Source organism: Paenibacillus sp. 01T47, assembly GCF_056398245.1.
This window is the reverse complement of sequence record NZ_JBFTPA010000010.1, coordinates 57672-173014: the sequence shown is the minus strand read 5'-3', so window position 1 is coordinate 173014 and position 115343 is coordinate 57672. Positions and strand designations below refer to the sequence as shown.

75 protein-coding genes, 3 pseudogenes and 1 riboswitch (1 of these 79 only partly in view) are annotated in these 115343 nt (G+C 44.6%); of the genes and pseudogenes, 66 read left to right on the top strand and 12 right to left on the bottom strand.

Annotation, left to right across the window (positions count from 1 at the left end; all coding sequences use genetic code 11):
* Positions 1 to 869 carry the 3' portion of a peptidoglycan-binding domain-containing protein gene (locus AC1DOV_RS20375; RefSeq protein WP_477550905.1) on the top strand. The gene continues 283 nt to the left of window position 1, outside the view, so only the last 869 of its 1152 coding nucleotides appear in the window; its start codon lies off the left edge, out of view; the stop codon is at positions 867 to 869.
* Between the two features lie 175 nt (positions 870 to 1044).
* On the opposite strand, the gene AC1DOV_RS20370 is transcribed toward AC1DOV_RS20375, so the two are convergent.
* Complete coding sequence (locus tag AC1DOV_RS20370; protein WP_477509291.1) at positions 1045 to 1764, bottom strand: collagen-like protein; 720 nt, start codon at positions 1762 to 1764, stop codon at positions 1045 to 1047.
* A gap of 328 nt (positions 1765 to 2092) precedes the next feature.
* Between AC1DOV_RS20370 and AC1DOV_RS20365 the strand changes: the two genes are divergently transcribed.
* On the top strand, positions 2093 to 3718 hold the full coding sequence (locus tag AC1DOV_RS20365; protein WP_477550904.1) for an S-layer homology domain-containing protein: 1626 nt from the start codon (positions 2093 to 2095) through the stop codon (positions 3716 to 3718).
* A gap of 116 nt (positions 3719 to 3834) precedes the next feature.
* Here AC1DOV_RS20365 and AC1DOV_RS20360 read toward each other — a convergent pair whose 3' ends face one another.
* Positions 3835 to 4710 carry a helix-turn-helix domain-containing protein gene (locus tag AC1DOV_RS20360; protein ID WP_477550903.1) on the bottom strand — a complete coding sequence of 292 codons (876 nt, stop codon included), beginning with the start codon at positions 4708 to 4710 and terminating at the stop codon, positions 3835 to 3837.
* 98 nt (positions 4711 to 4808) lie between these two features.
* On the opposite strand from AC1DOV_RS20360, the gene AC1DOV_RS20355 reads away from it, so the two are divergent.
* Positions 4809 to 7115, top strand: coding sequence for a glycoside hydrolase family 95 protein (locus AC1DOV_RS20355; RefSeq protein ID WP_477509288.1), 2307 nt, complete (start codon positions 4809 to 4811; stop codon positions 7113 to 7115).
* 86 nt (positions 7116 to 7201) lie between these two features.
* On the opposite strand, the gene pdxR is transcribed toward AC1DOV_RS20355, so the two are convergent.
* On the bottom strand, positions 7202 to 8575 hold the full coding sequence (gene pdxR, locus AC1DOV_RS20350; RefSeq protein ID WP_477509287.1) for a MocR-like pyridoxine biosynthesis transcription factor PdxR: 1374 nt from the start codon (positions 8573 to 8575) through the stop codon (positions 7202 to 7204).
* A 116-nt stretch (positions 8576 to 8691) separates the two neighbouring features.
* On the opposite strand from pdxR, the gene AC1DOV_RS20345 reads away from it, so the two are divergent.
* The 4 genes from AC1DOV_RS20345 to AC1DOV_RS20330 all read left to right on the top strand — a co-directional run bounded on the left by AC1DOV_RS20345 (position 8692) and on the right by AC1DOV_RS20330 (position 14246).
* Positions 8692 to 9636 carry a DMT family transporter gene (locus AC1DOV_RS20345; RefSeq protein ID WP_477550902.1) on the top strand — a complete coding sequence of 315 codons (945 nt, stop codon included), beginning with the start codon at positions 8692 to 8694 and terminating at the stop codon, positions 9634 to 9636.
* A 103-nt stretch (positions 9637 to 9739) separates the two neighbouring features.
* Positions 9740 to 11020, top strand: a complete 1281-nt coding sequence (locus tag AC1DOV_RS20340; RefSeq protein ID WP_477550901.1) for a DUF445 domain-containing protein — start codon at positions 9740 to 9742, stop codon at positions 11018 to 11020.
* A complete protein-coding gene (locus AC1DOV_RS20335) occupies positions 11021 to 12355 on the top strand; it encodes a DUF445 domain-containing protein (protein ID WP_477550900.1) in 1335 nt (444 codons plus the stop codon).
* A 241-nt stretch (positions 12356 to 12596) separates the two neighbouring features.
* Entirely contained in the window at positions 12597 to 14246 is a 1650-nt protein-coding gene (locus tag AC1DOV_RS20330; RefSeq protein ID WP_477550899.1) for a response regulator, read from the top strand.
* Between the two features lie 97 nt (positions 14247 to 14343).
* Here AC1DOV_RS20330 and AC1DOV_RS20325 read toward each other — a convergent pair whose 3' ends face one another.
* Positions 14344 to 17097 carry an alpha-mannosidase gene (locus AC1DOV_RS20325; protein WP_477550898.1) on the bottom strand — a complete coding sequence of 918 codons (2754 nt, stop codon included), beginning with the start codon at positions 17095 to 17097 and terminating at the stop codon, positions 14344 to 14346.
* A 253-nt stretch (positions 17098 to 17350) separates the two neighbouring features.
* Here AC1DOV_RS20325 and AC1DOV_RS20320 point away from each other — a divergent pair, with 253 nt between their 5' ends.
* The 38 genes from AC1DOV_RS20320 to AC1DOV_RS20135 all read left to right on the top strand — a co-directional run bounded on the left by AC1DOV_RS20320 (position 17351) and on the right by AC1DOV_RS20135 (position 73356).
* Positions 17351 to 19156: a cache domain-containing sensor histidine kinase gene (locus tag AC1DOV_RS20320; protein WP_477550897.1), complete on the top strand. Its 1806-nt coding sequence runs from the start codon at positions 17351 to 17353 to the stop codon at positions 19154 to 19156.
* 27 nt (positions 19157 to 19183) lie between these two features.
* The gene (locus tag AC1DOV_RS20315; RefSeq protein ID WP_477550896.1) at positions 19184 to 20548 is read left to right on the top strand and encodes an ABC transporter substrate-binding protein; all 1365 of its coding nucleotides are present in this window, start codon (positions 19184 to 19186) and stop codon (positions 20546 to 20548) included.
* Positions 20549 to 20573: 25 nt separating this feature from the next.
* Positions 20574 to 21152 carry a signal peptidase I gene (lepB, locus tag AC1DOV_RS20310; protein ID WP_477550895.1) on the top strand — a complete coding sequence of 193 codons (579 nt, stop codon included), beginning with the start codon at positions 20574 to 20576 and terminating at the stop codon, positions 21150 to 21152.
* Between the two features lie 2146 nt (positions 21153 to 23298).
* Positions 23299 to 24225, top strand: a complete 927-nt coding sequence (locus AC1DOV_RS20305) for an ABC transporter permease (protein WP_441911238.1) — start codon at positions 23299 to 23301, stop codon at positions 24223 to 24225.
* A gap of 34 nt (positions 24226 to 24259) precedes the next feature.
* Positions 24260 to 25144, top strand: a complete 885-nt coding sequence (locus tag AC1DOV_RS20300; RefSeq protein ID WP_076269437.1) for a carbohydrate ABC transporter permease — start codon at positions 24260 to 24262, stop codon at positions 25142 to 25144.
* A gap of 56 nt (positions 25145 to 25200) precedes the next feature.
* Complete coding sequence (locus AC1DOV_RS20295; protein WP_477550894.1) at positions 25201 to 26757, top strand: extracellular solute-binding protein; 1557 nt, start codon at positions 25201 to 25203, stop codon at positions 26755 to 26757.
* Positions 26758 to 27029: 272 nt separating this feature from the next.
* On the top strand, positions 27030 to 29201 hold the full coding sequence (locus AC1DOV_RS20290; RefSeq protein ID WP_477550893.1) for a carbohydrate-binding protein: 2172 nt from the start codon (positions 27030 to 27032) through the stop codon (positions 29199 to 29201).
* 92 nt (positions 29202 to 29293) lie between these two features.
* Complete coding sequence (locus AC1DOV_RS20285) at positions 29294 to 29956, top strand: HAD family hydrolase (RefSeq protein ID WP_477550892.1); 663 nt, start codon at positions 29294 to 29296, stop codon at positions 29954 to 29956.
* A gap of 192 nt (positions 29957 to 30148) precedes the next feature.
* Positions 30149 to 31372, top strand: coding sequence for an enolase C-terminal domain-like protein (locus AC1DOV_RS20280; protein WP_339208028.1), 1224 nt, complete (start codon positions 30149 to 30151; stop codon positions 31370 to 31372).
* Positions 31373 to 31403: 31 nt separating this feature from the next.
* Positions 31404 to 32240, top strand: a complete 837-nt coding sequence (locus AC1DOV_RS20275; RefSeq protein WP_441876127.1) for an NAD-dependent epimerase/dehydratase family protein — start codon at positions 31404 to 31406, stop codon at positions 32238 to 32240.
* 275 nt (positions 32241 to 32515) lie between these two features.
* Positions 32516 to 33646, top strand: coding sequence for an ABC transporter ATP-binding protein (locus AC1DOV_RS20270; protein ID WP_477550891.1), 1131 nt, complete (start codon positions 32516 to 32518; stop codon positions 33644 to 33646).
* On the top strand, positions 33643 to 36594 hold the full coding sequence (locus AC1DOV_RS20265) for an extracellular solute-binding protein (RefSeq protein ID WP_477550890.1): 2952 nt from the start codon (positions 33643 to 33645) through the stop codon (positions 36592 to 36594). The genes AC1DOV_RS20270 and AC1DOV_RS20265 overlap by 4 nt, the downstream gene beginning before the upstream one ends.
* Positions 36591 to 37562 (top strand): carbohydrate ABC transporter permease, encoded by a 972-nt coding sequence (locus tag AC1DOV_RS20260; RefSeq protein ID WP_477550889.1) that lies wholly within the window; start codon positions 36591 to 36593, stop codon positions 37560 to 37562. Before AC1DOV_RS20265 ends, AC1DOV_RS20260 begins: the two co-directional genes overlap by 4 nt.
* Before the next feature lie 4 nt (positions 37563 to 37566).
* Positions 37567 to 38424 carry a carbohydrate ABC transporter permease gene (locus AC1DOV_RS20255; RefSeq protein ID WP_054027383.1) on the top strand — a complete coding sequence of 286 codons (858 nt, stop codon included), beginning with the start codon at positions 37567 to 37569 and terminating at the stop codon, positions 38422 to 38424.
* A 27-nt stretch (positions 38425 to 38451) separates the two neighbouring features.
* Complete coding sequence (locus AC1DOV_RS20250; RefSeq protein WP_477550888.1) at positions 38452 to 40467, top strand: YIP1 family protein; 2016 nt, start codon at positions 38452 to 38454, stop codon at positions 40465 to 40467.
* A complete protein-coding gene (locus tag AC1DOV_RS20245; protein WP_477550887.1) occupies positions 40460 to 42688 on the top strand; it encodes a DUF5696 domain-containing protein in 2229 nt (742 codons plus the stop codon). Before AC1DOV_RS20250 ends, AC1DOV_RS20245 begins: the two co-directional genes overlap by 8 nt.
* On the top strand, positions 42688 to 43581 hold the full coding sequence (locus AC1DOV_RS20240; RefSeq protein ID WP_076269451.1) for a carbohydrate ABC transporter permease: 894 nt from the start codon (positions 42688 to 42690) through the stop codon (positions 43579 to 43581). The genes AC1DOV_RS20245 and AC1DOV_RS20240 overlap by 1 nt, the downstream gene beginning before the upstream one ends.
* A complete protein-coding gene (locus AC1DOV_RS20235) occupies positions 43578 to 44561 on the top strand; it encodes a carbohydrate ABC transporter permease (protein ID WP_076269452.1) in 984 nt (327 codons plus the stop codon). Before AC1DOV_RS20240 ends, AC1DOV_RS20235 begins: the two co-directional genes overlap by 4 nt.
* A gap of 382 nt (positions 44562 to 44943) precedes the next feature.
* Positions 44944 to 46314: an ABC transporter substrate-binding protein gene (locus AC1DOV_RS20230; protein ID WP_477509271.1), complete on the top strand. Its 1371-nt coding sequence runs from the start codon at positions 44944 to 44946 to the stop codon at positions 46312 to 46314.
* Between the two features lie 259 nt (positions 46315 to 46573).
* Positions 46574 to 48559 (top strand): methyl-accepting chemotaxis protein, encoded by a 1986-nt coding sequence (locus AC1DOV_RS20225; RefSeq protein ID WP_477550886.1) that lies wholly within the window; start codon positions 46574 to 46576, stop codon positions 48557 to 48559.
* Between the two features lie 148 nt (positions 48560 to 48707).
* A riboswitch (cobalamin riboswitch) is annotated at positions 48708 to 48909 on the top strand.
* A gap of 149 nt (positions 48910 to 49058) precedes the next feature.
* Positions 49059 to 52793 carry a DUF4430 domain-containing protein gene (locus tag AC1DOV_RS20220; RefSeq protein WP_477550885.1) on the top strand — a complete coding sequence of 1245 codons (3735 nt, stop codon included), beginning with the start codon at positions 49059 to 49061 and terminating at the stop codon, positions 52791 to 52793.
* 76 nt (positions 52794 to 52869) lie between these two features.
* Positions 52870 to 54390, top strand: coding sequence for an S-layer homology domain-containing protein (locus tag AC1DOV_RS20215; RefSeq protein ID WP_477550884.1), 1521 nt, complete (start codon positions 52870 to 52872; stop codon positions 54388 to 54390).
* Between the two features lie 220 nt (positions 54391 to 54610).
* Positions 54611 to 56740, top strand: coding sequence for a right-handed parallel beta-helix repeat-containing protein (locus tag AC1DOV_RS20210; protein ID WP_477550883.1), 2130 nt, complete (start codon positions 54611 to 54613; stop codon positions 56738 to 56740).
* Between the two features lie 186 nt (positions 56741 to 56926).
* Positions 56927 to 58705 carry a glycerophosphoryl diester phosphodiesterase membrane domain-containing protein gene (locus AC1DOV_RS20205; RefSeq protein WP_477550882.1) on the top strand — a complete coding sequence of 593 codons (1779 nt, stop codon included), beginning with the start codon at positions 56927 to 56929 and terminating at the stop codon, positions 58703 to 58705.
* A 33-nt stretch (positions 58706 to 58738) separates the two neighbouring features.
* The gene (locus AC1DOV_RS20200; RefSeq protein ID WP_477550881.1) at positions 58739 to 59464 is read left to right on the top strand and encodes a uracil-DNA glycosylase family protein; all 726 of its coding nucleotides are present in this window, start codon (positions 58739 to 58741) and stop codon (positions 59462 to 59464) included.
* 38 nt (positions 59465 to 59502) lie between these two features.
* Entirely contained in the window at positions 59503 to 60291 is a 789-nt protein-coding gene (locus AC1DOV_RS20195; protein WP_477550880.1) for an SGNH/GDSL hydrolase family protein, read from the top strand.
* The gene (locus AC1DOV_RS20190; protein WP_477550879.1) at positions 60288 to 61199 is read left to right on the top strand and encodes an ABC transporter ATP-binding protein; all 912 of its coding nucleotides are present in this window, start codon (positions 60288 to 60290) and stop codon (positions 61197 to 61199) included. The genes AC1DOV_RS20195 and AC1DOV_RS20190 overlap by 4 nt, the downstream gene beginning before the upstream one ends.
* Positions 61192 to 62163: an ABC transporter permease gene (locus AC1DOV_RS20185; RefSeq protein ID WP_477550878.1), complete on the top strand. Its 972-nt coding sequence runs from the start codon at positions 61192 to 61194 to the stop codon at positions 62161 to 62163. Before AC1DOV_RS20190 ends, AC1DOV_RS20185 begins: the two co-directional genes overlap by 8 nt.
* A 72-nt stretch (positions 62164 to 62235) precedes the next feature.
* On the top strand, positions 62236 to 62589 hold the full coding sequence (locus AC1DOV_RS20180; RefSeq protein WP_477550933.1) for a hypothetical protein: 354 nt from the start codon (positions 62236 to 62238) through the stop codon (positions 62587 to 62589).
* 771 nt (positions 62590 to 63360) lie between these two features.
* Positions 63361 to 65850 carry an outer membrane protein assembly factor BamB family protein gene (locus AC1DOV_RS20175; RefSeq protein ID WP_477550877.1) on the top strand — a complete coding sequence of 830 codons (2490 nt, stop codon included), beginning with the start codon at positions 63361 to 63363 and terminating at the stop codon, positions 65848 to 65850.
* A gap of 13 nt (positions 65851 to 65863) precedes the next feature.
* A complete protein-coding gene (locus AC1DOV_RS20170; RefSeq protein WP_477550876.1) occupies positions 65864 to 66514 on the top strand; it encodes an HAD family hydrolase in 651 nt (216 codons plus the stop codon).
* A gap of 4 nt (positions 66515 to 66518) precedes the next feature.
* Positions 66519 to 67136 carry an NUDIX hydrolase gene (locus AC1DOV_RS20165; protein ID WP_477550875.1) on the top strand — a complete coding sequence of 206 codons (618 nt, stop codon included), beginning with the start codon at positions 66519 to 66521 and terminating at the stop codon, positions 67134 to 67136.
* 163 nt (positions 67137 to 67299) lie between these two features.
* Positions 67300 to 68001, top strand: coding sequence for an RNA polymerase sporulation sigma factor SigK (sigK, locus tag AC1DOV_RS20160; RefSeq protein WP_053374990.1), 702 nt, complete (start codon positions 67300 to 67302; stop codon positions 67999 to 68001).
* A gap of 278 nt (positions 68002 to 68279) precedes the next feature.
* Positions 68280 to 69446, top strand: a complete 1167-nt coding sequence (locus AC1DOV_RS20155) for a DUF4317 domain-containing protein (protein WP_477550874.1) — start codon at positions 68280 to 68282, stop codon at positions 69444 to 69446.
* A 515-nt stretch (positions 69447 to 69961) separates the two neighbouring features.
* Complete coding sequence (locus tag AC1DOV_RS20150) at positions 69962 to 70873, top strand: sensor histidine kinase (protein WP_477550873.1); 912 nt, start codon at positions 69962 to 69964, stop codon at positions 70871 to 70873.
* Position 70874: 1 nt separating this feature from the next.
* Positions 70875 to 71570: a response regulator transcription factor gene (locus AC1DOV_RS20145; protein WP_477550872.1), complete on the top strand. Its 696-nt coding sequence runs from the start codon at positions 70875 to 70877 to the stop codon at positions 71568 to 71570.
* Positions 71571 to 71672: 102 nt separating this feature from the next.
* Positions 71673 to 72599, top strand: a complete 927-nt coding sequence (locus AC1DOV_RS20140; RefSeq protein ID WP_477550871.1) for an ABC transporter ATP-binding protein — start codon at positions 71673 to 71675, stop codon at positions 72597 to 72599.
* Between the two features lie 10 nt (positions 72600 to 72609).
* Positions 72610 to 73356 (top strand): ABC transporter permease, encoded by a 747-nt coding sequence (locus tag AC1DOV_RS20135; RefSeq protein ID WP_477550932.1) that lies wholly within the window; start codon positions 72610 to 72612, stop codon positions 73354 to 73356.
* Positions 73357 to 73584: 228 nt separating this feature from the next.
* Here the strand turns inward: AC1DOV_RS20135 and AC1DOV_RS20130 are convergent, their stop codons facing one another.
* Positions 73585 to 74499, bottom strand: coding sequence for a ketopantoate reductase family protein (locus AC1DOV_RS20130; protein ID WP_477550870.1), 915 nt, complete (start codon positions 74497 to 74499; stop codon positions 73585 to 73587).
* A gap of 149 nt (positions 74500 to 74648) precedes the next feature.
* On the opposite strand from AC1DOV_RS20130, the gene AC1DOV_RS20125 reads away from it, so the two are divergent.
* On the top strand, positions 74649 to 75239 hold the full coding sequence (locus AC1DOV_RS20125) for a TetR/AcrR family transcriptional regulator (RefSeq protein WP_477509248.1): 591 nt from the start codon (positions 74649 to 74651) through the stop codon (positions 75237 to 75239).
* Positions 75240 to 75523: 284 nt separating this feature from the next.
* Here AC1DOV_RS20125 and AC1DOV_RS20120 read toward each other — a convergent pair whose 3' ends face one another.
* The gene (locus AC1DOV_RS20120; protein ID WP_477550869.1) at positions 75524 to 76375 is read right to left on the bottom strand and encodes an AraC family transcriptional regulator; all 852 of its coding nucleotides are present in this window, start codon (positions 76373 to 76375) and stop codon (positions 75524 to 75526) included.
* Between the two features lie 175 nt (positions 76376 to 76550).
* Between AC1DOV_RS20120 and AC1DOV_RS20115 the strand changes: the two genes are divergently transcribed.
* The 3 genes and pseudogenes from AC1DOV_RS20115 to AC1DOV_RS20105 all read left to right on the top strand — a co-directional run bounded on the left by AC1DOV_RS20115 (position 76551) and on the right by AC1DOV_RS20105 (position 79122).
* Positions 76551 to 77939: a family 4 glycosyl hydrolase gene (locus AC1DOV_RS20115; RefSeq protein WP_477550868.1), complete on the top strand. Its 1389-nt coding sequence runs from the start codon at positions 76551 to 76553 to the stop codon at positions 77937 to 77939.
* Between the two features lie 53 nt (positions 77940 to 77992).
* Positions 77993 to 78502: pseudogene (sigK, locus tag AC1DOV_RS20110) on the top strand (RNA polymerase sporulation sigma factor SigK); the annotation flags it as partial.
* Between the two features lie 335 nt (positions 78503 to 78837).
* On the top strand, positions 78838 to 79122 hold the full coding sequence (locus AC1DOV_RS20105; RefSeq protein WP_477550867.1) for a GNAT family N-acetyltransferase: 285 nt from the start codon (positions 78838 to 78840) through the stop codon (positions 79120 to 79122).
* 343 nt (positions 79123 to 79465) lie between these two features.
* On the opposite strand, the gene AC1DOV_RS20100 is transcribed toward AC1DOV_RS20105, so the two are convergent.
* Positions 79466 to 80953, bottom strand: coding sequence for an alpha-N-arabinofuranosidase (locus AC1DOV_RS20100; protein ID WP_477550866.1), 1488 nt, complete (start codon positions 80951 to 80953; stop codon positions 79466 to 79468).
* 330 nt (positions 80954 to 81283) lie between these two features.
* Here AC1DOV_RS20100 and AC1DOV_RS20095 point away from each other — a divergent pair, with 330 nt between their 5' ends.
* The 5 genes from AC1DOV_RS20095 to AC1DOV_RS20075 all read left to right on the top strand — a co-directional run bounded on the left by AC1DOV_RS20095 (position 81284) and on the right by AC1DOV_RS20075 (position 88441).
* Complete coding sequence (locus tag AC1DOV_RS20095; RefSeq protein WP_477550865.1) at positions 81284 to 82996, top strand: extracellular solute-binding protein; 1713 nt, start codon at positions 81284 to 81286, stop codon at positions 82994 to 82996.
* A 92-nt stretch (positions 82997 to 83088) separates the two neighbouring features.
* Positions 83089 to 83991 (top strand): ABC transporter permease, encoded by a 903-nt coding sequence (locus AC1DOV_RS20090; RefSeq protein ID WP_477550864.1) that lies wholly within the window; start codon positions 83089 to 83091, stop codon positions 83989 to 83991.
* Between the two features lie 12 nt (positions 83992 to 84003).
* Entirely contained in the window at positions 84004 to 84882 is an 879-nt protein-coding gene (locus tag AC1DOV_RS20085; protein WP_477550863.1) for a carbohydrate ABC transporter permease, read from the top strand.
* Positions 84883 to 85448: 566 nt separating this feature from the next.
* Positions 85449 to 86720, top strand: coding sequence for a sensor histidine kinase (locus tag AC1DOV_RS20080; protein ID WP_477550862.1), 1272 nt, complete (start codon positions 85449 to 85451; stop codon positions 86718 to 86720).
* A 2-nt stretch (positions 86721 to 86722) separates the two neighbouring features.
* Complete coding sequence (locus AC1DOV_RS20075) at positions 86723 to 88441, top strand: response regulator transcription factor (protein WP_477550861.1); 1719 nt, start codon at positions 86723 to 86725, stop codon at positions 88439 to 88441.
* 243 nt (positions 88442 to 88684) lie between these two features.
* On the opposite strand, the pseudogene AC1DOV_RS20070 reads toward AC1DOV_RS20075, so the two are convergent.
* Positions 88685 to 88885 (bottom strand): annotated as a pseudogene (locus AC1DOV_RS20070) (alpha-L-arabinofuranosidase C-terminal domain-containing protein); the annotation flags it as partial.
* 418 nt (positions 88886 to 89303) lie between these two features.
* On the opposite strand from AC1DOV_RS20070, the gene AC1DOV_RS20065 reads away from it, so the two are divergent.
* The 5 genes from AC1DOV_RS20065 to AC1DOV_RS20045 all read left to right on the top strand — a co-directional run bounded on the left by AC1DOV_RS20065 (position 89304) and on the right by AC1DOV_RS20045 (position 103308).
* Positions 89304 to 92705: an S-layer homology domain-containing protein gene (locus AC1DOV_RS20065; RefSeq protein ID WP_477550860.1), complete on the top strand. Its 3402-nt coding sequence runs from the start codon at positions 89304 to 89306 to the stop codon at positions 92703 to 92705.
* A gap of 480 nt (positions 92706 to 93185) precedes the next feature.
* Positions 93186 to 99278, top strand: a complete 6093-nt coding sequence (locus tag AC1DOV_RS20060) for an endo-1,4-beta-xylanase (protein WP_477550859.1) — start codon at positions 93186 to 93188, stop codon at positions 99276 to 99278.
* A 113-nt stretch (positions 99279 to 99391) separates the two neighbouring features.
* Positions 99392 to 99553, top strand: a complete 162-nt coding sequence (locus AC1DOV_RS20055; RefSeq protein WP_477550858.1) for a hypothetical protein — start codon at positions 99392 to 99394, stop codon at positions 99551 to 99553.
* Between the two features lie 887 nt (positions 99554 to 100440).
* Positions 100441 to 102582, top strand: coding sequence for a sensor histidine kinase (locus tag AC1DOV_RS20050; RefSeq protein WP_477550857.1), 2142 nt, complete (start codon positions 100441 to 100443; stop codon positions 102580 to 102582).
* 18 nt (positions 102583 to 102600) lie between these two features.
* Positions 102601 to 103308 carry a response regulator transcription factor gene (locus AC1DOV_RS20045; protein WP_477509242.1) on the top strand — a complete coding sequence of 236 codons (708 nt, stop codon included), beginning with the start codon at positions 102601 to 102603 and terminating at the stop codon, positions 103306 to 103308.
* Between the two features lie 278 nt (positions 103309 to 103586).
* Here AC1DOV_RS20045 and AC1DOV_RS20040 read toward each other — a convergent pair whose 3' ends face one another.
* The 3 genes from AC1DOV_RS20040 to AC1DOV_RS20030 form a co-directional block, all read right to left on the bottom strand.
* Positions 103587 to 105956, bottom strand: a complete 2370-nt coding sequence (locus AC1DOV_RS20040) for a flagellin N-terminal helical domain-containing protein (RefSeq protein WP_477550856.1) — start codon at positions 105954 to 105956, stop codon at positions 103587 to 103589.
* Between the two features lie 157 nt (positions 105957 to 106113).
* Positions 106114 to 106314, bottom strand: a complete 201-nt coding sequence (locus AC1DOV_RS20035) for a carbon storage regulator (protein WP_076269472.1) — start codon at positions 106312 to 106314, stop codon at positions 106114 to 106116.
* 477 nt (positions 106315 to 106791) lie between these two features.
* Complete coding sequence (locus AC1DOV_RS20030) at positions 106792 to 106953, bottom strand: carbon storage regulator (RefSeq protein ID WP_147947669.1); 162 nt, start codon at positions 106951 to 106953, stop codon at positions 106792 to 106794.
* A gap of 379 nt (positions 106954 to 107332) precedes the next feature.
* Here AC1DOV_RS20030 and AC1DOV_RS20025 point away from each other — a divergent pair.
* Positions 107333 to 107521 (top strand): annotated as a pseudogene (locus AC1DOV_RS20025) (YkoP family protein); the annotation flags it as partial.
* A gap of 44 nt (positions 107522 to 107565) precedes the next feature.
* Positions 107566 to 107940, top strand: coding sequence for a polysaccharide deacetylase family protein (locus AC1DOV_RS20020; protein WP_477550855.1), 375 nt, complete (start codon positions 107566 to 107568; stop codon positions 107938 to 107940).
* 73 nt (positions 107941 to 108013) lie between these two features.
* Here the strand turns inward: AC1DOV_RS20020 and AC1DOV_RS20015 are convergent, their stop codons facing one another.
* Positions 108014 to 108817 carry a helix-turn-helix domain-containing protein gene (locus tag AC1DOV_RS20015; protein ID WP_477550854.1) on the bottom strand — a complete coding sequence of 268 codons (804 nt, stop codon included), beginning with the start codon at positions 108815 to 108817 and terminating at the stop codon, positions 108014 to 108016.
* A gap of 375 nt (positions 108818 to 109192) precedes the next feature.
* Between AC1DOV_RS20015 and AC1DOV_RS20010 the strand changes: the two genes are divergently transcribed.
* The 5 genes from AC1DOV_RS20010 to AC1DOV_RS19990 all read left to right on the top strand — a co-directional run bounded on the left by AC1DOV_RS20010 (position 109193) and on the right by AC1DOV_RS19990 (position 115326).
* Positions 109193 to 110650, top strand: coding sequence for a sulfatase family protein (locus AC1DOV_RS20010; protein WP_477550853.1), 1458 nt, complete (start codon positions 109193 to 109195; stop codon positions 110648 to 110650).
* Positions 110651 to 110805: 155 nt separating this feature from the next.
* Positions 110806 to 111780 carry a formylglycine-generating enzyme family protein gene (locus AC1DOV_RS20005; RefSeq protein ID WP_441879783.1) on the top strand — a complete coding sequence of 325 codons (975 nt, stop codon included), beginning with the start codon at positions 110806 to 110808 and terminating at the stop codon, positions 111778 to 111780.
* Positions 111781 to 111846: 66 nt separating this feature from the next.
* The gene (locus AC1DOV_RS20000; protein ID WP_477550852.1) at positions 111847 to 112110 is read left to right on the top strand and encodes a hypothetical protein; all 264 of its coding nucleotides are present in this window, start codon (positions 111847 to 111849) and stop codon (positions 112108 to 112110) included.
* A 1326-nt stretch (positions 112111 to 113436) separates the two neighbouring features.
* Entirely contained in the window at positions 113437 to 114306 is an 870-nt protein-coding gene (locus tag AC1DOV_RS19995; protein ID WP_441912466.1) for a YitT family protein, read from the top strand.
* 279 nt (positions 114307 to 114585) lie between these two features.
* Complete coding sequence (locus tag AC1DOV_RS19990; RefSeq protein WP_477550851.1) at positions 114586 to 115326, top strand: S-layer homology domain-containing protein; 741 nt, start codon at positions 114586 to 114588, stop codon at positions 115324 to 115326.
* Positions 115327 to 115343: the final 17 nt, after the last annotated feature.

Below are 115343 nucleotides of genomic sequence, written 5' to 3'. Positions count from 1 at the left end.
CAGGCGCCGTAGATGCTAAAACGCTACAATCGATTTCTTATTCCTATTCGGAGAAGAAAGCAGCAACGAAGGCAAAAACGCAAGCAAAATGGAAAGGTAAAGCAAAATCACTCGGCAACGGTAAAGGCGCTGGCAATGGAGTAGGCGGCGGAGCTGGTAACGGTGCAGGCGGCGGAGCTGGTAACGGTGCAGGCGGCGGAGCTGGTGGCGGTGCAGGCGGCGGAGCTGGTGGCGGTGCAGGCGGCGGAGCTGGTGGTGGCGTAGGCGGCGGAGCTGGTGGTGGCGTAGGCGGCGGAGCTGGTGGTGGCGCAGGCGGCGGAGCTGGTGGTGGCGCAGGCGGCGGAGTTGGTGGCGGTGCAGGCGGCGGAGCTGGTGGCGGTGCAGGCGGCGGAGCTGGTGGCGGTGCAGGCGGCGGAGCTGGTGGTGGCGGAGCTGGTGGTGGCGCAGGCGGCGGAGCTGGTGGTGGCGGTGCAGGCGGCGGAGCTGGCAGAGGTTATGGTGAGAACCAAGGCAAAGGCGGCGGATTTGGCGGAGGCCAAGGAGAAAACCGTGGCAAAGGCGGCGGATTTGGCGGAGGCCAAGGAGAAAACCGTGGCAAAGGCGGCGGCATTGGCGGAGGCCAAGGAGAAAACCGTGGCAAAGGCGGCGGGTTTGGCGGAGGCCAAGGAGAAAACCGTGGCAAAAGCGGCGGCATTGGCGGAGGCCAAGGAGAAAACCGTGGCAAAGGCGGCGGTATTGGCGGAGGTCAAGGCAATAACCAAGGTATCGGTGGAGGCAACTCTAATAATCAAAGCAACAAAGCTCCATCCGAGAATCAAGGCAAAGGCGGCGCTCAAACGGAAAACCAAGGGCCGAATGGAAGCCATTAAGCAATTCGCTTCCTTGCTATAGATGAAAGGACTTCTCTTAAGTGGAGGTCACAGATTAACAGCGATTAATGTTGTGAAGTGAATTTAAAATCAAAAAGGCGGCTTTCATTCCGTAGTGAATGTAAAGTCGCCTTTTTATATTTTCGGATGTTGCTATGAGATCCATTCTATTTCCTTATGCGATTTGCGTAATAACAAGATGAGCTGAAACAGATCTTGTTCCTCCAGCGAGCGGTGTGATCGTAAGTGCCGTGGAATTGCCCGCAGGGTTTCGCACGGTGAGTATTGAATTAATGACAGTCGTTTGTACAAGAGCCATTCCTACAATTTGAGAAGTACCTGTTGCTCGGGCAACCACTGTATAAGCTAGATCGGCGCCATTAACAGTTAAAATGAGCTGCCCCGGTTCGGTCACACTTACTTGAAACAAAATCTGATACGTTCCAATTACAGCTAAGTTAAACGTAGTAGCACCAGTACGGGTAATGTTAGTTCCGCTAGTAGGTCCATTTTGCGGGAAACTTACATCTGCACCGACAGCAACTGTTGCTGCATTATCAGGCGGCATCAATGCAAAAAAATCGGCGAAGCTTAATACTCCTCCGGCTCCACCAGTTGCGCCTGTAGCTCCAGTTGCCCCATTAGTACCAGTCGCACCAGTTGCGCCAGCAGCTCCAGGTGCCCCATTAGTACCAGTCGTACCAGTTGCGCCAGCAGCTCCAGGTGCCCCATTAGTACCAGTCGCACCAGTTGCGCCTGTAATACCAGTTGCGCCATTAGTGCCAGTCGCACCAGTTGCTCCTACTGAACCAGGAATACCTTGGGGTCCTTGAGGTCCTGTTGGTCCTGCCGGAGCAGTTACATTCACTTGAGGAGGAGGACATGTTACCTTCACAATCTTTTTAACAACTCTATTACAGCGTTTTTTTCTTCTTCTGGATTTGCATACTACTACACGTATGTTTTTGCAGCGCTTTTTTCTATTCAAGCAGCTCACTAAAGACACCTCCCTAGATCATTTAGTTTACGTTTATACCATTTTTAAAGGTTGGACTAATAACCATTTTTAACTAGACTAAAAACTATTTTAAGAAAAAAGGGCTAATGATAGTGTTATTTCGCCGCCCAAAAGTTGGGTCTATTAGACTTTTTATGGAATATAGGATATGATTCTATCGAATAATCGATAGAGTGATAGCTATGCTCATAAAGGAGAGGATGTAGTGAGGTTCAAAGGGAAAACAACCGTTATTATTGGAATCCTGCTGATGTTTATGCTGGGAAACGCCATGCAGGCGTTTGCGTATGATGCGCAATTAAAGCCTTATCGAGATGTAACTGTGAAGGATTGGGCAGCCGAATCTATTTATCGTTTAGTCGCACTTGGAGTTGTTTCTGGATATGAGGATGGAACCTTTCGTCCAAGCGCCGAACTTACGAGAGAAGCATTCGTAAAGTTGCTAGTACAATCCGTTAAACCGGTGATAGATAAAGAGAAGTCTGCTGGACTCTCTGACGTAGCCAAGGATCGTTGGTCTTATGCCTCTATTAAACCCGCATATGACGCTGGTTGGTTGGATTTGCTCATCGTAAATGGGAAATTTAATCCGAGCCAAAATATTAAGCGTGAGGAAGTAGCAGCTTTAACGGCTTTTGCACTGCTCCAAGGAAAAACGGCAGAAGAGAAGCAGCAATGGTTAGATACAGGCTGGCAAGAAGCTAGCGAGAAAGCGGCTTTTGCCGATATGAATCAAGTGGATAAAAACCTTGCACCATACGTGCTGCGTACATACGCGGATTCCATTATGCAAGGAGATAATAAAGGCTTGTTTCTTCCAAAAAAGTCGTTATCACGACGCGAAGCAGCCGCTATTGTTGATCGGATGATCGACTTCCAAAGCGAAAGCCACCAGCTAGAGGTATCAGCTTTTTTTGCAGCAGGTGGACCTTACAAGAAACTGGATAGATTCGCTGCCGCAGATGAGGTTATCTTTGACTGGGCTAAGCTTGACTATCAGGGAGCGGGCAAAGCATCCGTTCTTATGTCTCCGCCAAGCGATTGGAAGCAGACTCTAACAGCGGCAGAAACGAGTGGTTCTACGAAGACGCTAATGATCTTTGGAAATACAACGCTTCAGAAGCTTGGTGATTTTATAATCGATGCTGAAGCTCGCAAAGCATTTGCTAGTTCTGTAGCCGAGGCAGCCGCTAATCCTTTGTATGGTTTTGAGCGAGTGGCGATTGATTTTGAAGGCATGGTACCTGCTGAGTATAAGCAGCCTTTCGTTGAACTGATTCGCGCAATTAAGGCTGAACTAAGCAGTGAAATATCACTTACGGTAGTTGTACCGCCTTCTTATTATTATGCAGGTTATGATTACAAACAAATTGGCGAACTGGCTGATGAAGTTATATTGATGGCCTATGAATTTACGCATGAGGAAAGTGGATTGCCGTCTGCGCCGCTTACGCTTGTTGGTGATTCCGTACGAAATATACTCTCGTATATTCCAGCAGATAAGCTGAAGCTAGGCATTTCTAAGCAGGCTAACCAATGGACAACAAAGGCAGACGGTACTGTAGAGTTTTTCCGTTCGCCAGCCATCGCGGCTGTAGAAAGTCGCTTAACAGCTGCAGATACGAAATCCGTCATGCAGCTGCCGTACTTTTTGAATCAAATTACGTTTAAGGACGATAGAGGCTCGCATCTGCTCTGGTATGAGAACACGCAGAGCATCGAAGCCAAACTACATTTAGCGAAAGCGTTTGGCTTGCGCGGTGTTGCGGTATGGCAAATCAATCAATTAACGGATGCTGATTGGACAATGATCTCTTCTTATTATCAATAAGCAACAAAAATTAGGACAAAGCAGGCTGCTGCAGCTGCTTGTCCTATTTTTTATTGCCATTAGTAGGCAGACCCTTAGAATTATACCCTTATACCTTAGTTTCTTACATCGTCACATTATGAATGCGCTTTTATAATTGAATTATCGCCTTGAAGCGATCGCTTCTCCGAATAGGCTGTTCGATAATCGGTTGGGGTTAGATTTGTTTCTTTACGGAAAAATTTCGTGAAATGATTCGTTTCTTTAAAACCAGATTGATCGGCAACCTCCTTAATACTGCGAGAAGTTGTCGTTAAGAGCTGTTTGGCGCGATCTATTCGTTTGCGGCTGACGTATTTAAGCGGAGGCATTCCGAAATGTTTTTTGAAATAGGAACTGAAATAGTTGGGATGAAGATGAACAGATTCGGCCATTTGATCGACGCTGATGCTCGTATGAAGACGACTGTCTACATATTGCTGTATGACGTTCAAACGGTTCATCTCCTCGGTTCGGTGCTGCAGTACGCGAATCGGAACGGATTCGAGAAAACAGCTTATGATTTCTAGCAATACAGCTTTTTCGCGGAGCCTAGCAACGATTGAATCTTGTTTATGCCATTCGATGAGATCATGGAACAAGCGCGTCATGCTGCTCGTATTTTTAATATTGATGCAGAGAGGAACTCCAATCCACTGAAAAAGATCAAGTGGACCTGCCATGATATTGAAATGGCACCAATACTTTAAGAATGGGCGATGATTTAAAGAGGAGAACGATATCTTTGTATGCGCAGGAGTGAGAAACAGCTGGCCGGGTTTAGGATAATAGTCGTCGTTGCCGATGCGAATCCAGCCTTCCCCCTCGCAAATAAAATAAAGCTTATTGTATTCAGGAACAGAGTCGGTTTCTCCCCAATTTAGAGAGACTTGCGTTTTATGCGCCATAAGCAATTTTAGCTGCAGCGACTGCAGCAGCTCAGATAACGCATGTTGTTCACTTGTTCTATCCACCTGCGGCACCGCCATCCAATGTTTTTTGTAGAATTATTAATATAGTAATGGATTGTTCTCTTAAATAAAAGATGAATGAATGAAAAGGGGATTGGAAGATGACGCTGGTTGAAGAAACGCGCTTATGGTATAAGGAGCCTGCCTCCAATTGGGAGGAAGCGCTGCCTGTTGGCAATGGGAAGCTCGGAGGCATGGTATTTGGTGGCATAAGCCGTGAGCGGATAGCTCTGAACGAAGACAGCGTATGGTATGGCGGACCGCGTGATCGCAACAATCCAGATGCACTGCCGCATTTGCCGAAAATTCGTGAGCTGCTGCGAGAGGGAAGACTGCATGAAGCGCATGATTTATCTGCGATGGCTTTATCTGGCGTTCCCGAGACGCAGAGGCACTATATGCCGCTTGGAGATTTAGAGCTAAACTTAAGATATGATTCGAAAGAAGAAGTACGAGAATATGTCCGAGCTCTCGATATCACCAACGGTATTGCAAGTGTAACTTTTACTAAAGGAGATGTGCGTTTTGATCGTGAGACATTTGCTAGTTTCCCAGATGAAGCGCTAGTTACAAGATTCTCAGCAGACAAACCGGGTAGCATCAGCTTTAAAGCTCGATTACTGCGCGGCAGCAATCGCTACTATGACGAGCTGGTGAAAGCAGACGAGAATACGATTGTGATGCGTGGCATGTGCGGCGGTTCAGGCGGATCTGATTTCCGAACTTCTTTGCGCGCGGTTGCGGATGGCGGTTCAGTATCAATTATTGGCGAGCATCTCATCGTGGAAGGCGCCAATAGCGTAACGCTTCTATTAACCGCAGCAACTTCTTTCCGTCATGCTGACCCGGAGTCATACGCTGTCCATGCAGGAGTCCGTGCTGGCTTAATAAGCTATGATGAGTTGAAATCGCGCCATATTCAAGATTTCACTTCATTGTCAAAGCGGGTACAGCTTCGCTTAACGGATGCTGCTCATTCGAATGCTGCCGATGTACCTACAAATGAGCGCTTAAAGCTAGTTCAAGAAGGCAGCGCCGATGCAGGATTAATGGCCTTATATTATCAGTTTGGCCGCTATTTGCTCATTTCAAGCAGTCGTCCGGGCTCGCTTCCTGCCAATTTGCAAGGCATCTGGAATGAGAAGATGCTGCCGCCATGGGACAGCAAATATACGATTAATATTAATACGCAAATGAATTATTGGCCGGCAGAAGCGGGCAATCTAGCAGAATGCCATGAGCCATTATTTGATCTCATCGAGCGGATGCGTGAACCTGGCAGAATAACCGCAAGAGCAATGTACGATTGTGGAGGTTTTGTCGCTCATCATAATACCGATATTTGGGGCGATACCGCTCCACAGGATATTTATTTGCCAGCCTCGTATTGGACGCTTGGTGCGGCTTGGCTTTGCCTACATATGTGGGAGCATTATGAGTATGGCCTTAATGATGCTTTTCTTGAGCAAATATATCCAACCTTGAAGGAGTCGGCACAATTTTTTGTGGATTTCTTGACGGAAACAGAGGATGGCCTGCTCGTATTGAATCCTTCCGTATCTCCTGAGAATACCTATTTATTGCCAAATGGACAATCCGGTACGTTATGCATTGGTGCATCGATGGATAGTCAAATTTTATATGAATTGTTTACGGCTTGCGCAGAAGCGGCAAAGAAGCTTGACATCGACTCATCGGAGCAGGAACTTTGGCACAATATGAGAGCCCGTTTGCCGGAGCCCGCAATTGGCAAGCACGGGCAAATTCAAGAATGGATGGAGGATTACGAGGAAGCGGAGCCGGGACATCGTCATATCTCGCATTTGTTCGCACTGCATCCAGGCAAGCGCTTTACGGTTAGAGGGACACCTGAATGGGCAGTTGCTGCAAGAGTCACGTTAGATCGAAGGCTTGAAAGCGGCGGCGGCCATACAGGCTGGAGCAGAGCTTGGATTATTAATTTCTGGGCAAGGCTTGAGGATGGGGAGAAGGCGTATGCGAATGTGCAAGATCTGCTAGGTCATTCCACGCTGCCAAATCTGTTTGATAATCATCCTCCGTTCCAAATCGATGGCAACTTCGGAGGCGCTGCAGGCATAACGGAAATGCTGCTTCAATGCCATGCGGGCAGCCTGCATGTGTTGCCTGCTTTGCCGGAAGCATGGCCTCATGGAGAAGTGACAGGTCTCCGTGCAAGAGGCGGCTTCGAGGTGGACATCCGCTGGTCAAATGGCTTGCTTGTTGAGGCTCGCATACGTGCTACCGCAGCTAATAGCTGTGTCGTGCAAAGCAGCATTCCGCTCATCGTAAGGAAAGATGGCCATGAGGTGAAAGACGTATTCAGCAAGGATGGGCTTGTATCATGGACGGTGAGCGCCGGAAGCGAATACGTGCTTTCTCCGAAGTAGAGGGTTAGCCCAAAGAAACCAGCTGTACCTGATAATCGGGTGCAGCTGGTTTCTTTGGTTTGCCGGCTTTTCTCGGCTGGAGACATTCAATTCTTGAGGGCTTTGCCAATGCGACGGACGCCCTCATAAATTTGCTGATCATCCAAATGCCCGTATCCAAGCAGCATCCGGTTATTCGGCAGCAAGGCCGCAAATACAGACGCTGCTTCCAGCCGGTTCATTAAATCCTCCGGCAGCTGCGCTTCAAACTGAGCGACCAGATGCAAACCAGCCGCTCGTCCACATATCTGGTAAGGCAGGGTAATTTGCTCATGTAAAGCATCAAGCAGGAGCTGGCGTCTCTTTTTGTACAACTTTTTCATTTTTAAAATATGAGCATTAAGCGATCCGCTGTTCATGAAACGAATCAAAGCAAGCTGCTCAATCATAGGCGTTTGATAGTCAGACAGCCGCTTAAGCTGACGGCAGGGCTCCACTAGCGGTTCAGGGACTATCATATAGCCGATTCGCAGCGAAGGGAACATGACTTTGCTGAAGGTTCCAATATAGACAACCTGTTTAGGACATAAGCTTTGGAGTGAATGGATAGGAGCGCCGTCATACCGGAATTCGCTGTCATAATCATCTTCGAGGATATAGCTGCCGCTTTGGCGGGCGTATTCAACTAATTCAATCCGCCTTTGTATCGGTAAAATGCCGCCAAGCGGGAATTGATGAGAGGGTGTGACATAGATGCATTTTGGCCGAAGGTTTACGGGAAGCTTGTGGGTTAAAAGGCCGGAATCGTCAACGGGAACGCCATGTAGCTCGGCTCCTGTAGAAGTTAATATCGTCTTTAAATCTACATTGGACGGATCTTCGACTAAAACATCTTCCCCGTCTCTCAGCAGCAGCTTAACGATCAGCTGAAGCGCCTGTACCGCACCGTTTGTAATTATAATTTGTTCGGGATTGCTGACAACTCCTCTTGAAATCCACAGCTGTTTGGATAGCAGACGACGCAATTCTAAATCACCGGACGGATCGCCATAACCTAATTCAGCAATAGAGGAATCCATGCATACACTTTGCAAAATAGAGCCCCATTTTTTCATCGGAAAAAGATTCAGTGCGGGCAGGCCCGTACGAAACGAGATGAAATCGAGCTCTGATGTGTTCGTCGATTCTGCTAATGAAGCGGGTAATGGTAACGGTGACGCCTTCGTAAAGCCAAGCAAGCAGGCTCCTTGAGCTACATAAGTTCCTGCACCAGAGCGGCCTGTTATGTATCCTTCAGCTAATAAAAGCTCATAGGCTTCCAAAATCACGTTGCGCGAGACATGAAGCTGCGAGGCAAGCTCTCTAGTAGATGGAAGCTTGTAGCCAGCAGGCAGCTCACCCGAGAGAATAGCAGCTTGGAGTGAGTTGAAAATCTGGCGAAACATAGGCAAATTCGCTTGTCTATCAATGGACAGCCACAAAATATCCAAACTCCTTTTGAAGTGGTACTATGAAAATGCCTGTTTAATGGCACTACAACCAGTTAACGACCCTTTGCTACAGTATACATGAAACAAAAGTAGAGGGGTTGCTGAATGTGAATCATTCTCGTATTATTGCGTATTTTGAGCTGACCATTGCCGCTATTCTCATCGGAAGCTCCATAGTAGCCGGCAAAATAACGACGATGCAGATGCCGGTTTTTTTGTCACAGGCGATTAGCCTAGTCATTGCTTTATTGTTGTTAATTCCGATTTTGATGCTAAGCGGCAAATCCTCGCTCCGAGTCGGGAGAAAGGATTTTTTATTTTTACTGCTGCAAGCGTTTCTCGGGATGTTTTTATTCCGCGTATTCATGCTGTATGGCCTGCGGACCGCGCTCGCAACGGAAGCGGGTATTGTGACGAGCTTAACGCCGGCGGTCGTTGCTTTCCTTTCGTATATGATTTTAAAAGAAAAATTAACGAATCCGATTAAAATAGGCATCGTTTGCTCCATACTGGGTGTTGTTAGCATTCAGGTGCCAGGATGGCTGATTCCCTCCTCTGCACCTCCGTCACAAGCTTCGTATATTGGACTTTTGCTCATTTTAGGCGCAGTTGTTGGGGAATCGATGCTTACGATCCTGCGCAAAATGACCGCAAGCAATGTCTCTTCACTGCTTGGGACAACCTATGTCACCTTGTTTTCATTCATCATGTTTTTGCCAATAGCGCTTGTTGAGGCTAAACAATACGATTTCAGCAGTGTATCTGTTGGTGATATCGGCCTGTTGTTTTATTATGGTATTTTCGTTACCGCCTTGGCTTATATATTATGGTTTCGCGGTGTTTCCAAAGTGAGTGCGGGAACAGCCGCTGTCTACACAAGCTGCATTCCTCTTAGCACTGTGCTTCTATCCTACGGCATTTTAAACGAACCTTTCTCATGGTCTCATCTCGTAGGGGGAGCGTTTGTTTGCTTAGGCATTTGGCAAGTTTCTAAGAGCGATTCATTAGTGCCGCGGAAGTCCAATAAAAGCCCTAAAAGCAGCAGCGCTTAATCCTTTTAAAGATCAATTCTCAGATTATAGAAACTCCATTGTTTCACACCCTATACATATGGGATAATTAATGTGGAACGATCATCAGGAATGGAGCTTGTGTATGAACAAATTCAGTATTAAGAAAAAAGCGGATTTAGCGCTTCTTTTCTCAGCGATCGGAATATTTGCGGCTTTTCCCTTTCATGAAACATTTATTGGAGGCCTGTTATTTTCCTTATTTAGCGCTGCAACGATCGGCGGACTGGCGGATTCCTTTGCGGTTAGCGCATTGTTTGGAAATCCTTTGCAAATAAAGTGGCCGGTCTGGATGGGAACCAACATCATTTCTCGGAATCGTGAGCGCTTGATTGGCGAGCTTGTCCAAATGGTTCAAAATGAATTGTTAACCATCCCGAATATTAGGGAGAGGCTTGACGAATACAATATTGCAGACGTTTTAGTCACATATTTGAAGCAGCACGGCGGCGAACAGGGTGTGAATGACATTTTGCAGCAGCTGGCGGATGATGTAATTACGACCATTGATTTGCAGGAACTGGCCAAAACCGTTCAAACCTTCCTTCTCGAGCATGCCGATTCGATTCCTGTCGCAGACATTGCTGCCGATGCTGGCGATTGGACTATCAAAAATGGTTACGATGATCGGATTATCGAGTTTATCATTCCGGAGCTAATCAAAATTGTGAAATCGGCACCATTTGGCGCTGTTGTAGGCCAAATCGTCGATTCAGCCATTCGTTCCTACGAAGGCGATAAGTTTAGAAGGAAGCTGATCGATTTCTCCGCAGGGCTGGAAGCGGCAAATATTAGCGGACGATTGCAGGAGTGGCTGGTATCTTTTCTACAGAAATTCCATGCTGAAGACCATCCGCAGCGCAAGGAAATCAAAGCTTTTATTGCGCAATTTGTTGCAAGACTGCGTACGGATGAACAATTGCGCAGCCGAATAGAAGCGGGGAAAACAACGCTTTTGGCATCTGTTAAGGATGAGCTTAAGCTCGATGCGTTCATCCAGCGTGGACTGGAGTCCATTCGACTCGCTGCGGCTTCCAATGCGGAAGGCGAGCAGGTGCGCTATCCTTGGATCAAGGATAAAGTTGAAGAAGGAATAGCTTATGTAGTGGGAAATACAGAGCTGCTTACTCGGCTGGACCAATACGTGAAGACGACGCTGCTGAAATGGGTAGAGCAAAAGCATTCTTTTATCGGCAAAATGGTAACTGACAAGCTGAACAGCTTCTCAGAAGAAGAGCTTATTGAGCTGGTTAAAGAGAAAGCGGGACGCGATTTGCAGTACATTCGGATTAACGGAATCGGTATCGGAGCGCTTATCGGCGTAGTCCTGCATCTAGCGACGTTTTGGATTGGAGGGCGAGCATAAATGGCTATGAGAAAAAAAGCAAACCGCAGCTTAATATTGCTTGCCGCCTTGTTCGTGATTGCCGCCTGCTGCTTATATGTCTTCCCAGACCAATGGTGGGCACGGATGCTGCTCTACACGACCGAAGCGGGGCTCGTTGGCGCATTAGCTGATTTATTTGCTGTAACGGTATTGTTCCGCCACCCATTTGGGTGGAAGTGGATTCCGCATACAGCGATCATTCCTAGAAATCGCGATAAGCTGATTGAAGGCGTCGCGAATATGGTCGAGCAGCAGCTGCTCAGCAAAGATTTGTTAAAGGAAAAGGTAAAACAAATATCGCTTGTAGAGATCGGCATTTCATGGATCGATCGCCGACCAAACGGCATGCTCGCTGAGCAAGGCTGGACGCTGGTGGCTGGTCTGCTTGCCAAGCTGGATATTAAAGGTCTATCCGTCATTTTGGATGAGAAAGCACGGAAAAGCTTAGGCAAGATCAGCTTGTCGCCTTACGCGGGCAAGGCGCTCAAATGGGTGATGGCTAAAGGCAATTTCCAAAGCTGGGTTAGCCAGATCGTTGAGTTTGCAGCGGCACGTGCAGCGGAAGAACAAACCAAGGTTGTCATTCGTGAACTGCTTGGTAAGGAGAAGGAGAAGTTTGTAAATCAAGGCAGTATCTTCTCCAAGTGGCTCAAAAAAATGGCAGTGGAGATTGCTGAATCAACGAATGCGCTGAATCTCGACGATGCTACAAATGTGCTGTATGACGATTTGCAGCTGCTCATTAATGATTTGCGAAATCCAGAGCATGAGCTTCGTGTTTTGCTGGAGGAAATGGTGCTTCAGCTTGCCGACAATTTGCAGCACCGCGAGGATGTTTCGGCTGCTGTAGATGAATGGAGAGATGAAGTGATTGAGAAGATCTCGTTACTTCCTTCTATTGAAGCTTTGCTAGGCAACTTTAGACAGCTGCTGATCAGCGAACCGAAGCAGCAGCTAGCCTTGCCGCAGAAACATTCCGTCAATCCATCCGATATTAAGGAGCTGATTAATCAGTTCATTATGTCATACTGGGAGTGGTTCAAAGCGAACGAGGAAACGAAGGGCTGGCTGGAGCAATACGTGCAGAAATTCGTGCAGAAGATGATTGAAACCGAACATGCAATTATCGGAATCATCGTACGCAAGACGCTTGATAGCTTCACAGAGCAAAAGCTGGTGCATTTCATCGAGAGCAAGGTCGAGACCGATCTGCAGCGTATTCGTTTGAACGGAGCTTATATAGGCTCAGCGCTCGGAGCGGCATTTTATATTCTGCTGTACGGAGTATACGAGCCGATTTTGAACTTGTTATAACACGAGAAGTAGCTGTTTCCAGCAGGTTTTTAAGACCTATTGGGACAGCTGCTTTTATTTTTAAGTGAGCTTGTCTTTGGGTGATCGTATGAAGGTGCGCAGGTACACTCGTTTATTTAATACTACACCATAAAGTTTGCAATTACCCCCGTGTAATCCGAAATACAGTCAGGTAGTATGTAGTTAGGTAATGGTTCCGTATTGAACATCTTTGAAAATGCATGAAGGGGAAGGTGAGAGGATGCTGCGTGCTTTAATAGTGGACGATGAATTCGAAATCCGCGAAGGTTTACGTAACCGCTTTCCATGGGAAACATTCGGAATTGATGAGGTACTGGTGGCTGATGATGGAGATACGGCATTAATGCTTGCACTGGATATGAGACCGGATCTTATCGTCACAGATATTAAAATGAATCGGATGTCGGGGCTGGAATTTCTTCGTTCGTTGACGACCGTTGAAAATTATAAACCGGAAGCGATTGTTGTAAGTGGGTATGATGATTTTGAGCTGGTGAAGCAGGCGATACAAATCGGCGTTATGGACTATATCCTCAAGCCGATCAATTTGGACGAGCTGACCCAAATCGTTAGAAAAACGATGGATCATATCCACCGAAAGAGAATGGACCAGCATAATGAGCAGCAGCTTATTAATCAAGTGAGGTTCGCGATTCCAAAAATGCGCGAGGAGCTGCTCAGAGAAATGATTGAGCAGGACTATGATCCTTACCGTGAAGCACGGAGAAGACATCGCTTGCAGACATTAAATCTGGAGTGGATAGCGAATCAGCATATGACGCTTGTTGTTGTGGAAGCTGATGATCTGAAAGCAATCGAGAATCGCCATACGAAGGAAAAGGATTTAATATTGTTCGGAATCGGAAATGTGGTCAATCAAACGCTGGAGGAAGATTATCCTCATCCCTTTGCGCTTTGCATGGACAGCAGCAATCGATGGATTGTCATTTTCAGCTGCTCGCGGCCAGAGCATGCGGAGTTGAGCCGGGGCATGGCGCAGCTTTGCTTACAGCGAATCAACGATTTCGTTAAGGTGAAAGCAAGCGCTGGCATGCGAACAACACCTTGTACATTTGAGAATCTTCATGAAATGTATGCGGAAGCGATAAACGTATTGGAGCAAAAGGCTGTATACGGAGGCAATCGATTGTTCACGGAGCAGGGTTTATTTTATGAGGGTGACGGGAGTGACTTATCGCTTAGCGAGCCTGAAGAGGTGCTCGATCTCGTGAAGTATGGCACGGATGAGGAAATTACAGCAGCGATGGATCGATTTGTGGAGATGGTACAAGCCTGGCGTCTCAATCAATTGCGTGACATACAGCAAAAAATATTTGAATGGCTGTTCGAGGTGTTTCGCAGAGCAGCGGCGGCAGGTGTTTCAAGCAAAAATTTGGGCAGCAATCCGATCGCGGTGTGGGAGCTATTAGAGCAATACGATACATTGCAGTCGCTGCGTGTGCAAACAGAGCTGTTCCTTCTTGCAATCGCAGCAGATTTCCGCAAGCTGTCCAATACGCCGAGCCAGATCGTTTATGAAGCAGAGAAAATATTGCAGAGGGATTATGCTGAAAGCTTAACTCTTCAGAGTGTTGCAATGGCCGTTCATGTGACGCCGGTATGGCTGAGCAAGCTCTTTAAGAAGGAGAAACGGAAAACCTTTTTGGAATATTTGACAGAAATACGGATTGAGAAGGCGAAGGAAATGTTAGGCGACATCAAATACAAAGTGTATCAAATCTCATTTCAGGTGGGGTATAAGGACCCGGTGCATTTCTCGAAGCTGTTCAAAAAGCAGGTTGGCTGCACGCCAAAGGAATATAGACGACAAAGAGGCATTGCGGATGAAGAGCCAGCTGTGCCACACTAATGATATGAAAAATTGCACTCAGCAAGAAGCATGAAGAGGCAGACTCCTAGGTGAAAATGGCATAACCTTAGGAGACTGCCTCTTTGCATTTTATCTTTTAATTTTTTGATTTGGTTATATTAGAAGCTACGGCTAAACCAATCGTTACGATTTTGAAGCCTTCGACCTGAACGCTGTTTTTGATCCTATTAGCGCTATCGTTCTCCATTATGTCACTTACATAGGATTCAGAAGCAGCGCTTGGATGAATAGCTAAGCTGGTCGTGGATTCTGCTAAATTGTACCACCTTGCCATGCTGTCGCCACGTTCTTCGTTGATCTTCAGGCTGGAGAAGGCGAGCTGTTCACCATTCCATTTGAGGAAATCACAAGCGGGAGCAAGCTCGCCATCATGCAATCCAGCTGCGATTGCCGTAACGGGTATAGGGAAACGATAGGCTTCGCGATAAGCGGCAAAACGTTCTTCAGCGCTGCCGTAAGGAATGATCATCCATTCGGCTTCATTTGTACCTAAGCACTGCGCTTCAGGCGTATGAAATACACCCCAATCGCCAAGCTCTCCGACGGAGCGCAGAAGGGTTACAGCGATCGTATTTCTGCCATCTTGAAGCACTTCATATTCATTTAAGCCTTTGCCTGCAATCGTCAAGCCTCTTTGCTCGCCGTGCACGTCAATGAACGTCTGCATATGCTGAGCATTGCTCGGATTTTGCCATTCCTTTGCAGGAACGTTTTGACGCTCAGCGACCTCGAAGATTGAATCTGCAAAATGTGTGGATGCAGCAACATCCGAAGGCAGAAGCACGCGCAGCCTGTGATCTTGCGATTGATTTTCAATGCGCGCATGGACTTGAACACCTTTGCCCTCACGTTCTAGGCTAACTAGTGTCACAATTTCTAGCGGTACAAGGGAAGTCGATCTGCCCGCCTTCCGCTGCCGGAATTCAACCATTGTGCGGATTTCTTCAGCCAGAAGATCATCTGCCCGCGCAGGGATAGCAAGGCGATGAGTGATTTCTATGGATGCCCGGTAAGGCGAATCTTCAACCACTCGAATGTCGGCTTTGCTGCCCTTAGTCGTGATCGGCAAGTCGCCGACTGGCTGCTTGAAAATATATTCATTGCCGATATCGCCCACATTCTCGTAATGGCCAAGATCCGAAAACAGCTGCTGGCTTTTCTTATCATAAACTGTAAAACTTCCGTCTTCCTCTACAGTCAATGTAAGACGAGCATTTTCCAGTGTTCGTTCACTAGTCACTAATGAATGGCGATTCTCGCTGGAAGTTTTAATCTCATTTTGACATGGTATCCAAGCAAAAGATTCATATCCCATCGAAGGCAATATGCCGGTCTCGAAGGTCAGACGCAGTGCGCGAGCCATATAGGGCTGCCGGAATTTATCATTTGGCAATTCATAGCCGAAGCGAACGCCCAAATCATGAGCAGTAAAGTCGATGCGTTCACCGATGCCGTTCACCAAGTACCCTTCGGCGTGCGTCCGATCTTGAACCTGCTTAGCAATGGCAACAGGATCCTCGCTTTGATCGAAGAAACGGTGCGACCATTCAATCTCGAATTGGTGGACTGACGAGCCTTCATAGCCGCTTGAGTTAAAGACGATGAAGGGAGCAGCTGACTCACTGATATTGGCAAAATGACTTGTATTGACCATAGCGCTAATAAATTTAACGCTCTCGGTCGTTAATGCTTTGCCAACCTCCATGCTTTTGGCAAAACGGGTTTTCATTTCTTGGTACACCTCATCGACACTGCAGCCGCAAATGCTGTCGTGCGGATGATTTTGCATCAGTGTCTTCCAAGCATATTGGAAGAGACCATGTGGATAAGGCTTGCCGAGCTGATGGGCGATGGCAGAGATCGGCTCGGCCACTTTCTCCAGCAGCGTCTGATTTCGTTGATTAAGCTGTTTGATGTAAACACGAGCAGACGCTGTATTAACTAACGAATACCAGCCGTCCGTTTGCTGGCCGCGCAGCTCTCCGCGCGTTAGGCTCAGGTTCGGAGGCTGCTGCGTTTGAACCGCCTTTACATAATCGTCAAAGTTGGAGTGGATGAACTCGTACGCAGGGAACAGCTCTCTCGCTACGCGGAGCGCTTCGGAGAGATTGGTCTGAATGGGCTGATGATCGCAGCCGTTCATAAGCAGCAGCTGCGAGGTTGAAGCATATTGTTCCGCTCGCGCAAGGCGATGCTCCCAGTAAGGCTTTGCTTTGAGAGGATCAACTGGAATCTCCATACCATTGTTATACCAATTGGCAAATAGGATGCCTAATACGCTTGAACCGTCGGGTGCCTGCCAGATGAGCTCGGAATAAGGGGACTCAAGGCCTGAGGAATCTTCCACCCGATTGTTGAAGCCAGTTGCTTTTACACCTCTTCCGAACACGGCGGTATCGATGCCTGCTTGTCTTAATAGCTGAGCAGCCTGTCCCATATTGCCAAACGAATCTGGGAAATAACCAAGCTTCGAAATCGGTCCATATTTTTTGGCATCCCGATGTCCGATTTGCAAGTTTCTTACGTTTGCTTCGCTGCTGGTTAGAAACTCATCCTGCAAAATATACCAAGGACCCAAAGAGAGCTTGCCTTCATCACACAGCTTTTGGATTTGGCTCTGCTTCTCGGGGTACACCTGCAGATAATCATCTAAAATTATCGTTTGACCATCGAGGTAAAAGCTGCGAAAATGAGGATCGGCCTCGAACGTTTCCAGCAGCGTGTCCATTGTCTCAATCAGCTTGACATGATGGGCTTCGTAAGGCATATACCATTCTCGATCCCAATGGGTATGCGAAATGACATGTACCACCCTTTTCGATGCAGTCATCGTTGTTCCTCTTTTCGTTGAAAGGTTAGGTATTACGCCATTAGTCTAAAGAATATGCAAGCTGCTCACAATGAGGGATATGCAAACTTTAAGGGGAATTATTAACGCTTTGCCAGGAATGTGGAATTATGCATATCGAAATGCTGTAACAAGCTTAAATTATTTATTGCAAAAGTAGCTCAATGGAGTATATTATCGAGGACAAGTCTACTCCAGTGATGGGGTTAGCATAGTGGAAGGCAGGTGTATACTTGTGAATAAAGTGTCCTTTCGGCTCGCTTCATCCTTTCGCAATCGGATGATTCTCATATTTTTTATGATCATTATCGTTCCGTTTCTGCTTTTTGCGTATTATGCGCATATTAAATCGATCGAGGGCATCTCCAATACGAATACGAAAATGTCCATGAGCTATCTACTTCAAGCAAGAAAAAACTTCGAGATTTATCTGGGCAACTTAAATGATCAAGTTAACGATGTCATTGGAAATAAGGAACTTCAGGATTTATTGGAAACGGAACCATTGAACCAGACAGAAGAGGAAACGTTTACAGTCAGTTTATTGACCGTGCTGTATCACGCTACGTCTACGATTGATGCTTTTAGAGTCAAGGTGTACCCAATCAAGCCAACAGATTATCCATCCTATATGAGAACAATTGATGAATCGGTGCGTATCGGTGACCAGTATTGGTTTCAGCGCTCCAAAGCGACGGTTAGTCCGACGTGGTATCTGACCATGCCCATGCATGGGAAATATGCAAAACCGCTGCTCTCCTATGTGAAGCGATTCTCGGGCTTGTATGATCAAAAATTAAGAGGCATTATTGCGACCGACTTGTCCGAGGACTATTTAAGAAGATATTTCTCGCCGTCCGATCAGCTAAAGGATCAGAAGCTGCTGCTCATTAATGAGAAAGGCATCGTGCATTATGATTCTACAGTTAATGAATGGACAGGCAAGGAATTTCCGTCAACAGCCTTAATCTCTTATATAAAGTCGGGTGATGAAGGCTCTACGTCCATTACGATTGAAGGAGAAACCTACCTCGCCACGTATTTGAAGATGGCTAATCATCCATGGACCATCGTCAGCTTGACCCCTCTTCATGAGCTGACGGGTACGATTGATGAAATTAACCGCATGCTCGTTATTTTTTTGATCGGTTATCTTATTTGCTGCATTAGTGTCGTCTTTTATATCACGGCTTACTATACACAGCCTATTGCGCATTTGGTTCGTTTAATGAGGAGGCTGGAGGCGGAAAATCTTCATTACTTGCTGCCTTCGTCGTCTCGCAAGGATGAAGTTGGCTGGCTGTATAGAGGAGTAAGCAATCTTGTTCAGCGCATAGATGGTTTGATTAAAGAGGCAGCGCGCTCCGAAAGGAACAAAAAAGCGCTGGAGTTTCAAGTGCTTAGTCACCAGATTAATCCTCATTTTCTATACAACACCTTGGAATCAATTAGGTGGAAGGCGGAAAATCATGGACGCAGCGACATCAGCGAGATGGTATCGGCACTTGGTAATCTGCTGCGGCTCAGTTTAAACCAAGGGAAAGAGATTACGACGCTGCGCCGCGAGATTGAGCAGGTGAAGGCTTATGTATCGATTGAACAAGCAAGAATGGGCAAGGTCGTTCGTATTTTGTATTCCTGTGAGACAGAGACGCTGGATATGCCGTTTCTAAGGCTTTTGCTGCAGCCGCTTGTAGAAAATGCGATTCAGCATAGCGTGCGCGACGATTTTGATAAAGGGAAAATTATGATCGCAGCCAGAAAAATCGGAGAGGATATCGTAATCGATATTGTGGATAACGGTAAAGGCATTCCAGCATCCGTGCTGGAACAGCTGGAGACGGAAGAAGAGCCTAACGAAAAGTTCTCGCATACGCGCAGAGGCGTAGGGCTTCGCAATGTGAATGATCGTTTGAAGCTTTATTTTGGAGATCGTTACAAGCTTGAAATCAAGACGGGGCCCGAAATGGGAACAACGATAACGTTAAGGCATCCCATTTTGAAGGAAGACCAGAATATCGATTCGATTGGCAATGAGTGAAGCGTGAGTATCAAAGGAGGCATAATCTTGATAAACAAACGTAAACAAACATTTGTTATAAGTATACTCCTGATGTTTATGCTAGTTCTAACCTCTTGCACGTTTAAAGGCTGGGATGGCGAGAATGCGGCAGAGGGATCAAATAGTGGTCAAGAAGGGCAATATTCAGGCAAAACACCAGTTACGCTTAAGCTTCTGACCTGGGGAGGAGAGACGTATAAGGAGCTGTACGATAAATTCAATGCCATATATCCATGGATTACGATTGAGCCCATTCAAATCGTGGGCGGCGATAACGAAATCATGGATCAAATTATTGCATTAGAGGCGGCAGGCACACCAGCTGATCTGACTTGGGTTGTTGGTGATTTGCTTCGTTATGAACAAAGCGGCCTGCTCGAAAATTTAAAGCCGTACATGGATGAAGATGCTTCCTTCCAAGGCAAGGTGCTTCCCGATGGATATTTTGATACGATGGCCTTTAATGGCCGCAGGCTTGCTGTGCCGTTCGTCGATGTTCCAATGTGGATTATTGTAAATAAAGATTTATTGGCCAAGCATGGCATAGATATGCCTTCAAATGATTGGAGCTTTGATGATTTGCGTGATATTGCAAAACGTGTCACGGACCCTGCAGCTGGGGAATACGGCCTCACTACGAACAGTGATTTTGTGATGCGCTTGTTGCCGATGAAAGCGGCAGCGGATGGGCATGCGCCTAATTTGGCTTACTTAAATGATCGATTGACCCAAAGCTTGCTAAGCACGCCGGATGTGATGGCGGATGTGCGCTGGCTGACTGAATTTGTCACCAAGGATGGGTCTATGCTCTCTTGGGCAGACTCCAAAGCACAAGGCGATGTAGTTAAGCAATTCATAAATGGAAAAACAGCGTTTGACATTGCCGGAGATTGGCTGCTTCCCACACTGCAAAAGGAGGCTGGTTTTAACTGGGATATACTTCCCTTTCCGAGAGGGCAGGTCAACCAATACTCCTTCCATATTTATGGTCCGCTTGCGATGCTGAGCGGCTCGAAGCATAAAGAAGAGGCATATAAATGGATTAGTTTTCAATTCGAGATGGAAGCGCAGAAATGGAAAATCGAGAAGGGAGCGAACGCTTCCGTTATTGATCCGGAGCTGACAGCCTATATTGATGAGGTTCCCTTATGGCAAGGGAAAAATATCGAAGCCGTGAAGATGACCAAGGATAACAGTCTCGTATTGCCGGGCGCCACGATACCCGGTTTTTCGGAGTACAACTGGATCAATGTTATTAATGATATCGTATTTCAAGGTGCCGACATTAACCGTATTATTCCAGAGACAGAGGCATGGAATAAAAAAACGTTGGAGCTGCGGGAGCATTGGAAGCGGAATCGGGATAAGTGACAGCAGGCAGTGGAGGGGATGTTTGATGAGGACGAGATGGAAGGTTATGTTTGTTGTTTTCTCGGTCGTCGTAATGATCATGGGTGGCTGTAGTAAATCCATTACGGATACGGCTACAGAGAAGAGAATAGAGTTCATTCAAAACCCGGATTCCTCATTGACGAAGGTAAAAGTAGAAACGGATGGTATGTTATCAGAGCTCGGTTATACGCATCCCCATCCATTTGCTTTAAACAATGAGGTGTTGGTTGATTTGAATTATTATAAGGAAAATCAAGTATCTCGCGGCGATATTGCCTTATTCCAAGTTGAAAAAGATAAACAAGCGACGGATATAGCAAGAGTTGTTGGGCTTCCTGGTGAGGCGGTTCAGGTTAAAAAAGGGCAGGTTTATATTAATGGGAATAAACTGGATGCCTTTTACGGGAGCGATCCTTCTTCCGATAAAAATAATTCTATGAATAAGCCATTGCAGCTAAAGGAGAATGAGTATTTTATATTGGCGGATGTACGCTGGCGAGGATTCCATGACAGCCAATCAGCGGGTGCTTTTGCCAAAGAGGAAATAGTAGGTAAAGTAGTCGGCTATGAGAACAAACGCTAGGCAGAAGGATGTTAGGAAAGTAACCAAGAGTAATGGGAGCTATGACGTTCTTGATGAACAAAGCTACATATGGATACAAAGCTTAATTGGTAAAAACGAAGGAAGAAGTCTGTAACTTAGTTATGTGCATGTAGAGATCACCGGTTGTTTAGGTGGTCTTTTTTGTTTGAACTCGATAAGCACAAATACATGCTTAAAGAGTAGTTGCGGCGTCTCGGCGAGGTGGAAATGGAGCTGTAAGCACGTATGTGTTCTTACAGCTTGAGAAAAGGGTTAGTTTGTTGTCTTTAAGCGCATATGTGCGCTTATTGAGGTAGATGAGGCGTCTGATCGAGGTGGTACTGAAGCTGTAAGCACGCATGTGTTCTTAATACGTGAGAAAAGGGTTAGTTTGTTGTCTGTAAGCTCAAATATGTGCTTTTTGAGTAGATGAGGCGTGTGGTTGAGGTAGAAATGGAGCTGTAAGCACGGATGTGTTCTTAAAGCTTAAGAAAAGAGTTAGTTTGTTGTCTGTAAGCGCAATTATGCGCTTTTTGAGTGGATGAGGCGTGTGGTTGAGGTAGAAATGGAGCTGTAAGCACGGATGTGTTCTTAAAGCTTAAGAAAAGAGTTAGTTTGTTGTCTGTAAGCGCAAATATGCGCTTATTGAGTAGATGAGGCGTCTGATCGAGGTGGAAGTGGAGCTGTAAGCACGCATGTGTTCTTACAGCTCGAGAAAAGCCTTGGTTTGTTGTTTATAAGCGCAAATATGCGCTTATTGAGTAGAAAAGCCGTCTGGTTGTGGTGGAAGTGAAGCTGTAAGCACGCATGTGTTCTTAAAGCTATAGAAAAGGGTTAGTTTGTTGTCTGTAAGCGCAAATATGCGCTTATTGAGTAGATGAGGCGTCTGATCGAGGTTGAAATGAAGCTTTAAGAATATATGCGCTTAAAGAGTAGAGCAGCCATCTGATTGAGGTGGAAATGGAGCTGTAAGCACACATGTGTTCTTACAGCTTGAGAAAAGGGTTAGTTTGTTGTTTGTAAGCGCAAATATGCGCTTATTGAGTAGAAAAGCCGTGTGGTTGAGGTAGAAAAGGAGCTATAAGTACGCTTGTGTTCTTACAGTACGAGAATAGCTTCAGTTTGTTGTCTGTAAGCGCAAATATGCGCTTATTGAGTAGATGAGGCGTCTGATCGAGGTTGAAATAAAGCTGTAAGAATATATGCGCTTAAAGAGTAGAGAAGCCATCTGGTTGAGGTGGAAGTGAAGCTGTAAGCACATATGTGTTCTTAACGCTTGGGAAAAGGGTTAGTTTGTTGTCTGTAAGCGCATATGTGCGCTTATTGAGTAGAAAAGCCGTCTGGTTGAGGTGGAAATGAAGCTGTAAGCACGCATGTGTTCTTAAAGTTCGAGAAAAGCCTAGGTTTGTTGTCGGTAAGCGCAAATATGCGCTTATTGAGTAAATGAGGCGTCTGATCGAGGTTGAAATGAAGCTGTAAGCACGTATGTGTTCTTACAGCTTGAGAAAAGGGTTAGTTTGTTGTTTATAAGCGCAAATATGCGCTTATTGAGTAGAAAAGCCGTCTGGTTGAGGTAGAAATGGAGCTGTAAGCACGCATGTGTTCTTACAGCTCGAGAAAAGACTTGGTTTGTTGTTTATAAGCGCAAATATGCGCTTATTGAGGTAGATGAGGCGTCTGATCGAGGTGGAAATGAAGCTGTAAGCACGTATGTGTTCTTACAGCACGAGAATAGCTTCAGTTTGTTGTCGGTAAGCGCAAATATGCGCTTATTGAGTAAATGAGGCGTGTGGTTGAGGTAGAAATGGAGCTGTAAGCACGTATGTGTTCTTACAGCTTAAGAAAAGGGTTAGTTTGTTGTCTGTAAGCGCATATGTGCGCTTATTGAGTAGAAAAGCCGTCTGGTTGAGGTGGAAATGAAGCTGTAAGCACGCATGTGTTCTTACAGCGTGAGACAAGCCTTGGTTTGTTGTCTATAAGCACACATTAACGCGGATAGAGTAGAGTCGGCGTCTGGGAGACGGGGAAAAGGAGCTTTATGCATAGGAGGATAATCTTAAACCACAAAGTATAAGATTGGCTCATAGTAAGCCCAGGCGGGCTCCCTTAGAATAAAAGTATCACATCAATGGAAGGGAAATCGATTATGAAATCTAATGGAGTCATTCGGGAATTACTTAGAAATCGAACGCTGCTGCTCATGTTCCTGCCCGTCGCGACGCTCCTTTTTCTCTTTAACTACTTGCCGCTTGCAGGTCTAGTCATCGCCTTTAAAGACTTTGACTTTGCTAAAGGAATTTTCGGAAGCGATTGGATGCATCCGCTGCTGAATAACTTTGATTATTTGTTCTCTTCTCCGACCGCTTTTCGGGCGATGAGAAACACGATACTGTTAAACGCATTGTTTATTACAGTCGGGCTCATTTTTGAAGTAGGGTTTGCCTTGCTGCTCAATGAGATTAGAAACAAATATTTTAAAAGAGTTACGCAGTCGTTAACCTTTCTTCCTTTCTTTATTTCGTGGATCGTAGTCGGAGTGTTCGCTTACAACTTAATGAACTTTGAGAGTGGAGCGATTAATCGTGTGCTGGAGACGATAGGCATGCAGCCAATTGATTTCTACAGCGAAGCCGGCTTATGGCCTCTCATTCTAACGATAGCGGTTCGCTGGAAGGTTACCGGATACGGCACAATTATTTATTTGGCGGCATTAACGTCCATCGACAATTCGTATTATGAAGCAGCGTCCATCGACGGTGCGACAAGATGGCAGCAAATCCGTTTTATCAGCATTCCGATGCTGCGGCCAACGATCATTATCTTAACCTTGCTGGCTGTTGGCAGAATCATGAACGCCGATTTTGGAATGTTTTACGCAATGGTCGGCGATGCTTCTCTCTTATTTCCTACAACTGACGTTATTGATACGTTTGTTTATCGCAGCTTGCGCAAATCAGGTGATATCGGCATGGCATCTGCGGCGGGCTTCCTCCAGTCGTTCATCGCATTCGTGCTTATTATCGGCAGCAATTACGCGGCACGCAAAATAGACAAAGACTCGGCTATTTTCTAAAAACGTCCATTCACATCAAGGGAGGATCATCTGCATGCATCTGAAGAGATTTTCAATTTCACAATTTATTATCATTATAGCGATCTCCTTGTTCAGTCTGTCCTGCTTGTTTCCATTCATTATGGTCATTTCAGGCTCGTTAAGTACGGAGAAGGACATTATGGATTATGGATACACGCTATGGCCAAAGAGCATTACTTTCGATTCTTATCGCATTTTATTTCTAGGCTCTAATCGCATTATTGATGCGTATGGTGTAAGTCTTCTCGTTACGGTGGCAGGAACAATTCTGTCCTTGCTCGTAACGAGCATGGGCGCATACGTAATGGCGAGACGGTCATTCAAGTATAGAAACATTTTGTCTATCTACGTCATTATTACAATGCTCTTTAATGGCGGATTAGTACCTTGGTACATCATTTGCGTGAGATATTTAGATCTAAAAGATACACTATGGGCGCTTATTTTGCCGATGCTCGCTAATGCATTCAATATGTTCCTCATTCGCAACTTTATGTTATCCATACCCGAGGATATGAATGAATCGGCCAAAATGGACGGTGCGGGCGACTTTAAAATCTTTTATCGCCTCATTGCACCGCTTTCCTTGCCTGTACTTGCAACCGTCGGTTTATTCGTAGCATTGAGCTACTGGAATGATTGGTTTCTAGGTCTCATGTTTGTCGATAAGCAGGAGCTCCAACCGCTGCAGCTGCTGCTGCGAACGCTCATCTCCAACGTGGAATTTCTGAAGAGCTCGAGCAATGCATCCGCTATGCAGCGAATATCAGCGCAAATTCCTTCGGAATCGATCAAGATGGCGCTTACGGTCGTTACCATTGGCCCTATCATTTTCTTGTATCCATTCGTTCAACGTTTTTTTGTCAAAGGTTTGATGGTGGGCGCAGTAAAAGGATGACTATCTCGGCTTCAGCCGTGTAGTATATAAAACATAAGCTAAGGGGAGAGGTTCAGATGCAGAAAAGCATAACAAAAATGCCGCTATTTATTGCTGTCATTATGCTGCTAAGCGTTATTCTAGCAGCATGCAGCTCAAGCAACAGCAATACGCCAAGCAACAATGGGAAGGCGACTAATGCGCCAACTGGCGGAACCGAAGAAGTGAAGCAAGAGGATGAAGTTACGCTGAAGTTTTATTTTGGCGGTGATAAAAAAGCGGCTACGGATGAGGTTTGGTCCAAGGTTAGCGAATATGTGAAAGCGAAAGGTCTTAACGTGAAGTTCGATATTAACTTCATTCCGTTTGGCGACTTCAAAGATAAGATGCTCGTTATGGCCGCATCCGGCGACAACTGGGATATGAACTTTGACGGCGACTGGCTTTCGTACAAGCAGATGGCTGCAAAAGGTTCATACATGGCATTAAACGATCTGCTGCCGGAATTTGCTCCTAACTTGCATAAGAAATATGAGGAGCAGGGTACACTTGCTGCTGCAACGGTAAACGGCAATATCGTAGGTCTTCCATGGACGATGAAAATGAATGAGCGTAAATTTACTGGCTGGCGCTCTGATCTTGTCGAGAAAGCGGGACTTGATATTCCAGCAGGCTCAATCAAAACGATTGAGGATGTCGACAGATTGCTGCGTGAATTGAAAAAAGCGTACCCGAACGAAAGAATTTCCCGGACGCCGCCGGTATCCCTTATTATGATTCGTGATGAGTGGGTAGACCTTAACTTCCACGGCCTTGGCTTCTATTTAAGCGATGATAAAATTACGATTAAAGCGGTTGAGCAGCAACCATTCTACCTAGAGGCTGCAAAGCTGGCTAAAGTTTGGTATGACGATAATTTGATTAACCGTGATGCGATGATCGATAAGTCAGACGAAGCAGCGGAGTGGAGAAATGGCAAGAAGCTGTTCACTGTAACATCTCATGAATGGGTAAGTGCTAATCCTGGTTTCTCTGATCCGTCATTCAAGATGGAATCGGCAGAGCTTTATCCTGACAAAAGATTCGTTAACCGTACGGCTCTTGCCAATGTCGTTGCCATTAACCGCAACTCCAAAAATCCAGAACGAGTGCTTCGTTTCTTGGATATGATGGAAACCGACAAAACGTTGTATGACCTTGTGCAATACGGTATTGAAGGCAAAACCTATGTATTGAACGGGGAAACGGCTGAATATCCGGAAGGCATGGAAACAACGACGAGCAACTATATGGAGTGGGGCGGACAATGGGCATTCTGGAAGCCGCAATTCATGCGTCCGACGATGACATATGGAACGGATTTCTGGCTGAAGGAAGCTGAATTTGCAAGCAAGCCTAATAACGTCAACTCACCTATCGACGGCCTATTTATCGCTGAAGACAATATGAAAAACGAGATTGCAAAACGTGATACAGCAAACGATGAGCTGAACAGACCGATAGAGTTTGGCGTGGTGAAGGATGTCGAGAAGGCCGTTGCTTCTTATATCGAAACGCAAAAGAAAAATGGACTTGATGTCATCATCGCTGAAACTCAAAGACAAATTGATGAGTTTCTTGCGAAGAAAAAATAAAGTGTGACGAATGAGAAGCCGACCTTATGTAGAGGAAGGCTTCTCCTTTGAAAACGTTTGAAAGCGGATACATTGGATAAGTATGAAAGAAGCCGCTGCGAAACGGCAGTTCTCTTGTATCGCATTTACAACCAGCAGCCTTAAAACGCGAGCCTGGTCCCCCGGGGGACCAGGCTTTTTTCGATACCCCAGAAGCGGCGAAGGAGGTGGTAGGATCGAATAAATAGGGATTGGAGCATCGCGGTATCATCCATTTTTTGAGGAGGGAATTTATGTTGGTTAAAGGAAGAAGACAGGTTTACGTCATCCTATTGCTTGTTCTGGTTCTTATCTCAACGCAGCTCTCGTTATCACCATCCAAGGTATCGGCAGCTGGCAATTTGGCGCTGAACAAAAGTGTAACGGAAAGCAACCATACTCAGAGCTATATAGCTTCAAACGCAACGGATGGCAATCAAGCAAGCTATTGGGAGGGAGCTGCAAACAGCTATCCGAACTGGATTAGGGTCGATTTGGGCAGCAGCCAAGCCATCAATCAAGTAGTTCTTAAGCTGCCGCTTGCTTGGGGTGACCGTACGCAAACTTTATCTGTGCAGACTAGCAGTGATGATACAAACTACAACACCATTGTTGCTTCTGCGGCCTATACTTATCAATCCGGTACAAATGCGGTCACCATCAACTTTACAAGCACCAATGCGCGTTATGTCAAAATAAATGTGACAGCTAATACTGGAGCAACTGGCGGACAAATATCGGAGCTTGAGGTGTATGGACCGACCGTTGTGGCAACGCCAACGCCTTCACCGATTGCGACGACAGTTCCAACAGCTACACCTGCTCCAACAGCTGCGCCAGGCTCGATATCGGCTTTTGTTCAAACGGCAGCTTCCGCCTTTAACAGTCAGTTTGGCACGCAATTGGAAAACTCCAGTGAAGGCGGTCAAAATGTCGCTTATGTGGACAACGGGGATTACCTTGTATTTAACAATGTGAACTTCGGGAACGGAGCCTCATCGGTTGCGCTGCGTGTGGCAAGCCAAACAACCGGCGGCAATGTTGAAATTAGACTGGACAGCTTGAATGGCACGCTGGCAGGTACCTGCGCGGTAACGACTACGGGCGGCTGGCAGTCATGGACAACCAAAAACTGCTCCATTAACACAATAAGCGGAGTCCATAATCTATATTTAAAATTTACTGGAGGAGCAGGTAATCTGTTTAATATCAACTGGTTCAAATTTGCTGCTGCTGCAATTGGCGGCGATGTAGTCGGAAAGGTGTTTGCGGGTTACCAGGGCTGGTTTACCGCTGGGGGTGACGGATCACCTCTAAACAACTGGACACATTGGTCCAAAAACAATAATAATCTGACGGCGAACTCCAACGTAAACTTCGAGATGTATCCGGATTTAAGAGAGTATACGAAGCTGTATCAAACGAACTTAGGCAATTTAGGCAACGGTCAGCCAGCCAAGCTGTTCTCCTCTTATGATCAAGAAACGGTGAACAAGCATTTTGAATGGATGCAGACGTACAACATTAGCGGCGCAGCGCTGCAAAGATTCGGGGCGGATGCAAACTATGCACCGAATAATTGGAATCAGAACCGCGACAGCGTAGCTGTGAAGGTGAAAAATGCTGCAGAAACCTATAACCGCAAATTTTATGTGATGTACGACATTACGGATCTCAATCCAAGCCAGTGGGTCAATGCGGTCAAAAATGATTTTACGAACAATGTTGTTGGCACGATGAATTTAACCTCATCGACTGCCTATGCCAAGCAGGACGGTAAGCTGGTCATCTGTATTTGGGGGATCGGGTTTACTGATCGGCCGGGAACAGCAGCGGAATCCGCAGACTTAATCGCTTGGTTCAAAAACCAAGGCTATTATGTGATCGGCGGCGTTCCTACCCATTGGCGCAATGGGGATAACGATTCGAAGCCTGGTTTCCTCGATGTGTACAAATCGCTTGATATGCTATCGCCTTGGTTTGTCGGTCGGTTCAGCCAGCTAGCGGGCGCTGATCATTACAAGACGAATCAGTGGGCGCCGGATTTTGCATTTACTCAGCAGAATGGCATCGTATATCAGCCCGTGATTTGGCCGGGTTTTGCATGGAAAAACATGAAAAATGGTCCCGTCAACGAAATTCCTCGTCTGCATGGCGATTTCATGTGGCGACAGGCTTACAATTTAAAAAGTTTAGGCATCAATACAGGTTATATTGCGATGTTTGATGAATATGACGAGGCGACGGCGATTGCCAAAGCCGCCGAGAACAGCTCGATGATTCCGAACAATCAATATTTCCTTACGCTCGATGCGGATGGCGTAGCCGTATCCTCTGATTTCTATTTGCGGTTGACTGGCGATATTGCACGTCTCTTCAATAATGAAATCCCATTAACCGTAAATCATCCGACTAGTCATCAGTAAACAATCACAGCTTTAAATGAAAAGGCGCTCCCCTAGCGGGATCGCTTTTTTCATGATTATAATAGAGAGATAGTAGGGGAGGAGAGATTGTTTTGAACAACATTAAACATATTATTTTTGACTTTGATGGTACACTGGCTGATACTTGGCCGGTGATGTTTCAAGTGATTTCAGGTGTATTCCAGAGATATGATGGCAGGCAAGTGTTGATTGAGGATATGTACGCATTGGCAGGGCCGACGGAGCTTCAAATTATTGAACAGCATCTAAGCAATCGCGAGCAAGTGGAAGCAGCCATAACCGAATATGTAGCTGAATACGAGCAGCGCCATGAGGAGCTCGTAGAGCGAAATACGGAAATAGCTGATTTGCTAGTCTCATTGCGGCAATCAGACATCGGAATTGCCATGTTCACAGGCAAATCGCGGCGTACGCTCGATATTTCGCTGGACAAGCTGGGCTGGGAGGTTAGCTTCGACAAGATTGTAACGGGCGATGATGTGGAGAAGCGCAAGCCATCAGCGGAAGGGATCCATCTTATATTAAACGAGCTTGGCTGGGCAAAGGAAGAAACTATTTTTGTCGGCGACAGCAACGATGATATGATGGCAGGTCAAGAAGCCGGAATACGTACCTTTGCTGCCCAGTGGATGGCTGTCGTGCAGGATAAAGATTACTGCGTCCTGCCGGAGCGAATTTTTAACGAGGTGGAAGCGTTCAAGCGGTTTGTACTTGAGCAAATAGAGAAAGTCTAATTTTAAACAGTTAAAAAGAGAGTATCCCATATATGGGATACTCTCTTTTTTTATATTGTAACTACTAAGGCAATAAGCATCATAGGATTAGGAAAGAGGCTAACAATAGGACAGAAAGTTTAAAAATGCCTCATGTGGAATGCCGTGTGATTGACTTAAACTAAACGAGACACGGAAAGGAAAGGTGAGGGCATGGCGAAAATAACGGGAATCAAATGTATTCGAACGCGTAAGAACGGAACTTGGACGATCGTAAAGGTGATGACCGATCAAGACGGGCTTTATGGACTCGGCTCGGCTTCGGATGTCTACAATCCGGAAGCCGTTGTACAAGTTATTGAGCAGTTGCTGGCGCCGCTTCTGATCGGCAAAGATGCCGCTAACATAGAAGATTTGTGGCAGACAATGTATATGAGCGGCTATTGGAGAAACGGAGCTATTTTGCATACGGCAATCGGCGGTATTGATATGGCATTATGGGATATAAAAGGGAAGGAAGCGGGATTGCCGGTCTATCAATTGCTCGGCGGGGCAAGCCGCGCGGCTGTGCCTTGTTATGGACATGCAGGGGGATCGGATATTTCCGAGCTCAAGGAGGATGTGCAGCGTTTTATGGAAGAGGGCTATACCGTCATCCGCGTGCAGATGGGCGGGTATGGGGGAGGCGGCTTCATTAATGCTGACAAAGCGAACCTGCCCGAGCGAGCTTGGACAAAAGGTCCAGTGTTTGACGAGCAGGCTTATTTGAATGCCATTCCGAACATGTTCGAGCAATTGCGGTCAGCGTTTGGCATGGGTATCCAGTTTACGCATGATGTACATGAGCATCTGTCGCCTATCAATGCGATTCAGCTGGCAAAGCGGGTTGAGCCCTATGGTCTGTTCTTTCTTGAAGATGCGCTCGCACCGGAGCAAATTGGCTGGTATCGCCATCTTCGTCAGCAGAGCGCAACGCCCCAAGCGGTTGGCGAGCTGTTCGTGAATCCGCAGGAGTGGACGGAGCTAGTCAAGGAGAGGCTGATCGATTTCATTCGCGTTCGCGTCTCGAAAGCTGGGGGCATAACGCCATGCCGCAAAATAGCAGCGCTGTGCGAAGCGTTTGGCGTACGTACCGCGTGGCAGGAAGGCGGAGAGAATGATCCCGTTAACCAAGCGGCAGCGGTACATCTTGATATGGCGATATGGAATTTCGGCATTCAGGAAGTGAACCATTTTAGAGCGGAAGAGCTTGATGCCTTTGAGGGGCATATCGTTAGAAAGGGCGGTTATCTTTACCCTTCGAACAAGCCGGGTCTTGGCATTGAGCTGGATGAGCTAAAGGCGCAGCTGCTCGTTGGGGACAATTGGAATCGCTCCGCATATCACAATCCTTATCATCTGGATCGAAAGGCTGACGGTACGCTTGTGCGGCCATAATACAAAGTTGGAAATTGGAGGTGCTTCTTCTATGAAAACAATCGCAGTAACTGGCGGGAGCGGCAAGCTCGGGACACAGCTCATTGGGGCGCTTCAGCAGGATGGCTATCAGGTTGTTTCCTTGGACAACGAGCGGTCAAATCAGCTGCATTGCAAGCAAATTAAAGTGGATTTAAATGATTTCGGGCAAGTCGTTTCAGCGCTTCACGGTGCGGATGCCATCATACATATGGCTGCTATTCCTGCACCGCTTGGCCATTCGTACCCGTATATATTCGCGAACAATACGGTTGCAGCGTATCATATTTTGGAAGCCGCCTCGATTCTTGGTATTCGGAAGGTTGTTATGGGCTCAAGCGAGTCTTCTTACGGCTTTGCATGGGCACCGACGCCATTTGCACCGGATTATTTGCCGCTGGACGAGGATCATCCGCAGCAGCCGCAAGAGTGCTACGGTCTATCGAAGGTAGTGAATGAAGTGACCGCTGCGATGTTCGATCGAAGAAATGGCATGCAGGTCATTTCACTCCGTTTCTCCATGATTACTAAACCTGAGGATTACAAGCATCTTGCTGTTGATAAGCCGGAGTCCTTTAAACATATTTTATGGAGCTATATTGATATACGAGATGCAGTCAGTGCATGTATCGCATCGCTTCATGTGGAGGACCGCGGAGCGATTTGTCTCAATATTACGAGCAACGATACGCTTAGCGAATGGTCAACCGAGCGTTTGCTGCAGCAGTTTTATCCGGGAGTCATCGATCTGCGCGCGCCTTTAACTGGGCGGACAGCCGTAGTCAGCAATCAAATGGCAAAGGATACGCTGGATTGGAGCCCTAAGTATTCTTGGGCAGACCATCGGTAAACAGCTGAATAAGTACAAATGAAAGAGGCCGACTCAACAGGTGCAAACCTAGCGAGGCGGCTTCTTTTTTTATTGGCAGCAGAAGAGGCAGATTGTGGATTTGCTCCTATTATAGAAAGCGCTTTCTAAGAATGGAGGGAAAATAGTGATTTTCAGCTGATAGAGGCTAATTTTTGACAACAAAAGAAAATATCACCTCATATTTGCCGGCGAATGTATGCGTTAACATTAATAGTAGCAAGAGGAAGACAATACGTCATGAGAGGTGAGCAAGGGTGGGAAGCATTACGTTTAGCCATGTATATAAGCACTATAAAGGGGAGTCGCGTCCGGCGGTCAACGATTTCCACCTTTCCATTGAGGAGGGGGAATTCCTGGTGCTCGTCGGTCCTTCCGGCTGCGGCAAATCAACAACGCTCCGGATGCTGGCTGGCCTAGAGGAAATCACCGAAGGAGATCTGTACATCGATGAGAAGTTCGTAAATTATGTCTCGCCCAAGGACAGAGATATTGCGATGGTATTTCAAAACTACGCCCTATACCCGAATCTAACCGTTTACGAAAATATCGCGCTAGGACTCAAGCTTCGCAAGACAGCAAAGCACGATATCGAGCTAAGGGTCAACCGTGTGGCGAAAATTTTGGAAATATCGCATCTGCTGGAGCGCAAGCCAAGCCAGCTGTCAGGCGGTCAGAAGCAGCGTGTCGCACTTGGCCGAGCGATAGCAAGGGAGCCGCAAGTGTTCCTCATGGATGAACCGCTGTCGAATCTCGATGCGAAGCTGCGTGCTCAAACAAGGGCGGAAATCATTAAGCTTCAGAGCGACCTCAAGCGGACGATGGTATACGTGACGCATGATCAAGTCGAAGCGATGACGATGGGAACGCGGATTGTCGTTATGAAGGATGGCGTTATCCAGCAGGTTGCCCCGCCTCGCCAGCTTTATGATGAACCGACGAATTTGTTTGTCGCCGGATTTATCGGCTCGCCCCAGATGAATTTCATGGAGGGGAGCCTAGTCTTGGAGGATGGTCTTTATTATTTCGTTAATAAGCGAATAAAGCTGCTCGTTCCAGAACGTCATTATGCGCATTTTGCGGTAAAAAGCGGATCGCTTCGCAACTGTGTGATGGGTATTCGCCCAGAGCATGTATGGCTGAAGCGGGAAGAAGCAAACGCGGAGGAGAATGACTTCTTTCGATGCGTAGTAGAGATGACGGAAGTAACGGGAGCCGATTCGTACGTGTACGTGAAGGTAGGAGAGAAAACGCTCATTGGCAGAACGGAGCCGGAGATCGTTTATCACAAAGAGGAGAAGCTTGTCGTTGGTTTCAACATGAGCAAGGTTCATTTCTTTGATGAGGAAACCGGCGTATCTTTGGCAGCTGGAGGAGAAGACAGATGAGGAGAATGAGGATGCTGGGCATCGCTCTTCGTCTCATTCTGGTTCTGGCGCTGGTGTTCGGAGTCATCCGCTGGATTACGGCTAGTAGACCCGTTCTTCATGCAACCTCGGTGAGCACGGAGCAGCTGCTGTCCTATAAAAGCAAAACAGAGGAGCTGCCATACGCGAAGCTGATGTACCAATATCCGGAGGCGGCCAAAACCGACGAGAGTCTTCCGTCCATTCTGATTTCACCAACCGCATATCAAGCTGCTGCTGAAGAATCGGCGGTCAGGATTGATAAGGAGCAAGGTGAAGCTGCGCTTTATTGGGAGAACGAAAAGGGCTGGGTGGAATGGACGTTCGACGTGCCGAAGGGCGGCTGGTATGAGCTTCATTTTGATTACAAGCCTTTAGAAGGCGGGAACGCCTCCGTCGTACGCGGCGTTCAAATTGATGGTCGATATCCGTTTACGGAGTCGGAACGCATTGAACTGGAGCGACTTTGGAAGGATTCCAAATTTCCATATGATCGCAACGAGATCGGACAGCAAATTCGTCCTCCGCAAACCGAGCTAGCCGGTTGGAGTGCAAAAGCGGCAACGATATTCTCTGCTTCATCCGAGCCAGTACTCTACCGGTTGGAACAAGGCCAGCATAAGCTGCGGTTGGTTGGGGTGAGAGAGTCCGTCGCGCTCCGAGAAATAGCTTTCAAGCCAAAGGAAGAAATTCCAGCTTACGAGTATTACAAAAACTTGCATCCGCCGGAAGAGGAGAAGCAGAGCTGGTTCAGCATGATCGAAGCGGAGCAGTTTCAGCGGAAATCAAGTCTCGCGATTCAGACCGATTTTTGGTCAGAGCCTTATATTTCACCTGACCCGAAAGGGCGAATTACTTATAACGTCTTAGGCGGTCAGCGCTGGCGATTGCCGGGCGAGTGGGTGGAATGGGAGCTTTCTGTGCCAGAGTCCGGCTGGTATGAAATCGACCTGAAAACATTTCAAAACTATCGAAATGGCTTTGAGGCATATCGCACCATCTCGATTGATGGAAAAACACCATTTCAGGAGCTGCTTCATTACGGTATTCCGACGAAGAAGGAATTCGACATTGGCACGCTTGCTGATGCAGAAGGGAAACCTTTCTTCTTTTATTTGGAGAAGGGCGCACATGTCCTGCGCATGACCGCTGACTCCTCACTCGTTCAGCCCGTTTATCTGGCTTTGAAGGAGACGCTGGATCAGCTCGCAATATTCGACCGACATATACGATTGCTTACAGGCAACTATAGCAAATCGGCTTTTGACGCCAACATCGATTCAACGCGAACGTGGAATATGAAGAAGCTTGATCCGGATGTCGAGCAGAAGATGACGGAATTTGTCGCTCAGTTAACGAATATTCGGAACTATATCAATGGTCTCAATAAAAAGGATTCTGATTTATCTGAAGCGATCAAAGGTTCCGTAGCGATACTCGAGAAGATGCTGGTGGATGTGAACGAAATACCGAATAAAATCAATGATTTCTCGACGATTCAGAACAATATTGGGACGTGGATGGCAACGCTGACGCAGCAGCCTTTGCTCATGGATTATATCGTCGTTCGGACGCCAAATACGGTTACGGATCTGAAAGTGCCTACGACGCTTTCAAGGGTGCCTTACTCGATTGCTGATTTTGGCCGCTCCTTCTATTTGGACTACGACACGCGCAAGCATAACAAGAAGGAAGCACTGACCATTTGGGTGCAGCGCGGTCGGGATTACGTCGAGCTGCTGCGTGAGATGGTGGATAATGATTTCACGCCTCGGACGGGAATAGAAGTCAATATCAATCTGATGACCAACCCGAACATGCTCATACTTGGAAATGCAGCAGGAGACGTGCCTGATATTGCGCTTGGCGTTGGGGAGTCTACGCCAGCTGACTTCGCAATGCGGGATGCGGCCGCGGAGCTGTCTGACTTTCCAGGCTTCAAGGATGTGCTTGATCGATTTATTCCCGGAGTCAGCCGTTCGCTTAGCTACGACGGAAAAATGTATGGACTGCCAGAGGTGCAGAACTTCCAGATGATGTTCTACAGAACCGACATTCTAGAAGGCTTGAACCTGAAGGTTCCGGATACATGGGATGAAGTGTTCGACATTTTACCAACGCTTCAGGAAAACGGAATGACGATGAATTATCCGAAAAGCGATTTCACTACACTTTTCTTCCAAAATGGTGCAGAGGTGTATTCGCAAGACGGTTTGAAGGGTGCGCTCTCGAGCGATGCTGGCCAGCAGGCATTCAAGCGCTGGACAGAGCTCTACAAGAAATACAATCTGCCGATTGACATACCAGCATTTTTCCAGCATTTCCGCGATGGAGATATTCCTATAGGTGTGGCCGATTTCAACACCTATGTGCAGCTGCTCGTTGCTGCTCCGGAAATAACTGGACACTGGAAAATCGCACCGCTGCCGGGCATCGAGCAAGTGAACGGCGAGGTGGCAAGATGGTCGCCGCAGGCTATATCTGCCGCGATGATCATGAAGAAAAGTGAACGGAAAGACGATGCTTGGAAGTTTCTAGAGTGGTGGACCTCGGAGGACGTGCAATCGCAATACGCCAAAGACGTCGAGTCCTTTTATGGCATTGAGTTCAGATGGAATACGGCGAATGTCAATGCGATGAAATCACTAACTTGGCCGAGCGATGACCTGAAGGCACTTCAAGAGCAAGCGCGCTGGGCGAAAAACATGCCTTATGTACCGGGTTATTATTTCTTGAACAGAGAGATGGAGTTTGCGTGGAATCGGACGGTTCTCGAAGGCATACCTGCGCAGGAATCACTTGAGGCTGCTCAGCTTTCCTTGCAGCGGGAAATGAATCGTAGACAAAATGATTTTGGCATATCGGCTAATGAGGATTTGAAAATTCCGCAAATTAAACAACCTTACGAATGGGAGGAACCGCAGAAATGAATACGCAGCTTTCTCCCAGCATAGCTAAGCCGAAGCAGAAATCCGCTGTGCGTGTGAAATGGAATCGCTTTTGGCGGGAAATGAGACGTGATGCTTTTTGTTATCTGTTTCTTGCGCCGTTTCTCATTTGCTTCCTAATGTTTATCGTCATTCCGGTTGTTATGGCAGCGACACTTGGATTTACGTCTTATGACGGCTTTGGATCGCTTCATTTTATCGGGGTACGAAATTACATCAGCTTGTTCACACAGGACATCATTTTTCTAACTAAAGCGATTCCGAATACGTTTTTGTTCGCGTTAATCGTAGGGCCGGGAGGTTATATTTTAGCTTTCCTGTTCGCTTGGCTCATTCATCAGCTGCCGATTCGCATTCGTGATTACTACACGCTTGCGTTTTATGCACCGTCTATGGCTGGCGGCGTCGCGTTATCCGTCGTTTGGATTGCGACGTTCAGCGGTGACCGCGTTGGTTATTTTAACAATTTTTTGCTTAAGATGGGCTGGATCGACAGTCCGACGATTTGGCTGCAGGACCCTAAATATTTGCTCAATATTATGATCATCGTATCGCTCTGGGTTAGCTTTAGCGTTGGTTTTCTCGCTATGCTGGCTGGTCTTCAGACGGTAAATCGTGAGCTGTACGAGGCTGGCCGCATAGACGGGATTTCCAGCCGCCTGCAGGAGGTTTTCTACATTACAATTCCGTCGATGAAGCCGCAAATGCTGTTCAGCGCGGTCATGTCGATCGTAGGAACGCTGAAGGCGGGAGGCATATCCACCCAGTTGACGGGGATGGCGATTACTCCTTCCTATTCAGGGCATTTGATTATTAATCATATTGACGATTACGCTTTTATCCGTTTCGAGCTCGGTTATGCATCTTCGGTCTCAGTCATGCTGCTGATCATCAGTTATTTTGCAATGAGATTTGCTTATCGGCTGTTCGGATCAAAGGAGGAGCTGTAAAACCATGATTCGAAAACTTCGCAGAGTGACGCCGTTTCAGATCATCCTTGTCACTGTTTTTACCGCGCTGGCCGCATTCATGTCGCTGCCGATCGTGTTTATTTTGAACCATGCTTTCAAGCCGCAAAATGAGCTCTTTCTTTTCCCGCCGCGATTTTTGGTGCAAAACCCAACGCTTCGAAATTTTGAATCGCTTATATTGCATGCATCAAACGCAACGGTTCCGTTTACCCGTTATTTGTTCAACAGTTTAATTGTAGCGGGACTTACGTTGTTTACGGTCATCATTGTCAGCACCATGGCAGGTTATGTGCTTGCGAAATACCAGTTTCATTTCAAGCAGCTGATCTTGTCTCTTATTACTTTATCGTTGATGTTCGCACCCGAGACCGTTGGGATTCCGAGGTACTTGATCATCAGCGGAATCGGCATCAACAATACGTATTTCGGACATATTTTGCCGGCATTAGCTTCTCCGATCGCCGTATTCATGCTGGTTGGCTTTATTTCGCAAATTCCGGGAGAACTGCTGGAAGCAGCCAAGATCGACGGGGCCAGCCACTTCGGTATTTTTACCAAAATGGTGCTTCCGCTCTCCGTTCCCGCCATTGCGACCATATCCATCTTCACATTCCAAGGCGTGTGGGGCGATGTGGAGACGTCAACCTTATTCATGCAAGAGGAAACGATGAGAACGTTAGCCTTCTATGTCAATAGTCTGCTTAGCGGACTGCAAAACAGCGTATCGGGACAAAACATGGCCGCCGCTGCCGGCTTGCTCATGTTCGTACCGAACCTAATTATCTTCTTGCTCTTCCAGCGAAGAGTGCTTGAGACGATGGTCCATTCCGGAATTAAGTAATTCAAACCAGCAAAGGAAGTCGTGACGATGAAGAGATTTCTAATATTCCTGCTTCTTGCGGCGACCTCCATGCTTGTCGCACCAGAAGCGATACACGCGGAGCTTCCCTATCGAACGGCCTACTATGACAGCAATCAATCGACTTGGCTGCGTATACAGCCGGTTTATACTCCAGCTGAAACGAAGGGAATTCGCTTTGTAGAGCCGATCGATCTGCAGGTGGGCGCAGACGATAAGGTTTATGTGGCTGACAAAGGAGCAAACCGAGTTATTGTGCTTGATAATGACGGAGCGCTGCTGCAGACGATTGGCGAAGAAGAGGGAGCCGGCATGCTCAGTGCGCCTGAAGGCTTATTCGTTACGCCGGAAGGGGTCGTTTATGTAGCCGATTCGGGCAATCAGCGCATTGCTGTCTTTCGTGCCGACGGTACGTTCGACCGTGAGTACAAGAAGCCCGCATCAACTTTTCTGGAGCAGGAGCATTTTGTTCCCGTAAAGCTTGTCGTTGATCGGCGCGGCGTTATGTATGTCAGCTTGAATTCCTCCTATCAGGGCTTGCTGCGGATGAATGACAAAGGGGAATTCATGGGTTTCTTTGGTGCCAATAAAGCGCAGCAAACGGTACTCAACTGGCTGAAGAAGCTCGTTCTCAACAAGGAGCAGCTGGATAAGGAGACGGCGAGCCTTCCCCGTCCAATCTCCAATGTTGCCATTGATAAAGATGGATTTATCTTTACAGCTACGGCAGCGGGATTTGGGCAGGGCGCTATTCGCAAGCTAAATGCGGGCGGTGTCGATGCTTTTAAGAATAAGACGCTCGTGAACGGCCATGGCATCGTTGATGTTGCAAGCGATTCAAAAGGGTTCTTATACAACATTGATATGGATTCGGCCAACATTAATATTTATGACCAAAATGGTGAAGCATTGTTTGCTTTCGGATTCATTGATAACGCAACACAGCAATATGGTGTTCTTGGATTTCCGACGAGCATTGGCGTAGATTCCAAATTCGGCGTCTGGATTTCTGACAGCCGAACAGGTACGATTCACAAATTTGTTCGCACGGAATTCGGAAGCGACGTTATGAATGCGTTAGGGCTCTATTTGGAAGGCAAATATGAGGAGAGCAAGCCTTATTGGGATCGCGTTTATGCCCGCAATGATATGTACAATGGAACTTTTCAAGGGCTCGGCAAGGTATATCTGCATGAGAATAACAACGAGGATGCGCTGACCTTCTTGAAAACAGCGTTTGATACGAAGGGCTATTCCAAAGCGTTCTGGCAAATCCGACTAGAGTTTTTGCAGCAGCATTTCATATGGATCGTTTTAGGCTTGGCAGCTTTGTTTCTCTTGCTTAGGTATAGCCGAATGCTACTAAAAAAGCAGCTTCAGCGCCGCCCTTTGCCTGAATCATGGCAGCGCCCGCTTGGCGATTTGCGCAACCTTTGGTACGTCATGCTCCATCCTTATCATGGATTTTACAAGCTGAAGGAAGCTAGAGTTGCACCTTGGATTATTATTTTTATTTTAGTTTCGGTTGTAGCGGTGAAGATCGTAACGATTTATTACACCGGGTTTTTGTTCCATCCCGTGGAGCTCTCGCAGGTCAATCTATTTGGAAGTTTGGGATTATTCGTAGTTCCTTGGGTAACGTGGATCATCGCGAATTATCTCGTATGCAGCGTGAAGGACGGGGAAGGGAAATTCAGAGAGGTCATTCAAGGCAGCACCTATGCGCTTGCACCGTATCTGTTCTTTTCCATTCCAACATTACTGCTGTCCAATATCGTGACGCTTGATGAGCGAGTGATCGTGGACTCATTAAACACGGTTATGTTCCTGTGGATGGGTGTCATGCTGATCGTTATGACGCAGGTCATTCACAATTTCGATTTTGTGGAGACGCTCAAAAATATCGCCATCACGATATTTACCATTGGCACGATTTGGCTGTTTGCCTTTCTCGTCTTCGGATTGTCCTACAATTTATACGATTTCTTCTATCAGCTTTACAAGGAGGTGACCTTCTATGGTTGAGTTCATCAAGCGTACTTCCCTTCGAGTAAAGCTTGCAGCAATCGCATTTTGCGCGTTACTTATTATCATTTTGGTTGTTATCCTGCAAGGAGATGAGCTCTCGCCGGCACAGGCGCTTGCCTACACAGGGATTAAGGAGAGAGTAGTGAGCAAGGCTCCTCTCTATGAAGGCGAGGCTTGGAAACCGCAAGCGGGAGCTGATGGTTTCTCAGAAGCACTAGCAAGCGAGAACTTCACGCTTTATATTCAGCCCGCAAGCACACAGATTGCTTTGGTTGATAAACGTACTGGCTACAGGTGGAGCAGCAATCCTTCAGAAGCTCAGCTAAGCAGCGAAACGGTTAAAGGTGTGCTGCTTGCCAATTTGAAATCGCCCTTTGTTCTCACTTATGTCAGGACACAAGGGAAGGATCAGACGATCAGGGAAGTGCTGAACGCGAATGATCCGAAATTGCAAACAACGCTGATCAAAACGGCAGAGGGACTTCAGGTCTCCTATGTTTTCCCGGAAAAACAGCTGGGCTTTACGATCCAATACGAGCTTACGTCAAAGGGGCTTAAGGTACGTATTCCAACAGAGGGAATTAAGGAGGACGGAGAATATGCCGTCTTTACGGTAGACTTGCTTCCCTACTTTGGCGCGGCTTCCTCAGAGGAGGATGGATATATTTTTGTTCCAGATGGACCAGGCGGCTTGATCCGATTTGACAAAGAGCGGGCTGGCGTGTCTAGAGGATATATCCATCAGGTATACGGCCTTGAACTAACCAATACCGGAAATTGGACGCGTTCAGGTGAAAGACGTGAGAATATTGCTTACCCGGTGTTCGGTATGAAACGAGGCAGCAATGCCTTTATGGCGGTGCTAACGGAGGGCGGTGATTCGGCGAATATTGCTGCGATGCCGCCAGGTCTTAAATCCAATATGTATAACGTATTTTCCAATCAGATTTACCGTGAGGAATATTTGTACAGAATGAGCCGGCTTGCCGCACCGCTTAAAGCGGTACAGAAACAGCGATTGGATACGGATAGAGAGGTTGAATATCGCTTTCTTAATGGAGATGACGCTGGTTATGTCGGAATGGCGAAGGCTTATCGAGATTATATGACGGAAACCGGTAAGCTGAACGAGCCGTTAAAGCCTGTTGAACACACCCCTCTGTATTTGAAAATTATGGGGGGCAACTATACGGAAGCCTTCAGCAAAATCAAATATATTACGGCAACGACCTTTCCGCAGGCAACGAATATCGTAAATGGGCTGCTAGAGAAGGGTGTCGCTAATCTGAAGGTCATTTATTACGGCTGGCAAAATCAAGGCGACTATGACCTTTATGACCGTTTTCCAATTGAGGAGTCGCTAGGCGGCGAGACGGCTGCCAAGGCTTTTGTTTCCAATATGACAAAGCATGGCATTGACGTCATGTTCGAGGATGATTTTGTCTGGATCGATTCGGACAATTCCGATTTATCTGGCAAAACGAACGGTATTCGCGGCATTGATGAAACGGTATTTGTTGATGAGGGATGGTTTATCAGCAAGCCGTCACGTACCGTTGCCATGGCCTATCAAACGATTGAGAAGCTGAAGGAGATTGGCATATCCGGCATTTTGTACAACTGGATGGGTGAAATGGTATTCCATGACTATGATCCGACAGGCATAGAAACTCGTTCGGACACAATTGCTGTTTACGATGGCTTACTCGAATACACGCAGAAGACGCTTGGCACGGCTGGCGTATATCGCGGGAATGACTACGCAGTTGGCCAAAGCGATTTTATTGCTAATTTGCCGCATGAATCCAGCTATGATTTCATGGTCGACGAGACGGTTCCTTTTTATCCGATCGCGCTTCATGGTTATGTATCGTATTCGTTTGGAGATGGCAATCTTCGTAATGATGTAGAAACTGAATTTTTAAAAGCGATTGAATACGGAGCTGTTCCTTCTTTCTTCCTCACACATGAGGATTCACGGAAGCTCAAGTACACGGCTGCGAGTTTCTTATTCAGCAGTCAATATGAGAAGTGGACAGACCGCATTTTAAAGGAATACGAGGCTTTTGATTCGCTGGCAGGTTTGTATTCCCAAACGATTAAAAATCACGAAAAGCTGTCTGAAAATCGGTTTGCTACCGTTTATGAGGACGGCACACGGGTGATCGTCGATTACAACAGCAAGACTTTCGTCGTAGAGAAGGGAGCGGGCGCCTAATGCAAGCAAAAGCTAGAGTCCGTGCAGCGCGCCTTCATCTCTGGAAGCGCTACGGAATGGGACTGCTGTTCATGCTGCCATGGATTATTGGGTTTGCGATGTTCGTCATTATCCCGATTAGCTGGTCGTTATTTATGTCCTTTAACAAGGTGCAAGTAGCGGTCGGAGGATTTAAATATGAATGGGTCGGATTGCGCAATTTTCGGGATGCTTTTTTGAAAGATAACATTTTCCCAATTGAACTTATCACTTATTTCCAAGAAATGCTGCTGATGGTTCCGATCATCGTTATTTTTGCCCTGCTGATCTCACTAATGCTGAATCAGAAATTTCCTGGACGATTTATTTTCCGCGCGCTGTTTTTTCTTCCAGTTATTTTTGCAACAGGGCAAGTGCTCTCGGAGCTGTTCTTGCAAGGAGCGGGAGATATTCCATTCCTGGAGCAGTACAATTTGCTTCCGATAGTTGAGGAATATGTTGGCAAGCAATTTGCAGAGACCGTAATGGCAGTTTTGGGCAAAGCGATTCTAATTTTATGGTATTCCGGTGTGCAGATTCTTATCTTTATTGCGGGTTTCCAGACGATTTCACCAACGATTTATGAGGCTGTGCGGATCGATGGCGCCTCCCCTTGGGACAGCTTCTGGAAAATAACGCTGCCAGCTTGTGTGCCATTCATCAGCTTGAATGTGCTCTACACGATTATCGACCTGTTCACATTCCCGCTTAATCCTGTGCTGAAGCATATCAAAGACAACATGTTTAAGGTCGATACCGGTTACGGCTACGCCAGTGCGCTCGCTTGGATTTATTTTGGACTCATCTTCGCGCTGATCGCCCTCGTATTATGGCTGTTTAACCGGAGCCTCAAGACAAGGAGGGTACATTCATGATTACTGCGATGAAGTCTGAGTTCGAGAAGGTTAGCCGCAGCGTAAGGGGAGTTCTATGGGGCCGCAAAGCCCAGAAAACAAAAATGCTGGTGCTCGGACGAAGCTTGTCTGACGGATTGCTGGCGAAGCTCATCATTTATTTGCTGCTCTCGATTGTCGCTTACCTTTATTTACAGCCGATTCTTTATATGGTCAGCACGATGTTTAAGAACATGAGTGATCTCCTTGATCCGACGGTAAAGTGGATTCCGCGCGAGATTACTTGGGAAAATGTGACGAAAGCGCTGAAGGGTCTGCAATACCCGGAAGCGCTCAGAAACACTGCCCTTATATCGGTGACATGCTCGCTCGTACAGGTCATTATTTGTGCGATGACCGGCTATGCGCTTGCTAGGCTGGAGCTGCCATTCAAGGGACTTTTTACGGCGCTAATCATATTGACTTTCTTGATTCCGCCGCAGGTTATCATCATTCCGCTTTACGTTATATTCAGCAAGCTCGGCTTGTTGAATTCGATTTTTGTGTTTCTCATACCGGCTATATTCGGGCAAGGCCTTAAGGGAGCATTATTTATTCTCATTTTCCGGCAGTTTTTCAAAGCGCAGCCGCCAAGCTTGGAGGAAGCAGCGAAGCTGGACGGAGCTTCTACAGCGAGGCTGTTTTTCGGAATTATGCTGCCCCTTGCAAGGTCAGCATGCTTAGTCGTGTTTCTTTTCTCATTTATTTGGTACTGGAACATGTATTATGAGCCATCGATGTTTCTTACCAAAGGCTTCACGCCGCTGTCGATCCGCCTAGATATGCTGGAGGATGTGCTGAATCCGTCCTTGCTCGGAAATACGCGAACCATCGTTAATCCGATTACGGAGAGCACCAAAATGGCCGCAGCCTTCCTTATCATTTTACCGCCGATCATCGTGTTTATGTTCCTTCAGCGCTGGTTCGTTAGCGGTATTGAAAGAACGGGAATTGTTGAATAGTCCGCTGTCTGCGCTAAGGTGCAGCAGCTCTTTAGGGGGGTGATGTTTCGGCAAACAGCTGCTGGAACGGTTTCAACGTTATAAAGAATGCTAAACCGCAAAAAACGAGGGGAAGGCTTATGAAACTAAGCCTATGCTTACGAAGCTAGTTTTGCTTCACAAAACTAAGCCTATGCTTACGAAGCCAGTTTTGCTTCACAAAACTTAAAGCTTATGCTTACGAAGCCAGTTTTGCTCTACAAAACTTAAAGCTTATGCTTACGAAGCCAGTTTTGCTTCACAAAACTAAGCTTATGCTTACGAAGCCAGTTTTGCTCTACAAAACTTTAGCCTATGCTTACGAAGCTAGTTTTGCTTCACAAAACTTTTAGGAGGCCAAAAAATGAAAAACAAAAGCGCTTTGACATGGATGTTGTGTATGGTCTTGTTATTTTCAGTCGTTCTCTCAGCTTGCTCCGGCAATGGTGAAAAGAATAAAACGACTAACACTCCTTCTAATAATACAGCGACAGATGCACCTACCGATGATGCAGCCAAACCGGCTACAGAAGAGAAGCATGAGCCTGTTACGATTAAACTCATTTCATGGTCTGATTCCTACACGGAATTATACAAAATGTTTAACGAAAAATATCCATGGATTACAATTGAACAGGTTCCTGTAAACGGAAAACCAATTATGGAGATCATCGCTACTTTGGAAGCGGCAGGAACACCAGCCGATTTAACTTGGATCGACAGTGATTTGATCTCGTTTGACCAAGCTGGCTTGGTTGAGGATTTGACTCCTTATATTGAGAAGGATATGACATTCCAAGATGTTCAGCTGCCTCAAGGATTTTTTGATACGATGACGTATAAAGACAAAAAATTGGCTGTGCCATTCGTTGACGTACCGATGTGGATACTCGTCAATAAAGATTTGCTTGCTAAGCATGGTGTTGAAATGCCAGCAAATGATTGGACTTACGATGATTTCCGCGATGTAGCCAAAAAAATTACCGATCCAGAAGCAGGGGAATATGGCTTAACGACACAGCCAGAATTTCAAATGCGCGTTCTTAGCACAAAAGCAATTGCTGACGGACATGCTGCAAACATTCATTACTTAAATGAAGATTTGACACAAAGCTTGCTCAATACGCCAGATGTAATGAACGATGTTAGATGGCTTTCAGATTTTGTGTGGAAAGACGGCTCCATGCAGAGCAATGCGAAGGCTAAGGAACAAGGCGATGTATCGAGAGAATTTATTAACGGTAAAACGGGCTTTGCGATCGGCGGAGACTGGGTACTACCTGGCCTCAAAAAGGATGCGAAATTTGAATGGGATGTTTTGCCTTTCCCAAGAGGAAAAGTAAGCCAACCAGGTTATAGTATTTATGGTCCGCTTTCACTGCTCAGCGGTTCCAAGCATAAAGAAGAAGCGTTCCTATGGATTAGCTTCCAATTCTCAAAAGAAGCGCAAAAATGGAAGATTGACCAAGGAGCTAATGCTTCAGTTATCGATCCTGAATTGACAGCTTATTATGATGAAACGCCAATGTGGGAAGGCAAAAACAAGGAAGCTGTTAAAATTGCAAAGGAAAATGCAAAAATACAGCCGGGCGTAACCGTTCCTGCTTGGTCTGAATACAACTGGAACAATATTTTGAATGAAATTATTTTTGATGGAGCAGATATTAATAAACTGATTCCAGAAACGGAAAAATGGAATAAGCGGACGCTAGAGGTTCGTGAATCGTTGAAATAATCGGAGTCTACCTTAAGTAGGCTAATCTCAAAATCACCCTATGTCGCTTAGTTTGCGGCAATAGGGTGATTTTTTTGTATTAATAAGGTATGTAGATAGCCTAAGCTTAGTAATTCATAAACTTAGTCATATAAAATAATTAATAATTTCAATATAAATATGTATTATTTAAGAAGTTTCAATCTAATTGGTTTAATTTACATAACATTTTAGTTAAACTGGTTTAATATAGATAAATTAACAGTGGGGGTTATCAAAAATGAAGATGGGATTACGCTCGTTGACGAATAAATTTATGCTAGTCATGGCCGCCGCATTAGTCATAATCGTTAGTGTGATTCTCATGTATGAATGGAAATCTACTCGTATAGCTGTCGAGCAGCAGCTTCTGGAAAAGGGTCGCACGATGGTTTTATCGCTAGCTCGCACACTTGAGAATATTACGGAGCAGGATTTTAAAACAGGTGTTGTGCTGGAGGATGGAACGAAATGGGACGGAAATAAGCTTAAAGAGGATTTTTTCAACGATACATTGACTGTAAATCCTGAAAGTGAGAAAGTGGCTGAAAAAAGGCTAAAGGACTCAACCTATGCGGGGAAAGAATCGATTTTATACAATGGAGAGTCCATTCCGCTATCTCAATATGAGCTGAAATATGATAGTGCCTATGACCGTTATACGGATTACCGCTGGCAAGGCATTATGGATAGTTTTCTGACGGAGGAAAATGTTATTTTTGCTATTGCAGGCGCTTATTCAGAAAATCCGAATTTTGCGGGCTATATCCCAACACATAATAGCATTTACAGCCCTATGGGAGAAGAATCAAAAGATGCTTGGGGTGACGAGGGGCTCCTTAGTCAAAACTACCGGGCCAATCGGATTTTTAACGATAAAACAGGCTACAATGCCGCTACGAATACGAAGACGGACGATGTCCTTCTGCAAAAATATAATAGACTCATAGACGGGAAAACGGTAGAAACGTGGGATATTTCCTATCCGTTAATTATTGATGGCAAACATTGGGGCGGGGTACGTGTTGCATTGTCAAAAGAAAAGGCAGATGCGCTCATTGCTTCAGAAAGAACGATGGTTGTCATGCAATTTGGCGGCCTGATGGCTGTTGTTTTGGTTGTTTTGTTTCTGCTATCACAATTTATGGTAGGACGTAAGCTTCGTAATATTGTTCATGCTGCAATTAATCTTAATTCTAGCGAAGCGGATCTTACCTATCGTATAGAAAATAAAGGAAATGATGAAATTGCTCGCCTAGGCGAAGAAATCAATCATTTTATTGCCCATATGCAAGGCTTAATGCGGACGATTCGGAACAATGCCGCATCCGTATCGGATTTTGCAGGCCGATTGGGTGTAGGCTCGCAGCAAAGCCGAGAGCTCTCCTCGCAGCTTGCTTCCTCTGTGAATGAGATGGCAATTGGCGCGGAAAATCAAGCAGACGGAGCAGTTGAGGCAGCAAGGTCTATGGAGGAAATGGCGACGAGCGTAGGAAGGATTGCTCACTCCTCGAGCCAAATGTCGGAAGCGTCGAACGATATGCTGCAAGCAGCGGAGCTGGGCCATGAAAAATCGGATCATGCAGTTGGTCAAATGGAACGGCTTGGCGCGGCAACGGCTTCGATATCACGAGTGATCGGGCAGCTTAATGAGCGCTCATCCGAAATCCAAGAGATGGCAGGCACGATTGCTGCTATTGCAAATCAGACGAATTTGCTCGCTCTAAACGCTGCTATAGAAGCGGCACATGCAGGGGAGTATGGCCGTGGATTTGCAGTAGTATCAAGTGAAGTGAGAAAGCTGGCTGAACAGGCTTCGGCTCATGCGGGCCATATCGAAGAAACGATTAATGAGGTGCTAGCCTTGACTGCCGATGCTGTTGGCGCGGTCAATGCAGGAGAGCAAGAAATGGAACAAGGATTACTCATCGTTCAGGAGCTAAAGGTATCTTTTGATACGATATGGAAGGAATCCCGCCTTGTAGCCTCACAAATTGAAGACGTATCTGCTTCAACGGAGGAGATGGCAGCAGGCAGTGAGGAAGTGAGCGCTTCCGTTGAATCGATGGCGCAGGTAGCCAAGGATACTTCAACTCATGCTGCGCAATCGGCAGCGGACACTGAGCGGCAAAATCAGCTCGCAGCTGAAACGCAGCAGCTTGCTTCATCTGTAAATGAGCTTTCGGAAGAGCTTCAGCGTTCGATTAAGAGATTCAAAATTGAGTAATTTGGAGCTGAAGTAGATTTATGATGAAATACTAGTTATAGGCGCATGAAATCGAATAGGGAATCGTACAAGTTGAAAAAAAAACGGTCAGAACCTTTGTCTAATCCTTTCAAATTTGATACAATTCACAAAACAAGCACTTACAATTTCATAGAATAGCTAATATGGTGCTGCCGTGAATCTATTATTCACAAGCAGCTTAATAGGGAAGTTCGGTCAAAATCCGACGCGGTCCCGCCACTGTATCGCGGAGCAGACGATCATGTTGTCCACTGTCATATCACGACGGGAAGGAGATCGTCTAAGCAATGAAGCGAAGCCAGGAGACCTGCCATAGGAGCGCTCTATATTTCTCACGAGGATGGGAGGGAGATGTTTATTCGTGCTTTTGCAATAGGTGGATTCCTATGTTTCCATGCGCACGTGTTTATCCAAACATCTTTCCACAAACGGAAAGATGTTTTTTTGTTGCCAAAAATGATTAAAGGGAGAGAAAACATTGCTTAATTTAAAAAGATTTATGAAAAAGAGTTTGCCTGCAATTTTAAGTTTTGTATTGGTGTTTACTTTATTTGCACCACAAGTAGGTAAAGCGGCAGATCATTCTGCGAATACGTCATTGAATGAGATGATTGATAAGACGGTTGAGTATTATAAAAATAGAAATACAACATTGAATTCTTGGTGGGAAATTGTTGCCCTTTGGGGTGCTGGAGAAAACCTGCAGGATGGCAGTTGGAAGCTGCCTAGTTGGAAGACCGTGGATCCGGGGTTGAAGCCTAATGATAGTGATACAACTCATATCCGCTATATTTATTCATTACTCGCGATGGGTGAAGATCCTGCGCATGCGTGGGAAACGGATCGAAATCTGTATGCGGAGTTAGCTGCACAATTAAATAAGGATACAGGGTCATTCGCCGGTTCAACAAACAGGCATATGTGGGCGATGCATGCACTTGACACGGGTGCAAAGCTTGGGAGTGACGTTGGTAGCTGGGATGATACCTCAAAGAATAAGGCATTAAAATATCTATTAAGTAAACAGTTGAATGACGGTGGATTTGCATTTTTTGGAAAAGATTCTGATCCTGATATGACTGGTATGGGGCTGCTTGCACTCGGCAATTATCAGAATGATAGTGCTGTTCAAGCTGCGATTGTAAGAGTGAAAAATTATTTGCAAACTATAAAGTTAAACCAAGAAAATGTCATGTATGGAAAAAACTCGAGCAGCACTTCTGCCGTAGTAAGCGGATTAACAGCCGTTGGCGAGGATATGTTGTCTGATGTCTGGATGGCTAATGACAAATCAGTACTTGATACTTATTCATTGTTCCAGCTCCAGAATGGAGCATTTAAGAACGATTTAGATAAAGGTTCTAATTCAATCGCTACAGAGCAAGCACTTGTTGCACTTGCTGATATTAAAAATCAGAAAACGGTATGGCAACGTTTAGGTGAAATAAAACTTCCTGTCTTTGTTAACACAAAGGTTAAAGTTGATGGTATTTCTCAAAGTATTTATGATCAGAAAACGGTTAGTTTAAAACAGAATGAAAAGCCAGTTACAGCACTCGATGCTCTAAAAAAGGCACTTAATACAGCAAATCCACCTATCACTTTCAATATTGTAAATAGTAGTATTGGTTCATATGTTCAAGGAATTGCTGGACAAGAAGCTGGTTCATTTGGCGGCTGGGATGGCTGGATGTACGAGGTCAATGGCATTGCGCCAGATGTAGGTGCAGATGCATACCAGCTTAAAGAAAATGATGAGGTCCGATTCTATTACAGTCGTTACCCTGCGCTCTCTACAACAACAAAGCTGAACACCGGCTCAGTTGATCCTATTGTCGACGTTAAGCTTGTGGGTGATCATTTCAGCAGCGAAGCGACTATTGCAAGCAACTGGGCTATTGATTCGGATACGTCAGGACTGACGATTAAATCAATTGAGAAGACGAACGATCAGCACATTAAGATTAGTCTTTTGGGCAAAGCAAAAGACAAGCCATTTACACTACAAGCATTAGCAGCAGCTTCAGAGAGTAAGAAGGAGAGCGAACCGTTTCCGGTTTTAGTTTCTGATTCTGTGACTGTAGATTTTCAGGTTGATGGCATTTCATCACCAATTTATACGAAGCAAACGGTGACACTTAAGAATACAGAAAACCCAGTAATGGTTTTAGATGTATTTAAAAATGCCCTTGATCGAGCAGAGCCAAAGATTGGTTATAAAATAACGGAAAGCAACTTCGGCCCTTATGTATCAGAAATAGCTGGGGAAGCAGCCGGCAGTCTTGGCGGCTGGGACGGCTGGATGTATGAAGTAAATGGGATTGCTCCAGAAGTTGGCGCAGACGCATATGAGCTTAAGGAAAAAGATGTCGTTCGCTTCTATTACAGCAGATATGCTGAACTTTCTACACAATCAACGATTACAAGTGGTGCTGATAATCCGTCGATTGACGTAAAGCTTGCTGGTGACGAGTTCACTAGCGTTGCGGCCAATATCGAAAATTGGACTATTGATACTGGAAATACAGATCTAAAAGTAAAATCACTTGTTCAAGATGGCAAGAACATAAATATTTCTTTTGAAGGTACAGCAAAAGGCGGAACAATAACCGTTAAAGCATTAGCTGCTGCGTTAGTTGGCAAAAAAGAATCCGATCCAATTGTAATCGCTATACCTCGTGAAGTGAGTGAAACAACGGATCAAAATTTTGCAATTCATGAGAATGAGAAGGTTGTCACTCTTGGTACAGCAAGCAATTCGCATGTAACTAACAATATCAGTCTTACATTTACATCGGCTGCATTGCCACAGGTAACAGCTATTCGTGGTACGACAACGTTGGAGATTCCAGCTAATACAAAGGTTACATCAACATGGGATCAAAAGCTGCTGCTTCCTAAAAATTTGAGCATAGATGATAGCGGTCTAACGACTAAGTTGAATAGTGTTTTGTCTGCTGACAATAAAAAAGTCGATGGAATTTCAATTCGCATACAAGCGGGCGGAAATGAAAAAATACAATTTAATCAACATGTTACCCTTACTATTAAAGGTCAAGGCGATAAAGAAGTTGGATTTGTAGATCAAGCAGGTGTGTTCACGCAAATTAAGAAATATGCTGATTCATCAGCTCGTACGGATGAGGTCTATGCTTATAATCAAAACGGCGATCTTATTATTAAAACAAAGCATTTCACAGAGTTTTTAGCTTATACAACAACGACAGCTTCGACTGGTGGAGATGGTGGTACCCTTCCGGTAGCGGAGACCATTACTCTATCAGTTGAAAAGCGTACTGTCAGCACGGGTGATTTGGTTGCTCCATACACTGTAACTCTTAAACAAGGTGATACTGCCTTTACTGCACTTAAACGTGTGCTTGAAGAGAAGGGTGTTTCTTTCAAATATATAGGTTCGGATTCAAGTATTTACGTACAAGCAATTGGTGGTCTTGCTGAATTTGATCATGGTGAGAAAAGCGGTTGGATGTACTCTGTTAATGGAACCTTCCCGCAAATAAGTGCAGGTTCATATGTGCTTAAAAAAGGAGATAATGTTCGCTGGCAATATACGAAGGATCTAGGTGCGGATATTGGAGCAACGGTTCCAGGGGATACTGGTGGACAGGTTCCTGGAAAAGACCCAGAAGTAAAGCCAAATCCATCTGCAACAAAATACTCAGATGAATCAAAAATTGCAAGCTGGGCTTTGGAAGCAGTAAACAAAGCAACGGCTCTAGGCTTCATGCAAGGCACAAGTACGAGCAATGCAACATTCGAGCCTACACGTAATTTGACGCGTGCTGAATTTGCAGCGCTAATGGTTAAGTACTCCGGAGCAGACCCTATTATGGAGGATTCCGGCTTTAAGGATGTTAACAGTGGGACATGGTATTATGGTTATGTTAAAGCAGCCAAAGAAAAAGGATTGATGTCAGGTGTAACTGAAACTTCTTTTGCACCGAACCAACCGATTACAAGACAAGAAATGGCTGCCGTTTTAGTTAGACTTAAAGGTCTAGCTGATGAGAATGCACCACAAGCAGCAATTAAGGATCGTGACGCTGTTGCAGCGTGGGCTGTTCCTTATGTAAATGTAGCTTACCAAAAAGGTCTGATGACAGGAGATAACGGCAAGTTTAATCCACAAGCTCTTGTTACACGTGAGATGGCTGCTGTTACGATCATCCGACTTCATGAATTGAAATCATAATTTACTAAGCTGTCTCGTAGGCTATTGCAATAGCTGCGGGACAGCTATTTTCTTGAAAGGAGAGTGTGGATTCAGGATGAACAAAAAATATGTATCGCATAAACCATTATTATTGCTGGTTATATACGCATTAATGCTTTCTTGCGTGAGTTCGGCTCTGCTGCCTATGCAGCGCGCAGCAGCGGCAGAAACGATGGCGGTAGAGAATGAAATGACATCAGCTGCGAAACAAATCTTAAGCAGCGGCACCATTAGCGATTGGGAAGCGATTGCCTTATATCGTTCTGGTCATGCGGTGCCAGCGAGTTACTTGAGCGGGCTGGCTTCTTATTTAAAAGAGAACAAAGGTGAATTCCGCAAAGTAACCGACCTTGAACGAATGGCTATTGCGATTAGAGCGGCAGGTGAAGATGCAGCCTCCTTCGCTGGCTACAATCTCATTCAAAGCATCTACAATCATTCGAGAATGACGAATCAAGGTACGAATGGCGTGATTTTTGCATTGATTGCTATGGATAGCGGTAACTACGAGGTGCCTACAAACGCTTCATGGACACGTGCGAAGTTAATAGACTGGCTGCTCAGCCAGCAAAATACGAGTGGAGCATTCCCACTATCGGAGAAATCCGAGGATAATTTAGATATAACCGCCATGGCGATTAGCGCACTCGCTCCTTACCAAGAACAAGTAAAAGTGAAAAGTGCAATCGACAAAGCTGTAAAATGGCTGTCTTCTGAACAGCAAGTAAATGGCGGCTTTAACGCGTTTGGAGACGACAACAGTGAGAGTGTAGCTCAAGCTATTATTGCTTTGGCAGCTATAGGAATTAGTCCAATGGAATCCAGCTTTATGAAAAAGAACGGGAATCTCCTAACGAGCTTATTAAGGTTCCAGCTTGCGGATGGTAGTTTTGCACATGCACTCGGTCAGCCATCAAATGAGATGGCAACGGAGCAAGCGTTGATGGCGTTAGCCGCGTACGACCGCTATAGCAAGCAAAAGCCGGCGTTGTTCAACATTTCGGCAGATACAGAATTGACGGGCAGCAAGCCGCAATTTGTAGACAACAACCTCATTTCCGTATGGGCCTATGATGCTGTTTATAGCGTGTTCGAAGCCAAAGTTATGGTAGGGGTAAGCGGTTCGGAGCTTCGCTTTGATCCGAAGAAGCAGATGACAAGAGCTGAATTCGCAACCTTGCTCATCAATCTATTGGAGGAAGCCCCTGCTAATGAAGCAGCAAAAGTGTTCAAGGATGTTCAGCCTGGCGCATGGTATTACGGAGCCATTATGCGTGCCAAGGAACTGGGCATCATTCAAGGGATTACAATAGACTCGTTCAAACCGAACCAAGCGGTAACAAGACAAGAAATGGCGATCATGATTGCCAAAGCTTTCAAGCTTAAGGGCAGCACAGATTCGCTTCCTTTCAAAGACGAGAGCAGCATTCATGAAAGTGCAAAAGCATACGTCAATGCCGTATATGTGAATGGCTTGATGCAGGGCTCGAACGGCAGCTTTAATCCAAAAGCGGTCGTTACGAGAGAAATGGCAGCCGTAGTAGCAGATAAACTGCTGGAATTGCCGGCAGCCTAAATTCAGAAGAAGCGAAATGAAAGAGCAAGCTGCTCTTTTGTTTCGCTTCTTTTTTTGCATCTTACTACATAGGAAGGAAGCCCCTTTTTCCACTAAACGAACCAAATTCAGGATTTTGTTCTTTATAAAGAATATTGGTAGTGGTATATTTAAGAGGTTGAAAGGAGGAGCACTTATTTCTTGCAATCAGATGATTTGAACCGCAAATAGGAGGCTTAAAGTGAATATATTAAAGCTAGTCATGTCACTAATGCTCGGATTACAGCTATTGCTAATACCTAATCAGGCTTCGGCAGAAGCGTCGGATTCCAAAGACTATTATCTAATTGAACTTTCTAAGTTTGGCATTTATAACGATGGCACACATCCTGTTGAGACAACAAAGGGCATTAACAATGCACTGCAATGGGCGGTTAAAAATGGGAAAACGACGACATCACTGCCGCCGGGTACCTATTTAATCGATAAAGCTAACCGGATTAATATGGTCAGCAATATGGTGTTTGATCTCCCGATGGATGTGGTGCTCCAGAAGGAAACAAATGATAAAGAGTCGTATCAACTCATGTATTTGGGTTATGGCGTTCATAACGTCACGCTGAGAGGCGGGACCTATGCAGGTGACAGGGAAACACATAACTATTCTAAAAAAGACAATAAGCACAGCTCAGGCACACATGAAGCTGGTTATGGCATTTTTACACAAGGAGCTTATGATATTACCATTGACGGTGTGAAATCGATTAATTTTACAGGCGATGGTCTCATACTGGGCGGTTATGGCACGATGGCAAAGGATTTGTATGAAGATCATTTTGTATTAGGCGCATTCGATGATAAAGGAAAAAATGTCGCGAATGCAAAAAAGCTTCGAACGAAGCAGCCTCTTAATTTTACGAACACGATTTTTAAAACGGAGAAACAATTTGAATTGTCGAATGCGATTAAACTGCCATATAAATTTGATATCTTCTTCTATAAAGCGAACGGAGCTTTTATTAAGAAGCTGGTAAATGTGAAGGTGCGCGAGCTCATCGACATACCGGAAGGAGCGACGCAGTTCCATCTTGTATTCGAGCAAGCGACCAAAAAAGGCGCCTATGTGGAATTTTGGAACAAAAGTGTAACGAAAAACGTGGTTGTGAAAAATTCTGAATTTGCTTATAACCGTAGGCAAGGGATTACGGTCGGCGGTGCTGACCAAGTACTTATTGAGAACAACGTTCTTCATCATATCAAAGGGACGATGCCGCAGTCGGGAATAGATGTGGAGGGCGGTTTTGGCGAGAACGGACACCGCAACAGCAATATTACGATCAAAAGCAATAAATTTCACGATAATGCTTCGTACGATGTCATTCTATATGATGGAAAAGACGCAATCGTAGAAGACAATCATTTGGCATCAAAAGGTGCGATTGGGCTAGCCATCTCCGATCCATTTAAAGGGGCCATGATTAAAGGCAATCACTTTGACGGCTCGCGTATTGCCGCGGCTCACGATGCCACATTTATCGATAACAAGATGAATGATTCCTATACTTCGTTTACGGGTCCTAATATCAAAATAGATGGAATGACCTTTACGGACTCTATGTTTTTAATTAGTGCGAAGGATTCTTTTGGAGTGAGTGCATCGAACATCATTATGAATAACAACAAAAAGAGTGATTCTGGTCTATCGCTTTGGGGAAAACCGATTCGATTGAAAAACATAACGATTAACGGCGAGGGCAAGCTTAGGGTTGTAACGGGCGGTATAACCGAGGGCTCGATCATCGATAACTTAAAGGTAACCGGCTTTAATACCGATTCCGGGTTAACGCTGCCTCCTGCCACATATAACAACTGCGAATTTATCGGAGCCGCGGGAACGGGTAAATTTGGATCGATTGCGATTTCACAAGCCGGCAAATATGTGTTCGATGGCTGTACCTTTCAATCACCGCCAGCGCTTAGCACATTAGTGATTGCTGAACATCCGAAGCTTGATTTGACGATCAAAAATTCGACATTCGAGCTATTAGGCAACTCTCAAGCCATTAGTGTCCAATCGGCGAAAAACCTGCTGCTGGAGAATAATACGATTACAGCGGAAAAACTAACCTCCGATAAAACAGAAATTGTGCGCATCAACGATTATTGGAAACGGAATAATCCGCATGACGTTCTGAAGGCTGTAATTAGAGGAAATACGATTACAACCAATTTAGCTGCGATCGGCATCACCACATTATATGCGGGAACAGGAGCACCAGCCTATCTCATTGAGAACAACACCTTATACACAGCTAAGCTGGTTCAAAAGAAAAATGATATTTTGAAAAACAATTCGATTAAGAAACAATAGGCTGGCAAACGTTAGCTTTTATAAAAATGAGCATCCGTTTTCTTCAATTGAAGAGAACGGATTTTTTATTGTATTTTTCCGATTCGACGCGGGGGTAGGTAAATAGCTATAATAAGGAAATGAAGTTGCTTAGCAATTCCATTTCTTGCTTTATTGATTACCATACAATGAATAGGATGAATGTTCATGCTCAAGCGGCTTGGTAGAAGTATCCGTGACTTTCGTGAAACGTACAAGCAACATTTGTTGTTTGAATATTTATTTATGCTCCTAACGAGCTTTGTCATCATTCCGATTATTTCTTTTATTTTTAACCGTATGCTTCGTGTACTTGGATCGGGCTCTGTATTGAATGGCGATGTTTACAAAATTGGACTGAGCTACACGGGCGTTGCTGGATTAATCGCGATTTGTTTAGTAGCAGTACTTGTGCTTTTTATCGAGTTTGGCGTGGTCATTACGATTTCTCAGCAGCATTATTTTGGCAAACAGGTATTGATCTCAGATGCCGTGCTGACGACGCTGAGACAGACGCCTAAACTATTTGGATTCGGCTTGATTCAGCTGTTGTTTTTCCTATTGTTTCTCGTGCCGTTTATTGAATCACCGCTGTCAACTTCCCTTTTTGCACAATTTAACGTCCCGATATTTTTTAACAGCCGCGTCTTGAGCTCGTCTATGATGATGCTTTCTTTATACGGCTTGTTCCTTTTGGCGGGCGTGTACACCATCTTGAGATGGATTTTTGTTTTGCATTTCATTATGATCGAAGACAAGTCCATTCGAGTAGCAATCAGAAGCAGTCTCTTATTGACGAAGGGAAAGCGGTTATCGATCTTTGTTAATCTGTTTTTGCTAAATGTGTTCGTATTTGCGCTTGGTTTTGTCGTCATCTCGTCTGTTGCATATTTGCCAGCGTGGCTGGACATCAATGTGCTAAAAGCGGTGTCCAATCATTATTCATTAACGTTAACAACGGTGCTAACCTATATGTTCACTTTGCTGCTCGTGCCGATTAATATTATCTTTTTGACAAGGCTCTTCTATCACTTTAAACGTACACGAGGCGTAATGCCGCGAGATCAGCTCCGTTTATTCAAAAATGGCTGGGTAGGTCCGCTTGAGCAGCGTCTAATGACTTTTCTAAAAGGCAGAACGAGGAAACGAGTGCTCTACAGCTCTATATTGGCTGCTTATTTAGCGCTTGCGCTGTTTGTCAGCTATGCTGCAAATGATCAATTGGTTTATGTAAAATGGAGCGTGCTCTTGTCTGCTCATCGCGGCGATACGCTCGTTGCGCCGGAAAACTCACTGGAAGCGATTCGCAGCTCAGTGGCGCAAAGCATTGATGCCGTTGAAATTGATGTACAGATGACAAAGGATGGCGTAGTTGTACTGAACCATGACTATAATTTACAGCGTATGGCGGGTGTGCCGAAGCGGGTGAGCGAGCTGGATTATGAGGAAATTGCGAGGCTGAACATTGCCAAAGCTGGCGGTGAACCCGATGAGATTGTGCGAATCCCCATGTTATCCGAGGTGCTTGGAGAAGTGCTTGGGAAGTCGAAGCTGATCATTGATCTTAAGCCATACGGTTCAGGCGAACAATTGGCTGAGCATGTTGTTGCATTAATTGAACAATTCGATATGGTGCAGGACTGTTATATTCAATCATTCGATCGGTCTACGCTTCAGCATATTCGGTCGCTTAACCCCGATATTAAAATTGGGCAAATTTTATATTTTGCACTCGGTGATCTTTCGCTTCTTGATGTTGATTTCTATACCATTGAACAGATTATGCTGACAGAGCAGCTTGTGGAGCGTGCGCATAAAAAAGGCCGCGAGGTATGGGTGTGGACAGTTAACAGCGAGCGAAATTTAAAAGAGGTGCTTAAATTCGAAATCGACGGCATTATTACCGACTATCCTGCGCGCGCGCATAATATGGTTGAGTTGAAATAAGAACATACAGATTGAGCGGAGGGGCGGTTAACGGTGACACAAATTGAAAAATATAAACCTTTTATTGAGTCGCTCCCGCCCGGCAGCTTGTCCAAGGAGCAGCTGTTCGTGAAACAATTGCTTCTTCACGAAGAGCAGGACATGTCGATTTATTATGTGCCTTACGAATATGTGAATACTGCTGCTAAAGTGATGATTATCGGCATTACGCCAGGCTTTACCCAAATGGAGGTAGCCATACGCAGCGCGCGGGAGGATCTTGTAAACGGGGTGTCTTATGACCTCATTGATCAACGCGCGAAGAAGCTTGCCAGCTTTGCAGGCTCTATGAGGAAAAATTTGATCGACATGCTTGATCAAATTGGATTGCCAGCAGCGCTTGGCATAAAGAGCAGCGAGCTATTATTTTATGAGCTTAGAGATTTACTGCATACAACTTCAGCAATAAGGTATCCCGTGTTCATAAAGGGTAAAAATTACACTGGGCACAGCCCTGTTATTTTGAAATCAGAGACGCTTTATCACTATGCTGAGAGTATCTTTCTTCCAGAATTGCTGGCAGTAAAAGATGCGCTTGTCATCCCGCTTGGCAAGTCGGTATCCGATGTAGTCAAGCATTTTGCTGACAAGGGATGGATAGATAAAGAACGATGCTTGTTCGAAATGCCGCATCCCTCAGGAGCAAATGGTCACAGAAAAAGCCAGTTTGAGCAGAACAATGCACAGATGCAGCAGCAAGTGATTACATGGTTCAGCTAACTATATAACAGCTACAGAAATAGAAAGGCGTGACGGGGATGCATAGTAAAAAAGTTCGTATGATTACCTCTTTTGCGTTTCTAGCCAGTCTCTTATGGATATTTGCTTTAGGCTGGTCGATAAAGGATTATTTATTCGGAACAGCAAGCCAATCATCTGTATCGCAAGATACGGAACAACCAGCAGAATCATCAAGCGGATTAAAGATTATTGCATTAGGGGATTCGTTAACGAGAGGTACAGGCGACATTGAAGGAAAAGGGTATGTGGGTTATGTCAGCGATCAACTGAAGCAGTCCGGTACAGATGTTTCCTTAATTAACTTAGGCATTAAGGGGCTTACCTCTTCAGAGCTAGTGGAGCAGATGAAACAAAAGGAAATCGAGCGGCAAATTGGACAAGCAGACATTATTCTGATGACCATTGGCGGCAACGACTTATTTCTCGGTGGTCAATCGCTTACGGATCTGTCTGAGGCAAGCATTTCGGGTTTAGAAGAAGCGTACTTGAATCATCTAAAAACGATTTTGACGACCATTCGTGCCGTTAATACAGAAGCGACCGTTTATTTGCTTGGATTGTACAATCCGTTCAGCGAGTTCCAAAATGGTGAGTTAATGTCGACTGTGGTTAGGAACTGGAATAGTAAAACTGCTGAGACACTGGCGCAGCATTCGAAAGCCGTTCTGGTTCCAACCTATGATTTGTTTCAGCTGAATGCAGAGAAACTGTTATTTACGGATCATTTCCACCCGAATGAGATAGGGTATCGCTTAATGGCTGAGCGGGTAGCCTCGTTAATTGCTGATGCAGGAGGACAATCATGAGCGACATTACATTAGCGGTTCAGGGTTTACGGAAGGTGATAGGCAAGCGGACGATTATCAAGGATTTAAGCTTTGAGCTGAAGCGCGGCGAAGTATTTGGATTTCTAGGCCCTAACGGAGCAGGAAAAACGACGACGATTCGCATGCTGGTCGGCTTAATTAAGCCATCCTCCGGCACCATCCATATATGCGGCTTGGATATTGCGAAACATTTTACAAAAGCGATGCGGCACTTAGGATGTATCGTAGAAAACCCAGAGCTGTACCCGTTCCTCAGCGGAATGGACAATCTTCGCCACTTTGCCGTTATGATTAATGGAATTACGCAGGAACGGATCAATGAGGTTGTCGCGCTTGTTGGCATGCAGGATCGAGTGAATGATAAAGTAAGCACCTATTCACTTGGGATGAGGCAGCGGCTTGGGATCGCTCAGGCTCTGCTTGGCAAGCCAGATGTCCTCATATTGGATGAGCCAACGAATGGGCTTGATCCATCGGGCATTAGAGAAATGCGTGCTTTTATAAGGTTTCTAGCCGAGGAAGAAGGATTGACCGTGCTCGTATCGAGCCATTTGCTGCATGAAATTCAATTGATGTGTGACCGGGTTGCGATTATTTCCAAAGGCGAGATCATTCGAGTGGATTCGGTTAAGCAGCTGCTGTCCAGCGAAGAACGTCTAGTATGGCGGCTGCAGCCGCAAGAGCTAGGACGATCGATACTTGGCGATGTTACGGCTGTCCTTGGTGAGACAACGGATACGGTTACGACAGCTTACGTTGAACACGCAGTTGGAGAGTGGAATCGCAAGCTTGTGGAGGCTGGGGTAAGTGTGCTGGAGATGAATCGGAAGCTTCCCGCGCTTGAAGATCTATTTCTTGAGCTGACAGGAGGCGAGTCGATTGATTAATCTCGTTCAAAATGAAATGACGAAGCTGGTCGGCAAACGACGTTTTATCGTCATCTCGATCATTATTATCGTTCTTCTCTCGATGTTTACTTATGCGCAGGCGAAACAGGCAGAATCCATAAAGGAGCGGCTGGGTGACGTGGATTGGCGCACCGAATTGCAGCAGCAAATTGTGGATATGCAAAATCGGTTGAGCAGCGCAGGACAGTGGCGAGAGCAAATTCAAATTCAAATCAAACAATCCGAATATTATTTGAACAATAATGTGAATCCTTCTGAGCCGGGAGCGCCAACCTTCATTAGAGGTTTTGTTCAAAACTCGGCGGAGCTGTTTCTCCCGTTGCTCATCATGATTATTGCGGTAGATATCGTCTCCTCAGAACGGAGTATGGGAACGATTAAGCTGCTACTCACTCGCCCGGTGAGCAGGTTTAAAATATTGCTCAGCAAATATATCGCGCTGATTTTGTCCGTTTCCTTAGTTATTTTCATATTTGGTTTGTTGTCTTATCTCATCTCAGCCGTTATGTTCGGTAATCAAGGTTGGTCGGCTCCCGTATTAACCGGCTTCTCCACACAAGGAGGCGAGCTCGACATATCAGGCGTCCGCCTGGTGTCACAATGGCAGTTTATCATTCAGCAGTTTGGACTTGCATGGTTTATCTCGCTTGTAGTGGGAACGTTATCGTTCATGCTGTCTATTCTGATGAGAAGCAGCGCAGCCGGTATGGGAACGATGCTTGCTTGCTTAATTGCAGGCGCTATTCTTAGCAACATGGTATCCTCATGGGATTCGGCCAAATATTTGTTCATGGTCAATCTTGGTTTGATGGACTATGTCAGTGGATCTGCTCCTCCAATCGAAGGCATGACACTTGGCTTCTCGATTGCCGTGCTGGCCGCTTGGATGGCCGGTTCGCTGCTCGTTTCGTTTACGGTGTTTATGAGAAAAGACATTTATTGATCGTGCTGCAGGTTGTCTTACTCATCCTAAAATGCTTCTTCTATGCATAAGCATGTAATAGAGAGGAGCGTGATAAGGTTGGAAAAAACGGTACGCAGATATTACCAGCAAAAACAAAAGCAAAAAGAAATAGAGCAGGAGCTGACAGAACTCAGGCAGACCATTATGAGCTACTTGGCTGAGCAGGAAGCAAATGAGCTGGAGATTGGGAGCCATAAAGTAAAAGTGGTTGTACAGGAGCGTAAGGAATACGACGACAACAAGCTTTATGAGGCGCTGCCAGATCCGGAGCTATGGCGAATGTTATCGAAGCCGGATGGCTCAAAAATTGCAAGCTTGGTCAAGCTGAACGTCATTAATGAGGAAAAGCTGAAGGATACTTTTTCTACAAAGACGGTTAAGCTGCTTCAGGTGGATAAGAAGTAAATTTATGAAAGGACGATTCGGTCAAACGAATCGTTCTTTTTTTTGTGCGTGGCATTTGAAGCTCGCTGGGGGAAATAGTTTGTTAACATCCAATTAATCACGAAGCTCATCCCGCCTAAGCAGCTTTGCGGTGCAAGTTATACGGAAATTGATCTAGAAATTAGATCTATATTGCTCAATCCGACCAAAAACGCTCAAATAGAACTAAAACTAGACTTATTACTGCGCATCTTCAGCCGAATTTTCTCTGCAGCACGAAACTTACAGAAATAGATATAGAAATTAGCGCTATTTCGCACAAACTGAGCAAAACCAGATAAATAGAACTAAAGACTAGACTTATTACTGCGTGGATCCCGCCGAATTGCCTTTGAAGAGCAAAACTAAAAGAAATAGAACTAGAAATTAGCTCTATTTCGCTCAAACCGACCAAAAACGCTCAAATAGATCTAGAAACAAGTCTTATTACTACGCACATAAAGCAACTCAATAGCCATCCAGCTAAGTCAAAAAGGAGGTAATACAACAACAGGCTTCTAAAGTTCTTACTAATCGACGTTTCTCAGTGAATCAGAGAGCCGATACTTCAAATAGACTCTCAAAAAAGTCGTACCAATTCTTAAATGGTCTGAACTCTCTGAATCATCATATAGACAACATATAACTGTCATCCTAAACGCAACTTTTTCATCACTCTAGTCGTCATACTTACCAAATAAAGCCAAACTACGGGCGCATTAGATTTTAGTGTGCAATGGAGGCCTTGTATTTATGATTATCAAAAAATATCAAACGACAGCAATCGTTGTGCTGCTCGCCTTGCTTGTTGGATGTGAGGGCAATGCCATTAACGACATGCCATCAAATCAAGTATCCGCTAAGGAAACACCCGCGAATGCTGTGCAGCTCGTCCAAAAAGAAGAAGTCGCAACTCCTCTACCGATTACGATCGATACGATTAAAAGTGAAATAAAAGATGATTTGACCCAAGATCAGGTTCATACGCTTTTTGGAATACCAGCATCATCTGGAGAGAATTACATCATGATGAACGGTAAGATGAGTGTCATTGATCAATACATATATGAAGAGGGCCAATCAAAACTCGTCATTCAATGGTCCAAGGAAGGGCAGCTGCTATACGCTGTGTTCTACGATACGGATGCTTCAGGGAAACGCAGGAGCTTCCTGCCTGCTATTAAGGGGCTGTCGTCATCCTCATCAGAAAATAATCTTGTAGCTAGAGAGCATGCGATAGAGCTGGATAAGCCAGTTACATTATATATGAACACGAATGCCTATGAGTGGTGGGGAGGAACACGAGCTGTTAAGTTCATCTCTGTAGATGCACGGGCAAAATATAAAGTCGTTACATTGTCGGATGATTTTGCCGAAATTCAGGACGAATCGGGATACGGTGGGTTTGTACCCGTGTGGTATTTAACAAAAGAAGCCGCTCAAGTGAAAGATATAGCACCTCTATCGTTAAAAGCAAAAGAAAATGCTAAAGCGAAGTGGTATCCGAATTCACAAGGTGATGCCACAACTATGAAAGAGGGAGATACCCTCTATGCTTACAAGCAATATGGGGATTGGTATGGAGCTGCCGTACCGGATAGTGACGAAGGTGATAAATCCTATGGCCTTCTATGGATTCGTAAGGATCAAGTAACGTCAGCTGGTGCTGCTGCGCCTTTGTTTGAGATTGAAAATAGCAAACAAGCGGTAGCTGCTGCTGTGCGGAGTGTACTTGTGCCTGGTCTTGAGAAAGCTCGCGTGAAGGCGATCTTTGGTGAACCTTCGTTCGAAGAGTCTTCCGAAAATGTAGCATCAATAGAAGAAAAAGCTCGGACCCTTCCATTATGGCGTTATGAGGGTGAGCAAAATGAGCTTATCGTTGCTTGGTCAGAAGCGGGGACACTTCGGTATTCGATGTACCGAGACTCCTCCGAATTAGTTGCACCACAATTTGGTGTTAGTGCTCAGGGGCCTCTTGTACCTTCGCTGCATATGCAGTGGAATTGGCGCTTCAAGTCCGATCTCGGATTCAATTTTCTACTTGAGAAGGTTGGTAATGTTCTTCTCATCGCAGGCGAGGATGGCGGTTTCAGCGGTATGCACAATAATTCGAATATATATGCGCTTGACTCAGTTACGGGTCGCAAGAAATGGCAGTTTGATTTTGGCTTTGGAAGACATGATTACGGTTTATCGCAGGATAAAGAACGAATAGCGTTTCTTAAAAGCTCCATGCAAGATGACCGTCCAGTTCATACGCTTCAGGCATTAAAGACTGCTACCGGACAAAAAATGTGGCAAAAGAAGCTGGACAATGGTAAGGATGTAACCTCATTTGCTGTATCCAAAAACGTGATCTCAGCCGTACAATCAAAGCGAATCAGCACCACTGAAGAAAAGTTTACTTATGATCTCATCGGGTGGAGCATGGGAACAGGCAAGCAACTTTGGAATATTGAGCTAGCACAAGCTTCAGAATTGGTTCGTGATGTCGGCAATCAAGACGTACTGCTTGTACAGGCTGGTGAGGACATGAGCCCTGTCATTTTGAACGAGCTGCAAGCATACGATCCGTTGACTGGAAAGGTGCTCTGGAAGAAGCCGGAGCGTAAAGCGGCCTTAGATCAAGAAGTGACGGATAGTGTTCGTAATGCGGAGCGTTCGGAAGCTTTTTGGACGAGGACGGTGGATGAATTAGTGCTAGTAGATGCCAAGACAGGTAAGGATGGGCTTCGCCTGCCTCTTGCCGGTTATAGCCGTTACGACATTATTGATGAAAATTATGTGTTTCTACAGCAGTCATCTGATAATAACTTGTATAGTGAAAACGTGAAAAGCTCCTTAATCGAAGTTAAGTCAGGCAGGCCGTTATTTACACTAGAAGGAAGAGCTGAATTCGGGAAAATAGAAGGAAGCTTGTTATATTATCGCCTGAATGGTAAAGCGATGTCTTTTGATTTGAAAAAGGAAGAGCAGCGCTGGACATCTTCGAGTGTTCCTGGCAAGCAAACGGATGGCGCTTCAATTGTACAGTATGGCGGCAAGCTGATCGCCGTCTTTCCAGGTCTCGGTAATATGTATGTGTTAGACGAATCGACTGGAGAAGCTGTGAATAGACTCTCAGACGTTCGAGTTGGGTATTACGATTTTACGCCAAATCAACTGCTGAGTGGTTATTTATCGGTCATTGATGGGCAGCTTTATGTAGGCTCCTCGAATGGGTATTTTAGTAAGATAAAATAGAAGGAAGTGTGTTATGCCAATTGATGCCGTATTATTTGATTTTGATGGGACTTTAGCAGATACTTTGCCATTATCATTTAAAGCTTTTAACACCGTGTTCAAAACATACGACAATCGAGATGTTACGAATGAAGAGCTCATAGCGATGTTTGGTCCAACAGAAGAGGAGATCATTGCAAATAATTTCAGAAATGAAGAATTTATTTTACAAGCGATTATGGACTATTATGCGATTTACAAGCAGGGGCATTTTGATACCATCGAAAAGGATCAGGCTATTATTGATTTGCTAGAACATTTGAAGGGAAAGGGGATCAAAATCGGAGTCATCACAGGAAAAAGTAGGCGAGCGTTCCAGATTTCATCTGAAGCGCTGAATTTAATAAGTTACTTTGATGTGGTGATTACTGGTGATGATGTCGTGAAGCCCAAACCTGATCCCGAAGGTATATATAAAGCGTTAGAAATCCTTGGCGTTAATAAATCCAAAACCGTATTTATTGGCGACAGTAATGCAGATATTGTGGCAGGTAAATCTGCTGGCTTACGGACCTATGGCGTGCAATGGCTGTCAACGTTCCAAAGCAGCGTGTTTGATATACCGCCTGATGCTATTTTCAGAAGCGTATCTGAATTTCTTGACATCATGAAGGAAGAGGGATAAATCGATGGAATTGAAGTGGTTGGAGTGGGCGAAACAGATGCAGGCGATTGCTCAAACGGGACTTACGTACACGAAGGATGTTTATGACATAGAACGTTATGAACAGCTGCGGCAGATGAGTATAGAAATTATGATGAACTATACTTTGGTTAGTCAGGAGAAAATTGCTCTAACTTTCGCAAGTGATTCTGGTTATGCGACGCCAAAGGTCGATATTCGTGGTGTGATTTTTAAGGAGAATAAAATACTGCTTGTTCGCGAGAAGCTGGATGGCGCATGGGCATTGCCGGGAGGGTGGGCGGATATCGGTTATTCGCCTTCGGAGATTGCAGTGAAAGAGGTCAAAGAAGAATCAGGGTTTGATGTTGCGCCCGTTCGTTTGCTCGCTGTATTGGATAAAAAATTTCATGATCATCCTCCTGAGCCTTACCATGTATATAAGTTTTTTATACTTTGTAAAATTGTTGGTGGAGAGGCCGCTGTCGGAGTAGAAACAAGTGCGGTTGATTTTTTTGAGATGGATCAATTGCCAGAGCTGTCTGCGGAGAGAAACACAAAAAAACAGATTCAAACGTTGTTTGAGTTTCTGGAAAATCCAAATAAAGAGATTATTCTTGATTGACCTGTTGCAATAATCGGGATCGTAATATTTTATATACCTTGAGATGAAGCGGGTTTATTTTCAATTGTCGAAACACCGTACATGCACTTCTAGGCGGCTACCCACATATAATGGAGAACAGACTTCAGTGTTCATCTGTAATACATCGTGGGGGTGACTGAGCATGCCAGGATTGTTTTCGGCAATAGCACTATTTATTAAACAGCTTTCGCTACTTGTCTCTTATGTCAAAAATAATGCTTTTCCCCAGCCTCTTCAAGAGGAGGAGGAAACTAAACATCTGCAACTGATGGCGGAAGGTAATCAACGTTCACGGAATCTTTTGATCGAACATAACCTTCGACTTGTCGCTCACATAGTGAAAAAATTCGACAATACTGGGGAGGATCTCGAGGATTTGATCTCGATCGGGACGATCGGTTTGATTAAAGCGATCGAGAGCTTCCAAACCGGGAAAGGGACGAAGCTCGCTACATTTGCTGCTCGTTGTATCGAGAATGAAATACTTATGCACCTTCGGTCTTTGAAGAAGACTAGGAAAGACGTATCACTTCATGATCCAATTGGAACGGATAAGGAAGGCAATGAAATTACGCTGATCGATATCCTCGGTACAGAGGCTGATGATATCGTGGATAAGGTGCAGCTGAAGATTGAAAAATCGAAGATCTATAAGAATCTAGATATACTCGATGACCGGGAGAAGGAAGTTGTTATTGGTAGGTTTGGTTTGGAGCATGGCGGGGATGAGCGGACGCAGCGGGAGATTGCGAAGGAGCTGGGGATATCGCGGAGCTATGTTTCACGGATTGAGAAGAGGGCGCTTATGAAGCTTTATCATGAGTTTTATAAGGCGAAGCGGTAAGAATGATCTGAGTTCTTATATTACATCTGAACTTATCGTATGTAGCGATAAAGTTAGGGCTTGATTACATGAAGTTATATCAATAAATGAAACCAAATGGCTGAGATGCTGTTTGGTTTTTTCTTATGTATACGCACTCCACACATGTGGAGTGCGTGGCTGTGTTGGTTTGGAACGGAACTGAAGAGAAGTAACATTAACAGCCCTTCTAGCGAAGGGCTGTTATATCGTTTATACTGATAAAACCAATTTACTTCTTAGGAGTTGTCTAACGAACCATGATAAAGAAAGAAGTCGCGCATATACGCAAGCAATTTAAGCTGGATCACGATATGATGAATATTAACGACATTCTCAACGTGTATATTATGAAGGATAGCAACGAGGTCTATCATTGGGAGAGCCAGGCGTTTGCTCTGGTGGATAGAGAGAAGCAGGAGTTGTATATGGGGAATTTCAAAAAACTGCTGACCGGAGAATTGGATCAGAAGTTGTTCGAGTTGAAGTTTCAGGAGGAAGTAGAGGATCCAACGCGAGTGATACTTCACCAAGGTTTGTCGACAGGCAATCCTGAAGAATGGAAGGACCTGATGCTGCTGTTGGTGGATAAAATGTTGGTGGATGCCAAGTATGAACAGGATACAGTAGTCACGTTCGTTCGTGGACAGTATTTCCGGCCGACCAAGGGCAGAAATGAAGAAGCCGAAGAGAGCGGGAAGGACGAACTGTTCGCGCATCCGTTCATTCTATGCAGCGTGAATTCCACGGAGAAGCAAAAGAAGACTCTCTTGTTCGATTATGTGGAGAGGGAATTTAAGTACAATGTCATTGTAGATCCGATTATCAAGTTAAGTTCGCCGGAGCACGGGTTCTTTTACCCTAGCGTGACGGATAACTATTCCGATGTGAACCGCATTCTGTATTGTACGGCAAAATCGAATTATCCAGATCCGCACTTCATCGGACAGGTCTTAAATGCCGAAAGATCCATGACGGCAATGGAAGAGAGGGCTATTTTCGAAGACATCGTGAAGGAAGTGGTGGGCGAACAACTCGACGTAGCCACTCTCGCACAGGTGTACGAGGAGATCCACCAGGTAATCGAAACCAACGAAGATAAGGAAGAACCCCCGAAGTTGGATTATAAAGATGTGGAACGTGTGCTGACAGTAAGTGGCATAGAGAACGTGACGACGGATAAAGTGGAACGCGCGTTTCAAACGATCGTCGACGATAGGAACTATGAAATGAAGGCAAGCAGCGTTATGCCGAAATTCACTTCAAAATCGATTAAGATCGATACAAAGGTAGCCTCGATTTCGGTCAGCCCGCAGGATTTAAAGTATGTGAGACAGGTGAATTATCAAGGGAAACGATGCATCCTGATTGAGATCGACGAAGATGCCGTAATCGAAGGATTTACGCTCAGTACAGAGACGTTATAGACTCAGTTGACAGCGTTGGTTGATGCGGTTGCAGCATTTGAATAGGTCGGCGCATAATGTGTTCTTGAGGGAAAGAAAATATTAAAATAAGACAACAGCGAGCAGAGGAGATCGTCTTGCTGGAGGATAAGTCACCGGGATGGTGCTCATCGTATAAAGTTTGTTCACACTGTCTACTCGACACATGTGGGGTGCTGTGTGTTGTTGGTAAGAATTTAGCAGCTAAGAGCCACATTTTCCTGCAAGTTGAAGCCCGGCAGTATACTGTCTGGGCTTTGTTTGTATCTATGGATATACATGTACTGTATAAACCATTATTATGTGATTTATTGCTTTAATGGTACCTTCTTGAGACAATAACTAGTGTATAAATTTGAATGTTGTCGAAATATACCATTATTGAAGGATATAATTATAAATTATTGAATATAGTCTTCAAGTACAAATTCCCAAGAGTTAGAGAGTTGAAATACAGGAGAACGAGATGGTTCAAGTGTCAGAAAGGAAGTGATTCTATGTTTTATATTATTTTAATCGTCATACTGGCTGCTTTAATCATTCAATCCGTTTACCTTGTGTATTACAAAAACCAAATTAAGGATATCGGCAACCAATTATCTTTTATATCAGACCATCATTCATTCAAAATGATACAAACACAAATTAAGCCAAAAGAAATTCATCGGTTAATCGATTTATGTAATGCAATGCTTCGTGATCAACGAAAGTTGAAGCAAGATTTTATCGAACAAAAGGAAGAAATCCACGCGACCATTATGAGCTTGTCCCACGATATACGAACCCCGCTGACTTCACTTGACGGCTATCTGCAATTGGCGGAACGATCCGAGTATCTTAAAGAAAAAACAGAGTATGTTAGTCTGGCACAGACTAGAATGAAACAGATTATTACACTTGTTGACGAGCTGTTCCTATATACGAAACTGAAAAACCCAGATTACATCTTGGAGCTTGATCCAGTTGATGTGATAAAAGTGTTAAATAAACGTCTGTTTACCTTTATCGACGATTTTTTGCGAAGTGGCTATGAACCAAACATCTGCATGGTGGAAGCACCTCTATTTATAGTGGGAAATGAAAGTGCGTTGGAAAGAGTATTTGAGAATGTGATCAAAAATTACTTTATGCACAGTGAAGGTGCTCTAAGCATTCGTTATGAGGAGAAGCAGGACGAGGTTTTGTTTCATTTTTCCAATGTACTGAAGCGAAATCATCTGCTGAGCCTTGACAACATATTTACTCGCTTTTACAAAGCAGATCCGTCGCGTACGAACCAATCTTCAGGACTGGGACTTTTTATCGTGAAATCACTGATGGAGAAAATGAATGGTTATGTGCAAGCTGACCTGAACGATGACCAGTTTTGCATCAGCTTAGCTTTTAAGAAAATAGTAAAGGAGAGTTGACGTGTACAATGACACGAACCACCCCAAAATTCTAATTGTCGAGGACGACGTGCATATCAACAATATTATTTATGATGTGCTTCGAAAAGAGAAGTTTCAATGCACGCAAGCGTATTCTGGCAGTGAGGGAATCATGAACGTCACTCATCACGAGTATCATCTTATTATTTTGGACCTCATGCTTCCTGGCTTCTCGGGGGAAGATTTTATGCATCGGCTAAGAATAGAATTAAGCTCTGACACACCAGTTATAGTTCTATCGGCCAAGGACAAATTAGATAATAAATTAAATCTGTTTAAGTTGGGAGCCGCTGATTATGTCACGAAACCGTTTGAGGTGGAGGAATTGCTTGCCCGAGTTAATGTACATGTCAAACGAATCTCCCGAACTGATTCTGCAACTCGCTATCGTCATAAAAATCTACTTTTAGATAGCGGAACGATGAACGCTAGCGTCAATCAAGCAGATTTGAAACTTACAAGACAGGAATACAAGATCCTTGAGCTGCTGCTTAAGAATCCTACCCGAGTGTTTACAAAGCAGGATCTGTATGAGCTTGCATGGGAAGATATATACATAGGTGAGGACAAAACCATTACCGTTCACATTAGCAATATTCGCAATAAAATCAAAAGGGTTGACGAGGAGGCTTATATTGACACCATTTGGGGCATTGGTTTCAGGCTGGCACCATAGGGAGTGCCTTAAACCGGCCCTAATCTTCTTTGAACTTTCTTAATCTTTTATTGACGATATGTTAGCTTCTTTTTGTTATTTTATTGACAAGGAGGTGCGAATATGGCTGAAGCAATTATTGAAGTAAGTCAATTAACCAAACAATTTAAAGGGAAAACAGCAGTGCGTAAGGTAGAGTTTAAAATAGGTAAAGGTGAAATCTTCGGTTTGATAGGCCAAAATGGAGCGGGAAAATCCACCTTGCTAAAGATGATTGCTGGATTGATATCCCCGACTTCAGGAGAAATTAAATTATTTGATCGTCCAGTGAAGGATAATCACCCTTATTTTGAACGAATAGGCGTACTCATTGAAAATCCAGGGTTATATCCCCATCATACTGCCTATGAAAATTTGGAATTAATCGCAATCTCTTATGGATTGACTAATCGGAAAGAGCATATTAACAAGCTGCTGAAGCTTGTCGGATTGGAAGGTTCGAACAAGACCAAGGTGAAAAATTATTCAATGGGCATGAAGCAAAGGCTTGGAATTGCAGCTGCATTAATTGGAAGCCCAGATGTCTTGATTTTGGATGAACCGATCAACGGTTTGGACCCGCAAGGAATTTCTGAGATTAGAAATATGATTTTGGAATTGAATAAAACGGGAATGACCATCATTATTTCAAGTCATATTTTGGAAGAGTTATCGAAAGTAGCGACGCAATATGCAATCGTACATCAAGGAGAAATCATCGAACACCATTCAAGGGAGCAACTGCTGCTTCAATGCGAAGATCGTATTGAAATAGAAGTGGATAAAGCAAGCTCGGCTGTTCCCATCTTAGAACAAAAATTGCATATTAATCATTACAAAGTCATAAATGAGCGTATGGTGTATGTATATGATGCTCATCTTGAGAACCAACATATCATCAAGACTTTAGTTGAAAGCGGTATAACTGTTCATTCGATTATCAAGCATAAACAAAGCCTAGAACAATATTTTTTGGCACGGATAGAAAGTGAGGGTGAGAGCCGTGATTAATATTCTCAAAATGGACTTTCACCGTTTTAAATCAAATAAAATGATTTATATATTACTGTTAATTTTTTTTGCTTTTCAAATATTCGGTATATTTATGTTGGGAAAATACGAGCAGCCCGGAGAAAGTGGGGGTATGCTGATTAGCTCGATGAACGAAAGTCAGTTCATCCAAGTCATGATGTCTCAAATCCCATTGTGGCCGCTGATTTATATTGCTGTATTTGTTGTTTACTTCTATATGAGTGAACATAACTCTGGGTTTTATAAAAATTACATTTCCATGAAGCGTGCGCGGATGTACACTGTTATTTCAAAAATATTAATTGCAGGCCTATTCACTTTGCTTACATTTATTGTCATGATCGTTGCGGATATGATCGGAAGATCAATTTTCTTTAACCATGCAATTATTGGAGATGGGGGTTATTTTGCGAAATTGTTGATCGGCCAATTTTTACTTCATTGGGCATTTTCAATTGTAATCTTATGCATCTCCATCATTAGCAAAAGCTTGATTATTAGTATTGTAGTTGGATTTGTTCTATCGTTGAATGTTTTTGGAATGATTGTAACTGTCTTGGAATCCATCATTGATGGCGTTCATTTGTCCTCTTTCTTAATAGTTAATACGATCTTAAGCGCAAGAGATTTTGATAATATAAATGATCTTGTTCATGTAGCTAGCGTGTCGATTGTTTTCATAGTTATATTTTCATTTATAGCCATCAGATATAAGATCAAAGAGGATCTGAAATAGTATTTAGGGCTGTGCAATTAACAATGATGGGAGGACGAACTGGTTGGTTACACTCCCCAACAAAAAAGTGAATACTTGAAGTTAGGTGTGCTGTTGGTCAGGGAGTAGTGTTTTGGAGCCATGTTTACCTGCTTTAATAAATAGATACTTTGCCCGAAGCTTCTAAAGTTCGGGCTATATTTGTTATACCCAAAGCTTTTATGATATGGAATTTTCAATAGCTTTGTGTTATTCATTGTTTTCAAATGCCACAGTAAGACGTGGTAAAGGTATACCTAACTTTTTTGCTTCTCTCACAACTTCAACTACCGCAAAGCCTGCTTTACTATTGTTGTATTCGATGAAAAGTCGTGGTAAGCTGCCCTTCGCAAAAATAATCTTGTTAAAAAGCGTACCGAGAAGTGCTGGTGGAATCTTCGTTAACAGTAAAGAAATCTTATCAATCTTTGCACCTCTTGCTTTAAGCACAGGGCTAATTTCCCTCATATTCTTACCAACATTTGCGAATGAGTCACTATGATTCATGAGTGCTGGAAAACTTCCCAGTTTTAACACCTCGGTCTCTATAGCCGCATTCATGGCAAAGTGATTCCATAGCCAGTTTTGCATATCCTTTATCCAAGTAATTTTAAAATGGGCACTTTCAAATAGTTCTTTGACCTTATTGTTAATATTTTCAGTGCCTATCCGTGGTTTTTCCAGAAATAGCATTTTCAAAAAGCCACCCCTAAGCCTATTGTCCGCGATGCCGCCGCCGCCTCCTGGGAAGCCAAAGACAACATTGTTCATAGACAATGGTGAGATCGATGATTTCAAATCTTGCCACACGTTATTAAATATTAGGACAGGGGTGTTTCCAGCAGCTGTCGATAGTAATTGTGCTGCTTTTGGAAGTTGTTCCGTGTTGACACTCACAATAATGAGATCATAATTTGGGCTCATCTCCTCATGCAGCTTGACGTTCCAGCTTTCTTTTATTAGCTGTTTCCCTCTTCGTGCGTCCCACATTTCAAGCTCTATGTTGCTTCCGAAGGTTTCTTTTCTCCCTTTTCTAACGTAAAACTCAACTGTATGCCCTGCCTTTTCAAAAGCCCAGGCATATTGGGTCGATATTACACCTCTACCGAAGAATAAAATTCTCATATTGCCTCCTAAAAATATATATTAATCCTTGTTATTGATCAAACAACGTGTTGTATAATGTTATTGTATAGACTCACTATACGCTCATCAACCATCAGATTTTTAATATTTGTCGTATAATCGATTGAACAGACAAATGGAGGAAAATAATGAAAAAGCAACCTGAAATTACGGACAAAACAAGGCAAACATTTATAAATGTATTCTGTGATTTATATAGCAAAAAACCAATTGAAAAAATATCCATTCAAGAGATTGCTAACCAATCAGGATATAATCGCAGTACATTTTATCAATACTTTACGGATATCTATGAGTTGTTGGACTGCGTTGAAGAGCGTGTCTTGAAATCCATTAACGAGGAAATGGCAGGCAGAGAGTTTTCTACACATACTTTCCAAGATGCACTTCAATGCTTGGAAAATGCAGAGGAAATTTCAGTTCTTAAAGCCCTCTTGGGAGACTATGGTTCTGTTCATTTTATTGAACGCCTGAAAAGAGAAATTCCCTTTGAGAGATTGATTGTGGACTTTCCAACAAATGATGTCTTAGCACCATACATAATTGAGTTTTACATATCAACATTAATATCTACGTTTCGCCTTTGGATACGCAACGGCAAAGATCTATCGTCGGAAGAATTGGTCAAGTTGGTAGATAGCCTATTTGCAAATGGGATAACACCGTATCATATCTTTGGCACGGTCAATCCGCGGCGCCTTGATTCGAATAAAAAGTAAGGGGACGAGGAGAAAGAGAATGAGGGACTTTAATACCGGCTCATCTTGCCATTTGGCGGGTACCATTGGCGCATTCTTGATATACAGTTTTATGATCTATAGTGGTTTTTTCAGGGTTAGATGCTGATAAAGGATCCCCATCTTATCAATTTATTGATGATATTCATATAAATTACGCTTGAACCTCAGCGATCGCTATCGGGCCAATGAGAAACAAGTTATTTTCGTGCCTGAGCTGAAACGGGAGACGAAAAGCTGTTAGGGGCATGTCCTCTGACAGCTTTTTACTCGAACTTTGACGGTGCAACGTTATAGTATTTTTTAAAAGATTTCGAAAACGTAAAAGGATCAGGATAACCCAGAAGGTTAGCAATTTGTTGAATCGTATATTTCTTTTCGTTCAGATATTCCCTCGCCCTGTTCATTTTAATCTGGTAAATATATTGTCCCGGAGTAATGCCCAAGGCTTTCTTGAAATAAGTAATAAAATATTTTTCTGATATGCCTACAAACGCTGCAAGCTCATTTATTTTAATAGATTTGTGCAGATTGTTATTAACGTATTTGAACACTGGCTGCAACACGTCCAAATTGCTCTGTACTTTTCTTGACGTTCTCCCATTCAGAAATGTGCCGGTATATTGGCCAAGTCCGTGGAGTTCAATAATTTTGGCAATAACGGCCGTCAGACAAGCCTTTAAATATAAACGGTTCCCAGGTATGCTTCGTAATAGATTCGATTGCGTAAAGGCTTTGCCGAACAAAATGGCTTCTTCCCGGATCAGCTCTTGCGGTATGACCCCCGAGAGCTGAAAATCGTTTAGAATTCGTTGCTGTTTGCCGATTTCAAAATCGAAATGAATGTAAATAAACCGGCACCCCTTATCACTAGCTGCTGCCCTATAGGGAACCCCTGGGTAAAAAAAGACCACATCTCCCGGGTTTGCTGTATGTTCAAAACCATCGATAGTAATGGTAACGATTCCGGATTGAACGAACCAAAGATCATAGTCGGTGTGTGCCTTGTGTTCAATCCATTTCGTGTCGTGGGTAAGCTCAAAGAAGGATTTCATTCGAAGCGAGATCAATTCCGACAATTCATTGAGAATCCCCATATCCGTCATATTCTTATCCATTGGCATCCCTCTACATTCCTCAACCAGAAGACATTGCTCATATTATTTTAGTATATCACTGGATTTATTAATCACAAATATTCGTACTATTTGACATGAAGGTGAAACTATCTCATATTCTACTTTTAAACCATTCTCCTATAATTAGGTTATAACCAGTTAGGAGGACTTGATCATGATGGATTCGAATGTTTCACAACCGAAGGTAGTTATCATTGGGGCTGGGAGTCTTTTCTTTGGGCGGCAGTCAATCTGGCAAATGGTTCACTCTAAATATTTGAATAACGGAACACTTTCTTTAGTAGATACTGATGAAGAAAAACTATCCAAGATGGTAAGGCTCGCTGAAATGGTTGCAAAGGAAAACAATGTATCTCTTAAAGTGGAAGGTTCGACGAATAGGAGACAGGTATTGAAGGGAGCGGATTTCGTCGTTCTCAGCTTTGCTGAGGATACCGTCAAATACCGTGGCATCGATTGCCAGGTTTCTTTGAAATATGGAATTCGGATGTGCTCTGGGGATACCATCGGTCCAGGCGGAATCTTCAGGGCAATGAGAGAGCTGCCAGTCATTATGGAATGCGCTAAAGACATTGAGGAACTTTGTCCCGATGCGTGGGTAATCAATTACATCAATCCATCTACCGTCCATGGGATCGCCTTAAGCCGATATGCGCCGAAACTTAAATCCTTTGCGCTTTGCGACTCCCATCACATGCCGAACAAGAAAGCTTACTACGCGATTCGAGCGGGTATCATTCAGGATCAAAGCGAATTCAATGATGAGATCGACCGGAGATTTGATTTCCGCGTTGCCGGTGTCAATCATTTCACCTGGCTGCTTAAGGCGGAGTATGACGGAAAGAATGTTATGGCTCCGATTGCCGAGGCATTAAGGAGATCGGCAGGAACGGAAAATAACGGTGGGGATAGAGGAGCAAAGGCGCTTTATAACGATGCAATCACTTATGAACTTTATAACGTATTCGGGTATATTCCAACATGTACGGCCCATACCAAAGAATACGTCCGGTATTGGCAGGGGCTTGGCAAGATGGAAGGCGTCATCCCGCCTTTATCGATTTGGGAAACGGAAGACCGGTATAAACGGCATGAGGAAATGTGGCGGCAAGTAGATGACTTCATCTCAGGGGAAAATCCTATCGCCGATTATATGAAATCTTTCGGACCCGATCACGCTACGGATATTATCGAAAACATGGTGGGGAATTTGAACAAGCGGTTCTTTATTAATACGCTCAATAACGGTGCTGTGACCAACATGAATAACGACTCGTTCCTTGAGTTGTTAAGCGAAGTAAGCATGGATGGAATCAAACCGCTTCATATGGGTGAAATGCCGAGGGGAATCCGGGGCATGCAGGAGCTGGTGCTGGATACGCACGAACTGACTGCGGAGGCTGTTGTTGAACGGAGCTACTCGAAATTGAGAAGAGCAATGATGACCGATCCGCTTGTGAATTCCATACATGATGCGGATTTAATTATTAAAGAGTTGTTGGAAAAGGAAAGGGAGATCATCCCCGAATATTGGTACGAGTAAACAAGTACGGCAACCATACAATCTGAAACGATACATCGGGTTGTGTTCAAAACGTCAAAAAATTCGACAAAACCGGGGGAAGATATCTCGAGGATTTGATCTCGATCGGGACGATCGGTCTAATTAAAGCGATCGAGAGCTTCCAAACTGGGAAAGGGACGAAGCTCGATACTTTTGCTGCTCATTGTATCGAGAATGAAATACTTATGCACCTTCGGTCTTTAAAAAAGAGGCACAAGGACGTTTCTTTGCATGAACCGATTGGCACGGATAAGGAAGGGTATGAAATTACGCTGATCGATATCCTCGGTACTGAAGCAGATGATATCGTCGATAAGGTGCAACTCAAGATTGAGAAGAGCAAAATATATAAGAATTAGGATATACTCGATGACCGCGAGAAGGAAGTTGTTATCGGCCGCTACGGGCTGGAGCATGGCGGAGATGAGCGGACGCAGCGGGAGATTGGGAAGGAACTTAGGATTAGTCGGAGTTATGTTTCGAGGATTGAGAAAAGGGCATTGATGGAGTTATATCATGAGTTTTATAAGGCGAAACGGTGATCATGATCTGAGCTCTAATATTAAATTTGATCTTATCGTACCTAATGATAAAGGTAGGGTTTGATTGTACGATGTTATATCAACAAATGAAACCAAATGGGAGAGATTCCGTTTGGTTTTTTTACTGTATACAAATTCCACTTCAGTTAATCCATTTTCTATACATATTTTTAATAGTATATTGAGGTAAATAAAGTGATTATTCACTTTGATAAATCCGAAATTCCTTTGTCGGTATCATTTTATGGCTTCGTAAGGATTGCAAAACCATCGAAATATGGGAGTTTAAAACAGATGTTGTGCCGTAGTTAGTTTTATGAAAGGAAGGTATAGTAGTGAGTATTTATTACGCTTCAAGCAAAGAGGATATCACTAAGGATGCACTCCAAGAGTTATTTCTTTCGGTAGAATGGGAGTCTGGCAAGTATCCAAACGAGATGCTTATTCATCCGAGTCATCAGAGTATAGGTAAGGAAATGATGAATATAATGCCTGATAGATATAAAGGGTGTAAAACAAAAGTATTAATTTCTTATCCACATGCAGTGGATTTCTATAATAAATTTGGCTTTAATACAGAGGATGGAGCTACACCAATGTTTATCTCAGAGCTGATATGATTGAACTAACGGGACACGTGAGATCAATAAAAGAAAAGTGCTATCAAAGAAGCCACTCCATTTTTCGGAGTGGCTTCGTAGTTATATGTTGATGTAAATCTTATGGTCAAATCGTACTTTGTGCTTAGGTACTATACGGGGAACTCTATGACAAGTGATGGTAAAGCAAAAGATAGAATTAAAAGTAGATACCTGTGTGGCAATATTTTTGGACAAGAGTTCAAATCCCCTAGCCTCAACCATCATTAACCCTGACCGCATGAGGTCAGGGTTTTTTGTTGTATTTGGGTCTACCAAAATGCTGGGTTATCAAGAATTTTTGATTTTGAAATGTTAAGTACAGTTAATCTATAATGATTTCTGCAACACAGCACGCAGGAAGTTCAAAATGCAAACAATTATCCTTCACCTTGATATTCGGCATCGATTGAACTTCAACCTGAGGTGGTTGGCCAAATTGGTTATGGTTATTCATATCACCAGCGATGAAGCGAACTTCGGCAGAAGAGAATTCCTTCCCAGCGAGCATAAAATATGCTTCTTGTGGCTCATCTACAGATAGGTTCACAACCGTTACATGAATCCGTCCATCAGCTCTTTCAGAGGCGCTAATATGCAGTGCAGGCACGGTTGCTTCCTCTGTACCAGTCATATCTTGCTGTACGTAACTTTCAATTTGTGTGGAGTCTTGATGTCCCTTGAACAGATCGAATACATGGTAAGTAGGAGTGAGAACCATATGTTCGCCATCTGTTAAAATTACGGATTGGAGCACATTTACCATTTGTGCAAGGTTGGCCATATGCACCCGATCGCTATGATTATTGAAAATATTCAATGACAACGCAGCAACAATTGCGTCCCGCATCGTATTTTGCTGGTAAAGGAAAGCAGGATTAGTCCCCGGCTCAGCCTCATGCCAGGTTCCCCATTCGTCCATAATAATCGAAACTTCGCCTTTTGGATCGTACTGATCCATGATGTATTTATGTCTACGAATCAGTTCATCAATATATAGCGCTCGGCGCAATGTACGATAATAGTTTCCTTTGTCAAAACCGACAGCCGGTCCTTTGTTCTCCCAAGGATATGGTTCTGTTTCATAATATTTAGGCATGGTGTAGTAATGCAACGATAGACCATGCATATTTTTCCCTGCAAGGCGCATCAATGTTTCTGTCCACTTATAATCGCTTCCATCAGCGCCACAAGCAATCCTGAAAATTTTATTGTTATCATAATTGCGGATGAATGTTTCGAAACGCTTGTATATATCTGCATAATATTCTGGTCGCATATTTCCACCGCAACCCCAGTTTTCATTGCCAATTCCGAAAAACTCGATCTTCCATGGCTCATCACGGCCGTTTTGACGTCTCCAGTTTGCCATCGGCGATTCACCGCTAAAAGTCATATATTCAATCCATTCGCTTACTTCTCGAGGGGTACCAGAACCAACGTTTGCTGCTATATATGGAGAGCAGTCAATTTGCTCGCAAAGATCGAGAAACTCATGAGTGCCGAAAGAGTTGTCCTCTACAATTCCACCCCAACCGGCGTTAACGATGCGCTGGCGATCAGGCCCAACGCCGTCTTTCCAGTTGTAATATTCGGCGAAGCATCCGCCTGGCCAACGCAACACTGGTACTTTAATATGTCGCAATGCCTCTACAACGTCGGAACGTATTCCACGGACATTGGCGATCGGACTGTTTTCACCCACGTAAATACCATTATAAATACCACGACCTAAATGCTCTGAAAAGTGCCCATAAATGTTTTTGTTAATTTTGGAATACTTTCGACCTGCATTTATAAATAATAAAGCCATAAATATCCTCTCCAGTCCAGTAAAATGACTAATCACCTTTAAATATAGCGCTTTCATTTATGTGGTTGCAACCCATAAAACTATCAAAAGCATGGTTGTAAACAAATGATAAGATAGTACAAATCGGTCAGGGTGATAACGTTGAATGAAGTAAACGAAAGTGAAGATTGTAATAATATGATGATAGCGCTTACAAAATTTTGAGTTTATATTAAAGGGAGTTTCAGATCATATAACAACTCACCAACATCATTGCGAATTAATGAAATCACTTTTGGAAGTTGAACATGATTTGTAGCTCAATATATAGATAATAAGGGGGAAATAGTTTTGAAAAGCACAATGTATACAAGAACAATTACAATCTTATCTGTTTTGCTTTTGTCAACAGGGGTTTTATCAGCATGTAGTTCTAATTCACCTAGTAATTCACCCAGCAATTCAACGGGCAATAGCCCAGGGAATAAGTCTACCGAAGTAGTTTCGGGAAATACTGATCCTCTTGGTAAATACGATAAGGCGCTTACCATTCGATTTGCTCGTGATGTGGACAATGATATGCAAGATAATATCATTCCAAAAACACCAGGAGAGACAGTGGAAGATAACCGCTGGTTAAAAGCGTACTCAGAAAAATTAGGTATTGATGTGAAATACGATTGGACGGTAAGTGTTGGAGATGCATATACTCAAAAAATGAACGTTACATTAACTTCAGGAGCACTTCCAGACATCCTTCGTGTAACTGGTGCTCAAATGAAGCAATTGGCCGAAGCTGACATGATAGAGGATTTGACACCATATTGGGATGCGTATGCATCCGATCTATTGAAGGAATATTACCAGGTTCAAGGCCCTGCCGTTCTTAATGCGCCAAAAATCGACGGGAAAATGATGGGTGTCGGTACCCCAGAAGTCTACGGTGATGGTGTATATCTTTGGCTGCGTACGGACTGGCTAGAAAAACTAGGAATTCCAGCTCCAAAAACGATGGATGATCTCATTGCAATCAGCGAAGCATTCACAACACAAGATCCAGACGGTAACGGTAAAAATGATACGTATGGTCTTGCATTTACAAAAGATCTTTACGGAGGTGCCATGGGGTTAGAAGGGTTCTTCGCCGGATACCACGCTTACCCTAATATGTGGATAGACGATGGTTCAGGTAATTTAGTATGGGGTAGTACACTCCCAGAAGTAAAGGAATCGTTGCAAGTTTTATCTACTATGTATAAGGCTGGTCAGATTGATAAAGAATTCGGTGTAAAAGATGGCGGTAAAGTAGCGGAAACGATTGCAGCGGGTAAGGTCGGCATAGATTTCGGTGCACAATGGAACCCAATGTATCCGCTTATTAGTAATTATCAGAACGATCCAAAAGCAAATTGGGAAGGATATTCTTTGGTATCGGTCGATGGACAACCAGTGCTATCACCTCAAAAATTCGGAGCTACTGAGTTCTGGGTTGTTAAAAAAGGATTTTCTAATCCTGAAGCTTTAATTAAAATGTTTAATCTTCATGCGGAACTAATTTGGGGGAAAACGGGAGATTTTGATTATTATTTTATGCCGAAAGCTAATGGAGGAGTAGGTGTGTGGAAGTATTCACCAGTACAACCATACCCCCCTTACAAAAACATTACTGCGTTTAGAGATCTCGAGACGGCTCGTGCTAATAATACATTAGATCAGTTGACCGGCGAACCGTTATCTATTTACGAGAACATTGTGGCATATGAAAATGGAGATACCACACAATGGGGTTGGCCTAAAATTTACGGCGTAGATGGCGTATTCCGACATGGCGTTAAATATATCGATAACGATCTTTTAAAGCTTGAGGGCTATGCTGGTCCACCTACTCCTACAATGACGGAAAAACAATCCACATTGAAATCTCTAGAAACAGAGATGTTCGTAAAACTAATTATGGGTGCTGCTTCAATCGATGAGTTTGACAAGTTCGTTACTGACTGGAATAAGCTTGGTGGAGCGGATATGACTAAAGAAGTCAATGAGTGGTACGCATCAGTAAAATAGATTAATTTATAAGAGAAAGGCTGCTGCTTTTTCTAAGAAGCATCCTTTCTCTTCCTATTCATAAATTCAAACATAGAAACAGGGTGTAGCATATGCAAAAAAAAATCTTTAACCGAGAAATTCCACTGCATTTAATGATATTGCCGGGATTTCTTTTTTTAATCATCTTCAGTTATCTTCCTATGGGAGGTATCATCATTGCATTCCAGAAGTTTATTCCAGCAAAGGGTTTGTTTGGTGATCAGATTTGGGTTGGACTGAAAAATTTTCAGTATGTTATGAACTTACCAAATTTCAATGATATTATGTGGAATACCTTATACATTGCGGTCATGAAAATCATTTTGGGACTTCTAGTGCCAATTGTGATTGCCATACTTCTAAACGAAGTTAAAAACTCCGCTTTGAAAAGAGGAGTCCAGACTGCCATTTATTTACCCCACTTTCTATCGTGGGTTGTATTAGGCGGCATTTTTATAGAAATTTTGTCTCCAAATGATGGCTTGCTCAATCAAGTAATCAAACTATTTGGTTTCGAATCCATCTTCTTTCTTGGGGATAACAAATGGTTTCCGATAACCATGATCCTATCAGATACATGGAAGGAATTTGGTTACGGATCGATTATCTATCTTGCCGCGATTACAGGAATTAACCCGGATTTATATGAATCAGCACAAATTGACGGAGCTAATCGCTGGAAGCAGACGCTGCATGTAACACTGCCGGGGATGCAAATGGTAATAGTGCTTCTTATGGTACTTAATCTAGGGAATTTGCTCAATGCTGGGTTCGATCAGATATTCAATTTGTACAGTCCAATAGTATATCAAAGTGGAGATATCCTCGATACATTTGTTTATCGCATAGGCTTGTTGGATGCTCAATTCGGTGTGGCAACTGCAGTAGGATTATTTAAGTCTGTTATAGCGCTTGTACTAGTGTCTGTGTCATATTTCGTTGCTTATAAAGTTGCAGACTATAGGATCTTTTAGGGGGAAGTTACCATGCGTTTACACAAGAGAATAGACTGGTTTGTATTATTTAATAGTTGTTTCTTGGTACTTGTTGGATTAATATGTCTAATTCCGATGATTCACATATTAGCAGTATCATTTAGCTCCAGCGCTATTGCAGCAACAGGTTCGGTATCTTTGTGGCCCAAAGGATTTACATTAGCCGCCTATGAGTTTGTCGCACAGCGGGAAGCCTTCTGGAAATCAATATTTGTATCTTTGCAGAGAGTTGTTTATGGGGGGGCAATCAATCTATTACTTACGATCATGATAGCATATCCGCTTTCTAAAGAAAAAGGTGAGTTCCGATTCCGTACCTTCTATTCATGGAGTTTTTTCATTACCATGATATTTGGCGCAGGGCTAATCCCAACATATATGGTCATTATCCAGCTAGGATTGATAGATACAATCTGGGCACTGGTGCTACCGACTGCGGTGCCTGTCTTTAGCGTCATTTTAATGTTGAATTTCTTCCGTATGATACCAAAGGAATTAAGCGAGGCTGCTTTTATTGACGGTGCTGGACATTGGACAACATTGTGGAAAATCTATGTTCCAGTATCATTACCATCATTAGCAACCATTCTGTTATTCTCACTTGTTACCCATTGGAATAGTTGGTTTGATGGATTAATATATATGAACAATCCTAGCAATTATCCTGTCCAAAGCTATATTCAAACTATCGTGGTTCAACGTTCCTTCGCCACGATGACACCAGAGGAAGCTAAATTAATGGCAACGATATCAGATAAAACATTGCGATCCGCTCAAATTTTTCTAGGAGCATTGCCAATTATTTGCGTATATCCCTACCTGCAGCGGTTCTTGGTAAAAGGTATTGTGGTAGGGAGTGTTAAGGGATAGTATCAGAGGTAGACTAAGGCTATTGTTGACATATAGACTCCCTGTTAAGTACTATCCACTTCACTATATAATAATCATATTTTATGATAGAGTATGATTATTATTTGTATAAGGGGGAGCTATACATCAGAGAGAGTATTTTTGTAAGGCTGATCTCCACATTTTTATTAGCCATAATGCTTATCATTCTATTAGGAATCTACCTGTACAATTGGAGCCTAAATACAGTAAAGAATGAGATAATAAAGTCCTCGACTGCTCAAGTATCGTTTTATCTTGAAAGTCTAGAGGATGAAATAGAACGCATTAAAATTTTGCAAAATGATACACTCAATGATGAATATCTCGAAAAGCTTGCGATTCGTTATTCCATAATGGATGAATATGAAATGATGGAAAGTATGAGAATACTCCATCAGCGATTAATCTCCATTCATAACAGTAATTCCTATATTTCTAACGTGAGTGTTCATATTCTCCCTATTCAAAAAACGATATCCTCCTCCAATTCTGTAAGTCCTATTGATATGAATAAATTTGAGTTACTTCGGGTGTCGGAGGGGGTAATGGGTGCTCAACTGGTGCAGTATGAAGGCAAACTTTATTTGACTACGTTGCTAGACGGAAAATCTAGTTTATCTAAAAAATATATGGTAGAGGTTGAAATTAATACGGTAGCGTTACAAGAAGCACTGGGGCAGTTTAATATATATGCAAATAGTGGTACTTATTTAATTGACCTAACCCATGATGTGGTGATACCTGGAAAAGGTAATGTTAAAAATATTAGGTTGGAGGATTTTGCGGAAAACTACACAGATTTTGAAAGCGATACCATTCATCATAGTAAAATTAATGGTCAAAATATTTATGTGCTTTCCGTTAAATCTGATTATCTAAATATGCTTTTATTGCGTTATATTCCAGAGAAATTGATTTTTGTACCTGTCCAAGATTTTTATATTTGGTTGTGGATATTTACTGGTGTGGGTTTGTTGGTTTTAGTACTCTATTCCATCTATACTTATAATTTGATTCAAAGGCCAATGAGAAGGCTTGTAGCATCATTTCGTCGTGTAGAGAGCGGAAATTTCAACGTCCATATTGAGGTTATCAAAAAAAATGAGTTTGGATATCTGTATCAAGGATTTAATTCCATGGTTCAGAATGTATCTGCTTTAATCGACCAGGTATATAAGCAAAAAATACTCAATCAAAAGTCGATGTTGAAGCAATTACAAACGCAGATTAGTCCACATTTCCTATATAATAGCCTTTTTTTAATAAATACTATGGCCAAGCTAAAGGATGAAAATTTAATTCCTTTTACAAAGCTTTTAGGTGAATATTTTCAATTTATTACTAAAAACGATTCTGATTTTTTGCCATTACATGAGGAAGTAGAACACGCACGGACTTATACTGGAATTCAGCAAGTACGATTTTCTAGTAGATTGACAGTTAATTTTGAAGATTGTCCAGCAATGGTTAAGGATTTACAAGTGCCTAGATTAATCATTCAGCCAATAATCGAAAATGTATTTAAGTATACTGTTGAAAATTCGAGAGAGAAAGCTATTATTTCGATTAGCTTTCGGTTAGATGATCGTGCTTTGCGTATTATCGTTGAAGATAATGGAATGAACTTAACTGCTCAAAAGTTGGAAGGCATGAAAAAACTATTTTACGATGAGACGAGTAGCGAAACGTCGGGTCTGGTTAATATTCATAGAAGAATTCGATTAATTTATGGCGACGATAATGGATTACAATTTGAACGAAGCTCATTAGGCGGTTTAAAAGTGACGTTGCAACTTAACCCGAAGGTGATGGTTTGAGTATGTATAGATTATTAATTGTAGATAATGAAGAGATAATAGTGGATCATCTTTACGAAATTTTTCGAGGAATGGATCATTTGAATCTTGATGTTTATAAGGCCTATGGTAGTAAAGAAGCCATTGAGTGGCTTAATAGAACAAGAATTGATATTGTACTGACCGATATCGATATGCCCGATATGGACGGATTGCAACTAATGAAGGAAGTTTTTCGAATTTGGCCACAGTGCAAAGTTATATTGTTGACAGGACATAGTGAATTTGGTTTTGTTTACAAAGCCATTCAGCATAGGGATGTCAGTTATATTTTGAAGTCGGAAGATATCGAGAAAGTTATTCAGGTAGTTGAAGAGAATTTGTCGAAAATTCGCAAAGAAATTAAAACGGAAGATTTAATTAGTAATGCAAAAAAGCAAGTTCACATGGCGCTTGATTTGTTTCAAGAAGACTATTTGATGTGCATTTTAAAGGGTGATCGTAGTGTACAAATTACGGAGGAGCAATTCAGAAAACTATCGATCCCACTTAATGTGCAATGGCCAATTACATTGGTATTGGGAATGATCGATAAGTTTCCAGAAAATTGTGACTATATGCAACAGATGCAACTGCTATATTCTGTACGTCAAATTATTCAAAGATATATAGCCACTCATTTGAATGTATCCATTATATTAGACGAAAATCGTCGCTTTGTCATTTTTGTGCAGCCTAAAGAATCATTATTCAGCACAATCTCAGTAGATGCAGAAATGAGGGATCAGTTTTATAATAAGACACTCTCTTTTCTTAAAGGGATATTAGAAGTTATACAATCAGCTTCACAGGAGAATTTCAATATGCCTATCAGCTTAACGGTTAGTAGTAAAGCAAGCCGATGGGATGAGATTGCTAATCAATATCATTCGTTACAACATCTACTTAACTATCGGATAGGCATCGAAAATAAAATACTATTGATTGACAGTGAGTTTAATGACAATATTGATGATGAGTCTGTCACTGAAAACACCTATGATGTAGAATGCCTGGAAGGGGGAAAGCTCGAAAAAACGCTTAAACTTAAAAATCTTGCTGTCATTGAGCAGTATTTGGAATCAGGGCAAAGAGAGGATTTTTATGAAGCTTTAGAGCAATTCCTTACTCCTTTAAGAGGTATTCACAGTAAAAATAACATAATTGCACAGGAAGCATTTTATACTGTGTCCCTGTATCTAATGTCATATATCAACAGATGGGGACTCATTGAAAAGGTAGTATTCCAAATGGGTCAGATAAAACTTATGCGGACTGAACTTTTTGATTCTTGGGGAGATGCGGCGTTATATTTGATGGAATTGGCTTCAGTTCTTTTTAATATGCAAACCATAGAACAAAAGAAACGAGCGGATAATATCATCGACTTCTTACAAGGATTTATTAAGGAGAATTTGGATGAAGATTTGTCTTTGGTTAGATTAGCTGAGCAAGTGCATCTAAATCCGTCGTATTTGTCGCGTATTTATAAACAGGAAACGGGTAGAAATTTGACTGAGTTTATTGATTCAACCCGTTTAACAAAAGCTAAAAATTTACTTAAAAGTGAAAATTCACGAATAAATGATATTGCTCGGCGAGTTGGATACGAAAGTGCTACTTCATTTAACCGCTTTTTTAAAAAAGCAACTGGCTATTCTCCACAGGAGTACAGAGAAAAGCATCTTTTTGGAATGCTATAAATGAAAAAACCTTCTAATTTAATAAAAATCTATCTAAGTCAATCCGTGCTATATCCAACTTAGAAATAATTCAATAGATAACTCTAAAGGGGCAGTTCAAAAGTCATAATAATTGACTTTTGAACTGCCCTTTTAATTAATAGTGTATTTATTTACAGTTATTCATTTCCGTTTTCAAAGGCCTGTTCGGGTTCATCATAATCACCAATTGGTTTTCTAATCCATCGTTTAAAGTAACCCCTACACTCGATCACTATGTGTATTGAAAATATTCAAGGACAACGCAGCAACAATGGCATCCCGCATCGTATTTTTCTGGTAAAGAAAAGCAGGATTAGTCTCAGGCTCAGCCTGATGCCAGGTTCCCCATTCGTCCACAATAATTGAAACTTCGCCTTTTGGATCGTACTGATCCATGACGTATTTATGTCTACGAATCAGTTCAAGGGGTACCAGAACCAACATTTGCAGCAATATATGGCGAACAGTCAATTTGTACGCAAAGATCGAGAAACTCATGAGTACCGAAGGAGTTTTCCTCAACAATCCAGTAAAATAGCCAATCAAATTTAAATATAGCGCTTTCATTCATGTGGTTGCAATCAAAAAAACTGCTAATAAGTATGGTTGTAAACAAATGATAATATAGTACAAATCGGTGAGGGTGATATAGATGAAGAGAGTAAACGAATGCTAAGATTGTAACAATTCGATGATAGCGCTTTCATATTATTGAGTTTATATTAAAGGGAGTCTCTGATCATATAAAAGCTCACCAACATCATTGCAAATCAATGAAATCATTGTTGGATGTTGAACATGACTTGTGGCTTAATATGTAGATAATAAGGAGGAAATAATTTTGAAAAAAAGAATTATGTCAAAACGATTTAGCAGAATGCTCGCGTTATTCTGTCGCTTGGTAATGGTGGCGTCGCTAATGCTTACCAGCTTTGCCATCGGCACTGACAACATCGTGAACGCGGAAGCTTTTGAAACACCGACCGCCATGTTCGGAACTCCCGAACTCGGGTCAGACGACCCATTGTGGGCCCTGACAATGGAGCATCTCATCAACAAAAGTACTGTGCCCGGCGACTCCAAACCCCATGCCACTGGCACAGCTAGGATCCTTTGGGACTCCGACTACCTGTATGCCCGCGTGGTTGTGCAGGACAGCAATCTATATCAGGGTGCCGGCGGAGATCACCAGTATGATAGTCTGGAGTTTTATGTAGGCACAGGAACCGGAGGCGCAAACCAATGGCGTGTAAGCGCGACGGGCGTGTTTTCAGGGCAGTCCGCTCCGGGCAGAGCTGCTTGGACTCAGATCACGGAAACAGGATATATCGTGGAGATGAGAATACCAAAAAGAACCTTGACCTTGAAGGAAGGCGATTTTACCTTTGATGTTTATATCAATAACTCGACAGAAAAGGGCGGTGACCGCTATGAAGTCGTTTCCAGTTTCGGAGATCCGGACAAGGCTTACAGCAGCGCTGCTTCATATACAAACAGCCTGAAGCTCATTTTAGCCAATGAAGTGGACACCAGATTCTCAATCACCGCCACGGCGGGATCGGGCGGCCGAATAACGCCGAACGCACCCGGTGATGTTTTGCGAATAGCTAGCAACTCAAACAAAGAATTTACGATTACCCCCGATTACGGAAAAATTGTGGATACCGTATCGGTAGACGGCGAGGCCGCGACTCTATCCGATGGTACTTATACCTTTTCAAAGGTTAACGCTGACCATACCATTCACGTGACATTCAAAAATGATTCGGCCGCGGAGCTGCTTCCTTTTATCGTATGGAATGACAACTTCGCCAGTGGCGAGTACACGACGGCTGTCATCATTGACTTAGGCGAAGGGAAGGCGGCGGTAGGCTCCGAGCTTAATCCGGGCTTGTTTACCGTGTCGGCCAGGAACACGACTCTGAACGGCGCCTCGGTGACCTTTGCAGGGACGCGCAAGATCACAAGGGTATACGCCAATGACGAACCGAAGGTGCGCGGCTATCTTGGGACGGTAAGCCATTCACCGGATTATCAAGCCGGACTGGAAAGCGGCCGTTACATCGTAGTTGAGTCTGAGTTTTATTCAGCTGGCGGCGGCACTATAACGCTGGATGGCAGCATGAACTCGACAAAGCAGGTTTACAGCATCGTCCAAAACGGCGCGCTCGTACTGACAGAAGGGAGTCCGCTAAGCTACGTGGTTTTCGAACAGGAAAAAGTTGTAAATTCGATCCTTGACAAGTTTACAACACCCACGGGCAATTCGGTCAATCGCGCGCTCTACCTTCATAAGGATGACAAAGGTGAAGTATTGCAAGGATTGCCGCTATATGTCTATACCCACGGCATGGGACGCGGCGGTACAAGCGCTGCGACAGACCAAAAAGCGGCCATGAAATCCGCCAACGGCGCAGTCGCTCTGATGAAGAAAATGAAAGAAGATCCTGGCAAATACGCCAGCCATATACTGAATATTTCCTATAATGGCACGTCTACTCCCTCCACAGCCAATGTTAAGAAGGTTATAGACGACCTGGTTGCCAGCGGCGCAGTAGACCCTAACCGTATTTACGCGGCAGGCTTCTCATGGGGCGGCCAGTATACGAACAGCTTAGTCAACGCTTATCCCGGCTTCTTCGCGGCCGCCGCACCTATGTCTCCGGTAAGCGGCTCACCGAGCGCGAACGCCAACAACGTTCATAACGACTTGGCCTATTGGATGTTTATAAATAAACATAACGTTGGAGGATACCAGACTAACCTCACTACCTTCATAAACACGAATATGCCGAAAATGATCAACGCGAGGGCTTCGCGATTTGAGAGCAATGAGCCTCTTACGTGGCCCTACAATCAATTTGATCAGCCGAATTGGAGGCCGAATCAGGCCAACACACCTGTCCTGGGTGATCAAGTAGCGCACGAAGTTGAAGCGGCGGTTCTTTACAACCAGATCACTATGGGGACTTGGAGCATAGCTCCCACGGCGCAGTCCTCTAACTTGTCGGCTTGGGACAATGATTACACAGACGTCTTTGATTGGATGTTTGTGCAGAGAAAAATGAACGTTCCTGGTGCTCCGGGCGGCATCAAGGCGACGGCGGGCGATGGACAGGTCACATTGAGTTGGACTTCTCCTGACGATCCTGACGACGGTCGCAGTGCGATATTGGGCTACAAGGTCTGGTATGGCGACATGACGCCGGTCACACTGGATGCAGCGACGACCAAATATACCTTCTCGGGCCTGACAAACGGCCAAGACTACACCTTTAAGGTCATCGCGTTAAGCGCGAAGGGTGACAGCGCGGAGATGAGTGCGATGGCGACGCCGACGACAACTCCCATTGTGCCCGACGGCAATACGGGCAACACGGGCACCGGAACAGACGTTGGATCGTCAAAGCCGACCTACACAGTGAACACACCGAAGGATAAGTCCGCGGTCACGGACAAAAACGGCAACACCACCCTGCCTGGTGGCGGCGAGATTGTGACCAAGGGCGGAACGAAGATTGAGGTACCCGAGGGCACAACTATAGACTCAAACGGTAAGGTGACCATTCCGGCGGACAAGAGCGCCGAAGTGACACTACCCGGTGGCAACAGAATGTCGCTGAAAATCCATGAAGGTACGGAGCTTGTGTTCGATGACGGCGCTCCGCTGGGCTTCCTCGTGATGTCGGGCAATCCTTTCAGGGATGTCAACATGGACAACTGGTTCTACAGCAACGTAAACTTAGCCTACACATACGGTCTTTTTAACGGCACGACGTCCACGATGTTCTCACCGGGCACGTCAATGACGCGTGCGATGTTTGTGCAGGTACTGGCCAATCTTGAGAACGTAAACCGCTCCGGTTACACGAGTTCCCGCTTTAGCGACGTGACGGACGGGCAGTGGTACACGGCGGCAGTCGAGTGGGCGGCCGAAAGCGGCATAGTCAACGGTATAAACGCAGACCTGTTTGACCCCAATTCACCGATGACGCGCGAGCAGATGCTGGTAATACTGTACAACTACATGAAGTACAAGGGCTATGAGATTCCTGAAAGCCAATCTAAGTCCTTCGCAGACGAGAGTGAGATCAGCTCATGGGCGTTGGAGGCCGTTCAGGCGCTGCGGGGAATCGGCATTGTATTAGGCAAGCCGGACAACCTCTTTGACCCCAAAGCCACCGGCACCCGCGCCGAAGTAGCTACTATTTTTGCAAGGTTCGTCGAATACCTGGCTAAGTAAAAGCGTAAACAGAAAAATGCGGACCCTTCCGGCTGGAGAATATCCAGCCGGAAGGGTCTCTTTCTATTTTACAAAGAAAATCTCCGGTCTGATGCTGCTAAACACACAACAGCAGTGTAGGGCTTTGGTCTATGCCTGTTTCATTATCACTTGGGTGCCGCTGTCAATGAACGCGCTATCAATGACGGTTTGTATAATAATCTCTCATTTCCCGGACTATCGGTTTGAATCACATTCAACAAAAACTACTGAATGATGTTCATTTATGAGATATATCTTTTTAATTGTATTTAGCTGGTGGTTCATAAGTTCGGATCTAATATCTTCTTTAATTTTTATAGTAGAATCTCTACTTCGTTAGGTGCCGCCCTATTAAAACGCTCATTATAATTGAAGATACGGGAAGGAGAAGTCATTCAACACCAAGATTGAAAGCGCTTTAGGTAACATCAAAATCTATTCTAGGGGGAAGGACATCAAATGAGTAGACGCTTTAAACAGCTATTGCTGTCACTGTTAGCCGCTGCACTGTTAGTGCCGCAATTTTGGTATGCTCCAAATGCGAATGCAGCGAGCGCAACGATACCTGTCATCCTGTACCATGTAATCACCGATAATCCATCCGGAGATTATCAATACAGCACAGCCAACTTCAAAAAACAAATGAAGTATCTGAACGATAACGGCTATACCACCGTATCCGCGGAACAGTACGTCGACATTATCGTGAACGGGGCAACCGCTCCTTCTAAACCGATTCTGCTGACGTTCGACGACGCAACACCGGATTTTATTACAAACGCGCTTCCTGTATTGACGCAGTACAATATGAAAGCGGTATCTTTCGTCATCCAGGACAATATCGGTTCTTGGGGAATGACGCTGAGCCAATTGAACACGCTGAAAAACAACCCGAACATCAGTCTTCAAAACCATACAAAGACGCATGATCAAGCCGTATGGACGACTAGCATCACCAAAGCGACCGCGGCCGCGGAAATCCAATCCGCTAATACGTTCCTGAAAGGAATTACTGGCAAAGATCCGATCCTTCTTGCCTATCCTTACGGCAACTACAACGCGGACGTAAAAGCAGCCGCGACGGAGAACGGAATTAAAGTCGGTTTCAAAGCCTGGAGCGGCGATGACGACGCCTTGGCGATGGGACGTATTCTCATTAAGAAAGACGATACTTTAAATACCTTCGCAGCCGCGATCGGCGGACCTACGCCTCCCACACCGGAAGCGATCGGGAACATCGTCGTTTCGAACGACTTCGAGAACGGCACGCAAGGATGGTTTAAGCGCGGTACCGAGACGGTAACGGCTTCGGCCAATGCCGCTAAGAGCGGAACCCGCAGTCTTTTGGTGCAAGGAAGAACGGACAACTGGAACGGCCCGGGCTTTAACCTAGCCGCCATCGGCATACTGAACAAGGAATCAGTTTACGAGCTTTCCGCATGGGTTAAACTCAAAGAGGGAACGACCGGCTCTGAGACCATCCAATTCGGCGCTCAACAGACTGGGGCAGCCAACGAGTACCTTAATCCAGGCTCCGCGGCAACGGTAACAGCAGACGCATGGGTACAAGTCAAAGGCGAGTATACATACGACATGAACGCCAATGCCCTGCAAATCTACTTACAGAGCAACAGCAGTAAAACCGCTAGCTTCTACGTCGACGATTTCCAAGTGAAAGTCGTCAAACCGGCCGTTCTTGTCGAGAAATTCGAAAACGGCATAAATGGGTGGACCGGCAACGGCGCTACGGCGACCGTAACGAATGCCGTCTCCCACTCCGGATCGAACGCGCTTCTCGTGACGGGACGCGCCCAAAATTACCACGGGCCTAGCCTAGCGTTGACGAATACGCTTGAAAAAGGCGCAGAATACGAAATTTCCGCCTACGCTAAGCTGGATACCGGAGCGGCTTCTACGCAGCTAAAGGCATCGATTGAGCAATCTGGCTTAACCGGCAACGACCAGTTTAAGGAAGTAATCGGGTTGACGACGGTCACCGACGGCGCTTGGGTGAAACTGAGCGGTACTTATACGTATAACACCGCTGCTACGGGAATTAAACTCTACTTCGAATCCGAAGACGCCGGTAAAAATACAAGCTTCGCGATCGACGACATCGTCATTACCCAGAAAAGCGCAGCTCCTCCTCCAGGATTCTTCGTCCTGTCCCAAAGCTTTGAGGATGGTCAGCTCGGCGGTTGGACGGATCTGGGATGGAACGGCACCGGTACTGCGGTAGTATCGTCTGACTACGCATCCGATGGAACGAAATCCCTTCTGTATAAGGACCGTTCGGACAGAAAGAGCGCCGTATCGCTTAATTTGACCAGCAAGTTGGTATCCGGTCATAAATACGATATCTCATTCAAACTCCGGTCCGCTCAAGGAACCGATAACTACCACTTAGGCGCGAAAGTCAAATCCGGCGGTACGGATAGCTACCCATGGATTATCGGCAACCAAGCCGTTACGGACTCCGCTTGGAAGACGTTCGAACTGAAAGGCTACGAAGTGCCAGCCAGCACGACCGAATTCCTAGTTTGGATCGAAGCTAACATCTACAGTCCAGACGAAACCGCTACGGCGAAAGCCGACTTCTATATGGACGAATTCGTAATTAAAGACGTTACGCCTGGCGCCGAGCCTCCAAGAACTCCAGCTGTGCCATTCACTACTATTACGTTCGAGGATCAATCGAATGGCGGCTTTATCGACCGCGCGGGAACGGAAACGTTGACCGTTACGAATGAAGCCAATCATACCGACAACGGTTCTTATGCGTTGAAAGTAGCAGACCGTACAGACTCTTGGCACGGTCCTACGATTCGCGTCGAGCAGAACGTAGACAAAGGCAGCGAGTACAAAGTAACGGCATGGGTCAAGCTAATTTCTCCGACCAGCTCGCAGCTTCAGTTGTCCACGCAAGTCGGCAACGGCAGCACCGCCAGCTACAATACCATACAAGCAAAAACAGTTAGTGCTGCAGACGGATGGGTGAAGCTTGAAGGCAACTATCGTTACTCCAGCGTAGGCGACGAATTTTTGACCATTTACGTCGAGAGCTCCAGCAACAAGACTGCTTCTTTCTACATCGACGATATCAGCTTTGTGAACACGGGCTCAATCCCTATCTCCGTACAAAAAGACTTGACGCCAATCAAGACAAAGTACCAAGACGATTTCTTGATCGGCAACGCGGTATCCGCGGCGGATTTCGATGGCACTCGCCTGGAGCTTCTCAATTTGCATCATAATGTCGTAACGGCAGAAAACGCCATGAAACCGGATGCGACACAGGCGGTGAAAGGTACTTTCACTTATGCGGATTCGCTAGTCGATAAAGCGATCGCCGCAGGGATGAAAGTACACGGGCATGTGCTCGTATGGCATCAGCAGACGCCTGCGTGGATGACTACTTCGAACGGTTCGCCTTTGAGCCGCGACGAGGCACTCGCCAATATGAGAACACATATCCAAACGGTTATGACGCATTACGCTGAGAAATACGGCAACAATTTGATTTCTTGGGACGTCGTCAACGAAGCGATGAACGACAATCCTTCTAATCCGACGAATTGGGTTGCTGCCCTGCGCACCTCTCCTTGGAAAACGGCGATCGGTAACGATTACGTGGAGCAAGCGTTCTTGGCGGCAAGAGAAGTGCTGGACGCAAACCCTTCTTGGGATATCAAGCTCTATTACAACGATTACAACGATGATAACCAGAACAAAGCTACGGCCATCTACAATATGGTCAAAGAAATCAACGACAAGTACGCACTTACGCATCCGGGCAAGAAGCTGATCGACGGCGTCGGCATGCAGGCGCATTACAACGTCAACACGAAGCCGGACAACGTTAAAGCGTCGTTGGAGCGGTTTATCTCCTTGGGCGTTGAAGTCAGCATTACCGAGCTGGACATAACGGCCGGCAACGGCGGCACGATCACCGAAAAGGAAGCAATCGCGCAAGGCTACTTGTACGCGCAGCTATTCCAAATTTACAAAGAGCACGCCGCGAATATCGCCAGAGTCACCTTCTGGGGTCTGAACGACGCGACGAGCTGGAGAAAAGAACAACCGCCGTTGCTCTTCGATAACAACCTGCAAGCAAAGCAAGCCTATTACGGCGTTATCGATCCGAGCAAGTTCATAGCTGAGCACCCGCCGACTTCGGCAACCGCTAGTCAAACTTCCGCTAAATATGGTACGCCGGTCATAGACGGAACTATTGATGCGATCTGGAGCGATGCACCTGAATTCTCAATTCAGAAGTTCCAGATGGCCTGGCAAGGTGCACGCGGTGTAGCAAGAGCGCTCTGGGATGATCACAACCTGTATGTGCAAATCCAAGTTACTAATGCGGAACTGGACAGTACTAGCCCGAACGCGCATGAACAAGATTCCGTCGAAGTGTTCGTAGACGAGAATAATGGTAAGACAGCTTCCTATCAATCGGATGATGGACAATACAGAGTAAACTATATGAACCAGGCAACTTTTAATCCGTCAAGCAAAGCAGTCGGTTTCGAGTCAGCCACCTCTCTTTCCGGAACGAACTACACGGTAGAAATGAAAATACCGTTAACATCGATCACGCCGGAAAACAACATGAAGCTAGGCTTTGACGTGCAAATCAACGACGGTAAAAACGGTGCTCGTCAGAGCGCTGCCGCATGGAACGATTTGACCGGCCAAGGTTATCAAGACACGTCCGTTTTTGGAGTGCTTACGCTTTTCGGTAAGAATCCTCCTGCAACGCCACCGGCGGCGCCTACGAACATAACGGCTTCTGCCGTGAACGCTAGCTCGATTAAGTTGAATTGGAACACCACTTCTGACACGAGCGTAACGTTCTCCGTCTATCGTGGAACGTCCGAATCCGGTTCTTTCACGGTAATCGCTTCCGGCTTACCGGTTTCCGAATTCACGGATACGGGTCTGGAGGCTTCAACGAAGTACTACTACTACGTGAAGGCAGTTAAAGGGGAACTGGTATCGGATGCATCCACAGTCGTAAATGCAACGACGATTCCTCTGGTTGTAACGCCTCCTGAGGAGGTTTTGGCGGCACCTACGGGATTGACGGCTGATGCTCAAAGCCAATCCTCAATCAGGCTGAATTGGAACGCTGCTTCAGACACGAGCGTAACGTTCTCCGTCTATCGCGGAACGTCCGAATCCGGTTCATTCACGGTAATCGCTTCCGGCGTACCGGTTTCCGAATTCACGGATACGGGTCTGGAAGTTTCAACGAAGTACTACTACTACGTGAAGGCAGTTAAAGGGGAACTGGTATCGGATGCATCCGCAGTTGTGACTGCAACAACGAGCGCCGCTTCGCCTCCGACCGATACAGTCACGCCTCCTCAGGTGACTGAACAACTGGTTGAAAACGGCCAGATCACACCAAAAGTTACCGTGAATAACGGTAAGGCATCGTCCAACATCTCTGCCGGCAATCTGCAGAAAGCGTTCGATCAAGCAGTAACTAACGCTGCAGGCAAGAAAAAAGTTACGATCGACATTCCTGCAACAGCAGGCGCAAATTCATACGACGTGCAATTGCCGCTTCAAAGCCTGAAAGATTCCGGATCGACAGTACTTGCGATCAAGACGGTGAACGGCACGGTCGAGCTTCCTGGCAACATGCTGGCAGGCACGAGAGTCGGCAGCTCCGAGTTCGTATCGGTTCGCTTGGGCAAGGTCTCGACAGAAGGACTCAGCAATGACGTCCGCCAGCAGATCGGTAACCATCCGGTCATTAGCCTCGAAGTTTTGGCAGGCGACTCCGTTGTCGCTTGGAACAACCCGAACGCGCCTGTAACGGTATCCGTACCTTACACGCCGACGGCTGAAGAGCTAAGCAACCCGGATCACATCATCATCTGGTACATCGACGGCAGCGGCAAAGCGAAACCTGTGCCGAATGCCCGCTACGATGCAGCAAGTGGTACGGTCAAATTCTCGACGACTCACTTCAGTATCTATGCAGTTGTGTTCGTCGTGAAATCGTACGGAGATCTTCAGTCCGTACCATGGGCGAAGAAAGCAATCGAAGCAATGGCATCTCGCGGCATCATTAACGGCACGCGCGAGAACGCGTACGATCCGAATGCTTCCATCAAGAGAGCGGACTTCCTGTCGCTGCTCGTTCGCGCATTGGAGCTTAAAGGTAACAATGCTTCCGTAACGATGTTCTCCGACGTGGATTCCTCCGCATACTACTATGATGCGGTCAAGATCGCTGCGCAGCTGGGCATCATTCAAGGCACGGGCAGCAATCTGTTCGATCCAAACAGCAAGATCTCGCGTCAAGACATGATGGTCATCGCGGCGCGCGCGGCGAAAGCCGCAGGCAAAGCGTTGCCGACAGGTGGCACTTTGGATGCGTTCAGCGACGAGGCATCGGTAGCTTCTTACGCGAAAGACAGCGTTGCAGCACTGGTCAATGCCGGTATCGTGCAAGGATCGAACGGCAAATTGGCGCCGAACAGCTCTCTCACTCGCGCCGAAGCAGCAGTTATCCTGCAACGAATTTGGAGTAAATAAGAGTTTCAGATAGCCTAAAGAGGCTGCTCTGCAGATTGAATCTTGATATGCTCCCCATACGGTAGACAGGTGAAATAATATATAACCTGTTTGCTGTGAGGGGAGCATTTTTCATGCCCGAAAATAAAATTAGTGCCTCAGAGAAATTAGCCATCGTGCAAGAGATTGAGAGCGGTCGAATTGGATTGAAGTACGCTGTTAGTAGATTTAAACTGAGTAAAAACACGCTCGTAAAAGGGAGACAACTTTATCGGTTATCTGGTGTTCTAAGTTAGGTCGTTCTATTGTTAGTTCGATTATCGAGAAGCATAAAGGAACACTCTCTAGAAAGTATAGATAAGGGGAATGATACTATGAGGCTTGATTGCATCTTATTGTTTTTTTATTGACTTGATGGTCTATACATTACAGATCAGTGATTCCTTTTCTTGTATTAAAATCAAATAACACTGGATAAAATATGTGCAAATCATGTTGTGAGTCCTGTCTATTCCGGTAGACATGCATGTTGAAATGCGGAAAACTCGTTAAAACCAACTAGCACTATATAAATAATCAAGTCGTTAGAAGCCTTACACCCTACGACCTTAAGGGACTTCTTAATATATAGTAAGACTTAGCGGACACTTGTTCAAATCCCCTCGCATTCACCATAGTACACCAGTCCGCATCAGGGCTGGTGTGTTTTTATGTGGCCCTATTCTATAATAGGTGTCGGCTTTATAATTATAATTTCCACTATAAAGCTGTAAAAGTACGGTAGTCAGACGTTCATAAGATAGGGGTACATCGTATTAGGTAATGTTCACACTGAGCACTCGGCACATGTGGGGCGCTGTATGTCACTCGTAAGAAAGTAGTAGTTAAGAGCCGCATTTACCTGTATATTGAAGTTTGAATGTATTTGAATCTACCACTATGATCTGCATCGGTGAGTCTACTTCGTTACCCGGTATATTCTTCTTGCTTAAAACATGGGTTTGCACGTTAATTAACCGTCCGGGGGTGGACGGTTTTTTCTTACGTTCAAAAAAGGACCTCATCGTAATGTTTGTGTTCAACGCCTCGTAGATATTTGCAGGGTACATTTACCTATAATGATGATATGATTTAGATAATCGACTTACTTATTGCGCTCTTGGAGATTGGGGTTGGGTTCATAATGAGGGGTATTCTCCGATTCGGTTCTCGTTCTATCTTGCTTTATATAATTGCTGCCCTTGTTATTGGTTCGGTTGTAAGCTATGCCGTCGTCCCTGCACCGGACTCCCCTAAGTTCCAAAGTGAAAAAGGCATTCTGGATATAACGCAGGCCCATGTCAGTGAGAATCCGGTAAAGTTAAAAGGGGACTGGGCGTTCTATTGGCAAGAGCTGCTGTCGCCTGAGGACATACAGAATCGCTTAGCAAGGGACGGAAATCATGATCGCTGGATCAGCATCCCGGGGTCATGGTTAGGCTATCAATTAGATGGTCAGCAGCTGAACGGTACAGGCTTTGCAACCTTTCGGGTGGTCATAAAGCTTAGCGAGCAGGATAGGAATGAGCGGCTTGCTCTGCGGATGCCTACCATTTTTCATGCGTATAAATTATGGGTTAATGGCGAGCTGTTGGCAGAGGTTGGTGTAGTTGGTCAGGACAAGAGCAGCGTGACACCGCATCTGGCAACGAAGCTGGTGTTCTTTCAGCCCGAAAATGACAGGGTAGAGCTGGTTATGCAAGTAGCCAACTTCCATCATAAGCGAGGCGGCATCACCAAGTATATAGAGCTCGGCGGCAGTGATGTGTTAACGGTTAGGACAAATCTGAGAATCGCCGCAGAAATGTTCACCACCGCAGGCCTGCTTGTGATTGGCGTATATCATCTGCTGTTATTCGGACTGCGACGCAAAGACAGGGCTCCATTGTATTTTGGTCTGTTCACCACGTTGTCCGGTATCCGATCCTTGCTGGTCGGCGAGCTCTTACTCACACAATTGTGGCCATCTTTTCCATGGGGATTGCAGTTCAAGATCGAATACCTGATTCTTTGCAGCATTGGTTATATCATGACGATGTACTTTGATAGCATTTTTCCGAATTATGTGTCGCGTTGGTTTCATCTTGTCACGCGGATCGTTACCGGCGCATTCTGTATCGTTGTTGTGGTGACCCCTGCACTTATATATACCAAAATGTTACTGATGATCGGTGTGATGGTTTTTCTGCATATGGTTTATCTGATGGTTGGGCTAGTCAAAGCGGCTATGCGGCGTATGGAGGGAGCGCTAATCTTCCTGCTCGTGTCGGTGGTTGGTTTAGTTACTGTCGTCAACGATTTTTTATATTACAACGAATGGTCGCTGATCGGAAATACATCTCCGCTTGGTTTGTTGGTGTTTACGATCGCACAGATGATTCTGCTTTCTTCGAGATTTACGAGGGCGGCATCGAACGAGGAGAGGATTGCACGTGAACTGCAGGATGCTAACAACAAGCTGACCGAAATGAATTTTAATTTGGAACGAACCGTGCAGGAACGCACACAGGCCCTATCCGCTGCTCATGATGATCTCCGCACGTCGTATGACCGGTTGCTTCACTCCGAGGAAGGGAGGAAGAAGCTCCTTGCCTATATAACGCACGATCTGCGTATGCCGCTGTCCAGTATGCTTGGTTATGTAGAAGCTGTGCAGGACAGGGTCAAGCCGGAACGTAATGAACAGTACTTGAAGTATATTCGGGATAACACGATAAGGGTTAACCGCATGATCGAGGAGTTGTCCTTCTTGTCGCATTTGGAGACGGGACAAGTCTCGTACCGAATGGAGCAGGTTCATGTGGTTGACTTCTTGCGCCGGTTCTATGAACAATATGAGCTAGTTGTGCGTGACGCAGGGTTGGATTTCACGCTGGATTTCAGAGATATGGAAGATCAACGCCCTGACATGCCTGTTGTCGAAATGGATGTGCAAAGATTAGAGCAGGCATTGTTTAATCTAGTGTCGAACGCGATGAAGTTTACTTCTAGCAGTGGGTCGGTGCGTATTGCATTAGCTGTTGAAGAAGAGGATCATATCCGCCGTGCAATCATTAGCGTGCAAGATTCAGGCGCAGGTATTCCCCCAGAGCAGCTCGAGCAAATCTTCGATCGTAATTACAGGTATGATCGACCGGGCCTGGAGAAGGGTATAGAGGGCAGCGGGCTCGGGCTGGCGATTTGCAGGGAAATCGTCCAAGCGCATGGAGGGACGATTCGAGCGGAGAGCGACGGCAAGACGGGGGCAATATTCTATGTATCGCTTCCTTGTATTCTTGTATTGTAGAAGAAAGAAGGTGACAGCATGATGGACATGCACAAAATTATGATCGTCGATGATGATCCCAATATATGCGAGATTGTTCAGGTGTATTGCGAGCGTGAGGGCTTCATATGCTCCTACAGCTACAGCGGGGCAGAAGCCATGAAACTGCTTACGTCGTTCGAGCCGGATTTGATTGTACTGGATGTATTGTTGGCTAATGAAAACGGCATTGATTGGTGTAGGAACGCACGTTTCTACACCAATGCGCCGATCGTGTTTCTGAGCAGCCGTGAGGAGGACGAGGTCAAAATCAGCGCATTATCCTATGGCGGCGACGATTATGTGACCAAGCCGTTTAGTCCAGGAGTACTCATGGCCAAGATCAAGGCTCACCTTCGCAGAGTGTCGACTGGCAGAAGGGAACAACTGCTAGAGTTTCCGGGTTTGACGCTGGATTACTACGCACAGTCCGCCATCATGGGTAGTGAAACCATTTTTTTAACGAAAAAAGAGTTCAGTCTACTGTCCTATTTGGCACAAAACGTTAACCGTGTCGTCACTGTCGATATGTTGTTTCAGCTCATCTGGGGAATGGAGAGTCTGGAGGATACGAGAACCGTCGCTGTACACATCAGTAATTTACGTAAAAAAATCGAGGCTGACCCTGTCAATCCTGAGAGAATCATTACGATTCGGGGGGCCGGATATATGCTGGTTGCCAGAAGTGCGTTGCAAGCGAGAACATAGCGTTAAGGTTTAAAATCCACACTATTGATACCAGAGAGTCTTTATACGCAGTAGCAGCGATGAATACTTCGTTCGTATTAAGGGGTATTGTAACGTAAACGGCTGTTTATAAGTGTTCGTATGAGAGAGAGGATCCCAGACTTCATGCAAAACAACCTCCAATTCCACCTATGATAAAGTGGAGATGGAGGTTGTTTTTACATGAAAAATTAGTAATAAGTGGAAACCGAAAAGTTATAAATGGGCCTTTGGGAAAACCCCTTCGGGATTTTGGGAAATTAACGTAGCAATTGCAGTACTCCTTGCGGCTGTTGGTTCGCTTGAGCCAACATAGATTGTGCTGCTTGAGTAAGAATGTTGTTCTTAGTGAACTCCATCATTTCCTTCGCCATATCCACGTCGCGGATACGCGACTCAGCGGCAGTAAGGTTTTCAGAAGCAGCTCCAAGGTTGTTAATGGTGTGATCCAAACGATTTTGGTATGCACCTAATTTGGAACGTTCGGCGGATACAGCATTAATGGAATTATCTAGTACTGCAATTGCTCCAGAAGCCTTAGTAGCATCCGAAACATCAAGGGAGTACTCAACATTAACGTTATCAGTGCCATTATTGGTTTGTTTCGTAGTTGTCCAAGCAGCACCCGTAATCACATTTCCACTTTTATCTTTAATCACTGCAGATGTATCAGAAGAAGTTAACCCGAGAGCACTTGCACGCATGTCTGTAACATTCATGGACAAGGACTGACCTTGGTTTGCTCCGACTTGCATCGACAAGGATTTGTCCTCAACACCACCTTCAACTGTAAAAGTGGCTTGACCATTCGTTTTTGCGCCAATATTTACTTTGAGGCCATTTCCAAAATCGATCGTGGAGTTGGCTGCAATATCAGATTTCTTAGTTGTATCACCAGTTGTTGTGTTTGTCAGCGTAGCGGTTTTCGTTGTTGCGGCAGTAACGCTAAATCCATGTGTAGTAGGGCCAGTAAGTGAACCGATAGTAAGATCTACGCCATTACCTAGGTTATAAGTGCCGCCATCCTCAAACGTTAAAGTTTGCGTGCCAACCACAACGCCGCCATTGGCATCGTGGACTGTTGCAGTATAAGCATTTGCGGTACCAACGGTAAGGTCAAAAGTGTTAGAAGCGCTATACGTTGTACTATCAGCACGTGTATCAATGCTTACTCCGTTTGCGAAGGTAACTGTGCTGCCGGCAGTAAAGGTAACCTCAGGTCCGCCGTCAAATGATGCTGCAAGCTCATTAGTGACAGTAAAGCTATCAGTTCCATTGATAATTGTGTTACCAACGCCGTGGGCAATCGTGAAATCTCCAATTGTTACACTACCTGCAGCAGCACCTGCAGCAATAGATGTAGTACCTACAGTGCTGCCGCCTTGACTTAATGTAACCGTGCTGCTTACATCAAATGTTTGGTGATTTCCGGTTGCGTTAGCTCCAGTTAATGTGGTGTTAACCCCAGTAGCGGTTTTAAAGCTCACACCGAAGTCATTAGATGTTCCCAATGCCTTGAATTGATAATTTTGTACGTTGTTATCAAGAATAACTTTGTCTGTTAAAGCTGTAGTGCCGTCGGTATCCATTAATTGAACACTAAAAATACCGTTGCCTTCATCTGCATAAGCAAGTTGATATCCTACTCCATTGCTCAGTGCCGAAGAATTATCTAAACTCAAAGTAAGGGCACCAGCCGCACCTGCGGCAACAGTACCATTGTTTACCGCACCTAAAACGCCTACAGTTTTTATATCAAAGCTTCCAGACACTGGATTGTTACCTGTAACCGTAATACCATCGGCCGTAAAGCCTGTATTGGCACCGGTGAATGCGCCGGTTGCAACAGAATCTGTTCTTGTAATTGTTACTTCATGTGCACCGTTAGCCAAAGTAGAAGTAGGAGCAATCGAAACGCCTGTTACAGAGCCGGCCGGAGTATCAAGCGATGCATTCTTCGTTTGTGTTTGGCCAATACGAATTTCATAATCGCCGCTGTTAAGACTTGAGTTTGCCCCAACGCTCACGTTTTTAATTGCATTATCAGCAGTATGGGTTGCGGATTTCGTTACAGTGTCTGTAACATCTACTGTATAATTTCCTGCTTTCAGAGAACTGTTCTTATCTAAATCCGGATTCGAAATAGTCGTCGTTCCCGCATTGAAAGGATTAGTTGTTTTATCAATCGTTACAACACCGGATTTTTCCGAAATGTCCCCATTTAACAGTTTTTTCGTGTTGAACTCGGTCGTATTACCAATACGGTTAATTTCAGCGGATAATTGGTTGATTTCCTTCTGAATTTCGCCACGGTCATCAGCAGTGTTCGTATCGTTGGCAGCTTGCGTTGCGAGTTCTTTCATACGTTGAAGGATGCTATGTGTTTCGGTCAAAGCGCCTTCTGCCGTCTGAATCAGGGATATCGAATCTTGCGCGTTGCGCTGTGCTTGATCCAATCCGCGGATTTGTGCTCGCATTTTTTCGGAAATCGCAAGACCTGCAGCGTCGTCGCCCGCACGGTTGATACGAAGACCGGAAGACAATTTCTCTAAAGATTTCCCTGTTGCTCCTGTGTTACCTGCTAATTGCCGATGCGTGTTCTGTGCTGCAATGTTGTGGTTAATTCTCATTTCTCATTACCTCCATGTGGTGTGTTTTAGGTGCCTATCCGTTGGCATCCTTTGAAGCGCATACCCTGTACTCACAAGTCGTTGGTGGATTGCGCGCTAATCCAAAACAAGGATTTGTAAGTCAAACTGTTATCTTCCTTGATTTCACCACTCGTCCTTAAGTGGCAGGAGCTTCGACCTTTTTTGCCGTTTCTAAGGCTATATTGTTTTCTTCCCATAACTCTCCACGAACAATAGAAATATGCTTTGGTGCTTCAATCGCCAAACGTAAATGGCCTTCATCGCTCTTAATGACCTTTACCATAATGTTGTTGTCGATTAGCACATATTCTCCGGGTCTTCTCCCTAACACGAGCATTAGCTCATCCCCTTATCCCGCTCAGTAAATTGACATAAAAAAATGAGCAAACAAACCACTGCCCTTCTTCCTCCTGAAGAATGACGGCGACTCATTTGCTCATCCTAAGTCTCGTAATTATTTAATAAGTATTCAATTGTAAAAAACTACATTTAAACAGCAAAAAGACGAATAAATAGGCATCTGTTTCAAATGTTCCTCCTTGAAACTACATGCGTATTTACTCGTCCATGAGTAATCGAATATGAGATTAATTTATATATCGACAATGTATTTGAAATGTTTAGTCTTTTTGAAAAAAAAATTTGAAAGTTATTATCCTAAATTACGAAAGCCTATGGTTTCAGTCGTTTGAGAAAAATGGGCTTGGGCATCTCATAGGCTTTGCCCAGACGAAGCAAGTCCTTGTTTAAATATCTAAGGAAAGCTGCAAGTAAATAGAAGTGTCACTAGTGTTGCATAAATCTTCAGAATCATTTAGTCAGAAAATTCCGAAAGTAATTCTCCGCGAACGATAGAGATATCTTTTGGCGCTTCAATAGCCAAGCGTAAGTGACCCTCTTCACTTTTAATTACCTTTATGATAATTTTTTCGTTGATTACTATGTATTGTCCGGGTTTTCTTCCAAGAACTAGCATCAGACTCACTCCTTTACAGTGAAGGATCTTTATATGATTTGAACTTATTTTACGAGAATTATCATTCATGCAATTGAGGTTTCCAAATTGCCTCCTGCAGCATTAACTTTCTACCATCCCCATAACCCTTAATGAGAGTCTGACTTTGTATTCTCGCTTGCTGTATTAGCAGCAGGGAGGGGCAAGCTCAGTAGCAACGCTAAAAACAAGCTGACCATTCGCCTTTTCATAGAGCTTTTCCTCCATGTATATTATCATGATAGATTAGCCCATTAATGAAACTCAAAGAAAACTTTAAGTTCGTGCTAGAGATAAAGCATACCAAAGAAAAAGATTACAAAGATAATTGGCTGTAAGAACGTAGAACAGATTAGGTTTTAAACAACATCCGATTCAATCAAAGTGTCTTAGAATATGGCTAACATTATACCTGAGATTTCTACTACGAGTGCTACATCCCGTAGGTAGGCAACGTGTGAAGCAGAGCTCTTCAAAGCTGGTTCCAATGATGTTGATGATGTCTAGACAATCGTTGATACATCATTATCAAAAAGAAGTGCAATCATGACTCAATGGCTACCTGTCCTGTTTTTAATCGGTTCCTTTGTGTAAATGATGATTCCCGTAATATTGTCACGAGTCTTTGGTCTAGGTGTATATAAGGAAGGTATACATGCACAACAGGCTGAGGTCGCCTTTACTTTCGATGACGGCCCTGATCCACGCTATACACCTGAACTACTAGATTTGCTGAAGCAATATGATGTGTTGGCAACGTTCTTTGTACTTGGTAGTAAAGCTGAACAGTATCCACATTTGATACGAAGAATTCATGATGAGGGGCATCAAGTTGGAATTCACAACTACATTCATAAATGTAACTTACTTATATTTCCGTGGAAATTAAAGCGTCAGCATATCAATCGCACGGCAGATATTTATGAGGGGATTATCGGGGAGTATCAGGTTTCGCGTCGTCGCGGATAGCGACAATGGATAGTTTCCTTCTTTATAACCGGGCCCGCAGATACCTGCGGGCTGTTTTGCTATGGTACAGAGCTCAGGTGAACAACTGGGCCGCGTCCTGCTGGTTCCCGTAGGTCATGAAGTCTGTGGGTGACATCGAGGTGTATTTTTTGAATACCCGGAAAAAGTAAGAGGTGTCATAGTAGCCTAAATAGTTTGAGATATTGGAGATGGACATGTCGGAGTTCAACAACAGGTTACATGCTTCTATCACGCGCAATTGATGGATGTATTTGATCGGCGATTGTCCGATAACCTCTCGGAATACGGCGATCGTATAGTTCGGTGAACGCTGAATTAATCGTGCTAGATCCTTGATCTCAATCTGTTCGCGGTAGTGGTCTAGCAAATAGTGTTTTATCATATCGGCATATTTCGTTTTGATCGGTATAACCTCGGGCTTCTCTAGTTCTCTTGCGATGATGCCAATCAGCTCTTGCAGGATGCCGTGACAAATGAAGGTTCTAAAGTTCTCCCCCTGCCGCATTTCCTCATATAAACGTTCAAATCTTCTATGCAAGTACTGGAGCCTCCACAGCTTGAAATGTACAAATTTCTTATCGTGAAGAAAAGGAATGAATGGCATAGCATCAACTTCATAGTTGAAGATGATCGTAAACTTTTGGTGTGGGCCGGAAGGGTGATTTTCACCGGCGCGACGCGAGCCATGTGGAATAAACATAAAGTCTCCCCGTTCACCGGTATAATCTTCGTTTTCAATCCTATAAGTAACTTTGCCCTCCATGACAAGAACAAGCACATTGTAATTGATAACCTCGGAATGCGTACGCCAATTCGGGATGAAATCGTCAAAATGTACAGCTCTAATTGTCAGCATAAGCATCACCCGTTTAATGAAAATGGTTGCTTTTATTATAGCATTGATAATTATCATAATGTAAACGAAAACGTGTTGAAATCTTCAAGTTAGTGTTGAAATGTACATCTTCCGGAGATTATGTACATCGACAAAGAAAAGGGCTGACTCTTATACTGAAGATAATGCTTAAAGAAGGCGTTATCATTCTAGGGAAAAGGATAACGACATGAAAGCAAGGAAGTCACCGGGCGAATGAGAGCACGGCAAGCGGTACTGTTGCGGGAGATTAGGGCGAATTCTCAAAGCAGGTGATGCCAAGGGCTAATTACTTGCAGGGAGCTGCAGCAGTTGCAGGGACGAACGACTAATAATCGAAGTAAAGGAGATTGAACAATGCGAGTATTGCTGCTTGATCTTGATTCCACCAGACCTGACCATCTTGGTTGTTACGGGTACCATAGGAATACCTCCCCCCATATTGACCGGATCGCCGCCGAAGGAGTCCGTTTCGATAATTATTACACGTCCGATGCGCCGTGCTTCCCCTCTAGAACGGCGCTTATGACAGGGAGATTCGGCATTCATAACGGGGTTGTCGGTCACGGAGGGACAGCTGCGGATGTGCGCCATGAAGGCGAATCCCGCGATTTCCGAAGCAGGCTGGCCAGTGAAAGCTTCCCTTCGCTGTTCCGCAGCGCGGGGATGAAAACCTCACTTGTAAGCCCGTTCGGAGAAAGGCACACCGCCTGGACGTTCTATGCCGGCTTCAATGAAATTTACAATACGGGCAAGGGCGGCATGGAGTCGGCCGAGGAGGTGACGCCGGTCGTGCTCGAGTGGCTTGAGCGCAATGCCGAGCAGGATGATTGGATGCTTTACGTAAATTATTGGGACCCGCATACGCCATATCGTGCGCCGGAGGAATTCGGGAACCCGTTCAAGGACGATCCGCTCCCGGAGTGGATTACCGATGATATATTTGCAGCGCACCGAGAAAAGGTGGGACCGCACAGCGCGCACGAGATCAACATGTATAACAACCGTGTCTCGCCCCAATATCCCCGTCATCCCGGGGAGCTTGTGGATCGCAATGATCTCCGCCGTATGATTGACGGGTACGATTGCGGTGTGCGCCATATGGACGATAACATCGGTATGATTCTGAACGCGATGGAGAAGAAAGGCGTTCTGGACGATACCGTAATTATTATAACGGCTGATCACGGAGAGAATATGGGCGAGCTTGGCATCTACGGCGAACATGGTACGGCAGACCAAGCGACATGCCGGATCCCGATGATCATCCGCTGGCCGGGCTGCATAGCCGGTCATGTGGATAGAGGCCTTCACTACCATCTGGATTTGCCGCCGACGATGGCGGAGCTGTTGGGACTTCAGCAGGCGCCGAGCTGGGACGGCCGCAGTTATGCCGACTCGATACTGACGGGCGAAGATACGGGACGCGACAGCCTCATTATTTCGCAATGTGCACATGTGTGCCAGCGCAGCGTAAGGTTCGACGAATGGCTCTACATCCGCACCTACCACGATGGCTATCATTTGTTCGACAAAGAGATGTTGTTTCATATCAAGGATGACATTCATGAGCTGCATAACTTGGCTCCCGCCCGCCCTGACATATGCAGAGAGGCTGCATACCGCCTGCTCGACTGGCATGATCAGATGATGATGTCGATGGAGCACGATGTTGACCCGCTCTGGACCGTCATACGAGAAGGCGGGCCCTATCATGCCAAGGGCAATCTCAGCGAATATGCCGAAAGACTTATCGAGTCGGGCAGAGGACGTTACGTGGAGGAATTGAGAAAGAGACATCCACAAGAGAATTAGTAGTGAAAATGTTGAAAAAATTAATGTTTGAAGAAACGCCAGCAGTCCTTTTAAATCAATTTTCATGAGAGAGTTGTTCACTTCAGTGAAAAAAATGATTTAAAGGATTTCTGGTGGCTTTCATGTGTGTGGAGGGAGGCGAAGGAGTGGAACAAATGAAATCCTGCTGTGCGGCAAGCAGGCTGCAAGCGAACATTGAGCACAGTGTTATAGCGGTCCCAGCACCGTCACAAACTGCCGTTCCGGAGCCGGATCACATCGACTTGGATTGGGCTATCATACCAGGCGGTTCCTTCGAAATGGGAACAATGACTAGCGAAGGGTTTCCAAGCGATGGGGAAGGTCCGGTTCGGAGTGTGGAACTCGAAGCCTTCAAAATCTCGACTTGCCCCGTGACGAATGCGCAGTTTCGGGCATTCGTGGATGCAACCGGATATCGAACTGAAGCAGAAAGCTATGGATGGTCATATGTCTTCCATTTGCTGGTATCAGACGAAACGAACATCAGGGTTAAAAATGTACCTCGGCAAGTCCCCTGGTGGCTTGTCGTTGATGGAGCAAATTGGAACAACCCGGAAGGGCCGGATTCGAGTATTGAGGGTCGTATGGATCATCCGGTCGTTCATGTCTCTTGGAATGATGCCGCGGCGTTCTGCTCCTGGTTTGGGACAAGACTGCCGACGGAAGCGGAGTGGGAATATGCGGCACGAGGCGGTTTACAGGGCAGGACCTATCCTTGGGGGGACCTGCTCAAGCCGGACGGTAGGCATATGTGCAATATATGGCAGGGAAAGTTCCCAATTAAAAATAATGCAAGCGATGGTTATATCGGTACTGCTCCTGCTCAGTCGTTTGATCCGAACGGTTACGGACTGTATAATATGGCAGGAAATGTATGGGAATGGTGTGCGGATTGGTTCAGTCCTGCCTATCACCGTCAAACGTCTTCAGTGAATCCACGATACACACATGATACAGGCAAAAGGTCGATGAGAGGCGGCTCGTATCTGTGCCATCGCTCCTACTGCAACCGCTACAGGGTAGCGGCGAGAAGCGGCAATACACAAGACAGCTCAACGGGCAACATTGGCTTCCGCGTGGCCGCGGACCTAGTCCCTAAAGTAACTTAACGGCTATCGAAACGGCATAAATGGAGTATCTTAATACCTTCACGGTAACGGTGAATATTATGCCATGTGATCATGGAGTTTAAAATCACGATTAACCGGAGGATTTTTTGTCGTCGCTCTTGTGCTGAAGCGTTCGGCGCGCAGGCGAGCCTGCTGCGAATTTTCTCCAATAAATTAAATGATCAACTGGAAAATATCATACCTAATTACCAGAGGTTGGCGCTGGAGAATGAGAAGGATATCGATCTAATTCAGGGTTATTTTTTCAACTGTTGGAGCAATGGTCAAGGCATCATAATCGAGATGAAAGAAAGAGCCGCTTGCTACTGAAAAAAGTCAATGGATATATACAGCAAAACTACGACAAGGATATTTCGCTGACGCAAATGGCTGATTTTACGTATCATAGCGTTTCGAGATTTTGTGTGCTATTCAAAAAAATAGCGGAGATTCTTTCATCAACTATTTGAATATTTCCGAATCGAAAAAGCGAAGCTGCTGCTGCTGTATTCGGATCTGAAGGTGTATGAGGTCGCGGACATGTCGGCTTTACCTACTGCCTTTGAACCCTATCACAACAGTGGTAGGTGAGCCTATAACGTTGATCTGATGCATAGCGATTTGATTATTCGCAGTTTTCAATATTAGGGGTAAGTATTGAGTGTCTGCTGTTGTTCTTAGCTAGTTATTTGCATTAGGTTTATTCCATTTAAATTGCAAAAATCCGCTTATTTAAGCGGTTTATTTCTTTATGAAATAAATGGAATAACCCTGCATTAGTTAAGACCATGGGACATCGACTACTTCTAGTTGGCTGTGGAACCGTGCTCTCAATCACGGTTTTTTTACATTCTGCTCTAATTGTCAAGACTCTTTTGTTTTGACAATTGTTTGAATGGAGAAATCATGTTATCCGTTAGTCAATTCCCTATGGGGGCAGAAAATGAACGATATGTTCATTTCTGTCCTTTTTTTGTTTTAAAAATAATGAGAAAGTGGTTTAGATTGGTCGCCAAGGGTTGCGGAGGTATTAGCCAGAATCCATACCCGTAATATGCATAGAGGTCAAGAGATGCTGTGGCTCCCCCATGCTGACGGTCATTATTTATGGTGTTCCTCTATTTGCCTTCCAATCTGTTTCCTTGGTAAATGTCAAATAGCCCACTTATGATTTAAATAATCGGCACGCGCCGACATGGCGGGCATCCTTTCGAATGCGATGGGTCAGCATGGCAACTTAAACAATTTTTTATTTGTTAAAATAGGATGGCAAGTGCGCCGCGCTTGCGTACAAAACACACAACTGTAACCTCGTTAAGGTAAGACGAAGCCGTTCACCCAGAAAAAAATGTAGCTAGCACCTTGTACATCGCATTCAGTTAGAGAGGACGTAGAGATACGTCTTCTTTCCAAACGCATAGAGATGCCGAACTTACAGTCAGTTATTAGTCGCTTTACTTATGACAAATTGGGGGTCAACGTGGAAACAAAGGCAAGATGAATTAGGAGCGGTCTTGTTGCGGATTGAATAGGGTGGACGAGCCGCTATAGGAATGTAATAATTGACTTTAGGCGAATAGATATTTAAAATTTTAAAGGGAAAAATGTTTACATTTAGTGAAGTTAAAGAAACGAGAATAGGAAATGAGGTTTAAAATGAAGAAAGAGAATAAACAGACAGCAGTATTGGTCGCGGTGCTGCGAGGACTCATCGTTGTCATCGGTGCTTTTATTACGGCCTATGGCCTTGAGGCAGTATTAATTCCGAACAACGTATCGGACGGCGGCGTGACGGGTCTTAGCATCGTAGGGTCGAATCTATTCGGGTTGCCTTTGGGACTTCTCATTGCGATTCTGAATATACCGTTTGTATACTTAGGGTATAAACAGATTGGAAAAAGCTTCGCGATATATTCCGTGATCGGTATTGCTTCACTGGCCGTGGGTACCGTCGTTATGCACCATATTACTCCGATCGTAGAAGGTGATACGCTCCTCGTCACCGTTGTCGGAGGCATCATTATCGGTTTGGGGATGGGTCTTGCTCTTCGGAACGGCGGCGCGCTGGATGGCATTGATATGTTGGCGGTATTGCTTTCCCGGAAGCTTCCTTTCGGTACAAGCGATCTTATCTTATTCCTGAACGTATTCGTATTTATCGTCGTCTCGACCGTATTTGGCTTGCAGGGTGCTATATTATCGGGTATTGCTTATTTTATAGCTTCCAAGGTGATACATATCGTCGAAGAAGGCCTCAGCGGAGCTAAAACGTTTAAGATCATTACCAAGCATCCTGAAAGCATGATTGAAACGATTCGCGATCGCTTGGGTCGCGGCGCTACGTATAGTGTGGTGCAAGGCGGCTATTCAAATGAGCATTTTAAAGAAATCACATGCGTCATTAACCGTCTGGAAGAGCGGAAAATGAAAGAAATTATTCGTGAGATTGACGAAAATGCTTTCATCATGGTGTACGAGGTTGCTGAAGTAAAAGGTGGCAGCTTTAAGAAAAAGGACATCCACTAAAATATTTCAAAGGCGACATTATGGGAATGAGTTCGGTACTGTACCGAGCTCATTCCTTTTTATTTTGCCTTCACTAGCTCATCTCGAGTGCGGCGATAGCCTTAGCGCCCTTTTTTAATCTATCGTCCATAAAAAAATTTTTTAGTGTGAAAAATAATAGGCACTTCGATTGTATTACTAATGTAAGGGCGAGATCAGAAAGTCTTGTGAAAGTCCGGTCAATCCGAACAACGAATAGAATATTTGAATTTCAACTAAAAACTCTACGAGGTGAAAGAAATGAAAACAAAATTCAAAATGATTACTATGTCCACTATTACCGCATTATCATTAACCTTTGTAGGTCACAGCTACGCAGCTGCTAACCCTTTTTCGGATATAACGAATATCGCGGTAAAGGATAAAATTGTTGCCTTACAAGAACGAGGCTTAGTCCATGGTATTTCGGACGACTTATTTGCCCCGAATGACACCATCACAGCGGCACAAGGAATTCAGCTTATTGTTAATGCTGCGAATCTGAATCTAGATCTAGTAAGATTCCTTGTAGAACCTAAAGCTACGGATTACTTTAAAAACGCAGATAACGATGCTTGGTATGCGAATGCCTTAATTACGGCAAGCGTTAATGGAGTCGTACTGCCAGCCGATCTGAATCTTAACAAGAAATGGACGCGTGAAGAGTTTACTCACCAGCTTATTAGCACGATTGAAACGCATAGCAATCTTCCAATGATTAAGCTTGTTCCTGCCCAGATTAACGATAGCACGGATATAACCGTTGATTATGATGGATCCATCCAGCGCGCGCTAGCTTATAACGTAGTGAAATTAGATGAACAAGGGAACTTCCATCCTAAAGCTGAAATCTCTCGCGCTGAGGCAGCGGAACAAATCTACAATGTACTCGAATACATTAAGGCACATCCTGCACCATCGCCACAACCAGATCTAGAATCAGAAACAAACTCAAAAAGATCACCCTCGTCAACAAGTCCACAAATACCAGGAACAAAATAAGAGCTACAAAATCAGTT

Coding starts and splice junctions, on each gene's coding strand:
- AC1DOV_RS19990 (WP_477550851.1), top strand. CDS start 114,586: ATGAAAACAAAATTCAAAATGATTACTATGTCCACTATTACCGCATTA.
- AC1DOV_RS20255 (WP_054027383.1), top strand. CDS start 37,567: ATGATTCGAAAACTTCGCAGAGTGACGCCGTTTCAGATCATCCTTGTC.
- AC1DOV_RS20115 (WP_477550868.1), top strand. CDS start 76,551: ATGATGGATTCGAATGTTTCACAACCGAAGGTAGTTATCATTGGGGCT.
- AC1DOV_RS20290 (WP_477550893.1), top strand. CDS start 27,030: ATGTTGGTTAAAGGAAGAAGACAGGTTTACGTCATCCTATTGCTTGTT.
- AC1DOV_RS20240 (WP_076269451.1), top strand. CDS start 42,688: ATGCAAGCAAAAGCTAGAGTCCGTGCAGCGCGCCTTCATCTCTGGAAG.
- AC1DOV_RS20045 (WP_477509242.1), top strand. CDS start 102,601: ATGATGGACATGCACAAAATTATGATCGTCGATGATGATCCCAATATA.
- AC1DOV_RS20170 (WP_477550876.1), top strand. CDS start 65,864: ATGCCAATTGATGCCGTATTATTTGATTTTGATGGGACTTTAGCAGAT.
- AC1DOV_RS20075 (WP_477550861.1), top strand. CDS start 86,723: ATGTATAGATTATTAATTGTAGATAATGAAGAGATAATAGTGGATCAT.
- AC1DOV_RS20260 (WP_477550889.1), top strand. CDS start 36,591: ATGAATACGCAGCTTTCTCCCAGCATAGCTAAGCCGAAGCAGAAATCC.
- AC1DOV_RS20325 (WP_477550898.1), bottom strand. CDS start 17,097: ATGACTGCATCGAAAAGGGTGGTACATGTCATTTCGCATACCCATTGG.
- AC1DOV_RS20295 (WP_477550894.1), top strand. CDS start 25,201: ATGCAGAAAAGCATAACAAAAATGCCGCTATTTATTGCTGTCATTATG.
- AC1DOV_RS20235 (WP_076269452.1), top strand. CDS start 43,578: ATGATTACTGCGATGAAGTCTGAGTTCGAGAAGGTTAGCCGCAGCGTA.
- AC1DOV_RS20195 (WP_477550880.1), top strand. CDS start 59,503: ATGCATAGTAAAAAAGTTCGTATGATTACCTCTTTTGCGTTTCTAGCC.
- AC1DOV_RS20010 (WP_477550853.1), top strand. CDS start 109,193: ATGCGAGTATTGCTGCTTGATCTTGATTCCACCAGACCTGACCATCTT.
- AC1DOV_RS20050 (WP_477550857.1), top strand. CDS start 100,441: ATGAGGGGTATTCTCCGATTCGGTTCTCGTTCTATCTTGCTTTATATA.
- AC1DOV_RS20060 (WP_477550859.1), top strand. CDS start 93,186: ATGAGTAGACGCTTTAAACAGCTATTGCTGTCACTGTTAGCCGCTGCA.
- AC1DOV_RS20265 (WP_477550890.1), top strand. CDS start 33,643: ATGAGGAGAATGAGGATGCTGGGCATCGCTCTTCGTCTCATTCTGGTT.
- AC1DOV_RS20125 (WP_477509248.1), top strand. CDS start 74,649: ATGAAAAAGCAACCTGAAATTACGGACAAAACAAGGCAAACATTTATA.
- AC1DOV_RS20015 (WP_477550854.1), bottom strand. CDS start 108,817: ATGCTGACAATTAGAGCTGTACATTTTGACGATTTCATCCCGAATTGG.
- AC1DOV_RS20150 (WP_477550873.1), top strand. CDS start 69,962: ATGTTTTATATTATTTTAATCGTCATACTGGCTGCTTTAATCATTCAA.
- AC1DOV_RS20005 (WP_441879783.1), top strand. CDS start 110,806: ATGAAATCCTGCTGTGCGGCAAGCAGGCTGCAAGCGAACATTGAGCAC.
- AC1DOV_RS20280 (WP_339208028.1), top strand. CDS start 30,149: ATGGCGAAAATAACGGGAATCAAATGTATTCGAACGCGTAAGAACGGA.
- lepB (WP_477550895.1), top strand. CDS start 20,574: ATGAGGACGAGATGGAAGGTTATGTTTGTTGTTTTCTCGGTCGTCGTA.
- AC1DOV_RS20175 (WP_477550877.1), top strand. CDS start 63,361: ATGATTATCAAAAAATATCAAACGACAGCAATCGTTGTGCTGCTCGCC.
- AC1DOV_RS20035 (WP_076269472.1), bottom strand. CDS start 106,314: ATGCTCGTGTTAGGGAGAAGACCCGGAGAATATGTGCTAATCGACAAC.
- AC1DOV_RS20135 (WP_477550932.1), top strand. CDS start 72,610: ATGGACTTTCACCGTTTTAAATCAAATAAAATGATTTATATATTACTG.
- AC1DOV_RS20090 (WP_477550864.1), top strand. CDS start 83,089: ATGCAAAAAAAAATCTTTAACCGAGAAATTCCACTGCATTTAATGATA.
- AC1DOV_RS20205 (WP_477550882.1), top strand. CDS start 56,927: ATGCTCAAGCGGCTTGGTAGAAGTATCCGTGACTTTCGTGAAACGTAC.
- AC1DOV_RS20330 (WP_477550899.1), top strand. CDS start 12,597: ATGCTGCGTGCTTTAATAGTGGACGATGAATTCGAAATCCGCGAAGGT.
- AC1DOV_RS20020 (WP_477550855.1), top strand. CDS start 107,566: ATGATGATTCCCGTAATATTGTCACGAGTCTTTGGTCTAGGTGTATAT.
- AC1DOV_RS20130 (WP_477550870.1), bottom strand. CDS start 74,499: ATGAGAATTTTATTCTTCGGTAGAGGTGTAATATCGACCCAATATGCC.
- AC1DOV_RS20190 (WP_477550879.1), top strand. CDS start 60,288: ATGAGCGACATTACATTAGCGGTTCAGGGTTTACGGAAGGTGATAGGC.
- AC1DOV_RS20355 (WP_477509288.1), top strand. CDS start 4,809: ATGACGCTGGTTGAAGAAACGCGCTTATGGTATAAGGAGCCTGCCTCC.
- AC1DOV_RS20215 (WP_477550884.1), top strand. CDS start 52,870: ATGAACAAAAAATATGTATCGCATAAACCATTATTATTGCTGGTTATA.
- AC1DOV_RS20230 (WP_477509271.1), top strand. CDS start 44,944: ATGAAAAACAAAAGCGCTTTGACATGGATGTTGTGTATGGTCTTGTTA.
- AC1DOV_RS20085 (WP_477550863.1), top strand. CDS start 84,004: ATGCGTTTACACAAGAGAATAGACTGGTTTGTATTATTTAATAGTTGT.
- sigK (WP_053374990.1), top strand. CDS start 67,300: ATGCCAGGATTGTTTTCGGCAATAGCACTATTTATTAAACAGCTTTCG.
- AC1DOV_RS20225 (WP_477550886.1), top strand. CDS start 46,574: ATGAAGATGGGATTACGCTCGTTGACGAATAAATTTATGCTAGTCATG.
- AC1DOV_RS20140 (WP_477550871.1), top strand. CDS start 71,673: ATGGCTGAAGCAATTATTGAAGTAAGTCAATTAACCAAACAATTTAAA.
- AC1DOV_RS20155 (WP_477550874.1), top strand. CDS start 68,280: ATGATAAAGAAAGAAGTCGCGCATATACGCAAGCAATTTAAGCTGGAT.
- AC1DOV_RS19995 (WP_441912466.1), top strand. CDS start 113,437: ATGAAGAAAGAGAATAAACAGACAGCAGTATTGGTCGCGGTGCTGCGA.
- AC1DOV_RS20080 (WP_477550862.1), top strand. CDS start 85,449: ATGGGTGCTCAACTGGTGCAGTATGAAGGCAAACTTTATTTGACTACG.
- AC1DOV_RS20245 (WP_477550887.1), top strand. CDS start 40,460: ATGGTTGAGTTCATCAAGCGTACTTCCCTTCGAGTAAAGCTTGCAGCA.
- AC1DOV_RS20340 (WP_477550901.1), top strand. CDS start 9,740: ATGAACAAATTCAGTATTAAGAAAAAAGCGGATTTAGCGCTTCTTTTC.
- AC1DOV_RS20300 (WP_076269437.1), top strand. CDS start 24,260: ATGCATCTGAAGAGATTTTCAATTTCACAATTTATTATCATTATAGCG.
- AC1DOV_RS20100 (WP_477550866.1), bottom strand. CDS start 80,953: ATGGCTTTATTATTTATAAATGCAGGTCGAAAGTATTCCAAAATTAAC.
- AC1DOV_RS20165 (WP_477550875.1), top strand. CDS start 66,519: ATGGAATTGAAGTGGTTGGAGTGGGCGAAACAGATGCAGGCGATTGCT.
- AC1DOV_RS20275 (WP_441876127.1), top strand. CDS start 31,404: ATGAAAACAATCGCAGTAACTGGCGGGAGCGGCAAGCTCGGGACACAG.
- AC1DOV_RS20335 (WP_477550900.1), top strand. CDS start 11,021: ATGGCTATGAGAAAAAAAGCAAACCGCAGCTTAATATTGCTTGCCGCC.
- AC1DOV_RS20040 (WP_477550856.1), bottom strand. CDS start 105,956: ATGAGAATTAACCACAACATTGCAGCACAGAACACGCATCGGCAATTA.
- AC1DOV_RS20250 (WP_477550888.1), top strand. CDS start 38,452: ATGAAGAGATTTCTAATATTCCTGCTTCTTGCGGCGACCTCCATGCTT.
- AC1DOV_RS20305 (WP_441911238.1), top strand. CDS start 23,299: ATGAAATCTAATGGAGTCATTCGGGAATTACTTAGAAATCGAACGCTG.
- AC1DOV_RS20055 (WP_477550858.1), top strand. CDS start 99,392: ATGCCCGAAAATAAAATTAGTGCCTCAGAGAAATTAGCCATCGTGCAA.
- AC1DOV_RS20030 (WP_147947669.1), bottom strand. CDS start 106,953: ATGCTAGTTCTTGGAAGAAAACCCGGACAATACATAGTAATCAACGAA.
- AC1DOV_RS20120 (WP_477550869.1), bottom strand. CDS start 76,375: ATGGATAAGAATATGACGGATATGGGGATTCTCAATGAATTGTCGGAA.